This is a genomic window from Edaphobacter sp., assembly GCF_028283685.1.
Lineage (GTDB): Bacteria > Acidobacteriota > Terriglobia > Terriglobales > Acidobacteriaceae > Edaphobacter.
Genome location: NZ_JAPWKF010000010.1, coordinates 288,358 through 403,700 on the forward strand (window position 1 = coordinate 288,358; position 115,343 = coordinate 403,700).

101 protein-coding genes, 1 other RNA gene and 1 riboswitch (2 of these 103 only partly in view) are annotated in these 115,343 nt (G+C 62.6%); of the genes, 50 read left to right on the forward strand and 52 right to left on the reverse strand.

What is annotated here, in order from left to right; genetic code table 11:
• The 3 genes from nth to PW789_RS19310 form a co-directional block, all read right to left on the reverse strand.
• A protein-coding gene (gene nth / locus PW789_RS19300) for an iron-sulfur cluster loop (RefSeq protein WP_299380006.1) crosses the window boundary here: on the reverse strand, window positions 1-678 show its 5' portion. Its footprint begins 99 nt before the window's first position; the window shows 678 of its 777 coding nt (coding positions 1-678); it begins with the start codon at window positions 676-678; its stop codon lies off the left edge, out of view.
• Window positions 679-720: 42 nt separating this feature from the next.
• Window positions 721-1,638, reverse strand: a complete 918-nt coding sequence (locus PW789_RS19305) for an alpha/beta hydrolase (RefSeq protein ID WP_299380386.1) — start codon at window positions 1,636-1,638, stop codon at window positions 721-723.
• Window positions 1,639-1,952: 314 nt separating this feature from the next.
• The gene (locus PW789_RS19310; protein WP_299380009.1) at window positions 1,953-2,975 is read right to left on the reverse strand and encodes an isoaspartyl peptidase/L-asparaginase; all 1,023 of its coding nucleotides are present in this window, start codon (window positions 2,973-2,975) and stop codon (window positions 1,953-1,955) included.
• Window positions 2,976-3,032: 57 nt separating this feature from the next.
• Between PW789_RS19310 and PW789_RS19315 the strand changes: the two genes are divergently transcribed.
• Window positions 3,033-3,323: a KTSC domain-containing protein gene (locus PW789_RS19315; protein ID WP_299380013.1), complete on the forward strand. Its 291-nt coding sequence runs from the start codon at window positions 3,033-3,035 to the stop codon at window positions 3,321-3,323.
• Complete coding sequence (gene poxB / locus PW789_RS19320) at window positions 3,292-5,034, forward strand: ubiquinone-dependent pyruvate dehydrogenase (RefSeq protein ID WP_299380016.1); 1,743 nt, start codon at window positions 3,292-3,294, stop codon at window positions 5,032-5,034. The genes PW789_RS19315 and poxB overlap by 32 nt, the downstream gene beginning before the upstream one ends.
• A gap of 3 nt (window positions 5,035-5,037) precedes the next feature.
• Here the strand turns inward: poxB and PW789_RS19325 are convergent, their stop codons facing one another.
• The 4 genes from PW789_RS19325 to ruvX all read right to left on the reverse strand — a co-directional run bounded on the left by PW789_RS19325 (window position 5,038) and on the right by ruvX (window position 8,220).
• Window positions 5,038-6,183 carry a GNAT family N-acetyltransferase gene (locus tag PW789_RS19325; RefSeq protein ID WP_299380019.1) on the reverse strand — a complete coding sequence of 382 codons (1,146 nt, stop codon included), beginning with the start codon at window positions 6,181-6,183 and terminating at the stop codon, window positions 5,038-5,040.
• A gap of 222 nt (window positions 6,184-6,405) precedes the next feature.
• Complete coding sequence (locus PW789_RS19330; RefSeq protein ID WP_299380022.1) at window positions 6,406-7,041, reverse strand: CDP-alcohol phosphatidyltransferase family protein; 636 nt, start codon at window positions 7,039-7,041, stop codon at window positions 6,406-6,408.
• Between the two features lie 58 nt (window positions 7,042-7,099).
• The gene (gene greA, locus PW789_RS19335) at window positions 7,100-7,591 is read right to left on the reverse strand and encodes a transcription elongation factor GreA (RefSeq protein WP_299380026.1); all 492 of its coding nucleotides are present in this window, start codon (window positions 7,589-7,591) and stop codon (window positions 7,100-7,102) included.
• Window positions 7,592-7,734: 143 nt separating this feature from the next.
• Window positions 7,735-8,220, reverse strand: a complete 486-nt coding sequence (gene ruvX, locus PW789_RS19340) for a Holliday junction resolvase RuvX (RefSeq protein WP_299380029.1) — start codon at window positions 8,218-8,220, stop codon at window positions 7,735-7,737.
• Between the two features lie 59 nt (window positions 8,221-8,279).
• Here ruvX and mltG point away from each other — a divergent pair, with 59 nt between their 5' ends.
• Window positions 8,280-9,263: an endolytic transglycosylase MltG gene (mltG, locus tag PW789_RS19345; RefSeq protein ID WP_299380031.1), complete on the forward strand. Its 984-nt coding sequence runs from the start codon at window positions 8,280-8,282 to the stop codon at window positions 9,261-9,263.
• Window positions 9,264-9,412: 149 nt separating this feature from the next.
• Window positions 9,413-10,306 carry a hypothetical protein gene (locus PW789_RS19350; RefSeq protein ID WP_299380033.1) on the forward strand — a complete coding sequence of 298 codons (894 nt, stop codon included), beginning with the start codon at window positions 9,413-9,415 and terminating at the stop codon, window positions 10,304-10,306.
• A 104-nt stretch (window positions 10,307-10,410) separates the two neighbouring features.
• On the opposite strand, the gene PW789_RS19355 is transcribed toward PW789_RS19350, so the two are convergent.
• Both PW789_RS19355 and PW789_RS19360 read right to left on the reverse strand, forming a co-directional pair.
• Window positions 10,411-11,235 carry a methyltransferase domain-containing protein gene (locus PW789_RS19355; RefSeq protein WP_299380036.1) on the reverse strand — a complete coding sequence of 275 codons (825 nt, stop codon included), beginning with the start codon at window positions 11,233-11,235 and terminating at the stop codon, window positions 10,411-10,413.
• A 35-nt stretch (window positions 11,236-11,270) separates the two neighbouring features.
• Window positions 11,271-12,524: a hypothetical protein gene (locus tag PW789_RS19360; RefSeq protein ID WP_299380040.1), complete on the reverse strand. Its 1,254-nt coding sequence runs from the start codon at window positions 12,522-12,524 to the stop codon at window positions 11,271-11,273.
• A 67-nt stretch (window positions 12,525-12,591) separates the two neighbouring features.
• Here PW789_RS19360 and PW789_RS19365 point away from each other — a divergent pair, with 67 nt between their 5' ends.
• A complete protein-coding gene (locus PW789_RS19365; RefSeq protein WP_299380043.1) occupies window positions 12,592-13,716 on the forward strand; it encodes a glycosyltransferase family 4 protein in 1,125 nt (374 codons plus the stop codon).
• Between the two features lie 155 nt (window positions 13,717-13,871).
• On the opposite strand, the gene PW789_RS19370 is transcribed toward PW789_RS19365, so the two are convergent.
• Window positions 13,872-14,168, reverse strand: a complete 297-nt coding sequence (locus PW789_RS19370; RefSeq protein WP_299380046.1) for an HU family DNA-binding protein — start codon at window positions 14,166-14,168, stop codon at window positions 13,872-13,874.
• Window positions 14,169-14,651: 483 nt separating this feature from the next.
• On the opposite strand from PW789_RS19370, the gene PW789_RS19375 reads away from it, so the two are divergent.
• On the forward strand, window positions 14,652-14,933 hold the full coding sequence (locus PW789_RS19375) for a hypothetical protein (RefSeq protein WP_299380050.1): 282 nt from the start codon (window positions 14,652-14,654) through the stop codon (window positions 14,931-14,933).
• 86 nt (window positions 14,934-15,019) lie between these two features.
• Here the strand turns inward: PW789_RS19375 and PW789_RS19380 are convergent, their stop codons facing one another.
• Window positions 15,020-16,486 carry a glycoside hydrolase family 5 protein gene (locus PW789_RS19380; protein ID WP_299380053.1) on the reverse strand — a complete coding sequence of 489 codons (1,467 nt, stop codon included), beginning with the start codon at window positions 16,484-16,486 and terminating at the stop codon, window positions 15,020-15,022.
• A 36-nt stretch (window positions 16,487-16,522) separates the two neighbouring features.
• The gene (gene ruvA, locus PW789_RS19385) at window positions 16,523-17,515 is read right to left on the reverse strand and encodes a Holliday junction branch migration protein RuvA (protein ID WP_299380057.1); all 993 of its coding nucleotides are present in this window, start codon (window positions 17,513-17,515) and stop codon (window positions 16,523-16,525) included.
• 90 nt (window positions 17,516-17,605) lie between these two features.
• Between ruvA and PW789_RS19390 the strand changes: the two genes are divergently transcribed.
• The 3 genes from PW789_RS19390 to PW789_RS19400 all read left to right on the forward strand — a co-directional run bounded on the left by PW789_RS19390 (window position 17,606) and on the right by PW789_RS19400 (window position 20,188).
• Entirely contained in the window at window positions 17,606-18,307 is a 702-nt protein-coding gene (locus PW789_RS19390) for a Crp/Fnr family transcriptional regulator (protein WP_299380060.1), read from the forward strand.
• Window positions 18,308-18,485: 178 nt separating this feature from the next.
• Entirely contained in the window at window positions 18,486-18,818 is a 333-nt protein-coding gene (locus PW789_RS19395) for a helix-turn-helix transcriptional regulator (RefSeq protein WP_299380064.1), read from the forward strand.
• Complete coding sequence (locus PW789_RS19400; protein WP_299380067.1) at window positions 18,815-20,188, forward strand: MBL fold metallo-hydrolase; 1,374 nt, start codon at window positions 18,815-18,817, stop codon at window positions 20,186-20,188. The genes PW789_RS19395 and PW789_RS19400 overlap by 4 nt, the downstream gene beginning before the upstream one ends.
• A 138-nt stretch (window positions 20,189-20,326) precedes the next feature.
• Here PW789_RS19400 and PW789_RS19405 read toward each other — a convergent pair whose 3' ends face one another.
• The 5 genes from PW789_RS19405 to PW789_RS19425 all read right to left on the reverse strand — a co-directional run bounded on the left by PW789_RS19405 (window position 20,327) and on the right by PW789_RS19425 (window position 28,302).
• On the reverse strand, window positions 20,327-21,991 hold the full coding sequence (locus PW789_RS19405; protein WP_299380070.1) for a cbb3-type cytochrome c oxidase subunit I: 1,665 nt from the start codon (window positions 21,989-21,991) through the stop codon (window positions 20,327-20,329).
• The gene (locus PW789_RS19410) at window positions 21,988-22,224 is read right to left on the reverse strand and encodes a hypothetical protein (protein ID WP_299380073.1); all 237 of its coding nucleotides are present in this window, start codon (window positions 22,222-22,224) and stop codon (window positions 21,988-21,990) included. The genes PW789_RS19405 and PW789_RS19410 overlap by 4 nt, the downstream gene beginning before the upstream one ends.
• Window positions 22,225-22,407: 183 nt before the next feature.
• A complete protein-coding gene (locus tag PW789_RS19415) occupies window positions 22,408-23,901 on the reverse strand; it encodes an efflux transporter outer membrane subunit (protein ID WP_299380076.1) in 1,494 nt (497 codons plus the stop codon).
• Window positions 23,885-25,138: an efflux RND transporter periplasmic adaptor subunit gene (locus tag PW789_RS19420; RefSeq protein ID WP_299380079.1), complete on the reverse strand. Its 1,254-nt coding sequence runs from the start codon at window positions 25,136-25,138 to the stop codon at window positions 23,885-23,887. The genes PW789_RS19415 and PW789_RS19420 overlap by 17 nt, the downstream gene beginning before the upstream one ends.
• Window positions 25,135-28,302 (reverse strand): efflux RND transporter permease subunit, encoded by a 3,168-nt coding sequence (locus tag PW789_RS19425; protein ID WP_299380083.1) that lies wholly within the window; start codon window positions 28,300-28,302, stop codon window positions 25,135-25,137. Before PW789_RS19425 ends, PW789_RS19420 begins: the two co-directional genes overlap by 4 nt.
• A 302-nt stretch (window positions 28,303-28,604) precedes the next feature.
• On the opposite strand from PW789_RS19425, the gene PW789_RS19430 reads away from it, so the two are divergent.
• Entirely contained in the window at window positions 28,605-28,784 is a 180-nt protein-coding gene (locus PW789_RS19430; RefSeq protein ID WP_299380086.1) for a hypothetical protein, read from the forward strand.
• A gap of 24 nt (window positions 28,785-28,808) precedes the next feature.
• Here PW789_RS19430 and PW789_RS19435 read toward each other — a convergent pair whose 3' ends face one another.
• The 3 genes from PW789_RS19435 to PW789_RS19445 form a co-directional block, all read right to left on the reverse strand.
• Window positions 28,809-30,332 (reverse strand): hypothetical protein, encoded by a 1,524-nt coding sequence (locus tag PW789_RS19435; RefSeq protein WP_299380089.1) that lies wholly within the window; start codon window positions 30,330-30,332, stop codon window positions 28,809-28,811.
• Window positions 30,333-30,553: 221 nt separating this feature from the next.
• A complete protein-coding gene (locus PW789_RS19440) occupies window positions 30,554-31,900 on the reverse strand; it encodes an alkaline phosphatase family protein (RefSeq protein ID WP_299380092.1) in 1,347 nt (448 codons plus the stop codon).
• A gap of 87 nt (window positions 31,901-31,987) precedes the next feature.
• The gene (locus PW789_RS19445) at window positions 31,988-32,458 is read right to left on the reverse strand and encodes a Rid family hydrolase (RefSeq protein ID WP_299380095.1); all 471 of its coding nucleotides are present in this window, start codon (window positions 32,456-32,458) and stop codon (window positions 31,988-31,990) included.
• Window positions 32,459-32,592: 134 nt separating this feature from the next.
• Between PW789_RS19445 and PW789_RS19450 the strand changes: the two genes are divergently transcribed.
• The 4 genes from PW789_RS19450 to PW789_RS19465 all read left to right on the forward strand — a co-directional run bounded on the left by PW789_RS19450 (window position 32,593) and on the right by PW789_RS19465 (window position 37,683).
• Window positions 32,593-33,432 carry a Ku protein gene (locus PW789_RS19450; protein ID WP_299380098.1) on the forward strand — a complete coding sequence of 280 codons (840 nt, stop codon included), beginning with the start codon at window positions 32,593-32,595 and terminating at the stop codon, window positions 33,430-33,432.
• Window positions 33,433-33,505: 73 nt separating this feature from the next.
• On the forward strand, window positions 33,506-34,003 hold the full coding sequence (locus tag PW789_RS19455) for a PadR family transcriptional regulator (protein ID WP_367182591.1): 498 nt from the start codon (window positions 33,506-33,508) through the stop codon (window positions 34,001-34,003).
• 24 nt (window positions 34,004-34,027) lie between these two features.
• Window positions 34,028-36,760 (forward strand): ADOP family duplicated permease, encoded by a 2,733-nt coding sequence (locus PW789_RS19460; RefSeq protein WP_299380100.1) that lies wholly within the window; start codon window positions 34,028-34,030, stop codon window positions 36,758-36,760.
• Between the two features lie 98 nt (window positions 36,761-36,858).
• On the forward strand, window positions 36,859-37,683 hold the full coding sequence (locus PW789_RS19465) for a DUF1080 domain-containing protein (protein ID WP_299380391.1): 825 nt from the start codon (window positions 36,859-36,861) through the stop codon (window positions 37,681-37,683).
• Window positions 37,684-37,842: 159 nt separating this feature from the next.
• On the opposite strand, the gene PW789_RS19470 is transcribed toward PW789_RS19465, so the two are convergent.
• Entirely contained in the window at window positions 37,843-39,021 is a 1,179-nt protein-coding gene (locus PW789_RS19470) for a Gfo/Idh/MocA family oxidoreductase (RefSeq protein ID WP_299380103.1), read from the reverse strand.
• Between the two features lie 230 nt (window positions 39,022-39,251).
• Here PW789_RS19470 and PW789_RS19475 point away from each other — a divergent pair, with 230 nt between their 5' ends.
• Window positions 39,252-40,412, forward strand: a complete 1,161-nt coding sequence (locus tag PW789_RS19475; protein ID WP_299380105.1) for a beta-propeller fold lactonase family protein — start codon at window positions 39,252-39,254, stop codon at window positions 40,410-40,412.
• Between the two features lie 87 nt (window positions 40,413-40,499).
• On the opposite strand, the gene PW789_RS19480 is transcribed toward PW789_RS19475, so the two are convergent.
• Window positions 40,500-41,786 (reverse strand): MFS transporter, encoded by a 1,287-nt coding sequence (locus tag PW789_RS19480; protein ID WP_299380108.1) that lies wholly within the window; start codon window positions 41,784-41,786, stop codon window positions 40,500-40,502.
• 211 nt (window positions 41,787-41,997) lie between these two features.
• Here PW789_RS19480 and PW789_RS19485 point away from each other — a divergent pair, with 211 nt between their 5' ends.
• Window positions 41,998-42,342: a hypothetical protein gene (locus tag PW789_RS19485; RefSeq protein ID WP_299380111.1), complete on the forward strand. Its 345-nt coding sequence runs from the start codon at window positions 41,998-42,000 to the stop codon at window positions 42,340-42,342.
• A gap of 7 nt (window positions 42,343-42,349) precedes the next feature.
• On the opposite strand, the gene PW789_RS19490 is transcribed toward PW789_RS19485, so the two are convergent.
• Entirely contained in the window at window positions 42,350-43,639 is a 1,290-nt protein-coding gene (locus PW789_RS19490) for a glycoside hydrolase family 99-like domain-containing protein (protein ID WP_299380114.1), read from the reverse strand.
• 182 nt (window positions 43,640-43,821) lie between these two features.
• Between PW789_RS19490 and PW789_RS19495 the strand changes: the two genes are divergently transcribed.
• The gene (locus tag PW789_RS19495) at window positions 43,822-44,691 is read left to right on the forward strand and encodes a ThuA domain-containing protein (RefSeq protein WP_299380116.1); all 870 of its coding nucleotides are present in this window, start codon (window positions 43,822-43,824) and stop codon (window positions 44,689-44,691) included.
• Window positions 44,692-44,816: 125 nt separating this feature from the next.
• Here the strand turns inward: PW789_RS19495 and PW789_RS19500 are convergent, their stop codons facing one another.
• Together PW789_RS19500 and PW789_RS19505 are read right to left on the reverse strand one after the other, a co-directional pair.
• The gene (locus PW789_RS19500) at window positions 44,817-45,716 is read right to left on the reverse strand and encodes a hypothetical protein (protein ID WP_299380118.1); all 900 of its coding nucleotides are present in this window, start codon (window positions 45,714-45,716) and stop codon (window positions 44,817-44,819) included.
• Between the two features lie 82 nt (window positions 45,717-45,798).
• On the reverse strand, window positions 45,799-46,707 hold the full coding sequence (locus PW789_RS19505; RefSeq protein ID WP_299380121.1) for a LysR family transcriptional regulator: 909 nt from the start codon (window positions 46,705-46,707) through the stop codon (window positions 45,799-45,801).
• A gap of 232 nt (window positions 46,708-46,939) precedes the next feature.
• On the opposite strand from PW789_RS19505, the gene PW789_RS19510 reads away from it, so the two are divergent.
• Together PW789_RS19510 and PW789_RS19515 are read left to right on the forward strand one after the other, a co-directional pair.
• A complete protein-coding gene (locus PW789_RS19510) occupies window positions 46,940-47,680 on the forward strand; it encodes an SDR family NAD(P)-dependent oxidoreductase (RefSeq protein WP_299380123.1) in 741 nt (246 codons plus the stop codon).
• A 77-nt stretch (window positions 47,681-47,757) separates the two neighbouring features.
• On the forward strand, window positions 47,758-48,525 hold the full coding sequence (locus tag PW789_RS19515) for an SDR family oxidoreductase (RefSeq protein WP_299380125.1): 768 nt from the start codon (window positions 47,758-47,760) through the stop codon (window positions 48,523-48,525).
• A 35-nt stretch (window positions 48,526-48,560) separates the two neighbouring features.
• On the opposite strand, the gene PW789_RS19520 is transcribed toward PW789_RS19515, so the two are convergent.
• Both PW789_RS19520 and PW789_RS19525 read right to left on the reverse strand, forming a co-directional pair.
• Window positions 48,561-49,400 (reverse strand): TlpA disulfide reductase family protein, encoded by an 840-nt coding sequence (locus PW789_RS19520; RefSeq protein ID WP_299380128.1) that lies wholly within the window; start codon window positions 49,398-49,400, stop codon window positions 48,561-48,563.
• 232 nt (window positions 49,401-49,632) lie between these two features.
• Window positions 49,633-50,472, reverse strand: a complete 840-nt coding sequence (locus tag PW789_RS19525; RefSeq protein WP_299380131.1) for an ATP-binding protein — start codon at window positions 50,470-50,472, stop codon at window positions 49,633-49,635.
• Window positions 50,473-50,621: 149 nt separating this feature from the next.
• Here PW789_RS19525 and PW789_RS19530 point away from each other — a divergent pair, with 149 nt between their 5' ends.
• Window positions 50,622-51,764: a phosphatidylinositol-specific phospholipase C1-like protein gene (locus tag PW789_RS19530; RefSeq protein WP_299380133.1), complete on the forward strand. Its 1,143-nt coding sequence runs from the start codon at window positions 50,622-50,624 to the stop codon at window positions 51,762-51,764.
• A gap of 131 nt (window positions 51,765-51,895) precedes the next feature.
• On the opposite strand, the gene rnpB is transcribed toward PW789_RS19530, so the two are convergent.
• Window positions 51,896-52,333, reverse strand: an RNA gene (gene rnpB, locus PW789_RS19535) — RNase P RNA component class A.
• Between the two features lie 158 nt (window positions 52,334-52,491).
• On the opposite strand from rnpB, the gene PW789_RS19540 reads away from it, so the two are divergent.
• Both PW789_RS19540 and PW789_RS19545 read left to right on the forward strand, forming a co-directional pair.
• The gene (locus tag PW789_RS19540) at window positions 52,492-53,934 is read left to right on the forward strand and encodes an MATE family efflux transporter (protein WP_299380135.1); all 1,443 of its coding nucleotides are present in this window, start codon (window positions 52,492-52,494) and stop codon (window positions 53,932-53,934) included.
• The gene (locus tag PW789_RS19545) at window positions 53,931-54,575 is read left to right on the forward strand and encodes a TetR/AcrR family transcriptional regulator (protein WP_299380137.1); all 645 of its coding nucleotides are present in this window, start codon (window positions 53,931-53,933) and stop codon (window positions 54,573-54,575) included. The genes PW789_RS19540 and PW789_RS19545 overlap by 4 nt, the downstream gene beginning before the upstream one ends.
• A gap of 126 nt (window positions 54,576-54,701) precedes the next feature.
• Here the strand turns inward: PW789_RS19545 and PW789_RS19550 are convergent, their stop codons facing one another.
• On the reverse strand, window positions 54,702-55,847 hold the full coding sequence (locus tag PW789_RS19550; RefSeq protein ID WP_299380139.1) for a c-type cytochrome: 1,146 nt from the start codon (window positions 55,845-55,847) through the stop codon (window positions 54,702-54,704).
• A 309-nt stretch (window positions 55,848-56,156) separates the two neighbouring features.
• Here PW789_RS19550 and PW789_RS19555 point away from each other — a divergent pair, with 309 nt between their 5' ends.
• Together PW789_RS19555 and PW789_RS19560 are read left to right on the forward strand one after the other, a co-directional pair.
• Window positions 56,157-56,930: a hypothetical protein gene (locus PW789_RS19555; RefSeq protein WP_299380142.1), complete on the forward strand. Its 774-nt coding sequence runs from the start codon at window positions 56,157-56,159 to the stop codon at window positions 56,928-56,930.
• A 144-nt stretch (window positions 56,931-57,074) separates the two neighbouring features.
• Window positions 57,075-58,031 (forward strand): DUF1080 domain-containing protein, encoded by a 957-nt coding sequence (locus PW789_RS19560; RefSeq protein ID WP_299380145.1) that lies wholly within the window; start codon window positions 57,075-57,077, stop codon window positions 58,029-58,031.
• Window positions 58,032-58,221: 190 nt separating this feature from the next.
• Here PW789_RS19560 and PW789_RS19565 read toward each other — a convergent pair whose 3' ends face one another.
• From PW789_RS19565 to PW789_RS19575, 3 genes are all read right to left on the reverse strand, one after another.
• Window positions 58,222-58,740: a DUF4142 domain-containing protein gene (locus tag PW789_RS19565; protein ID WP_299380148.1), complete on the reverse strand. Its 519-nt coding sequence runs from the start codon at window positions 58,738-58,740 to the stop codon at window positions 58,222-58,224.
• A gap of 170 nt (window positions 58,741-58,910) precedes the next feature.
• Complete coding sequence (locus tag PW789_RS19570; protein WP_299380151.1) at window positions 58,911-61,445, reverse strand: ABC transporter permease; 2,535 nt, start codon at window positions 61,443-61,445, stop codon at window positions 58,911-58,913.
• A 248-nt stretch (window positions 61,446-61,693) separates the two neighbouring features.
• A complete protein-coding gene (locus PW789_RS19575; RefSeq protein ID WP_299380153.1) occupies window positions 61,694-62,515 on the reverse strand; it encodes an alpha/beta hydrolase in 822 nt (273 codons plus the stop codon).
• Between the two features lie 274 nt (window positions 62,516-62,789).
• Between PW789_RS19575 and PW789_RS19580 the strand changes: the two genes are divergently transcribed.
• Both PW789_RS19580 and PW789_RS19585 read left to right on the forward strand, forming a co-directional pair.
• A complete protein-coding gene (locus PW789_RS19580) occupies window positions 62,790-64,019 on the forward strand; it encodes an ABC transporter permease (RefSeq protein WP_299380156.1) in 1,230 nt (409 codons plus the stop codon).
• Window positions 64,020-64,033: 14 nt separating this feature from the next.
• Window positions 64,034-65,281: an ABC transporter permease gene (locus tag PW789_RS19585; protein WP_299380160.1), complete on the forward strand. Its 1,248-nt coding sequence runs from the start codon at window positions 64,034-64,036 to the stop codon at window positions 65,279-65,281.
• A gap of 58 nt (window positions 65,282-65,339) precedes the next feature.
• Here PW789_RS19585 and PW789_RS19590 read toward each other — a convergent pair whose 3' ends face one another.
• Window positions 65,340-66,875, reverse strand: coding sequence for a SulP family inorganic anion transporter (locus tag PW789_RS19590; protein WP_299380163.1), 1,536 nt, complete (start codon window positions 66,873-66,875; stop codon window positions 65,340-65,342).
• Window positions 66,876-67,158: 283 nt separating this feature from the next.
• Between PW789_RS19590 and PW789_RS19595 the strand changes: the two genes are divergently transcribed.
• From PW789_RS19595 to PW789_RS19620, 6 genes are all read left to right on the forward strand, one after another.
• Window positions 67,159-69,159, forward strand: coding sequence for a beta-L-arabinofuranosidase domain-containing protein (locus tag PW789_RS19595; protein WP_299380167.1), 2,001 nt, complete (start codon window positions 67,159-67,161; stop codon window positions 69,157-69,159).
• 109 nt (window positions 69,160-69,268) lie between these two features.
• Entirely contained in the window at window positions 69,269-69,931 is a 663-nt protein-coding gene (locus PW789_RS19600) for an NAD-dependent epimerase/dehydratase family protein (protein ID WP_299380169.1), read from the forward strand.
• A 204-nt stretch (window positions 69,932-70,135) separates the two neighbouring features.
• Window positions 70,136-70,348 (forward strand): hypothetical protein, encoded by a 213-nt coding sequence (locus tag PW789_RS19605; protein WP_299380171.1) that lies wholly within the window; start codon window positions 70,136-70,138, stop codon window positions 70,346-70,348.
• A gap of 20 nt (window positions 70,349-70,368) precedes the next feature.
• Window positions 70,369-71,223 carry a hypothetical protein gene (locus PW789_RS19610; protein ID WP_299380174.1) on the forward strand — a complete coding sequence of 285 codons (855 nt, stop codon included), beginning with the start codon at window positions 70,369-70,371 and terminating at the stop codon, window positions 71,221-71,223.
• 277 nt (window positions 71,224-71,500) lie between these two features.
• Window positions 71,501-72,892, forward strand: a complete 1,392-nt coding sequence (locus PW789_RS19615; protein WP_299380177.1) for a PP2C family protein-serine/threonine phosphatase — start codon at window positions 71,501-71,503, stop codon at window positions 72,890-72,892.
• A 35-nt stretch (window positions 72,893-72,927) separates the two neighbouring features.
• Entirely contained in the window at window positions 72,928-73,068 is a 141-nt protein-coding gene (locus PW789_RS19620; protein WP_299380180.1) for an NAD(P)-binding protein, read from the forward strand.
• Window positions 73,069-73,288: 220 nt separating this feature from the next.
• Here PW789_RS19620 and PW789_RS19625 read toward each other — a convergent pair whose 3' ends face one another.
• The 4 genes from PW789_RS19625 to PW789_RS19640 form a co-directional block, all read right to left on the reverse strand.
• The gene (locus PW789_RS19625) at window positions 73,289-75,760 is read right to left on the reverse strand and encodes a hypothetical protein (protein WP_299380182.1); all 2,472 of its coding nucleotides are present in this window, start codon (window positions 75,758-75,760) and stop codon (window positions 73,289-73,291) included.
• Between the two features lie 431 nt (window positions 75,761-76,191).
• Entirely contained in the window at window positions 76,192-78,645 is a 2,454-nt protein-coding gene (locus tag PW789_RS19630; RefSeq protein WP_299380185.1) for an ABC transporter permease, read from the reverse strand.
• A gap of 207 nt (window positions 78,646-78,852) precedes the next feature.
• Window positions 78,853-81,408, reverse strand: coding sequence for an ABC transporter permease (locus PW789_RS19635; protein WP_299380188.1), 2,556 nt, complete (start codon window positions 81,406-81,408; stop codon window positions 78,853-78,855).
• 273 nt (window positions 81,409-81,681) lie between these two features.
• Window positions 81,682-82,818 (reverse strand): hypothetical protein, encoded by a 1,137-nt coding sequence (locus PW789_RS19640; protein ID WP_299380191.1) that lies wholly within the window; start codon window positions 82,816-82,818, stop codon window positions 81,682-81,684.
• A 320-nt stretch (window positions 82,819-83,138) separates the two neighbouring features.
• On the opposite strand from PW789_RS19640, the gene PW789_RS19645 reads away from it, so the two are divergent.
• The 5 genes from PW789_RS19645 (at window position 83,139) to PW789_RS19665 (ending at window position 86,323) form a co-directional block, all read left to right on the forward strand.
• Window positions 83,139-84,011 carry a DUF1080 domain-containing protein gene (locus tag PW789_RS19645; RefSeq protein WP_299380193.1) on the forward strand — a complete coding sequence of 291 codons (873 nt, stop codon included), beginning with the start codon at window positions 83,139-83,141 and terminating at the stop codon, window positions 84,009-84,011.
• A 356-nt stretch (window positions 84,012-84,367) separates the two neighbouring features.
• A complete protein-coding gene (locus PW789_RS19650) occupies window positions 84,368-84,913 on the forward strand; it encodes a hypothetical protein (protein WP_299380195.1) in 546 nt (181 codons plus the stop codon).
• Window positions 84,910-85,230, forward strand: coding sequence for a hypothetical protein (locus tag PW789_RS19655; protein WP_299380198.1), 321 nt, complete (start codon window positions 84,910-84,912; stop codon window positions 85,228-85,230). The genes PW789_RS19650 and PW789_RS19655 overlap by 4 nt, the downstream gene beginning before the upstream one ends.
• Before the next feature lie 7 nt (window positions 85,231-85,237).
• Window positions 85,238-85,753 (forward strand): methylated-DNA--[protein]-cysteine S-methyltransferase, encoded by a 516-nt coding sequence (locus PW789_RS19660; protein ID WP_299380201.1) that lies wholly within the window; start codon window positions 85,238-85,240, stop codon window positions 85,751-85,753.
• Window positions 85,754-85,870: 117 nt separating this feature from the next.
• Entirely contained in the window at window positions 85,871-86,323 is a 453-nt protein-coding gene (locus PW789_RS19665) for a RidA family protein (RefSeq protein ID WP_299380206.1), read from the forward strand.
• A 568-nt stretch (window positions 86,324-86,891) separates the two neighbouring features.
• On the opposite strand, the gene PW789_RS19670 is transcribed toward PW789_RS19665, so the two are convergent.
• Window positions 86,892-87,254, reverse strand: a complete 363-nt coding sequence (locus PW789_RS19670; protein ID WP_299380209.1) for a nuclear transport factor 2 family protein — start codon at window positions 87,252-87,254, stop codon at window positions 86,892-86,894.
• Between the two features lie 274 nt (window positions 87,255-87,528).
• On the opposite strand from PW789_RS19670, the gene PW789_RS19675 reads away from it, so the two are divergent.
• The gene (locus PW789_RS19675) at window positions 87,529-88,539 is read left to right on the forward strand and encodes an AraC family transcriptional regulator (protein ID WP_299380212.1); all 1,011 of its coding nucleotides are present in this window, start codon (window positions 87,529-87,531) and stop codon (window positions 88,537-88,539) included.
• 268 nt (window positions 88,540-88,807) lie between these two features.
• Window positions 88,808-89,803: an aldo/keto reductase gene (locus tag PW789_RS19680; protein WP_299380215.1), complete on the forward strand. Its 996-nt coding sequence runs from the start codon at window positions 88,808-88,810 to the stop codon at window positions 89,801-89,803.
• 46 nt (window positions 89,804-89,849) lie between these two features.
• Here the strand turns inward: PW789_RS19680 and sugE are convergent, their stop codons facing one another.
• Both sugE and PW789_RS19690 read right to left on the reverse strand, forming a co-directional pair.
• Entirely contained in the window at window positions 89,850-90,173 is a 324-nt protein-coding gene (gene sugE / locus PW789_RS19685) for a quaternary ammonium compound efflux SMR transporter SugE (RefSeq protein WP_299380218.1), read from the reverse strand.
• An 11-nt stretch (window positions 90,174-90,184) separates the two neighbouring features.
• Window positions 90,185-90,250: riboswitch (guanidine-III (ykkC-III) riboswitch) on the reverse strand.
• Between the two features lie 68 nt (window positions 90,251-90,318).
• A complete protein-coding gene (locus PW789_RS19690; protein ID WP_299380221.1) occupies window positions 90,319-91,287 on the reverse strand; it encodes a zinc-binding alcohol dehydrogenase family protein in 969 nt (322 codons plus the stop codon).
• A 95-nt stretch (window positions 91,288-91,382) separates the two neighbouring features.
• Here PW789_RS19690 and PW789_RS19695 point away from each other — a divergent pair, with 95 nt between their 5' ends.
• Window positions 91,383-92,009, forward strand: coding sequence for a TetR/AcrR family transcriptional regulator C-terminal domain-containing protein (locus tag PW789_RS19695; RefSeq protein WP_299380224.1), 627 nt, complete (start codon window positions 91,383-91,385; stop codon window positions 92,007-92,009).
• 187 nt (window positions 92,010-92,196) lie between these two features.
• Here PW789_RS19695 and PW789_RS19700 read toward each other — a convergent pair whose 3' ends face one another.
• Window positions 92,197-93,336 carry a glycoside hydrolase family 130 protein gene (locus PW789_RS19700; RefSeq protein ID WP_299380227.1) on the reverse strand — a complete coding sequence of 380 codons (1,140 nt, stop codon included), beginning with the start codon at window positions 93,334-93,336 and terminating at the stop codon, window positions 92,197-92,199.
• 286 nt (window positions 93,337-93,622) lie between these two features.
• Between PW789_RS19700 and PW789_RS19705 the strand changes: the two genes are divergently transcribed.
• From PW789_RS19705 to PW789_RS19715, 3 genes are all read left to right on the forward strand, one after another.
• The gene (locus tag PW789_RS19705; protein ID WP_299380229.1) at window positions 93,623-94,552 is read left to right on the forward strand and encodes an RNA polymerase sigma-70 factor; all 930 of its coding nucleotides are present in this window, start codon (window positions 93,623-93,625) and stop codon (window positions 94,550-94,552) included.
• 445 nt (window positions 94,553-94,997) lie between these two features.
• A complete protein-coding gene (locus tag PW789_RS19710; RefSeq protein ID WP_299380232.1) occupies window positions 94,998-95,378 on the forward strand; it encodes a cupin domain-containing protein in 381 nt (126 codons plus the stop codon).
• Window positions 95,379-95,421: 43 nt separating this feature from the next.
• The gene (locus tag PW789_RS19715; protein WP_299380235.1) at window positions 95,422-96,267 is read left to right on the forward strand and encodes an SDR family oxidoreductase; all 846 of its coding nucleotides are present in this window, start codon (window positions 95,422-95,424) and stop codon (window positions 96,265-96,267) included.
• Here PW789_RS19715 and PW789_RS19720 read toward each other — a convergent pair.
• Window positions 96,178-96,771 (reverse strand): TetR/AcrR family transcriptional regulator, encoded by a 594-nt coding sequence (locus PW789_RS19720; protein WP_299380238.1) that lies wholly within the window; start codon window positions 96,769-96,771, stop codon window positions 96,178-96,180. The two genes, PW789_RS19715 and PW789_RS19720, sit on opposite strands and share 90 nt — an antisense overlap.
• Window positions 96,772-96,845: 74 nt before the next feature.
• Here PW789_RS19720 and PW789_RS19725 point away from each other — a divergent pair, with 74 nt between their 5' ends.
• The gene (locus PW789_RS19725) at window positions 96,846-98,042 is read left to right on the forward strand and encodes an FAD-dependent monooxygenase (protein ID WP_299380242.1); all 1,197 of its coding nucleotides are present in this window, start codon (window positions 96,846-96,848) and stop codon (window positions 98,040-98,042) included.
• 292 nt (window positions 98,043-98,334) lie between these two features.
• On the opposite strand, the gene PW789_RS19730 is transcribed toward PW789_RS19725, so the two are convergent.
• Window positions 98,335-99,087, reverse strand: a complete 753-nt coding sequence (locus PW789_RS19730; RefSeq protein WP_299380246.1) for an SDR family oxidoreductase — start codon at window positions 99,085-99,087, stop codon at window positions 98,335-98,337.
• Window positions 99,088-99,243: 156 nt separating this feature from the next.
• On the opposite strand from PW789_RS19730, the gene PW789_RS19735 reads away from it, so the two are divergent.
• The gene (locus PW789_RS19735; RefSeq protein WP_299380249.1) at window positions 99,244-100,251 is read left to right on the forward strand and encodes an AraC family transcriptional regulator; all 1,008 of its coding nucleotides are present in this window, start codon (window positions 99,244-99,246) and stop codon (window positions 100,249-100,251) included.
• A 78-nt stretch (window positions 100,252-100,329) separates the two neighbouring features.
• Here the strand turns inward: PW789_RS19735 and PW789_RS19740 are convergent, their stop codons facing one another.
• From PW789_RS19740 to PW789_RS19750, 3 genes are all read right to left on the reverse strand, one after another.
• Window positions 100,330-101,334 carry a serine hydrolase gene (locus PW789_RS19740; protein ID WP_299380251.1) on the reverse strand — a complete coding sequence of 335 codons (1,005 nt, stop codon included), beginning with the start codon at window positions 101,332-101,334 and terminating at the stop codon, window positions 100,330-100,332.
• 92 nt (window positions 101,335-101,426) lie between these two features.
• Window positions 101,427-102,680, reverse strand: coding sequence for a DUF711 family protein (locus PW789_RS19745; protein WP_299380254.1), 1,254 nt, complete (start codon window positions 102,678-102,680; stop codon window positions 101,427-101,429).
• Window positions 102,681-102,848: 168 nt separating this feature from the next.
• Window positions 102,849-104,036 (reverse strand): EAL domain-containing protein, encoded by a 1,188-nt coding sequence (locus tag PW789_RS19750; RefSeq protein ID WP_299380257.1) that lies wholly within the window; start codon window positions 104,034-104,036, stop codon window positions 102,849-102,851.
• 409 nt (window positions 104,037-104,445) lie between these two features.
• On the opposite strand from PW789_RS19750, the gene PW789_RS19755 reads away from it, so the two are divergent.
• Window positions 104,446-105,864, forward strand: a complete 1,419-nt coding sequence (locus PW789_RS19755) for an MFS transporter (protein WP_299380260.1) — start codon at window positions 104,446-104,448, stop codon at window positions 105,862-105,864.
• 80 nt (window positions 105,865-105,944) lie between these two features.
• On the opposite strand, the gene PW789_RS19760 is transcribed toward PW789_RS19755, so the two are convergent.
• Window positions 105,945-106,331 (reverse strand): VOC family protein, encoded by a 387-nt coding sequence (locus PW789_RS19760; protein ID WP_299380263.1) that lies wholly within the window; start codon window positions 106,329-106,331, stop codon window positions 105,945-105,947.
• A gap of 326 nt (window positions 106,332-106,657) precedes the next feature.
• Here PW789_RS19760 and PW789_RS19765 point away from each other — a divergent pair, with 326 nt between their 5' ends.
• On the forward strand, window positions 106,658-107,524 hold the full coding sequence (locus PW789_RS19765; RefSeq protein WP_299380266.1) for a TIM barrel protein: 867 nt from the start codon (window positions 106,658-106,660) through the stop codon (window positions 107,522-107,524).
• Window positions 107,525-107,661: 137 nt separating this feature from the next.
• Complete coding sequence (locus PW789_RS19770) at window positions 107,662-108,585, forward strand: MBL fold metallo-hydrolase (protein ID WP_299380270.1); 924 nt, start codon at window positions 107,662-107,664, stop codon at window positions 108,583-108,585.
• Window positions 108,586-108,753: 168 nt separating this feature from the next.
• Here PW789_RS19770 and PW789_RS19775 read toward each other — a convergent pair whose 3' ends face one another.
• Complete coding sequence (locus tag PW789_RS19775) at window positions 108,754-110,682, reverse strand: 2-oxo acid dehydrogenase subunit E2 (RefSeq protein WP_299380273.1); 1,929 nt, start codon at window positions 110,680-110,682, stop codon at window positions 108,754-108,756.
• Window positions 110,683-111,049: 367 nt separating this feature from the next.
• On the opposite strand from PW789_RS19775, the gene mtgA reads away from it, so the two are divergent.
• Together mtgA and PW789_RS19785 are read left to right on the forward strand one after the other, a co-directional pair.
• Window positions 111,050-111,778: a monofunctional biosynthetic peptidoglycan transglycosylase gene (mtgA, locus tag PW789_RS19780; protein ID WP_299380276.1), complete on the forward strand. Its 729-nt coding sequence runs from the start codon at window positions 111,050-111,052 to the stop codon at window positions 111,776-111,778.
• A 45-nt stretch (window positions 111,779-111,823) separates the two neighbouring features.
• Window positions 111,824-113,398, forward strand: coding sequence for an endonuclease/exonuclease/phosphatase family protein (locus tag PW789_RS19785; protein ID WP_299380278.1), 1,575 nt, complete (start codon window positions 111,824-111,826; stop codon window positions 113,396-113,398).
• Between the two features lie 36 nt (window positions 113,399-113,434).
• Here PW789_RS19785 and PW789_RS19790 read toward each other — a convergent pair whose 3' ends face one another.
• The 4 genes from PW789_RS19790 to lipB all read right to left on the reverse strand — a co-directional run.
• Window positions 113,435-113,980, reverse strand: coding sequence for a DinB family protein (locus tag PW789_RS19790; protein ID WP_299380281.1), 546 nt, complete (start codon window positions 113,978-113,980; stop codon window positions 113,435-113,437).
• A 175-nt stretch (window positions 113,981-114,155) separates the two neighbouring features.
• Window positions 114,156-114,608: an SRPBCC domain-containing protein gene (locus tag PW789_RS19795; protein ID WP_299380284.1), complete on the reverse strand. Its 453-nt coding sequence runs from the start codon at window positions 114,606-114,608 to the stop codon at window positions 114,156-114,158.
• A 38-nt stretch (window positions 114,609-114,646) separates the two neighbouring features.
• Window positions 114,647-115,000, reverse strand: a complete 354-nt coding sequence (locus PW789_RS19800; RefSeq protein WP_299380286.1) for a helix-turn-helix transcriptional regulator — start codon at window positions 114,998-115,000, stop codon at window positions 114,647-114,649.
• 282 nt (window positions 115,001-115,282) lie between these two features.
• Window positions 115,283-115,343: the 3' portion of a lipoyl(octanoyl) transferase LipB gene (lipB, locus tag PW789_RS19805; protein ID WP_299380288.1), read on the reverse strand. 704 nt of this gene lie beyond the right edge of the window; 61 of the gene's 765 nt are visible here — the last part of the coding sequence; its start codon lies off the right edge, out of view; the stop codon is at window positions 115,283-115,285.

A 115,343-nucleotide genomic window follows, 5' to 3' on the forward strand; every position in this document is an offset into this window, starting at 1 on the left:
GGTGCAGATCGTCTGGCCCAGCTTCTTGACCAGCTGGTGATGGTCATCCAGCATCTCCGCCGTCCACGTCTCCGGCACCAGCCGCATCAGCCGCTCTTCCGTCGTCGCCGCATCGGCGCGCGGCGTCAGCCCCAGTCGCTGCGAGACCCGCAGATGGTGCGCATCCACCGAGATGGCTTTGCGCCTGAGCGTCGAAAAATTTACCACCGCCGCCGTCGTCTGTGGACCCATGCCGGGAAACTGCGCCAGCCACGCGCGAATCTTGTCCGTGCGATAGCGATGAAGAAAGTCCAGCGTCAGCGAGCCGTAGCGCTCGGTGATCTGTTCGAGCGCAACCTTCAGATGCAGCGCCTTCTGTTCCGGAAAGGTGATCTCGCGGATAGCCTCTTCAATCTCCGCGACCGGAGCATCGCGCAGGTTCTCCCAGGTGCCGAAGCGCTGGCGCAGATTCCGCACCACCGCGTACGTCATCTCGGTCCTGGTGCGCGACGAAAGCAGCGAGTAGATGAACTGCGAGAGCGGATCCCAGGGCTCGCGCTTCGGCGGCTCGCCGAAGTAGCCCAGCAGCAGCCGCTGCACATGCGGCAGCCTGTCCGCCTCCTCGGGCGTGAGGGGGCGGCGGAAGTGCTGGCCATCCTCGCCTGTAGTGGGAAAAAGCTCGGGCTCGTTCGACATCATTCTTAATTCTATTGAATTTCAGGCAACAGCAGCACCACGCTGTCAGTCCTCAATCATCCCGATCGTGTGCAGCCAGACCTCCACCAAATGCGGCCATCCGGTCGCGGGATACCTGGTCCGGCGAAGCCCGAACGCATGTCCGCCCTCCGCATAGGAATGAAACTCTACCGGGACCTTCGCCTTCACCAGGGCCGCTTCATAACTCAGTGCGTCCCACACGCTGTCCACATTGTCGTTCTCGTTCTGCAGCAGGAACGTCGGCGGCGTCTGCGCGCTGATGCGCTTCGCGATGTCCGGGTTGAGATCGAGCGTCCCTCCCCTGAACGACAGGTGACCGGGGTACAGGGCAACCGCGAAGTCGGGGCGGCAGCTCTCCCTGTCTGCGGCATCAATCGGCGTGTAGACCCGCTTATCGAAATGAACGCTCATGGCCGCAACCAGGTGGCCGCCCGCCGAGAACCCCAGCACCCCCACCTTGTGCGGGTCGATGTGCCATTCCTTCGCATGCAGCCGGACGAGCCCCATCGTCCTCTGCGCATCTTCAAGCGGCATGGGCGACTCAGGATACGCGCCCCAGTAGGGTCTGGAACGAGGCTCCGGCACCCTGTACTTCAGCAACACGCAGCTGATCCCCTTCTCCGTCAGCCAGTCGCAGACCTCGCTTCCCTCAAGATCGATGGCCAGCTCCATATAGCCGCCGCCCGGAAAGACCACCACCGCCGCCCCGGTATTTTTCCCTTTGGGCGAATAGAGCGTCAGCGTTGGCCGCGAGACATCTTTGACGACGACCCATGGCTTCCCGGCGACGAAATCCTTCGGGTCCGTGACCGCCTCCATATGCTCCGGCCCCTTGGCCGCTCGCGCATCCGGAACAGCTCCCGGCCAAAGCGGGATCTGCGTATGCCCAGCCGACGGCTGCCACACGGTTTGCTGCGCAAGCAGAGCATGATGCCCTGTCATCACGGCACATACAAAAAGGATTGGGACGCATACTTTACGCAAGAAGCACATAGGGGACCTGATCGTTCTGAGCAGGACAGAATCCCCGCCAGATACGTTCTTTATGGAGTTGCGGAAGAGGAGATGAAGTCGATCACCGCCGACGCCAGACTACGCCCGCCACAAGCACCGCCCCGATGAAGTTTTCCACGGGACAAGACTGGTCAACACAGGCGTTCCGACCGTTCGTCTGGTGAGCTTCACCTCGTGAGCCTCACGGTCGCAGCGTTCAAATCTGCCTCGGACTGGAACGCATCGCAGAAGACACTGGCCGTCTATCCGTTGCGCGTGACGCCGATCTCGACACCCTCAGACGTCTGCAGCCCCCAGGCCATGCGCGGCGTATTGTGCGCGAGGCCGATGCGCCCCTGGCGATCCAGCAGGATGATGCCGCCGTGACCGCCCAGACGCGAGTACAGATAACCGATCGCAGCGTCGGCCGCCTCACCGGGTGCCATCCCCTGCGCCACGCGGTCCGCAGCCCACTTGCCCAGCACCAGCTTCATGATCGGCTCGCCCCAGCCTGTCAGCGAGACCGCCGCGGAGTGGTCGTCCGCATAGCACCCGCAGCCGATCAGCGACGAATCGCCCACGCGCCCCGGAGCCTTCGACAGGGTGCCCCCCGTGCTGGTCGCCGCAGCGATGTGGCCATGAATATCCAGCGCGACCGCGCCGACGGTATCGTGCGAGTGCTTTGTCGGGTCGTTCCGATCACTCCCGTCTGTAGCATCACTTCGGCCTGCTGACGGAGGATGGGCAGGGGTCTCGTCCTCCGGCTCCTTGTCCAGATGCAGCGGCCCGGAGAAGGTCGTGTCCTTTGCCCCCAGCAGCTCGGCCTGTTGAAAGGCCATCAGCCGCTCGCGCTCGCGCGGAATGATCAGCTCGGTGTTGTCGATCAGCGGCATCCCGTGCTGGCGCGCGAAACGTTCCGCACCGACACCGACAAAGTAAACATGAGGGCTCTTCTCCAACACCAGACGCGCGGCGCGGACCGGGTTGCGCAGCCGCTCCACGCAGGCCACGCCTCCGGCGCGCAGGTCTTCGCCGTTCATCAGCAGGGCGTCCAGCTGCACCCGGCCATCGTTGGTCAGAAAGCTGCCGCGCCCGGCGTCGAAGGCCTCGTGGTCCTCCATGGCGGCGACTGCGGCTTCCACAGCGTCGAGCGCCGTGCCACCGCGCTCAAGGTGCTGATAGCCTGCCGCCAGTGCAGCCGCGATACCCTCGCGATTCTCGCCGATGACATCATCGGGCATCGCCCACGCGCCGCCATGAATAAGTAAAACTGGTTTGCGCTCCATTGCATCTTAGAGTGTACGTGGATCGCACAACGGATGATGAAGCGGGAGGAGGCGGATATGCCCTCAAGCGTGATCGCGACGATGTCCTACGACGAGAAGCGGCAGACGCTGACGATCCTCTATCGCCGCAAGCCGGGTGCATACCGGTACCACGACGTCTCTCGGCAGGAGTACATGGCGTTTCGTTCAGCGCCATCGAAGGGAACGTATCTGAATCAAACCTTCAAGGCGCAGCATCCTCGGTACGAGCTTCTGCGGCCCTCGCAGGTCATTCACCTTGTCCAGAAACCAGAACAGGAATTGGAGTTGGAAAAACATGGCAAAGACGATCGCAGACATCATCGTTGAGAGCTTGAAGAACTCGGGCGTCAAACGCGTGTACGGCCTCCCCGGCGACTCGCTCAACGGCTTCACCGACTCCATTCGCCGCGACGGCGAGATGGAGTGGGCGCACGTGCGCCACGAAGAGGCCGCCGCCTTTGCCGCCGGCGCCGAAGCCCACCTCACCGATTCGCTCGCCGTCTGCGCCGGAAGTTGCGGCCCCGGCAACCTGCACCTCATCAACGGTCTCTTCGACTGTCATCGTAGCCGCGTCCCCGTGCTCGCCATCGCCGCCCACATCCCCGGTCAGGAGATCGGCACCGGCTACTTCCAGGAGACGCATCCCGAGATCCTCTTCAAGGAGTGCAGCAGCTATTGCGAGATGGTTTCCATCCCCGAGCAACTGCCGCGACTGCTCGAGATCGCCATGCGCACCGCCATCACGCAGAGCTGCGTCGCCGTCCTCGTCATCCCCGGCGAGATCTTTCTGCACGATGCGGAGACGGCCGCCCTCAGCCCCATCGAAACACCCAAAACCGTCGTGCGCCCCGGCGACGATGAGCTGCAGCAGGCCGCCGTGCTACTGAACGCAGGCAGCAGGATCACCATCCTCGCCGGCGCGGGCTGCAAGGGTGCGCACGACCAGCTGATGGCCGTCGCCGGTGCGCTCAAGGCCCCCATCGTGCATGCGCTGCGCGGCAAGGAGTACCTCGAGTACGACAACCCGTACGACGTCGGTCTCACCGGCCTCATCGGCTTCAGCTCCGGCTATCACGCCATGGAGAACTGCGACACGCTGCTGATGCTGGGCACCGACTTTCCTTACACGCAGTTCTTCCCCGCCAAGGCGAAGGTCATCCAGATCGACGCACGCGGCGAGCAGATCGGCCGCCGCACCAAGGTCGACCTCGGCCTGGTAGGGCGCATCGCCGACACCCTGCCCGCATTGCTGCCCCTGCTGACTCCGAAGACAGATGGCGCGGCGCAGAAACGCCTCGATGCCCACGTTAAGGATTACGCCAAGGTGCGCGAGGGTCTCGAAGACCTCGCCCAGCCCGATGAGAACAAGACGCCGATCCACCCGCAGTACGTGGCGCGCATGGTCGACCAGCTCGCCGACGCCGACACCGTCTTCACCTGCGACGTCGGCACGCCCACGGTCTGGGCGGCACGCTATCTCGCGATGAACGGCCAGCGCAGGCTGATCGGCTCACTGGTTCACGGTTCGATGGCGTCAGCGGTCGCGCACAGCATCGGGGCGCAGGCCTCGCACCCCGGCCGTCAGGTCGTGGCGCTGGCAGGCGATGGCGGACTCGCGATGATGCTGGGCGACCTGATCACCCTGCGGCAGATGAAGCTGCCGGTCAAGATCGTGGTCTTCAACAACGGCTCGCTGGCCTTCGTGGAGCTGGAGATGAAGGCCGCCGGCTTCGTCAACTACGGCACCGTGCTCGACAACCCCGACTTTTCCGCCGTGGCCCGCGCCGTCGGCCTGCACGGCATCCGCGTCACCGAGCCCAACCAGCTGGAGGGCGCGCTGCGCGAGGCCTTTGCCACTCCCGGCCCGGCGCTGGTGGAGGTGCTGGTCAACCGGCAGGAGCTCTCCATGCCGCCAACCATCACCTTCGCCCAGGCCAAGGGCTTCTCGCTGTGGGCTGCCAAAACTGTCATGAGCGGGCGCGGAACCGAGGTCATCGACCTCGCGAAGACCAACCTGCTGCAGCGGATCCTGTCGTAACCGTTAGCGCAGCATATTCCAGGCGAGGCCCGGCTCGACGAGAAACTCGTTGATCGGGTTCTCCCTCGGAATATAGCGCTCGAAGAGCGAAGGGATGGCGCGGCCGATGAAGCTGTCGCGCATCACCATCAGGTCGGTGCAGCGCTCCTCCACGAAGGAATGGCTCATGGAGTGGCTAGTGCCGCCCTGGAAGAACAGGCGCCGCGTTCCCTTCTTGATCTCATGCTCGATCAGGAACGCCCGCATCACCGTGGCCAGTGAATACGGCTTCATGTCGTTGCGGTTGGTCTGCCAGAAGACCTCCATGTTACGGTTCGAGCGCAGACCGCAGGCCACGCTGAGCCAGCGCCCATCGCGGTCGCGCAATCCGCAAAAGACGGGATCGCTCGCCATGTGGATGGCATCGTACTGCCATGCCGCCGTCTCGCTGTCGCAGGGATAGGAGGAGTTGCGGTTCAGCTCGAGGAACTCGCCGCGTTCGATCGTGGCCTCGGCCACAAACTCACAGCCCAGCTGGCTCTCCGCGCGGCGACGATAGTAGCGCAGATGCTTGCGCGTGCGCGCTCCCATCTGCTCAAGCGTCTCATTGACGGTGCGGCGCAGCAGCAGGTAGCTCGGCGTCGTCCGCTCACGGCTGGCCCAGCGGATCTTCATGCCGCCACACAGGATCGGCATCTGCGAGGGATCGAAGAACGCCTCTTCATGGCGAAACGAGAGCAGGATGCCGCGCGCGCCCTGGTCCAGCAGCACGCCGCAGACCTCCAGCGCAAAACGGGAGCTGTCGATTGCAGGCGGCACCAGAGCGCGCCGGCCGATGCCGTCGCAGGAGGCGTAGATCCCCAGCCCGAAGCCGGAGACGCAATGCTCGTACAGCAGGACCGCGGCCTCCAGGTGGTTGAACGAACCGTCTTCGGCAAAGCTCGAGTCGCGGCCCAGCGTTACCAGGCACGGCTTCTTGCCGCGCAGCTCCAGCCACGAAAGGAAATATCTTAGATCGTCGACCGCACCGGCCTGCCCTACGCGCCGCCCCAACTCCGTCAGCGCGGGCTGCATAGCCAGGATGGCAGAGGCGTTCCGCGTCACACGCAGGTCAGCCATCATGCGCGACATGATCAGATCGCTGGAGAAATCGAACGTGGCCGAAAACATACGGACAACCCTTCTCGAGGAGATAACACAGAGACCTGGGAGAAGTCGTACGGCTAAATGCATGGGGGCCTGGCATGGCCGCCTCATCTTCTTACTGCTTTCAAGATTGACGGAATCCTGCGGAAGACACCATACCACCGTAAGGTCATACCGCTGAAACAAAAGAGCTAGGCCATGCCCGTATGCCGACGGCGGCCCCGGGCGGACCCGCCCTCTCCGACCCTAAGACCGGGCAGAGATCAGCTTGCGCCGCTCCGTCTCAAGATACGTATAGCGAATACGATGAATGACCGTGATGGTCGACATGATAGCCAGCACCCACAGCGCAGCTCCCATCACGCCCCACTTGTTGCCTAAGGCGCCGAGGATGACGCAGACGATGCGCTCCGGCCGCTCCATGAAGCCCACCTTGCAGCTGCCGATCAGGGCTTCGGCGCGGGCTCGCGTGTAGCTCACCATCAGGCAGGCGGTCATTACAAATGCCACCAGCCCGACGTAGAAGAGTCTGTTGCCCCGGGCGTAGTACACCAGCAGGCCGAAGAAGATCGCCACATCCGAGTAGCGGTCGATCACCGAATCGAAGAACGCTCCAAAGACTGAGACCTGGTTGGTTGCACGGGCCACGCGGCCATCCACCATGTCGAAGACGCCCGCGCCGATGATCGTCAGCCCGGCGTACAGGAACATCTTGTTGGAATGCGGCCCCCGGGCGAAGCCGAAGAACAGCGCGGCAACGATGTTGATGATGAGGCCAATGAAGGTGAGGGTATTCGGCGAGATGCGGGAGAGCGCCAGCCCTCTGACGATCTTCTGCAGCAGCCAGCCACTGCCTTTACCGAATGCGCTTGTCCAGGTCACTCTTGCCCTCTTGCTGCTCAGGCGGCGGGCCTCATCCACGCCGCTGTCTTCGTTCAGGTTACTCTGCCGGAGCTGCGTCCGGTGCGGCGTCGTGAATCGTCACCAGCTTCAGAATCTCCAGCTCGCGGTTGCCGTTGGGGGTGACCACCGTGGTGGTGTCGCCCTCCTTCTTGCCCAGCAGCGAACGGCCGATCGGCGATGTCGTCGAGATGAGTCCCTTCGAGACATCCGACTCCTCGCTCGTCACCAGCTTGTACACGATCTCCTCGTCCTTCGAGCTGTCGAAGACCGTGACGGTCGCGCCGAAGCCCACCTTATCGTGCGGAATGTTCGACAGATTCACCAGCGCCAGCTCGCCCATGCGCTTCTTCAGCTGGCCCAGGCGGGCGTTCACAAACTCCTGCCGCTGCTTCGCCGAGTGATACTCAGCGTTCTCGCTCAGGTCGCCCAGGGCAACGGCCTTCTTAATCTCTGCAGGCAGTTCCGTCGTCAGCTCATATTCCAGCTGCTTGATCTCCTCCTGGAGCCGTTTCATGATGTGTTCTGGCATGGTGACTTCCTGTACTGGGCTATCGCTCGGAACGCGGCAAAGCCGACCATCCGCGGGCGAGTCTCTTCCCGCGCCCGAATTCACACTAAGGGAACGAAAAGTTGATTATACGCCGCTACGCAACGGGGACCACCCCGCGCGCCCTATTCCGCCTCGTGTCCACGGCCTCGTAGATCCAGAAAGCCCTGAAGAATCAACACTGCCGCTACCTGGTCGATGATCTGCTTCCGGTCTGCACGGGCAGACGAGTGCCCCAGGTCGTCCAGGTGACGATGCGCCTCGGTCGTTGTCAGCCGCTCGTCCCACAGGTGGATCGTCAGGCCGAACTCCCGCTCCAGATCCGCGGCGAAAGCCTGTGCCTTCAACGCCTGCGGGCTCACGTCGCCCGACATGTACAGCGGATTCCCCACCACCGCCACACGAACGCCATGCCGCCGTAAGAGGCGGCCCACCGACTTCAGATCGTCCTTCAGCCGCGCCCGGTGCAGCGTCATCAGCGGCTGCGCCGTGTACCCCAGCGGGTCCGAGATGGCGATCCCGATCCGCCGGTCGCCCACGTCAAAGCCAAAGACGCGCTCGATCTGACCGGGTTCGGTGGATAGCTCTTCGGGGTTCTGATCGGACGGCATCTTATTGAGTGTAAGCCTCGTCCTAAAATAAGACCCAAGCCCAGGAGGCTCTTCCAGCTTTGAAGTTTCTGCTCACACTGCTCCTGCTCGCCCTGATCGCCGCCGGTTGCGCGTACTGGCTCGTTACCGCACCCTTTGGGCCCTCGAAGGAGACCTTCGTCCAGATTGCCCCACACACCGGCACCGAGACGCTGGCCATCACGCTCGAGAGCTCCGGCGTCATCCGCAGCCGCTACGGCTTCGAGCTGCTGCGCCTCTTCAAGAAGGGAACCCTCAAGGCAGGCGAGTATCGCTTCGATCAGCCCGTCCCCATGACCGAGGTCTATCGCAAGATCGCCCGGGGCGACGTCTACACCGTCGCCATCACCATCCCCGAGGGCTACAACATCTTCGACATCGCTCAGGTCATTGAATCCGAAGGACTTGGAAAACGCGACGACTTCCTGGCCGCCGCCCGCAGCCACACCGAGCTGATCGCCGAGTGGACAGACCCGGCCAACCCTCCCGCCTCGCTGGAGGGCTTCCTCTTCCCCGACACCTACCACTTCGCCCGGCACATCCCGCCCACGACCATCCTCACCGCCATGGTTCGGCGCTTCCGCCAGGCCTCGCAGCAGCTGAATCTCGCCGGGCCTGAGGCAAATCGCACCGTCATTCTGGCCTCGCTGATCGAAAAAGAGGTCGCCGTGCCCGGCGAGCGCCCCCTGGTCGCCGGCGTCTTTGAGAACCGGCTGGCAAAGAACATCCCCCTCGCCACCGACCCCACCGTGATCTACGCCGCCCTGCTCGACAAACGCTGGCGGGGCACCATCTACGCCTCGGACCTCCGGAACCCTTCGCCCTACAACACCTATGTGCACGCCGGCCTGCCCCCCGGCCCCATCTGCAACGCGGGCATTGCCTCCTTCCGCGCCGCCCTGAACCCGGCAAAGACCGACTATCTCTACTTCGTCTCCGACGCCGCCGGCCACAGCCGCTTCGCCGCCTCCCTGAAGGAGCACAACGCCAACGTCAACACCTACCGCAAGGCGCAGCAGCATTAGAAAGTACCGCCGAGCACGGGTATCGCATTTATTACAGGGCGTTCGAAAACCGGTCCGTTTTCTGTGAACCCCTTGGCGGCCAGTATCATCTATAACTTGTAGTGGCCTTTACGCATCCCTTCAGAACGGTGTCTGGAACCTTCGTGCAAATGAAGATACGCAAAGCTTTCGCGCTTGGAGCCCTGGCCGTGGCTCCCGCGCTCACCGGGTGCCTGAGCCACACCCGGATCGTTCCAAAGACACGCATGGCGGATGTCATCATCAGCACCTCGCTCGAGGCGATGGCCAAGCAGATCAACTCCCGCTACGACTCCATCAAGACCTTCAACGCCTCGGTCGAGATCTCCGCCACCACCGGCGGCGGCCTTCAGGGCAAGGAGACCCAGTCTCTCGCCTTCTCCGGCTACATCCTCATGCGTAAGCCGGAGTTCCTCCGCGTACTGCTGCTGCTTCCCGTCGTCCGTACACAGGCGCTGGACATGGTCTCCGACGGCCAGAACTTCAAGCTCTACATCCCGCCGCGCAAGCGCGCCATCGTCGGATCCAACAAGCTGACCACCAAGTCCAAGAACGGCCTTGAGAACCTGCGGCCCGAGGTCATCTTCGACTCCATGTTTATCCAGGGGCCGGACGAGAACCAGATCATCTCGATGACCACCGACACCCGCGTCATCGAGAGCGGCAAGAAGAAGAAGGACCTGATCGAGGAGCCGGCCTACGCCGTGCAGATCCTCAACAAATCCGAGGGATCCGACACGCGCGAGGTCAAGACTATCCGCGTGATCCACATCAACTCCACCGATCTTCTGCCCTACCAGCAGGACATCTACGACGCTGACGGCAAGGTCATCACCAAGGCCTACTACTCCGACTACCATTGGTACGGACACACGCCCTTCCCGTCGAAGATCATCATCGAGCGGCCCAGCGACCACTACTCGCTGACCATCAACATCGCCAAGCTCACCCTCAACGAGAACCTCGACGACGATCAGTTCGAGCTGAAGATCCCCGAAGGCGTCTCCGTCGAGACGCTGAAGTAGCCTTCGCCTCACACTCGCTCAACGCCCCCTCTTCCGCTCTCCTGCGCATAGATAAGAGAATCCTCTACGCCGTGGCCGCATTCGCGGCGGCCATCGCGTGATGGCTAGCGCCTGACGGCCTGCACCTCGAGATACTCGTTCTTCACCAGCGTCTGACTCTTCGGATCGCTGGCCGTGTTCGCCGACGTCCACAGCTTCTCCATCTCCCGCGCGAAAACCTTCTGCCCTGCATCGTCGAGACGCGAGAAGGCTACCCTGGTCGGCCCGAAGTAGGTGCGGAAGAACTCCACCGCGCCGGCAGGCGGCAGGGGGAGATCGAACAGGACCGGGATCAGCTGCGTCGTTATGTCCTTGAAGCAGGGCGAGAGCCGCTCGTTGACAGTTGCCTCGTCACCCCACAGCACCGGAGGCACCACCCCCGGCGCATGCGGCACATGCTTCGCGCTCAGTTTGAACATCGCGCCGGTAAAGCTGGCCGGATTCCAGTTGGCCATGGCCAGCCTGCCGCCAGGCTTCAGCACGCGGGCAAACTCGCTGGCGACCAGCTCCGGGCGCGGAGCAAACATGGCCCCGAACATGGAGACGACCGCATCGAAGCTGGCATCCGCATAAGGCATGCGTTCGGCATCGCCCTCGTCGAACTCGACGGACAGCTTCTCCGCTGCCGCGCGTGCCTGCGCCTGCTCCAGCAGGTTGGTGGCGATGTCCAGGCCGGTGACCACGCAGCCCGCCCGCGCCAGCGGAATCGCCACATTGCCCGTTCCGGTGGCCACGTCGAGCACATGTGCCCCCTTTGGCAACGCCAGCCGCGCCACAAACTCCTCCGCCGCACCCGCAATCGTCTTCGCGACGACGCCGAAGTCGCCCGCCATCCAGGTGGCGCGCATATTCTCTTTGATCTGTTCGATGCTGGGACCGGAAGCGTTCATACGTTTCCTCCCTCCCTCGAGGTCGATGCCTGAAGCTAGCTGGACCGCAGCGGATAAGGTCCAAACGTTGCTGTGATGCGGTTGGACTCGTCGGCGTTGGTCAGGATGAAGATGCGAAAGCTCTCGCCTCCCTCGGCGACGCGCACGACGACATGGCCGTTACTGCTCTTGAAATCGGACGTGCGTTTGTTGGTGATCTTCAGCTCCGGCTTCAGCGCCGTGGCAAAGACATCGCGCTCCCCGGAATATAGGCTCTTGCTGTAGACATTCGCCAGCGAGTTGACCGTCGGATGCGCCGAGTCCCACGCCAGCTCCACGAAGACCCGCGGCCGCAGCGCGCGTACATACCCCGGCCCCTCCGCGTCGTAGTAGCCGTGATGGTTGAACACCGCCACCGCCACCGGGCCGCAGACCTCCGCCGCGGGCGTCTCCACATCGCGCCACGGGTCCTTGCCGTAGTTGGTCGCAGACGGCAGATCGCCACCCGTGTAATACGCAAACCGCCCGTACTTCAGACGGATGGCGCACGAGCAGCAGTTCTCGCTGGGAAAGTCCTCCGGCTTCATGCCGGTGAGGTCCGGGAACAGCTTCTTCGTCGCGCTGCCCTGCCCGGTCCAGATCTCGCCATTGGCGATCAGGTTGCGAATCTCGAAGCTGCCATACGCCGCAGGCTTCTTCAGCAACCGGAACTGCGTATTCACGCCCGGCTGAAACCGCTCCACCGTGCTGCCCTGCTTCACCTGCGCCGCAAGAAACGCCCTGTAGTTCTTGATGAACGGCGCAAACGGCGCACTGGCCGGCGCGGGATAGCTGTAGTCCGGCCACGCGCGATCGACGAACCGCTTCACCGGCACGATGTTCGCCACATCCGTGATCCCTGTCAGCCTGTAACCGCCGCCCGGAGCCTCGGGCAGGTCCGGCGCAAACTCGCCCAGGTGATCGTCGTGCAGATGCGTGTTCATGAAGACATCGATCCCGGAGAGCCCCGCTGCCTCCAGCTGCCGCTTTGCATACCGGCCCAGCCACTCCCCCGGCCGCCGCGAGGCATCCGGCTTCTCGTCGACAAGGTAAGGCGTGTTGCGCTGCAGCGCTCCGGCATCGACCATCATCGTCGTCCCGTCCGGCAGAATCATCAGCGTCGAGTTCCCGCGCCCGGTCGAGATGTGATGAATGTCCAGCAGCCCCGGCTTCCACGCGCTGAAGCTCTCATCGGCAGCAAACAACGAGGGACCGCGAAGGCTCGCGGCAAGAACGGCACCGGCACGGAGAAACTCTCTGCGTGTGATCATTGGGACCATTATCACGCGGCCCCATGCACAGCGCATCAAGGAATCCCTCTGTGCTAGCCTGAGGCCGATGCGTGAAGTAACAGTCTTCGTCGGCGGCTCCGTGGGAGTCGATCCTTACTCTCCCCGGACATGGTCGGGCTCCTCGGCGTACCTGATGCAGGCGATGAAGAACGCCGAGATCCTCGACAGCGCCGTCGGCATCCGCGTGCCCATGCTGGTGAACTACGGCCTGCTCGCCAAGAACTTCAACCGCAACCGCGGCGTCTGGCGCAAGCACTTCTACTTCGACCCCGCCTACCGCCACGCGCTCACACGAGCGGCGAAGCGCGTGAGCGTCGGAAGCCCCGTGCTGATGCAGATCGGCCACATGTTCTCGCTGCCTGTCGCCTTCCCCGAGTACCCCTGCGTCAGCTATCACGACGGCAATCTCGCCGAGCTGGTCGCCAGCGGCTACGGCCTCGAAGGCGTCGCCGCCAAGCGCATCGACCAGGCCATGGCCTACGAGCGCGACACCGCGCAGCGCATGCACACCATCTTCACCTTCTCCGAGTACCTGCGGCAGTCCTTCCTCCGCAACTACGGCGTCGCCGAAGACCGCGTGCTCAACATCGGCGGCGGCATCAATCTGCCCGCGCTGCCCGAGGTCGACGAGCACAAGAGCTACGCCGAGCCGCGCCTCCTCTTCATCGGCACCGACTTCGCCCGCAAGGGCGGACCGCAGCTGCTCAAGGCGTTCGCCGCCGTCCGCGAACGCATCCCCAACGCCACGCTTGAGATCGTCGGCCCCACACACATCGAGGGTCTCCCCGCAGGCGCCACGCTGCACGGTCATCTCTCAAAAGCCGACCCGGCACAGGCCGCGAAGCTCGAAGCGCTCTTCCGCGCAGCCAGCCTCTTCGTGCTGCCCTCGCTCTACGAGCCCTTCGGCATCGCACCGCTCGAGGCCATGCTCTACCGCCTGCCCGCCGTGCTTACCGGCGCCTGGGCGCTGCGCGAGTTCGTCACGCCCGGCGAAAACGGCGAACTGGTCGAAAAGGGCTCGGTCGACGATCTCACCGAGAAGATCACCACGCTGCTGCGCAATCCGGAGAAGCTGCCCGCCATGGGTGACAAAGGCCGCGAGCGCGTGCTGCTGCGCTACACCTGGGCCACCGTCGCAGGTAAGATCCGCCGCGCCGTCCGCACCTACTAGGGCGCCCGCTTCGAACTGAAAATCTTCCGATCCGAAACCAGCTCCAACTGCAAAAAAGAGAACGCTCCCACAACGGGGAGCGTTCTCTTTTCAGAAGCGGGGACTGCCGTAGAGCTGCGGGCGCATGCGCGCGGGCGTGGCTCAGGCAGTGACGACTACTTCTTCGGGGGAGCGATGGTGTCCTTGGCGACCTTGGCGACGCGGAACTTAACCACGGTCTTCGCCTTGATCTTGATGGTCTCACCGGTCTGGGGGTTGCGGCCGAGACGGGCCTTGCGCTCAGCCTTCACGAGCTTGCCGATGCCAGGGATCGTGAACTCGCCGTTCTTCTTGGTCTCCTTGACGGCGGTCTCGGCCAGCAGGTCGAGGAAGGCGCCGGTCTGCTTGTTGGTCAGCTCGAGCTTCTCCGCGAGTGCGCGGATGAGTGCTGTCTTGGTGAGTCCCTTTGCCATTGTGTTGCTCCTTCGTAAAACAGAATATGATGGGTCGCCCGCCTCGCCCGCCCTGAAAGCTGCCCGTCCGCCGTTCAGAAAACATGCGAATCGTCAGTGTTCATGCGGGTCCGGAAGAACCGTACCGCAATTCACCTTCAGCCTTTTCGAAAGCTTTGTCAACTCGATTTCTGCGGTTTCCACAGGTTTTTTCTGGTTTTTCCCGGTTTTTATGGAATTGGACCCTTAAAAGACCTGTTTTTGGCTGTTTTCTGATCGGAACGCACCCTCACAGACCCTCAAGGGAGAACCCGCAGAGGATCACGCCTGCATGGAAAATCTGCACCTTTTGTGGCATCCTCATGCTACGAGCGGGCATGGCCTCCGGGCTACACGACACCGCTCTTGATCGACCAGCACCCCTACATTTGAAGCGAATCCCTCAAGTCCAAGGACCTTGATGAGAGCGCGTCGGCGCGACTTTTTACGATGAGGAAGAGTCCCATGGCTCAGCTGCTGGTAAAGATTGAATTTGAAGGCAAGCCGAAAGACGAGAGCTACCTCGTGCTCGACAGATTCATGAGCTCTCGCTTCTGGGAGAGGATCAAACGGCCCGGCACCAGCGCCTCGGACATCGCGCACGCCATGTATCGCGCCTCCACCCTCGGCGACCGGCCGAACCTCGCCATCATGGCCAACGAGCTCAAGCGAAGCATCGAGTACCGCGTCGGCGAAAAGGCACGCATCCTCATGGTGCAGTCCCAGAACTGGATCGAGACCAGCTAGCCTCGCAGCAGCAACAACTCCTGAATAGCGACTTATGAATCAGGCTGGAACGTCGTCGCCGCGAAGACCGCGGATGGCCGGACAACCTAATGGTCGTCAGCGTCGTCCGGAGTCGACGTCTCAGGCCGCGTCTGCGGAGAAACGTCGGCATCTTCCACGTTGCCCCTTAGCACCGAGGCAGGAAGATGCGGCCGATATGGCCGGATCGCTCGCGCATCGGACGGCAACCCGGAAGATGTCTGCCCGGCGGTGGCACGTACATCCACCATCTTCTGCACCGTCATCACGGACTGATCGCTGCTGGTCATGATGCGGGCCAGTTCGGCGAGCTTCAGCGGATTCACCGGCGCCTTATAGTCCGGCGTGAGCAGGCCGTAGGGGTCCTCCCCGTTCAGCGCCCACAGCGACCAGCCAATCTCGCGGTTGCGACCGAAGTAGTTCACCATCGCCTCGAACCACTGTCCCTCGGAGCCCGGCGTGGTCGAACGAATATCGTCGTTGCGGTTGGAGGTCCCGAACTCGCCCACCCACACCGGCGCGATGTTCTGCTGGCTGATATAGCCCCAGTAGCGATTCCAGTTGGCCTCGAGCGAAGCATCCGTCGTGCTTGCGTTGAACCACTGCTGCCGGTACTCGCTCGGCCCGTAGAGGTGCGCCGAGTAGACCAGCTGGTTCGGCGTCTTCAGCACCACCGGCGCGTTCTTCACGCCCAGCAGGTTACCGCCCCACCAGTAGAAGTTGTTGTTGACCGCATCCGTACCCTCGACAAAGACGATCAGCCGCGGATTGATGGCCAGCACGCTGTTGCCGGCGCGTTCTGCGGCCAGGTGCCAGTCGTGCGCGGCATCGCATCCCGACCAGCAAGCCCCGGTCGTGGCGGCGTTGTGCGGTTCATTGCGCAGGTCCACGCCGATGACCGTCGAGTCGCCGTTGTAGCGGCGCGCCAGCGTCTGCCAGTCGGCGATCCACGTCGATTCGGGATAGGCCGGGGTGTACCAGAGGCCGCTGCTCTGCGCCGAATCTCCCGCCTCCGAGCGATGGTTATCCAAAATAACTTTCAGCCCTACGCGGTCCGCGTACGCCACAATACGGTCGAGAATCTGGAGCGAGTTCAGGCCGCGCAGCGGCCGGTTGATCACGGTTCCATCCGGCGAGGTAAAAGCAATCGCCGAAGGCACCTCCGGGTGCTCCACCATGTCGTTCGAAAGAGGAAGGCGGATGGTGTTGAAGCCGTCTGCCTTAACGGTCTGCAGGATCGTGCGGTAGTCCTGCACCGTCAGTCCGCCGGGAACCTTACGCACGGTCTCGAATCCATACCAGTTGATGCCCTGGATGCGGACGGCCCTTCCCTTCTGATCGAGAATGAGGTTGCCCCTGGTGTGCCAGTAGCCCGAGCCGGCGCCAAGCAAGCGCGCGTGGTAGAGATGCGCCCGGTCGCGCATTCCCTGGCTGAGGCTGCCGAAGCCCTGCTCTCCGGCGGACGGCAGAAGCGTCGTCCACATCGCAGTAAGCAGGTGCATCAGGGCAGTAAAGATGGCCGTAATGGCCGTCATCGGATGGTTCTCCCGGGGACCTGCAAGATCAGGTCATCACGATCTTTCGATCAGAAGATAATTGCATTCATGTCTTATGGCGGACCGTTCAATGCAGCCCGCTCGTCCACCGTATATACGGCGGATCAAATCTTGTAGCGTCTTGTGAATCAGAACCGGCGTTGCTGGAGCTGCCGCTGACTCTACGGCTCCTCTTCCGCCGGATCGGCAGGAGATGCTCCGTTCGAAGATCGGAACGAGGCCCTCTTGAGCGCGTTTTAATAAGTACCATCGGCGGTTTGGTTTGGGTAAGTTATTTCGCACGACGCGAGCGAGCGATCTCCCTAAAGGGGATCTCCCACGCCTCGGCACTGCCTGACCACCGCCGTGCGACCCGGACACGGATCTCGGCTGCCACGGTAAGTATCTATATGGAAAGCATCTCGTCTTAGCGGATCGCCGCCATCGCCGCCCGGAAGAGCGTCTCGAAGTCGGAGGCGATCCCGGATTCTTCTCCATGGCACTTTCGATCGCCTTCTGCGCGACCGGCCGCGGGTAGCCCAGGTTCACCAGCGCCGAAAGCGCATCGTCGGCGACGGGTCCGCGGTGGACTCCACCGGTGGCTCCCGCCAGATCGGGCACGGCGAGATCGTCGAGCTTGTCCTTCAGCTCCAGCACGACGCGCTCCGCCGTCTTCTTGCCGATGCCGGGGACCTTGGTCAGCGTGGCATGGTCGCCGCCGCGGATGGCCGCAACCAGCCGGTCCGACGAGATGCCGCTGAGCACCGTGATCGCCAGCTTGGGGCCGATGCCCGAGATCGTCAGCAGCTTTTCGAACAGCCGCTTCTCCTGCGTAGACGCAAAGCCGAACAGCGCAATCTGGTCCTCGCGGACATGAGTGTGGATGAAGAGCGCAGCCTCAGCGTTCTCGGCGGGAAGCTCGGAGAAGGTCGACACCGAGATGGCCACGTCATAGCCGACGCCGGAGCAGTCGATGATGGCTTGGTTGGGTGTCTTCGAGAGGAGGCGTCCGCGCAGGTGGGCGATCATGCTGGGTTGATTGTAAATGGGTAAGTCCGGCAGCCTGCGAAGAGGGCTCTAGGAGCGGCAGAGTACGATGAGAGTCAAGGAGAGCCGTAGATGATGCCAGTCGGCCGGGATTGCATGACATGCGCCGTGAAGGGTGAGGATTGCTTCTGCAGCCTTCCCCGCGAGGCGCTGGCCGACCTGCAGACCATCGGCGGCTTTCAGCGCTTTGAGGCTGGCGACCGCGTGCTGAACGAGGGCTTCAAGGCCGACCGCGTGTACGTGATATGCCACGGCCGCATCAAGCTGACGGCCTCCTCGCCCGAGGGCAGGCTGCTGATCGTACGCATCGCCGGGCCGGGTGACGTCCTGGGGCTGTCTGCCGTGCTCAAAGGCACTACGCACAAGGTCACCGCCGAGGCCCTGGAGCCGTGCGAGGTGAAGGCCATCGCGCGAACCCAGTTCCTCAACCTGATGGACCGCTATCGCGACGTGAGCCGCAACACCGCGATGACGATGGCCCTGGAGTACGAGGGCGCGATCCTCAGTGCGCGGCGGCTGGCGCTCTCGGGTTCGGCGCCCAGCAAGCTGGCCAACGTACTGCTGGATTGGGCGAAGATGGACGGCCCTATCAACGGCCAGCCGATGTCCTTTCGCATGCCGCTCACCCACGAGGAGCTGGGCAGCATGGCCGCGCTCTCCCGCGAGACCGTCACCCGCGCCCTCACCAAGTTTCGCAAGGAAGGCCTGCTGACGCAGGACGGCGAGACGATGACGCTGACCCGGCCTGCCGAGTTGGAACGGCTTTATAGCTGAGCTCGTACCATTAGCCCTGCTGGCGGTTCCACGGCATTCGCCCCTGCAGCGCCGCCCTCATGCAGATATCACCGTTCCCACAAAAACCAGCGACCTTGTCTCCAGACATCTCCTTCTGCGGAACGACTACATCACTATATGGTGATATAGTTTAACGGTAATGACACCACCAGCCACGATGAGCGACAAGATGATGGAGCTGGTGGCGCGGAGGTTCCGCACGCTGGGCGAACCGCTGCGCCTGCGCATTCTGCAGCAGCTCGAAGCAGGCGAAAAGACCGTAGGCGAGCTGGTCGACGCGCTGGACGCCGGCCAGCCCAACATCTCCAAGCACCTGGGCATCCTCTACGATGCTGGACTCGTGGGACGACGCCGCGAGGGCAACGCGATGATCTACGGCATCAACGACCCGATGGTCTTTCGCCTCTGCGATCTGGTGTGCCGCAGCGAAACGAAGAGAAGCAAGGCGGCGTTCGAAGCACTGAACGGAAGAACGAAGGTGAAGCGATGAAGATCGAACGGTTTGAGATTGCGGGACTCGCGCAGTACTCCTACATCGTCTCCGATGCAGGCGAGGCCGTCGTCATCGACCCCATCCGCGACATCGACCGCTACACCGACTATCTCGCCGCACACAGCCTGCGGTTGACCTCCATCCTCGAGACCCACATCCACGCCGACTTCGCCACGGGCTCGGTCGAACTCGCCGCCGCCACCGGCGCAAAGCTTGCCCTCAGCGCCTACGACGCTGGCGAGCGCTTCGTCTACGCCATGCCACACCGCCAGCTCTTCGACGGCGACTCCATCCCTGTAGCTCAGGCCAGGCTGGTCGCTCGTCACACACCGGGACATACGCCGGAGCACCTCTCGTTTCTGCTTTACGAAGACGACGCAGCAACACAACCCTCGGCGATCTTCTCCGGCGACTTCCTCTTCGCCGGCTCCCTCGGCCGCCCCGACCTCCTCGGCGAAGAAGCCAAGCTCGGGCTCGCCCGCGAGCTCTACCGCAGCGCCACCGAGCGCATCGCCGACCTGCCCGACACGCTCGCCATCTACCCCGGTCATGGAGCTGGTTCCCTCTGCGGCTCCGGCATGAGCGAACGCGCCGAGACCACGCTCGGCTTCGAACGCGAACACGATCCCTACCTCCGCTACCCCAGGCAGGAGTTCCTCGAGAAGATCCTCGCCTCCGTCCCCGAGATGCCCGCCTACTACCCGCGCATGAAGCAGCTCAACGCCGACGGCGCTCCTGTCATCGGCGACAGGCTCACGCCGCAGTGGCTCAGTCCCTCCGAGGTCGCCTCCATCAAGGACGACGATGCCACCGTCTTGATCGACCTGCGCGGAACCGCTGCCTTTGCCGCCGGCCACATCGCAGGCTCCATCAACATCGGCCGCGGCCCCAGCCTCTCACTCTGGGCAGGCTGGCTGCTCGATGCCGCAAAAAAGATCGTGCTCATCGTCGAGCGTCGCGGCGACGAGGTCGAAGAATCCCTGCGCGGCCTGCTGCGCGTCGGTCTCGACGACATCCTCGGCGTCGCCACCATCGCCGAGTGGCGCGACGCAGGCTATGCGCTCACCGCCATGAAGCTCCGCAACGCAGCCGACGTACAGCGCGAACTTCCTTCGCTCTACCTGCTCGACGTGCGCAACCAGGGCGAACGCAGCAGCGGCATCATCGCGGGAGCGCATCCCACGGTGCTCGGCGATCTCACCCAACACCTCGATGAAATTCCGCGCGAGGCGAAGATCGTCACCATCTGCGCCAGCGGCTACCGCGCCAGCATCGCGGCCAGCCTGCTCGCCGCCGCGGGATACGCCGACGTCAGCATGCTCGATGGCGGCATGTCCGCATGGCAGGATCTGCACGCGGCACAATAACTCCCGAAGCTTACAAACAAAAAACCACCCTCCGCATCCAGCGCGAAGGGTGGTGTGACCCGGGCTATCGGGGGGGGGGTGGTAGAACCCGCGCCTCGCTCTGTGGAGACACGAAGCGCAGGCGCCCGGAACTTTGTTCTAAGCCGCGAACTCGCTATGCCGCTCAGGGTGATCCATCGACTCGTAGTCGTAGGCTTCGTGCGTCACGATCGGCACCTGCACAAAGTTCTCCGTGATCGGCGGCGAGTTCGTCTGCCACTCCAGGCCAAAGGCGTTCCACGGATTCGCCTCCGCCTTCTCACCGAAGTAGATCGACCACGTGAGATACAGGATCGTCAGCAGGTAGCCCAGGCCCATGATGCTCGCGCCCGCTGTCGACATCACGTTCAGCACCTGCCACTCCGGCGGGTACATCGCATACCGCCGCGGCATGCCCAGGTAGCCGAGGATGAACTGCGGCCCGAAGGTGAAGAAGAATCCGATAAAGATCGTCACCGCTGCGATCTTGGCCAGACCCTCCGGATACATGCGGCCCGTCATCTTCGGCCACCAGAAGTGCAGGCCGCCGAGGTACCCCATGATCACCGACCCCACCATCACGAAGTGGAAGTGCGCGACGATGAAATACGTCTCCGTCAGGTGAACGTCCATGCCCAGCGTTCCCAGAAAGACGCCCGTGCATCCGCCGATCACGAACAGGCCGATGAAGCACAGCGCATAGACCATCGGCGCCGAGAAGGTGATCGTGCCCTTGTACAGCGTCGAGGTCCAGTTGAAGACCTTGATCGCCGAAGGCACCGCCACCAGCATCGTCAGCAGCGAAAACACCAGCGCCGAGTAGTTCGAGATGCCCATGATGAACATATGGTGCGCCCACACAAAGAAGCCGAAGATCGCAATCGACACCGACGAGAACGCCACCGCCGTATAGCCGAATATGCGCTTGCGGCTGAAGCATGCCATCACCTCCGAGATCACACCCATCGACGGCAGCAGCATGATGTACACCGCCGGATGCGAGTAGAACCAGAACAGGTGCTGGAACAGCAGCGGATCGCCGCCGATCGTAGGATCGAAGATGCCGATGCCGACGATCCTCTCAAGCGCGACCAGCACAATCGTAATCGCCACCACCGGCGTCGCCAGCACCATCATGATCGACGCCGCATAGTGCGCCCAGCAGAACAGCGGCATGCGGAACCACGTCATCCCCGGCGCGCGCATGCGATGGATGGTGACGATAAAGTTCAGCCCGGTAAAGATCGACGAGAACCCGGAGACAAACGCCGCCAGCCCCGCCGTGATGACATTCGTGTTCACGAAGCGCGTCGAGAGCGGCGTCGTAAAGGTCCAGCCCGTATCCACGCCGCCGTTGATCACCGTGTACAGCAGCAGCAGGCCCGCAGCCATGTAGCAGTACCAGCTCAACAGGTTGAGCTTGGGAAAGGCCAGGTCGCGCGCACCCACCATCAGCGGTATCAAGAAGTTGCCGAGTACCGCAGGCACCGCTGGAATCAGCACGAAGAAGACCATCACAATGCCGTGCATGGTGAAGACCTTGTTGTACGTATCCAGCGCCATCAGGTCGGCCTGCGGCGTCAGCAGCTCCAGCCGCAGCAGAAACGCCAGGATGCCTCCCGCGCCGAAGAAGATCGTGATGCCGATCAGGTACAGAATCGCAATGCGCTTGTGATCGACCGTCAGCAGCCAGCTCTTCAGGCCATGCGACACATTCAGGTAATTCGTCTCTTCTGGCCGCGCAGGTGCGGCGACGGCAGGTCGGGAGATAGCGGCAGAGCTCATGCGTGTGCGGCCCTTCTTACGGGGAAGGCGGGAGCCAGGTTGGGCTGGGCAAGATTCAGCGCGGCATTCAGACACTCATGCACGGCCAACACGATCAGCGGCGGACAGTTGGCGCTGGTGCCGTAACCGGGGCAGGCGGCGCGAGCATCGCAGGTGGAGGTGCGGCGTGCAGTACGCGGGCAGTTGGTGCAGCTGCCGGTGCAGGGCTTCTTTTGCAGGACGTTGAGCGACATCGTGTGGCTCCCTCGATCACCAGCATCGGACACACCACCGCGCCGGGGATGTGACGGCGATCACACGAACTGTCAGAGTTTTGTCGCAGCGCCAGCCTCCGGGGATACCCGGCGCAGAAACAGATATGGCCCGATCCGCACGGAGGATCGGGCCATATCTGCTGCAGAGAAAAGTTCCGCTGCTTACTGCCAGCCGCCTCCCAGCGCCGCATAGAGCTGCACCAGCGAGGTCGCCTCCTGCTGCTGCGCCTGGGCCAGCTTCAGCTGTGCGTCGTACAGATCGGTGTCGGTCGCCAGCACCTCGATGTAGCTGGTGTTGCCGCCCGCATACCGCAGCCGCGCCAGACGCACCGCATCCGTGGCCGAAGTCACGGCACGCGTCTGCTCCTCGCGCCGCGTACGTGTCTCGCCATAGGCCGTCAGCGAGTTGGAGACGTCCTTCAGCGCATTCAGCACCGCCTTGCGATACGTTGCCACCATCTCCTCCTGCTGCGCCTGCGAGTATTTGTAGGTGCTGCGAATGCGTCCGCCCGCGAAGATCGGCTGCGAGAGAGATCCCGCAGCGTACCAGTACGCATTCTGCCCGGCGAAGATGTTGTTCAGCTGGTTGCTCGCCGAGCCGCCCATGCTCGTCAGCGAGATCTGCGGGAAGAACTGCGCCTTCGCCACACCCACGCGCGCATTGGCCGCCATCAGCGTCGCCTCGGCCTGCCGGATATCCGGCCGCCGCTCCAGCAGCTCCGACGGCAGTCCTGTCGGCACCGCCGAAGGATGCGGTTGATCGGCAATCTCCACACCACGTTCGATGTTTGACGGAGCATGCCCCAGCAGAATGCTGATTGTGTTCTCCTGCACAGCCACCTGGCGACGAATCTCAGGCAGGTCCGCCTTCGCTGTGAACAACAGCTCTTCGGCCTGCCGCGTATCCGCACGCGAGCCCGCACCGTAGGACTCCAGCTGCTGCGTCAGCTTCAACGAATCCTCACGCGCCTTGATCGTGTTCTGCGTAATCGCCAGCTGTGCGTCGAGGCTGCGCAACTGGAAGTACGCCGAAGCAAGATCTTCGATCAGCGAAGCGCGAGTCGCACGCTGCGCCCACTCCGACTGCAACAGCTCCGCACGCGCAGCCTCGGTCTGACGACGATACAGTCCCCAGAAGTCGAGGTTCCACGCCGCCGAAGCACTGAAGCCACCGCCGCGAATAAAGTCGTTCTTCGTGCCGTCGCTGTTCGTATTCGCCAGCCCCTGCGGCAGCTGCAGCGCCGTAAAGCTTCCACCCGCGCCCAGCGTGGGCAGCTGTTGCGAGCGCACGATGCCGACCTGCGCTCGCGCCTCCAGCACACGCTTGGCCGCAATGGTGAGGTCAAGGTTGTTGGCCAACGCCTCCGTGATCAGCTGCTGCAACGTGGGATCGGTGAAGACACTCTGCCAGTTCTCTTCACCCAGCGTCGCTGCGGGAGCCGTTGCGTCCGCCTTCTTCGCCGGGTCCGCCGTCGCCGGAAGATCCGGTGCCAGCGCGCCGCGATAGCTCTGCGGCGCCGCCGTCGTCGGCCGCGCATAGTTGGGACCGACGTTGCAGCCCAGCACCATCAGCGCCAGCAGGCCGGAGACAAGCGCCAGCCCGGCTCCGCGCAGAATACGGTCACGAGTTGTCTGCGATTCACTGAAGTTCAACATGTTCGCCCTCGTTGAGCAGGTCGCTCGGACTCGCCACCAGCGATTCGCTGCCGTTCAATCCCGCAACCACCTCGATCTCCTTGCCCATGTCCTTGCCGATCGTCACCGGCACAAAGCGCAGCGTGTGATTCGCATCCACTGTCACCACGTGCATACCCGCATGGTCGATCACCAGCGAGCTCGTCGGAATGATCAGCGAGCTGTGCTGCTCGGCCAGCGTGAAGTGCACCTGCGCGTACATGCCGGGCAACAGCGAACCATCGCGGTTGTCGACCTGCACCTCGGTGCGCATCGTGCGAGCCGCATCGTTCAACGCGCCTGCATTGCGGGTCACCGTGCCCGTATAGTTGCGCCCCAGCCGCTCCGTTACATCCACTTCGGCCTTCTCGCCGTCATGAATGTTGACTGCCTCCGACTGCGGCACGTCCACCTGGATGCGCAGCGTGCTGCCCTGCGCGATGGCGAACAGCGGCCTCGTGCCGGCGGCGGCCGCAGCACTCACCAGATCGCCGCGCTCGACGTTGCGCTCCGTAATCACGCCGTCAAACGGAGCGACAATGCGCTCGAACCCCTGCATCTGTTCCAGCCTCGCAACATTCGCCTTGTAAGCAACGACGCTGGCCTGCGCCGCGGTGATATTCGCATTCGCCGCATCCACATCGGCCAAACGCGCATTGTGACTCTGCACCGCTGCATCGACGATCTGTTGCGAGATGGCATGCTGCTCACCCAGCGGAAGATCGCGATCCTTCGTCAGCCGCGTCAGCTCTGCATTCGCCTTCGCTTGCTCCAGTGCAGCCCGCGCCTGTGCCAGTGCGGCCTCCGACTGCGCCAGCGTCGCCTTCGCCTGCCCCAGCTGCTGATCGAGCTCCGGCGACGAGATCACGGCGAGCACCTGCCCCGCCTTTACCTTCGCGCCGATGTCGACGTTGCGCCGGTCAAGATAACCGTCCACGCGGGCGTAAAGACTCGCCGTGTACAGCGGCTCCACGTTGCCCGGCAGCACCAGCTGCGAGGTTGGCTCGCCCTTGGTGGCATGGATGACCGTAACCACCGGATGCGTCACCGGGGACTCTCGGCTGGCGGCCAGCGCCTCGCGATGGCTGTTGATGCGCGGCACCGCTCCAATCGCGATGAGCGCGAGCAGAGCGACGCCTCCGATGCCGTACAGCTTGACGCGGCTGCCGGACTGCTTCTGGGTGCGGTCGCTGGTGCGATTTTCCTGGGTGCTGATCATGCGGCCTCCTCGGCGGAATTTCTTCCGTGAATCAGGGTGAACATCAAAGGAACGAAGAACAGGGTGGCGAAGGTCGCCATACTGAGACCGCCGATGACGGCGCGGGCCAGCGGAGCATTCTGCTCGCCGCCCTCGCCCATGCCCAGGGCCATCGGCAGCATGCCGATGATCATGGCGCAGGCGGTCATGATGATGGGGCGCAGGCGCGTGAAGCCTGCGGTAATCGCGGCGCGCAGCGGATCTTCGCCGCTGGCTCTTAGCTCATTGGCAAACGTCACCAGCAGAATCGAGTTCGCCGTCGCCACGCCGACCGACATAATCGCACCCATCAGTGAAGGCACATTGAACGTCGTCTGCGTGAGGAACAGAGCCCATACGATGCCGGTAAATGCGCCTGGCAGGGCGCAGATGATGATGAACGGATCAAGCCAGCTCTGGTAGTTCACCACCATCAGCAGATACACCAGCAGCGCAGCAAACGCGAGACCGATGCCGAGCCGCGTGAACGCCTCGTTCATGCTCTCCACCTGCCCGCGCACTACAATCCGCGTGCCCGGGGGAAGGCTCTTACTCTCTTCCTTCACGATGCGCTCCACCTTCGCCGCCACCGAACCGAGGTCGCTGTCCTGCGTGTTGGCGAAGATATCGAACACCGGCGCGCCGTTGTGATGGTTCACTACAACCGGCATAATCGAAGGCCGCAGCGTCGCCATGTTGCCAAGAATCTCGTTGCGATCGCTGATGGTGTGCATCGGGATCGGCGTGTTCTTCAGCGCATTGATCGAATCGATCTGGTACTGCGGCGTCTGCGCGGCCACCGTATACGTGATGCCCATCTTCGGGTCGAGCCAGAAGTTCGGCTGCACCGCCGCGCTCGAGCTCAGCGAGATGTACAGGCTGTTCGCCACATCCTGCTGCGTCAGCCCGAACTGCGCCGCACGCACGCGGTCGATGTCGAGATGAAGATCCGGCGCATCCACCACCTGGTGCATGTGCACGTCGACCGCGCCCGGAACCTCCGCCAGCCGCTCGCGCAGGTGCCGCGCAATCTCATAATTGGCCGGGTCGTAGCCCTGTACCTGAATGTCGATCGGCGCAGGCAGGCCGAAGTTGAGAATCTGCGTCACCATGTCCGCAGGCTGGAAGAAGAAGGTCAGCCCCGGAAACTTCTTTGGCAGCTCGGCGCGCAGCTCGCGCACATAGCGCTCCGTCGGATGATGCTTCTCGTTCAGCGCGATCAGGATCTCTCCGTCTGCGCTGCTGATCGTCGAGCCGTCGCCGAACGCATAGTTGAACGTCTCCGGCGTGAGACCGATGTTGTCCAGCACCAGTTCGGTCTCTTTCGCCGGAATCGTCTTGCGAATCTCGTCCTCCACCTGGCTGAAGATCACCTTCGTCGCTTCAATGCGAGTGCCGGGGCGCGCCCGCACATGCAGCTTGATCTGTCCCGCATCGACCGCCGGGAAGAAGTCGCGGCCAATGAACGGCAGCAGCAGGAACGCCGTCGACATGACCGCCAGCGAAGCGAACAGCGCTGTGCGGCGATGCGCTAAGAAGCTCTCCAGCGCGCTCGTATAGCGTGCCTGCACCGCGGAATAGCCGCGATTGAAGCTCTCATTGATGCGGCGGAAGATCGACTTCGAGCCCTCCGCGATCACCTCGTGCGTCGTCTCGCCCTCGAAGCTATGCTCCGCGCCAAGCAGGTAGTTCACCAGCACCGGCACCAGCGTGCGCGAAAGCACATACGACGCAAGCATCGCGAAGACCACGGCCAGAGCCATCGGCGTAAACAGGAACTTCGCCGGGCCCGTAAGGAAGACCACCGACACAAACACAATGCAGATCGTCAGCGTCGAGACCAGCGTCGGCGTCGCAATCTCCGAGGCGCCAATCAGCACCGCCTCACGCAGCGGCTGCCCGTCCATGTGTCGATGAATATTCTCAATCGTCACCGTCGCATCGTCGACCAGGATGCCGATGGCCAGAGCCAGTCCGCCCAACGTCATCGTATTCATCGTCTCGCCCATCGCGCTCAGCACAATGATCGAGCTCAGAATCGACAGTGGAATCGAGATGGCAATAATCAGCGTGCTGCGCCAGCTGCCAAGGAACAGCAGGATCATCAGCGCCGTCAGTGCGGCAGCGATCAGACCTTCACGCAGCACGCCAACAATGGCCGCCTTCACGAAGATCGACTGGTCGAACAGCTCCGTAATCTTCAGGCCCTTGGGGGCGGCCTCGCGCGAAGCGGGCAGCACGTCATCCTTGATCTGTTTCACGATCTCCAGCGTCGAAACCGAGCCGGTCTTCATAATCGTCAGCAGCGCCGCAGGCTTACCGTTCGCACGCGCCACGTTCTGCTGCACCGACCACCCATCGCGCACATGGGCAATGTCACGCATGTAGACCATCGAGCCGTTCACCTGCTTGATGGGCACGTCGTTGAGCATCAGCGCGTCCACCGGGCTCGAGTTCGTACTGACCGTGTACTCGGTGTTGTCCACCTTCGCCGTTCCCGATGGAAGCGTCACGTTCTGCGCGTTGATCGCAGCTGTCACATCCACCGGCGTAAGCCCCTTCGCCAGCAGCGCATTCTGATCGAGATCGACCATGATCTGCCGCGCCACGCCACCATACGGCGTAGGCAGCAGCGTGCCGGGAACCTTGGTCAACTGTTGGCGCACACGGAACAGGCCATAGTCGTAGATCTCCGACTCCGAGAGCGTGTCGCTCGATAGCGAGAGCTGAATAATAGGTACCGTCGATGCGCTGAAACGCAGAATCCACGGTGGATTCACGCCCTGCGGCATACGGAAGCGAATCGAATTAACTGCTGCGCCGACCTGTGACATCGCCGCGTCGATACGTACCTGCGGCTGGAATGAAATCTTGATGACGGAGGCGCCACTGGTGGTCTGCGAGTCGATCGCTTTCACGTCGTTGACCACGGCCATGACAAACTCGCTGAACGTCGTGACGCGCTGCTCCATCTCCTTCGCAGGCAATCCTGAATACGACCAGATGACCGTAATCTGTGGAATATTGATGTCCGGAAAGATGTCCGTCGGCGTCGTCGCAATCGACGAAAAGCCAAGAACAAGAATTAAAATCGACGCAACGATGAAGGTGTAGGGACGATTTAAGGCAAGACGGACTATCCACATAACAGCGGCTCCAAACGAGGCGTTTTTCTGTACGGTTTTTTTGTACTGCGGATACTTTGATGTGCGTCGAAATATAAAGATTCACGGTTTCGCGCTTTTGGCGCATCTCGCTGATCTTTGGCGCGATTGATCGCAGATGAATCCAACAGACGTCGGCAGAGTCGAATCAACAGACAGGTGCAGCACGATGGAAACACTTAGCGATACCCGGGCCGCACAGATCAGCAAGGCGCTCGGCGATCCCAATCGCCTTGCGCTCTACACGCAGATCGCGCAGCACAAGCGAACTGTACTGTGGCGAGATGCACGCAAGAAACGCCATCTCGCTGGCGACGCTCTCGCATCACCTCAAGGTGCTGACGGAATTAGGACTGATCACCTTCCGCAAGGAGGGTCAGAATGTCTACTACCGCGTTGTGCCGGAGACCTTTCGCGCCTATCGACGCTATCTCGACGGTATCGCCGCAAAACACCTGGCATAAGGTCACGCCGCTACAGCGTAGCTCTCACTGGCCACCGGATGACTCGCTCGCTGCAACCGCCGGGTGACCGGTCGTCGTTGCGCGACGGCGATACACGCGCAGATCGTTGCGGCGCTGCAACAGGATCGCGAAGCTGCGCTTCACCACGTCGTGTCCGCCCGAAGTAAGCGAATGGCCGGTGTCATACCAGTCGCCTCCGATGATCGACTTGCCATAGCGCTCAAACTCGCCCGGCCCCAGAATCATCACGTTCACGAGGTCGTGGTACTGGTCCGGCACGGTAAACGGGATGAAGACGTGCGAGGTCTGCCTGCGCACCGCGAAGTACGCCGCAAAGTCTGTGTAAACCCAGTCGTCTGGTCCGATGTCCCGCGCCGCCAGCGCATTCACCTGCTCCATATCACGATCATCCCAGTAGTACAGCGCCGAAGCCGCCTGCAGCGGCAGCCCCAGCAGGCACGCGGCCATAACCATCGTCGCCGCCGCCGCCGTAACAAACGGACGCCGCCTCAGGCTGAACCACCTAAACGAAGCCGCCAGCGCCAGCGCCAGCGGGATGTAGGCCATCCACGAGTAGTACGTCGTCAGCTTGCTCACCAGGATCATTCCCAGCGGTACCAGCGTCGCCGCGATGATCCCAAAGCCCAGCACCGATCGCACCTGCAGCTGCTTCTTCCGCCAGCACTCGGCAGCGATCAGCAGAACCGCGCCGTAAAGCAGAAACAGGCTGGGGTCCTTCGGCAGCCTCTTCGTGCGTTCCACATCGTTCAAAAACCGGTCTTTGAATGAGCCCGGGCTCTCCGTATGCAGCGAGTCGAAGAAGTTCTGCAGCACACCGAAGTGATGGTAGACGCCCAGCAGCGCGGCGACGCCAACCGCCGCCGCCGAGCATAGCACCGCGCACTCACCCAACACCGACGTTCCGCACACCAGCAGCAGGCAGCAGCTGAGAATAAATGCGAAGGGCACCATGTGCAGGCCGCAGAACGGCAGCAGGAATCCACCGCCCCCGATCAACCCCAGCCGCAATCTGCGCGACGGAATCGTCGCAGCCAGCAGGATCGACGAGCACAGCAGGATGCCCAGGCAGTCATAACGACCGCTGCGAAAGTTGATGCCGATGCCATATCCCATCAGCAGCAGTGGAACGAACGACAACCGTTGCCACGGATTCGCAATCAGCCCCAGCCGCTTGATCGCAAGCCACAGCACGTAACAGCTCGCCGCAATCAGCAGGTAATTCAGCGAACGCACCGCGGAGATCGTAAACCCGAACGCCTTGATCCAGAGCCCGCTGACAAACGGATACAGCGGAGCGTTGCAGGCGAAGAAACTCGTCGTCATATGGTCGCCGCAGGTCCAGACCGATGACGTAAAGCCGTTGCCCATCGCAAAGTTCGCGGCCACGTCCGTAAACATGTCCTCGTCCTGCCACGGCAGAGGAAACCGCGTCGAGGTCGCCATGTTGTAGGCCACAAACGCCAGCAACAAGACGAGGAGACTGAGAGTCGCTCTGCGTTCCGCGCGAGCGGGCACATGATTGGTCACAGAATCCTCCGAAGGGGGTAAAGCCATCATACGGTGATCCCGGAACTTCACAACCGCGAAATCCTTCCGCAAAGGTGTCATTGCACTGGGCGTTCCATCTGAGCTATGAAAATGAATGTCTTCCCCGTCAAAACAAACGGCCGGCTGCCTCATGCGCAACCGGCCTGGCTCTGCAGCTTTACAAAGCCAACACCCTACAGATTTGTTACACGTATAGATGCTTAAGGCTTCACATTCACCGGAGCCAGCTTTGCCGCCGGCAGTGTGACGTCCAGCATCTTCGCAAACGTCGGCGCAAGCTGCCGCATGTCGATCACGCGCAGATCGCGTCCCTTGGCGATACCCACACCCTTGATCATGAAGGTCGAGCGCAGGTCAGGCCGCGATGGCAGATACCCATGCGTGCCCGTTGCCGGAGCATCCGTCACCAGGGGGCCGCTCAGGTTGCCGCCTCCGGAATAGCCCTCCTTGAAGTCGACCAGGAACGACGCCGTCGGAAAGCCGCCGCGCTTGTGCAGCTCCTCCGCATCCAGCACCGTCGCGATGCCGTACTCCGGATTCGCCTTTGCCTTTTCCAGCAGCGCCTTCATCTTTGCCAGCGTCGCCTTGTCCTTCGGGTCCTTCAGTACGATGGCCGCAACACCACCCGCTCCCCACGCCTGCGCCGTCCACGCCGTCACACTTGGTTGCTTCGACGACGCGGAAGCATCCGTTGTGATAAAGCCGTTCTCCACCAGCAGAGCATTCAGATGCATATGGTGATCGACGCGCAAAAAGCCATGATCGGAGACAATCGCGACCCGCGTCGCCGGATCAATCGAAAGCGCAGCCTGGATGATCTCCGCCACCTGCCCATCCAGCACCTCCACCGCCGCATTTGCCTCCGGGCTGAACGGGGCATGCTCATGCTCCTGATGGTCGAGATCCGCAAGATGCACCAGCATCAGCCCCGGATGAAACTTCTTCAGAATCGCGATGGACTCGCGCGTGCGCAGCACATCGTGGTCTTCCTTCGGATCGACCTTGATCCCGAGCTCCGCAAGAATATCGCGCGGGTTATACGGCGAGCCGTTCGGCGTGTCCGTCTCCTCCGACTGCGCATACTCGGCGATGTTGTAGTCGATCGGCGCGCCCACCGTCACCGGCCAGCTCACCGCCCCCGTCTTGATCCCCGCCTTGTCCGCTGCCTGGTACAGCGTCTCCACCTTGATGGCGTTGAAGTACCAGTACCACTCGCCCGGATGCTGGTTCAACGGATCGAACGTAAGGTTGTCATAGATACCGTGCTCCGCCGGCCACACACCGGTCACAATCGTCGTATGGCTGGGATACGTCACCGTCGGAATCACGCCCTGCACTCCCTCGGCGTAGGTTCCATCGCTAAGAAAGCTGCGTAGCGTCGGCGCCTTGATGCCGTGTTCGTCGGCATGCGTCACGTAATCAGGCCGCATGCCGTCCAGCGAGATGATGACCAGCGGTGCGGGCCTGGCCTGCGCGAGCAGAGACGAGGCAGAGGCGAGGACCAGCGAGGCGAGCGTGAAAGCAGAATGGCGCAGTGAAGGCATCATGGGCTCCATCGTGTCAAAAAGATGCTGCAGCAGGATTAATTTCGAGGCTAAATATCTGCATTGCGATCAGACGCGTTTACTCACTTCCTAAACGTAAGCCACACAGTCGATCGCCAGACCATAATCGCCCGCGGGCAGCGCCGCAGGCTGCACCGTGTTGCGCGCCGGAAACACCGCTCCCCACTTGCGCGTCTTGTACACGGCGTTCATGCGGTCGAACTGCTTGATGTCTTCCATAAAGAGATTGATCTTGAGAATCTTCTCCAGCGACGAGCCTGCCGCCACAAGATTCTTCTCCAGCTCATCCAGCACCCACTTGGTATTCTCTTCAATCGTGCCCGGCACGCGGCAGCCAATGCCGGAGACGAACAGCAGGTTGCCAAAGCCAACAACAGTCGTAAACGGAAACTGGGTCTGCGACTTGCCGGTCGCGTCCCTCTTGGTGGACGTCACGTCCTTCCCGGCCGGTGATGCGCTTTGCGCCAGTGCGGGTACTGCGGCGAAGGCGCCTCCTGCCGCTGCATTCTTCAGCAGGCTGCGTCGCGTCTGCTTCTCCATGTTCGATTCGTCCTCTCCTGGAAATCTCCTGCCGCACCATCTTAGCCGCACGCATCATCGAGAGTGAACCGCACAGCCGCCACGCGCATCGTACCCAGCAGAGGACTATACGCAGCAGTAGCCCAGGAGGAACGATGGCAAGGCCAACGTGGTCCGGCTCCATCCAGATATCGCTCGTCTCGATCGCAGTAAAGATCTTTCCCGCAACCAACCCGGGCAGACAGGTGGAGTTTCACCAGATCGATCGCGAGACCGGCAAGCGCGTCCATCATCAGAACGTCACCGAAGGCGATACCGTCGAAGCCACCGACATCGTGAAGGGGTTTGAGTACGCCAAGAACCGCTACGTCGCCATCGAACCCGACGAGCTGAAGGCCCTGCGCCTGCCCACCGCCACCACCATGCAGATCAAACAGTTTGTCAAGATGGACGAGGTCTCGCCCACACTCTTCGAACGCCCCTACTTCGTCGCTCCCAAAGACGAGGCCCAGTCCAAAGCACTCAACATCATGCGCAAAGCCCTTACCCAAACCGCAAGCTGCGGCATCGGCGAGATCGCCTTCAGCGGACGCGAGCACCTCGTCGCCATCGCCGCTCCCATCGACCCCAAACAAAAAGGCCTGATGCTCTACACGCTGCGCTACGAAGAGGAGCTGCGCGATACAAAAGGCGTCATGCCCGACGCAAAGGACTCATCGGTCGACGCCGAAGAACTCTTACTGGCCAAACGCCTCATCGAAGGCAGCACCTCGAAGTTCGACCTGTCGAAGTACAAAAACGACTATATCGCCGCCGTGAAGAAGCTGGTCGACGCCAAGCGCAAGGGCAAAAAGATCGAGGTCGAAGCCCCTGCCCCCAAACGCGAAAAAGTCGTCAGCATCATGGACGCCCTGCGCCAGAGCCTCGGAGCCGAAAAGCCGAAGAAGAGCGCCAAGGCGAAGAAGACAGCAACGCGACGGAAGAAAGCAGCCTAGCAAAAGAAGTAGCAGCGCGAAAGAAAAGACGGACCGGAGAAAGAGAAGCCCGTGATCCACCATTCCCCGTGAGTTGTCATTCCGGCCGGAGCGCGGAAGCACGCAGTGGAGAAACCCGCTTTCGACCCGCGAATTCAACCAGCTACAAAATAAATTTCAGCTCGTCACCCTCCCCTTGCACTTCGACAACAAGCCTGCTACCGTTCCCCTTGTCGAAGCAAAAGGGGAGAAGCGCGCCATGGCCGAAAAGAAGCTGGAGCTGCCGCAGGGCACACTCGACCTGCTCATCCTGAAGGCCATCGAGCTGGAGCCGATGCACGGCTGGGCCATCTCCGAGCGGCTGCAGCAGATCTCCCGCGACGTCATTCAGGTGCAGCAGGGTTCACTCTACCCGGCGCTGCATCGCCTGGAGCGGCGCGGCTGGATCAAGGCTAACTGGGCGATCAGCGAAAACAGCCGCCGCGCCAAGTACTACGAGTTGACCGCGAAGGGCCGCAAGCAGCTGGCCGTCGAAGCCAGCGACTGGAACCGCCTCGCCGCAGCCGTCGGCGAGATCCTCGGCATGGCCTGATCACACCGCCAAAGGAGCAAACGCATGGATAACGATCTGCTGTATCGTCTGCGGGTGCTGTTCCGCCGCCAGCGCGTCGAGCGCGAGCTGGACGAAGAGTTAATGTTCCATGTGGAACATGAGGCCGAGAAGCTGAAGCGCTCCGGCCTCTCGCCGGAAGAAGCACTGCGCCAGGCCCGCATCGCCCTCGGCGGCGCAACCCAGGTGCAGCAGCAGGTGCGCGACGGCCGCGGCGTGCGCCTGTGGGACGAGATCCTCGCCGACGCGCGATTCGCGTTCCGCCAGCTCCGACGCTCGCCCGTCTTCACCGTCACGGCGCTCGCCACGCTGACGCTCTCCATCGGCGCGGCCATCACCATGATGAGCCTCGCCAACTCCGTGCTGCGGGAGCCGCTGGCCTATCCCGAGCCTGACCGTCTGGTCGGCGTCTCCTTCACCGCCGGAACGCAGTCGCCCAACAACGAACAGACCGGCGGCACCGCGCAGTTCCTCCTGCAGAACGCCAGATCCTTTCAGTCGACGGCGATCTACAGCTCCGGCACCTCCGGCGCAAACCTCGCAACGGGCAGCCGCGCAGGAGACGGCGCCGTGCAGGTGGCCGTGCAATCGGTCGACCGCAACTTCTTCCCCACGCTCGGCGTACAGCCCGTGCTTGGCCGCAACTTCTCCGCCGACGAAGACCGGCGTACGGGGCCAAAGGCAATTCTGCTGAGCTACGGCGTCTGGCAGCGCATGTTCAACAGCAGCCCCGACGTGCTCGACCGTGTGATTCAGCTGAACGGCGAGAGCGTCACGATCGCCGGCGTGATGCCCCAGGGCCTCAACTTCGGCACCGACGACCCGCGCTCGCTCTCCCCCGCGGCCGACGCCTGGCAGCCGCTGAAGCTCGACAAGTCCGACCCCGGCTACGCGGGCACCAACTACAACATGATCGCGAGGCTGCGCGACGGCGTCACGCTGGTGCAGGCAGGGCAGGAGATGGAGTCCTTCAACCAGCAGCTGTACAAGCTCTTCCCCTATCTCAAGCTGTGGATCACCGTCGCGCAGCACATGCCGGAGCTGCGTGTCTGGCCACTGCAGACCGTTATGGTCAGCAACGTGCGTACCAGTCTGCTCACACTGACCTCGGCGGTATGCGCTGTGCTGCTGGTCGCCTGCCTCAACCTCGCCGGCCTGATGGCGGCGCGCGCCAGCAGGCGTCAGCGCGAGATCTCCCTGCGCACGGCGCTGGGCGCTTCACGTGCCAATGTTCTGCGGCTGCTGATCTCCGAAAGCCTTCTGCTCGCGCTCACCGGAGCCGCGCTGGGAGTCCTGTGCGCCCGGGTTATGCAGCCGCTGCTGCTGAAGAGTTCGCCGATCATCCTGCCCCACACATCCACATCGAGCCTCTTATTGCAGATCGGTCTCGCACTGCCGCTGGCCCTGGCCGTTACGCTGCTCTGCGGCCTGCTGCCCTCGTGGCTGATGCTGCGCCGCAACAGCTCCTCAAGCCTCCAGGTGGGCCACACCGTCGGCGCCTCCTCGACCGATGTGCGGCTGGGCAAGGCGCTGCTGGTGATGCAGACGGCTGTAACGGTGTTGCTGCTCTCCGCGGCATCGCTGCTGCTGGGCGTCTTTCTTCGCCTGCGAGCCACACCACTGGGCGTGCAGCCGCAGCATCTGACGGTGGCGCAGGTGAACCTGAAGGGGCAGGACTACAGCTCCACGGCGGCGACCATGCAGTTCGTCGACAAGGTGCTGGCGCGGCTCAGGGAATATCCCGGCGTGCGCTATGCCGCAGCGATCAACGGCTTTCCTCTGGATCGCGGCCTGAACGTGATGATGGAGCCCGCGGGAAAGGATAAGAAATCGTTCATCGTGGAGGCGCGCTTCGTCACGCCCGACTACTTCCGTACCATGGGCATCCCTATGCTCGCCGGGCGCGACTTCACCGACAGCGACAACGAGGGTGCCCCAATCGTGGCCGTGATGAGCGAGGCGCTGGTCAAAAAGCTTGAGCTTGGATCGAACCCGGTCGGCCAGCAGCCACGCGGCATCTGGGGCTCAGACAAGACGACCCCCACAACGGTGATCGGCGTAGTTGCCGACGCCCGCACCCACTCCCTGGCGGAAGACCCGGCGCTTCTGCTCTACGTGCCCTTCACGCAGCAGACCGATAAGACCACAAAGACGATGAACGGTTGGTTCCGCACCAGCTTCGCCATCCGCAGCGCGGCGGACACTGACCTCGCCGCCGCGGTGCAGCAGGCCATCCACGAGGCCGATCCCGGCATTCCCGTCTCGCGCTACACCACCATGCAGGCGATGATCGACAACTCGCTGGCGCGGCCAAGATTTCTTTCGACACTGGTGATGGCGTTTGCGGTCTTCGCGCTGGTTCTCACCGTGATCGGCCTCTTCGGCCTGTTGAGCTACCAGGTCACCGAACGCACGCGGGAGATCGGCGTGCGCATGGCGCTGGGCGCGAGCCGTGGGCAGATCGTGAGCTTCATCATGCGACGCGGCGTTCTGCTGACGCTGGCTGGCCTGGCCGTGGGCTCGGCGACGAGCCTGCTGCTGCCCCGTCTTGTGCGCGCCCTGATGAGCGACAACATATGGACGGCGGGCGTGGGCGTGAAAGGAAGCAATATGCCGGGCACGACAGCCTCGGTCGCCGCAGCATGCGCGGCCATGCTGCTGGCCGCTGCCGTGGCAAGCTTTCTGCCCGCGCGCAAAGCCTCGGCGATTGAGCCCCTGGAGGCGCTGCGTACCGAGTAGTCCGGCGACGGCCGTGGGATTTTCGAGAATATCCACGCCGGTATAGGACATCTGCGACTTGCCGGGTCCGGGCCAGATGGGTATCTTCATCTGTGACTATGCGAACCTTTCCGACGTCTCTCGCTCTCGCCCTCGTAATGACCGCCGCCGCGCCAATGCTGGCGCAGGATGCCGCCTCGCAGATGAAGCACCAGGACACAGAGGTGTATGAACCGGCTCCTCCGATCATCACGCCGGGCAAGACCGATGCCGATCCGCCGTCGGACGCCATCATTCTCTTCGACGGCAAGAACCAGGACGAGTGGGTCTCCGCGCAGGACCACACGCCCGCCAAGTGGACCGTCAGCGACGGCACGCTGAAGGTGAGCAAGGAACACGGCGTCGGCAATATCGAGACGAAGAAGAGCTTCAAGGACTACCAGCTGCATATCGAGTGGAAGATTCCCACAACCATCGAGGGATCGGACCAGGGCCGTGGCAACAGCGGCGTCTTCCTTGCATCGACCGGACCCGGCGATGCGGGCTACGAGCTGCAGGTGCTCGACAACTACAACAACAAGACCTATGTGAACGGCCAGGCGGGCTCGATCTACAAGCAGGCGATTCCGCTGGCGACGCCGTCGCGCAAGCCGGGCGAGTGGCAGACGTACGACGTGATCTGGACCGCGCCGCGCTTCAACACAGACGGCTCGCTGAAGTCGCCGGCCTATGTCACGGTGATCTTCAACGGCGTGATCGTACAGAACCACTTCGAGCTGAAGGGCCAGACGCTGTACGTCGGCAAGCCGTTCTACAAGGCCTATGACAAGGCGCCGATCAAGCTGCAGGCCCACGGCGACAAGAGCGAGCCGATCAGCTTCCGCAACATCTGGATCCGCGATCTGAACTTCGATCCGAGCTACAAGTTCTCCTGGGAGAAGTAGCGCGAAGCTTTAAGGATAGCGGCGAAGCAGCGATGCTGCTTCGCCGTTTTGTTTTGTTGTGATTCTCAGAGCTGCACGGCGCATTTATTTTGTTTGTCCTTCCGCCGCGAAGAGATCACAAGCAATGGCTGTGGGGACGGCGAACAGTGGCACAACCCGCTAGGTCGTCTTTAGCGGCCAGTTCACCTTGCCACCGTGGTGATAGGCATAGTTGCCAATGTGCCCGGCCCGCGCCGCCGACACGCCTGTTTCGACCGGCGCATTCGGCTCTTTGCGGCTCTTGATGCAGTCGAAGAAGTTTTTGGTGTGCGCGATGGTGCCGTCCTCGAAGCTGTCTTCTTTCAGCACGGGGTTGCGATCGCTCTTCACGCCTTCGCGCCAGATGGTCATGCCGCTGCGGGTGAGCTTGAGCGTAGCCTCGGTGCCGCGGAACTCCAGACCGCCGTCGTCGATCGACGAGGCCATCATGCCCTCGTACACCACGTCGAAGTCGCGATAGCGAAAGGCCGCCTGGATGGTGTCCGGGCACTCCCAGTCCTGGTAGATACGTTTGTCGCCAAGCATGAAGGCGGTCGATGGTTCATCGGCCTTCATCGCCCAATGCACAACGTCGATCCAGTGGGCGAAGAGGTCGGTCATCGCGCCGCCACCGAAGTTCCAGAACCAGCGCCAGCGGAAGAACTTCTCCAGCGTGAAGGGCTGATCGGGCGCGCCGCCGAGCCACTGCTTCCAGTCGAGCTGCGACTGGTCGATGGGCCTGGGCACCCAGCTGAAGCCATAGTTCTGCCACCAGTAGGTGCGCACCTGCGGCACCTTGCCCAGCGTGCCGCCCTGGATCAGATCGACTGCGTTGCGAAAGTGCGACCAGCTGCGCTGCTGCATGCCGCACTGCAGGATCTGCTTGCCGGAGCGCACGGCGTGCGTCAGTACCGCACCCTCTTCGAGCGTGTGGGTCACAGGCTTTTCCAGGTAGACATCCTTGCCTGCTGCCAGCGCGGCGGTGGCGCAGCGTACGTGCCAGTGGTCGGGCGTGGCGATAAAGACGGCATCGAGGGTCTTGTCGTCGGTGACTTCGCGGTAGTCGACGTGCTCGGTCGCCGTGGCCGCGTTGGCGCGCGATTTGATCAGCGTCCGCTGCGGTGCATAGACGTCGCAGACCGAGACGATGTCGAAGGGAACGCCGGAGGCATCGGCTGAGCCGAGGACAGCGCGCATGCGGCCACCGGCGCCGATGACACCGACGCGCAGCCTCTCGTTTGCTCCAAAGGCACGTGTAGAAGCCAGTGCGGTCAGCCCGCTGGCGACAAGAAAACTGCGACGGTTCAGATCTAAAGACATGAAACTCCTCGTGTTCGTCGATCGCGAGGATGGTAACAGAGGTGGCGACGGCAAGTGTCCCCACGGCACGAGATGCGGGACGTGCGCTTAAATTTTTTTTGTTGTTACTTCTCTCACTGCTGCCCGCTCAAACGGTCGCGCAACTCGATGACCGTCGAACGATCACCAACCGGCCCTCTGGGCACGGCCGCCCCTTTGCGCGCATTTCATCTCCCCAAGGAGCAGACAGTATGAACCAAACGAAACGCTACAGGATGTTCGCAACTGCCATCGTCGCTATCAGTGCCATCGCCTCGCTGCAGGCAGCAGCGCAGGTGTCTAACCTTTCCTTCGGCAAGCCGGCTCCAGGCGCGGGCGCTGTCTTTGTGATGACCAACGACGCCGATCGCAATGAGATTGTCGCCTTTGCCCGCAGCAGCAACGGTCAGCTGAACCAGTCGGGCCGCTTCGCGACGGGTGGACGAGGCAGCGGCGGCGTCACCGATCCGCTGGAATCTCAGGGCTCGCTGACCCTCAGCCAGGATCACTCGGTGCTGTTTGCCGCCAATGCCGGCAGCGGCGACATCTCGGTCTTTCGGGTCGCCGGGCGCAACCTGCTTCTGGTCGATCGACAGGCTTCGGGCGGCAGTCAGCCGGTCGCCGTCGCGGAGCGTCATGGCCTGGTCTATGTGCTGAACTCGGGCGGAGCGGGCAGCGTGGTTGGCTTTCGCACGGGGTTCGCAGGCCGCCTGCAACCGATCAAGGATGCCACAGTGTTTCTAAGCGCCAACGCCACCGGCGGAGCATCGCTCTCGATCAGCCCGGACGGTCAATTCGTGCTGGTCTCGGAGAGGATCGCCAACACCATCGACGCATTTCGCATTCATCCTGATGGCACGCTGGGCGCCATCGTCGTGAATCCGAGTTCCGCGCCGGGTGCTTTCTCGCTGCAGTTTGCACCGGACGGCAAGGCCATCGTCTCTGAGACCGGCCCTGCGGGAGCTTCACACGCCTCGACCATCTCGTCGTACAGCGTGACGGCCAGCGGTGCGCTGGTGGCCGTGAGCCAGAGCGTGCCAGCGTTTGGCGATGCCAACTGCTGGAATGCGATCACGCCGGACGGCAAACATGTCTACACGTCGAACGCCGCCAGCGCCTCGATCTCAGGCTTCAACATCGGCGACGATGGCACGCTGACGCCAATCGGCTCGACCGTGGTCGGCAACAACCCTCCCGGCAGCACCAACCTGGATATCGCCGTCACAGCGGATGGGCAGTATCTCTACACCATCAACTCCGGGACCGGCGATCTGGGCGCGTTTCGCATCGAACATGACGGCACGCTGACCAGCCTTGGGCAGGCAGGCGAGCTTCCGAAGTCGTCGGGCTTCAACGGCATCGCCGCTCTCTGATCACCCGGCAAAACGGAGACGCGTCCGCGGTCCTAGGACAGCGGACGCGTCTTCCATGCGCTGAAGCTATACGGATGCAACTGAAAGCTATGCCGCGATCAGCTTCTTCTTCTTGCCTTCGATGTCGGGCAGGAAGCCCGTCAGCAGGCCGATGGCGGGAAGGTACGCGCAGAGGTGGTAGACGTTGATGATGCTGGTTGCGTCGGCCAGCTTGCCCAGCACACCCGCGCCGATGCCTCCCATGCCGAAGGCGACGCCGAAGAAGAGGCCCGAGATCATGCCCACGCGGCCGGGCATCAACTCCTGCGCGTAGACCAGGATCGCAGAGAACGCCGAGGCGATGATGAAGCCGATGACGACCGAGAGCACGCCCGTCCAGAAGAGCGAGGCATAGGGCAGCACCAGCGTGAAGGGCAGCACGCCGAGGATCGAGATCCAGATGACGAGCTTGCGGCCGTAGCGGTCGCCCGCCGAGCCGCCGATCAGCGTGCCTGCCGCGACTGCTCCCAGGAAGAGAAAGAGCATGATCTGCGAGGTACGCACCGACACCTGGAAGCGCTGAATGAGATAGAAGGTGTAGTAGCTGGTGAGGCTGGCGAGGTAGAAGTACTTCGAGAAGACGAGCGCGACAAGGACGGCGAGCGCACCGGCGACGCGTCCGCGTGAGAGCTGCACCGCTGGATGATGCTCCTCGTGCTTCTTTCCGGCAGCGACCTCCGCCTGTCGCGCGCGATACCAGCGGCCGATGCGATAGAGCACGACGATGCCGAGGATTGCGGGAAGCGCGAACCAGGCCATGCCCTTCTGCCCCTGCGGCAGCACGATGAATGCGGCCAGCAGAGGTCCAATGGCCGAACCGGAGTTGCCGCCCACCTGGAAGAAGGACTGCGCGAAGCCGTGCTTGCCACCCGAGGCCATGCGGGCGATGCGGGAGCTCTCCGGATGAAAGATCGACGAGCCCACGCCAACAAGGCACGAGGCAAAGACCAGCCACCCGAACGACGGCGCCACCGCCAGCAACAGCAGGCCGATGAGCGTGAACGTCATGCCCACGGGAAGAGCGAAGGGCATCGGGCGGCGATCGGTGAACTGACCGACGAGAGGCTGCAGCATCGAGGCGACGATCTGGTAGGTAAGCGTCAGCAGGCCCAGCTGCGTAAAGTCGAGATGGAACTTCGTCTTCAGAATGGGATAGATCGACGGCAGCAGCGACTGCACCATGTCGTTCAGCAGATGACAGAAGCTGATTGCCGCCAGTACGCGCAGCAGTGTGCGCGAGGGCTGGCTCGACGGGGCGGTAGGTACAGCATTGAGATCCTGCGAGTTGATCATGTCGGCGGCAGGCATCGTCGCTGTGAAAGAGGTCTCGCTCATTGAGAACCTTCCTGTCTTTATTTCAACTTCGTGGTATAGCTCCAGTTTAGTGCGCGGAGCGCGGTCGCTCGAACGATATAACAACTCTCTATGCCTCAATAACATGGCGGGGCGCGGCCTCCACTGCCGCTCACGGCGAAGCGCCACGGCATGGCACGATCCTCGTTCGACAACCTGATCCCCTGCAAGGACGGGGGCGCGAGCGATTAATATGGTCGAACGAATGACGCTGCGGGAGATCATGGTTCGGCTGGGACGGAAGGCACCGACGGTGCAGGCCGGGCTGTGCACGGCGCGGGCCGGCGAGCTGCCGGGCCGCTATCCTGCAGGCGAGCGCCACGTCATCCTCGCCATGATCCACTGCAACGCCTGCGATGTGGAGACCGCCATCATCACACTGTTGGAGTCGCACGGCTGGCGCGATGTCGTCGTCGAGGAGCACAAGCAGCTGGAGGTGCCCTTCCTCAGCGAGGACCGCCAGATCCGCTCCTGCTACGTGAGCGCTGTCACCTCCGACGGCGGCTTCGTCGTCTACAGTGAGCCGATCGCTTCTTAACCTTCAGCTAACCCTTCAATGCGCGACGCAGCGACTCCAGGTAGCTGTAGCCCCAGATGGTGTCGGGCAGCAGCACGCCATCCTCGGTCCACTCGTTCCACGCATTCAGGTAGATCATCTTCTGGTGCGGCGCGGTTGCGGTGAAGTGGCGCGCGGCCTGCACCAGCCGCTCGAACTGGTCGGGTGAACGGTTGATGGCGACGCAGGAGAACTCGCCGAAGCGCGGGCTGTCGTCCCAGCCGACCGAGCAGGTGGGATGGAATGGCACGCCGGTCTCCGAGCGCAGCTTCGGCCACGACGCGATGGCCTCCTTCACGCCACTGCCGTACGGGATGCGCGAGCCCGGCGGCCTTCCACCATACGTCCATCCGAAGGTGCCATAGATCACGGCGGAGTCGAAGCCCATCTCCTTCAGCCGCGAGGCGTACTTCGTGTAGCCGTTGCAGACCTGTATGTGGAGGTGGTTGACGCCGTGCCGCTGCGCGCGTTTGCGGAAGGCTTCCAGCGCGCGCGGCGTGCCGGCCTCGCCCATCTGCTCGACGACCTTGCCGAGATCGAAGATGCCGAAGACGGGCGCGCCGTCGATGCCGAGATAATTCGACTGGCCGAAGTAGTGCTCGCAGCAGTAGTCGGCGACGCGCTCAAAGTCGGCCAGCGAGTGCGTCTGCGGCGAGAGGATCGCCGCCTGTCCGGGCGAGCGCGCCGGGTAGACACTCTTCCAGTCGTGATTGGCCCACATGATGGCGAACTTCAGCTTGTCGCGGTTGGGAGCCTTCATCATGCCCTGCTCCAGCTGCTCCTGGTAAAACTGCACACCGTCGTGCCAGTACCAGTCGATCATCCAGGCGTCGACGCCATACGTATGCGCGAGGTCGATCTCGCGCGCCGCCCATGCGGGATCGGCCTCGTCGTAGTAGCCCCACAGCGGATAGTGCGGCATGGTGTGGCCGGGAAACAGCGGCTTCGCGTTGCGCAGCGTGTCGAACTCGGTCCAGCCCTTACCGTAGTGCTGCTCCATGAAGGGTGAGGGGTGCCACGAGGGAAAGTTGAACGCCACAGTGGTGACGTCGTTCGGCCTGCTCAGATCTTCTGTACCCACAGCCGCGTGCAGCGCGGCCTCGGTGAAGTAGTCGGCCTCGGCTGCGGGACCGATCAGCGCGGGAGGCGTGTCGGGATTCGAGCGCATGGCCAGCGAGCTGGCAAGCTTGTCGCTCGTGGTCTGCGCCGAAGCTTCCGGCAGCAAGGTGGATGCGAGACCTGCGGAAATGGCTGAGGAAAGCAGCGTGCGGCGGTTCATCGTCACAGAAGACTCCTGACCGTATTGTGGTGATCTTCGCAACGCGCAGATGCTGCTCGTTGCCGGGGAAGCAAGACTAACAAATCCGCTGCGGACAACACCGACGGGTGGCGCGCTTGAGGCCAATGCGGTTAGTGTGGATGCGTAAACGAATCAGCCCCCTCCCGGAGATGACCCACCTGATGCGCTGCCTACATGTTCTTCGCCACTCGACTGCTGCCGTTCTGCTCTTCGCCCTCTCCACCTTCACCGCGCACGCGCAAGCCGCTCCTGCTCCAGCGCCCAAGCCTGCGCCCGCAGGCAAGATTCCGCGCCACGTGCTGGTGATCGGCGAGACCAAGGGCTTTGAGCATGACTCGGTACCCGACGCCATGGCCGCCGTCTACAACATGGGCAAGTCCAGCGGGCTGTGGGAGACGGTGATCCGCACCGACACCGAGCTGATCACCAAGAAGAACCTCGGCCGTAACGCCAAGAACCTCGACTACTTCGATGCCATCGTCTTCGCCAGCACCACCGGCGAGCTTTCGCTCGACGACGAGCAGAAGGCGGCGCTGCTGAGCTTCGTGCACGAAGAGGGCAAGGGCTACGTCGGCATCCACGCCGCGCTGGACACCAACTACAAGTGGCCCGAGTACGGCAAGATGACCGGCGGATGGTTCAACGAGCATCCCTGGATGACGTTCAACGCGCCTATCCGCAACGAGGCGCCGGACTTTCCCGCGACACGCCACTTCCCTGCCTCGTTCCACAAGTTCGACGAGATCTACCAGGCCAAGGACTGGTCGCGCAGCGACGTGAACGTACTGCTGAGCCTCGATCCCTCGAAGCTCGACTACAACAATCCGCGCGTGCATCGCGACGACCACGACTTCGCCGTAGCGTGGGCGAAGATGTACGGCAAGGGCCGCGTCTTCTACTCCACGCTGGGCCACACGCGAGAGAGCTGGGACGATCCCGACATCCGCACCATGTACTTCGAGGCGATCAAGTGGTCGCTGGGTATGACGGACGGCAGCACCGAATCTCATCCGGCGCCACCGGCGAAGTAATCCATCGCAGCACAGCCAGGTTGCAGGAATGATTGCTTCCGGCAGCCTGGCCTGTTGTCCCGACCCGTTGTGCCGCGGTCTGCAAATCTAACTCCTCCGATTGCAATCTGGTCTGCACCCGCGATCTAGAGCGACCCGTCTTCCGACGGCATTGGATCCTGAGGAAGTCCCTCCAACAGCGCCGCCAGGTCTCTCTTCATAAACGACAGCCGCGCCCGAAAGTCATAGAGCATCGCCTGACGATCATCCAGATCGCCGATCGAAAGCTTGATGTTGTCTCCAGGCCGGCTGGCAACTCTTTGTATCTTTGCGTGTGCCTGGGGTGAGCCCTGCGGTGGAATCCGACCGAGCTTCGTCCAGGTGGCGATAAGGCGCTGTTGCCGTGGCAGCTTGTCCGGGTCGTTGGGAGCGGCAGAGTTCATGAATCGTGCCACCACCGGTGGATAGATGTTGTTCGGATCGCCGGGCAGGTCGAAGATGCGCGCCAGCATATTGCTTGGCACCTCCAGGGTTCCGCTGCCACGGGAATGGACGATCAAACCGATGACCGACAGCGTTGTCGTTGACGATCCTGCGATGACACCAAGGACGCCGGAGGCGCGTGTGTGCGCCGTCAGGCCCAGGGCGGCGCTTGCCGTGCCTACGCTGCCACCGATGCCAAGGCTCGCAAGATTGAGCAGATCAATCGTTCTCTGACGCCTTGCGGCAAGATAGTTTTGCAGCTCCTTCGTCTCTGCGATCTCGGCATCGATCTCCCCCATGGTCGCATCCACCTGGAGCGATGCCGTCGTGACATCCAGAAGCAACCGCTGGTTCAACCTGATCTGCTGCAATGCCTGGCCGGGATCGGAAGTATTGTTCAGCGATCGCAGGCGGTTCAGGACCGGGAGGATATTGAGGGTCCTGGCAGTCTGCTCCGGGGTTTGGGTCTGCTCGTCATCCACTGCGAAGACAGGTTTCGATTGGGCGTGAGAGCTGATCGCTATGGCCAGCAGAAACGTGAGATAAACGAGGCGGTTTCGCATGGCCGCCAGTTTATCCTCTGCCGTTGGCCGCGAGCATCAACGGAAACGGCGACAGGAAGCCCCAGCTGCGGTAAAGCTCCCATTACGCCGGACGCGGATTGAACTGCGTGCAGAGTGCAAAGCTCTCCTCGAGGTACTCGATCAAGACACGGACGCGTGCCGGAACGCGGCGGCCCGCGGGACGCACGGCAGAGATCGGCACGGTTTTCTCGTAAGGAGTCATGAGCCGAAGCACCGTTCCCTCCCGCAGCTCCGCCGCAAAGAGCCATGCCGGGGCCTGCGCCACGCCCAGGTGTTCAAGCACTCCCATCCGGAGCTGTTCAAGGTCCGTGGTGCGAAATGCCCCTGAGGGCATGAGTCGCTGCACCTGTTCTCCTGCTCCGAACTCCCACGGATGCACGGTGCCGCCTTCGATCCACGGAATTGCGGGGAGAGGACGGAGGTCGGCAACGGTCTGCGGCAGGCCGTGACGCGTTACAAATTGCGGCGTCGCGACAAGAATGATGAGAGTCTGCGCAAAGCGTCGCGCGATCAGACCGGAGTCCGGCAGGTCTCCCGAATGAATGGAGAGGTCGTAGCCCTCTTCAATCAGCTTCGCAGGGTTATCGCAGACGCCGAACTCCACTGCGATCTCGGGATAGCGCTCAAAGAACGCTGCCAGCTTGGTGACCATGTGCAGACGTGCAAACGATGGAGGTGCGGCGACACGCACAAGCCCTTTCGGCGCAACCTGCCCTCTGCCGATGCGCGATGCAGCGCTCTCGAAGTCCTCCAGGATGCGTTGCGCCGATTGATAGAACTCGCCCCCGGCCTCCGTCAGCGAGATGGAACGCGTGTTGCGTCGCAGCAGTTCGGTGCCCAGCTCCGCTTCCAGAGCCGAAACCTGCTTACTGACCGCAGGCTGGCCGATGGCCCGTTCTTTTGCCACCGCGGAGAAGCTGCCGGTCTCCACAACTCGAACGAAGATCTCCATCGCGCCAAACCGATCCATCTGCTCCTCCTAATCTCCTGAACCAGCATTTTATCGGCCTCTGCCCCATAAGCAGGAACCCGAAAGGGTGGACGTACAGCCCTGATTGCGGTCTCGGATTGATGCGCTTTTTGGAATAGAACCTATTCCTGAAAGAGCGCCACCGCGCGAGTTTGTCTCACATCAGATGTCTAGCTTGCAGACAGGATCGGGCAGATCCTGCAATCGGCCGGCTCAAGGAAGAGGAGAGATCATGTCAAAGCTAGAGAACAAAGTGGCATTGGTTACGGGAGCATCCAGAGGAATCGGTGCTGCGATCGCGAAGCGTCTGGCTGCCGATGGAGCAGACGTTGCGATCACGTATGCGAAGGACGTCAAAGCAGCAGAGGCCGTCGTGTCGGCGATTGAAGCTATCGGCCGAAAAGCAATCGCCATTCAGGCAGACGCAGCGGATAGCAGCGCGGCATCTGCCGCGGTCGAGCAGGTCGTGAAGCAATTCGGCCGTGTCGATGTGCTCGTCAACAACGCGGGCACCGCGATTCCGAAACCTTTTGAAGAGGCCACGCTCGAAGAGATCGACCGCATCATCGCCATCAATGTGCGCGGCGTTCTTGTCACAACGCAGGCCGCGTTGAAGCACATGCCTCATGGAGGCCGGATCATCTCGATCGGCTCCTGCGTTGGCGAGCGCACCATGACGCCAGGGCTGACGGCATACGCCGCGACGAAGGGCGCTGTGAAGATGTTTACGCAGGGGCTATCGCGGGAGGTCGGCGGTCGCGGCATCACGGTGAACAATGTCCAGCCGGGGCCAATCGATACCGATCTGAATCCGGCATCCGGCGACTGGGCCGCGCCACAGCTGGCCAACACCGCGCTGAATCGCTATGGACACGTCGATGAAGTCGCCGCCCTGGTGGCATTCGTCGCAAGTCCGGAGGCAGCGTACATCACCGGCACCAACCTTACGGTGGATGGCGGAACCAACGCCTGAACAAGTGGGGGTCCTGTTCAGGGCCCCACTCCTATAAAGAGCAGCTTCTGGTGAAGCACTCACACGAGGAAAAAGAAATGCTCGACCTTAGCAACAAAACAGCACTCGTTACAGGAGCGTCGCGTGGCATCGGCCGAGCGACGGCGCTTGCTCTTGCCGCAGCAGGAGCGCGCGTACTCGTCCACTATGCTCGTTCGGCCCACGAGGCCGAGGGAGTCGTCGCTGCGATCCGGGAGGGCGGCGGGAAGGCTGATGCACTGGCGGCTGATCTGTCGATCCCCGAAGGTGCCCCCGCACTGGCCGATCAGGTGAAAAACCTGGCCGGAGAAGGTCTGGACATTCTGGTGCTGAACGCCGGCGTCAGTAAAGCAGCAGCACTGGCGGCATATACCGCCGCAGACCTGGATACGTTGTTCGCCACGAATGTGCGTGGCCCCTTCCTGCTGGTGCAGCAGATCGTCCCGCTCATGAAGGAGGGGGCGAGCATCATTGCGGTGACCTCGGCCGTCGCACGTATGGTCGTCGGGAAGCCGGGCGTCGACAATCCTTCCGTCCTGGCCTACGCCTCCACGAAAGGGGCGTTGGAGACGCTGACGAAGAACTGGGCCGCCATGCTGGGACCGCAGGGAATACGCGTCAACGCTGTCGCTCCAGGCATCATCGATACCGATATGTCGAACTTCACCAAGACGGAGGCCGGACGCGAGACCGCTCTCGCGATGCAGGCACTCAAGCGAATCGGTAAGCCGGAAGATGTCGCAGACGTGATTGCTTTCTTAGCCTCGGATGCCGCGCGCTGGATCACCGGCGCAAGCATTCCTGTCGATGGAGGCTCGCGGCTGTAAGACACCTCCTGCTGCAAGCAGGAAGATCGCCGCGACTACTTCACGTCCGCTGCCGCCAGCATCTGCTGGAACTGTCCCATCGTGCGCATGTCGATCGACTGCGCCACCAGCTTGCCCTCGCGGTTGAAGACGAAGCTCTGCGGAATGCCTTCGATGTGGAACGCCACGTTGGTCTTGCGCTCCGGGTCCAGCAGGATGGGATAGGTGAGGTTGTGCTGTACAACGTAGGCGTTCACCTTGGCCGCGTCCTCGTCGGAGATCGACAGCACCACGACGCTCTGGTCGGCGTACTTCCTGGCGATGGTGTCGAGGTCCGGCATCTCCTTGCGGCAGGGTGGGCACCACGTCGCCCAGAAGTTCACCAGGACGACCTTGCCGCGCAGCGCCGAGAGCGTCCACTCCTTGCCCTGCAGATCCTTCAGCGTGAAGTCGGCCTTCTCGATGGATACCTCGTTGGCCGCCAGCGCAGCCACGGCCTTGATGTACTGCGGTGTTTCCAGCGTCGTCGTCACATGCTCGTAGCGCACCAGCTTGGCCAGGTCGATGTACGGAGGTGCGGGGTCGCCCTCCTTGGCGGCCGGCTGCGGCTGTTCGATCAGTGTCTGGGTCAGCGTGTCGGCCACCGTCTGCAGGGCCTGGTGGCCGAAGTCGCCCTCGGTGGAGAGGTGCGTCAGCCCGACGGCCAGGCGCAACTTGTTGGGTGCGATGGGCAGGGTGCGAATCTCCAGCGCCAGCGTCGTCGTCTTGGCGCCGCGCTCGGTGTCCGGCGTGTCGCGGAGGCTTTTGATGCCATCGACGATGACCTGCTCGGTGGGAGTATAGACGGGCGCCTTGTCTGCGGGCTGCGCGAACAGCGACCCAGCAGCCAAAATCATTGCAATCAATAAGGTACGAGCGGGGAAGGGGCTCTGGGAGGTCATGGGAATCGGACTGTCGAATCTCGATCATATATGCGACTCGCGTCGCCGCCATCCCCCAAATGGGGACGGGTATCCGCGTCGTTCCCACGACTTGTTCACTGTTCAACAAACGTTGTTTTTAGCGTGACCGGGCGACTATCTGACTATCTGTTGCTGTGACGATCACCAAAATCCACGTCGCCAGAGCCTATCCCCTGTCAAGATACTTGATCAGCACGACCTCGTTCCCGCTCTCGTTGTAGATCAGCTCATCGACGATGTTGCCCGCCAGCAGAACGCCATAGCCGCCGGGCCGGATGCCTGCCTCCTCGCGGCGGCGAATGTGCTCCAGCGGGTCCTCCAGCGGGTTGGCGATGCCGCCCTCCGCCAGCTGCCCGCGGCGAAACCCCGGCCCGGGGTCACGGATATGGAAGACGAGGCTGCGCGCCGTCCGCACCGCCGTCATCTCCACGGTCTGGTCTGGGTTGAAGGCAGTGCCGTGCTCCATCGCATTCAGCAGAATCTCGCGCAGCGCGCGGATCATATCCTGCAGCTCGTCGGAGGGCAGGCGGGCGTTCAGTTCGCGGGCGAAGGTCAGCAGGCGGTCGGCGGTGAGCATCTGGCAGTTGACCCGAACGGTGACCCAGCCCGCCCGTGCCGAGACCACGTAGATCTCGTCTCTCCAGTCGCTGGACGAGGCCGCGCTTTGCGCCAGGTCGGCGATCGCCTCCACGGAATACGGCTCGCTGAAGCAGGCAAAGACCCTGGCGCGCAACGCCGCGATGATCTCCTCGGGTGTCGAGCGCGGGGTCAGCACGATGCACTTCACGCCCGGCCGGATCAGCCGCATCTCTTCCAGGAGAGCCAGATCGTCGTCTACGGGCGTCTCCGGGCAGGTGATGACCACGCCAAACGACCTCAGCCTCAGCCGCTGCAGTGCATCCGCATTGCCCGCGGCATACTCCATCGCCACACCAGCCGCGGTCAGCCGCTCGCCGATGGCACAGCTGACACTGTCAAAGGTCCCGATCACAAGAATCCGGCTCATGCACAAGGCTCCTGAAAGAGATACCGGTAAAGAGTTGGGGACGAGTGGGCCGCCAGAGAATCATACACAGCGCCCTCCCCGGCCTCGTCCGTGGCCAGCCTGGGATATGGTGGAGAGACCGATTCTCCTCTGAAGGGTATTACGACGTGGTGCGTGGTTTCGTTGCAGCAGTATTGACGATGTGTGTCCCGGCGATTGCCCTGGCCCAAGACAAAAGCGGGAGCAGCAAAGAGCAGGACAAGCAGGTCCGCATCAACCAGATTCAGGTGATCGGCACGCACAACAGCTACAACATGGGCTTCGCTCCCAGCGAGGCGAAGTACGTCGCAGAGCACGACCCAAAGACCTTTCATGGGGTCGAATACCACCACCAGACCCTGCCCCAGCAGCTGGACGGAGGCGTTCGCCAGCTGGAGCTCGACATCGTGCAGGACCCCGCCGGGGGACGCTTCGCGCATCCGAAGATCGTCGAACTGACGAAGGACGCCGGCCTGCCCGCCGACCCGGACTTCGACCCCAACCACGACTTCCTGAAGCCCGGCTTCAAGACCATCCACCTGGGCGACATCAACCAGCGCTCCGCATGCACGCTTTTCACGCAGTGTCTGCGCGACATCCGCAACTGGTCGAAGGCCCACCCTCGCCACGTACCGATCTTCATCCTGATCGAAGACAAGCAGGGAAAGATCAGCACGCTGCCGGACGCCGTCACCGCCGAGCCCTGGACCGCAGCCACATGGGACGCGATGGACGCCGAGATCCGCTCCGTCTTCAAACCCGGCGAGATCATCACGCCGGACGATGTGCGCGGCAGGGATGCCACGCTCGAAGCGGCCGTGCTCGCAGGCAAATGGCCGACGCTGAAGCAGGCACGCGGCAAGGTGGTCTTCCTGCTCTACAACCGCAAGTCGGCCCCGGCCTATCTTGCAGGCCACGCGATGATGAAGGGCCGCCTGCTCTTCGTGAACGGCCGCCCCGGCGAGCCGGAGGCAGGCTTCGTCGAACAGGACAAGGGCACCGCAGCCGAGATCGCCGCACTGGTGAAGAAGGGCTACCTCGTCCGCACCCGCGCCGACTACAACACCGACCAGGGCCGCACCAACGACACCACCCGCAAGGACGAGACGCTGAAGAGCGGAGCACAGATGGTCAGCACCGACTTCCCCGCCAGCGAACCCGCACCGTGGACCGGCTACACCGTGGCGCTTCCCGGTGGGTTAGCAGCGCGGTGCAATCCGGTGAATGCTCCGGCTGGGTGCAGCGACAAGTTGATCGAGGCCAAGGGCAAGTGAGCTTCGGGCGACTCTCTACAAATCTGGACGAAGCAAAAACACCCAAGGCTTCCTGAAACGAGAGGCGACTGACGTAGCTCTCAATCGTTGATGGCCCCGGGACCGTTTTGCGGTCCGCGGGGCCATTCGGTGTTAGCAGACGGCCCGTAAGCCGAATTCTGTTCTAGACGATCATTCCTCTACGCGACGTATTACTACGGCGCTTTAGCAACCTACCCGCGGGTTTCGGCTCCTCTTGCGAGGTCTCTCCGCCTTGGCGCACCGGGCCGATACGCCATCGCCGCCTGAAGAGAAGCGGCGATATCCCTGCCTATTTGGTCTTGCTCCGTGTGGGGTTTACCATGCCGCCACCATTACTGGTTGCGCGGTGCGCTCTTACCGCACCTTTTCACCCTTACCCCCGCTCGCTTGCGCTTGCGAAGGCGGTATATTCTCTGTTGCACTGGCCGTCCGAATGGCTTGAACCATCCGTCCCGGACGTTATCCGGCACACTGCCCTGCGGAGTTCGGACTTTCCTCCCCCGGAACCCGCTTGCGCGAGGCCCGGCAGCGATCATCCAGCCGCCTGCTGTCTTCATTCTACCGCGAGGCGATGCCGCATTGCGCCTTCAAAATTCTGCCGGTCGGCGTTACTGTGGAGAGGTTTTTCCGAGCGAACCTACTGGGAAATATTGCATCGGCCGCGATAACTATACATCCATATAATAATCACCCAAGGAGATCGCCAATGGCCGCAACCATGAACGCCCTCACCGCCGAACGAAGAGCGATGCTGATCGAAGGGCCCATCGGCCGCGCGCTGTTCAAACTGGCGCTGCCGATCACCCTGGGACAGATCCTGCAGACCGGCTACCAGCTGACCGATGCCTTCTGGGTGGGCCGTCTTGGAGCCTCCGCCGTGGCCGCCGTGGCGGTCAGCTTTCCGGTCACCTTTCTCATCATCGCCCTGGGATCGGGCCTGGCCATCGCCGGAGCCACGCTGTCGGCGCAGTACATGGGCGCGGGCAATCAGAAGATGGTGGACCACGTTGCCGGGCAGACCATGCTGATGGTCGCCGTCACCTCGACAGTGCTGGGCGGCGCGGGTTTTGCCGTTGCGCCGTTCCTGCTGCACAAGATGGCGGTCGCACCCGACGTCTATCACGACGCGCTCGGCTTTCTGCGCGTCTCCTTCGTGTCGATCGTCTTCGTCTTCGGCTATGCCATGTTCCAGGCGCTGATGCGCGGCGTGGGCGAGACGCGCATTCCGCTGCTGATCGTACTGGGCACGGTGCTGATGAACTTCGCCCTCGACCCGCTGTTCATCTTCGGATGGGGACCGATTGCAGGGCATGGCGTAATGGGCGCTGCGATGGCGACCGCCATCACGCAGGGGCTCGCCGTCGTTATCGGTATCGTCATCTTCGCTCGCGGCAAGCATGGTATTCACCTGCACTGGAACGAGCTGCGGCCCGACCCAACCTATATCCGCCGCGCCTTTGCGCTGGGGCTTCCGGGTTCGGTGGAGCTGTCGACGCGCGGCCTGAGCATGGTGGTGCTGTCATTCTTCGCCGCCGGCTTCGGCACGCTGACCACGGCGGCCTACGGCGTCGGCTCCAGCATCCTGCAGGTGGTCATCATTCCGGCGATGGGCATCTCCATCGCGGTCTCGACGCTGGTGGGTCAGAACATCGGCGCGGGTAAGACGGAACGCGCCTCGCGCGTCGCCGTGCTGGGAGCGGTGGCGAGCTTTTTGGGACTCACCGTGGTCGGCGTGCTGGCCTGGGTCTTCGCGCCGCACATCGTCGGCTTCTTTGTGCCGCACGACGCCGAGGTGATCGCCCAGAGTGCGCACTTTGTCCGCATCATCTCGCTGGCCTGGGGGCTGATCGGCGTGCAGTTCTGCTTCATCGCCGTCTTCCGCGCCTGCGGCAACACCGTCATGGCGATGACGATCGCGCTGGTCTCGCAGTGGCTGGTGCAGTTTCCCACGCTCTACATCCTGTCGAAGCACACGTCGCTGCACGCTGACGGCATGTGGTGGTCGTTCCCGGTCAGCAACATCGCGGGCGCGCTGATCTCCGGCATCTGCTTTGCCGCTGGAGGCTGGAAGAAGAAGCGCCTCACCGACGAAGAAGAGCTGAAGGTCGCCATCACCGACGAGGAGATCGTGGAGGAGGGGCTGCGATGAGCCGCCCCTCACGCAATCAGGACCAGCTGCTGATCGAGACCGCCAAGCGGCTGTACCCCGAGGTCGGTGCGAGCGGCATGAGCCTGAAGCGCATCGCGGACGAGGCCGGGGTCAACCTCGGCATGTTCAGCTACTACTTCGGCTCGAAGTCGAACTTCATCCGCAAGGTGCTGGAGGCGCTGGCCGAGGAGTCCCGCGTCGACAACGCGATTCCACTGCCGGCCTCGGCTCCCTCCATTGAGCGGCTGCGCTGCTTTCTGCTCACGATGAGTCACTCCTACCGCGACCACCGCCGCCTGGCGCTGGCCATGTACCGCGACTTCCTCAACCAGGACCCCGACGTCACCGAACATCTGTTAGACAGGGTCCTGCTGCAGACGACCGAATTGACGCCTCTGATCGAGGAGTGCCAGCGCGACGGCTACGTCGACGACACGCTGGCCGTGCAGCAGATCATCGGCTTCTGCATGGGCACGGTGAAGACGCCCATCGTCGTCGCCGCCTCGCAGGAGCGCGAGCCCGACCAGGGACCGCAGCTGCTGCAGGAGGGTGTCACAAGAATGCTCACCGACGAGTCCATTGCGCAGCGTGTCGAGCTGGCGCTGCGGGCCATCGCGAAGCCCGGTCCCGCGCGGCGATAGGGCACCAGGCCCCAACAGACAGCTTTTGTTTGCCATTCCCTTCTTGTTTGCCATCCCCGCAGCACATCCAGACAGAAAAAGCCCCAGGCCAAACGGCCCGGGGCTCTTCTTAACGTCACGATTCGCTTACGGCTTGGTCTTCAGGAACGCGAGCAGGTCCGTGATATCGTCGTCGGTCAGGTTGGGATGCGGAGGCATCGGCGGCTTGCCCTCGGGAATGCCTTCCTTGGCCACGGTGCGGACGCGCTTCTCGCCCACGCGATCCACCACGCCGACCAGCGACGGGAAGACCGGCGGCATGCCCGCGCGGTTCGGCTGATGGCACATCGAGCAGTTGGCCGAGTACAGCGCCTTGCCGTGCTCTGCGTTGCCCGCGCCGCCTGCTGCCTTGGCCGGAGCCGGTGCAGCATCCTGATGACCGGAAGGAGCACCAGGAGCAGCCGGGGTCTTCAACGCGGCCATCTGCGTCGCCTTACCGGCGGCTGAACCGCCGACGACCGGGGCCTTGGCTCCGGCAGAGGCTGCAGCCAGCGGCGAGACCGTCGTTGGCGTCGTCACCGGAGCAGGCGTCGTGGTGGCGGATGGGGTCGCCATCGCGGGCACCACGTAGTTGGCGTGCGGCTTCTCCAGCCAGGCGGCGAGGAAGTTCTTCGAGAAGCCTGCGTTCTCTTCCACCGCCGCAATCGGCATCACGTGCGCGCCCGAGGGCACATCGGACTGGGTGGCATTCTGGCTCAGCTGCAGCACGCGGATGTAGGCCGCGATCGCCCAGCGATCGACCGGGGTGATCTGCGCGGCATAGTCCGGCATCGCGCCGTAGCCGTTGCTCATGACATTAAAGAAGTGGCCCAGCGGGGCGCTGCGCAGGCGGTAGCTGTGGAAGCTGGTCGCCGCATAGTAGCCGCGCTCCACCACCATGCCCTTGCCGTTGCCCACACGCGAGTGGCAGGGCGTGCAATAGACGTTGTAGCGCTCCTGGCCGCGCTCGAGCACGGCAGGCGTGACCTTATAAGGCATTCCGTCGCCCTCAGCGCCGCCCTCGACCAGACCGGTCGTGAAGTAGCTGGGAGACTCTGCCTGCGAACGCGCCACGGTATTGACGACCTGCGGCCGCACCGAGCGACCGTCGGCGAACATCGTGGTGCCGCGCTGCGGGAAGAACTTCGGTTGGTCATGCATGTCCTGGCGACAGCCGGCCAGCGGCGCAAGCGCCAGGACCATAGCTGCAAACGGTACTGCTTTCCCGTACTGGAGACGAACGCTCCGAGTCATAAATCCGATTTTCCTGTGCTGGCGTTATGGGAAGGTTTCTTCTCTTCCCTGCACCGAAGGCTACACAGGCACGTGCAGGTTTTGCAACCGCTTACCCCGGCGAAGTTGCGCAGCAGGAGCGTTTGAGCCTGCGCAACCATCGCCCGACGCCCTTATCTTCGAGACCGTTACGAAGCTCCCGGCCCGAAAGAAGGGCACTCTCCGGAAAATCCGGGGGAGATGGCGACCGTCTCCGGCAGCCGTCTACACTACTGGTGTCGGCCAGAATCGAGCCGGATAGGCTTTGAGCCGGCTCCGCGGAACCCAGTCATGGACCATCCAGTCGAGGACCATCCCGTGATGGAGCAGCCCCTTTCCAGCCAGATGCCTCCGCTCGCCGCCCCCAGCTTCTATCTCAGCGGCCGCCAGCCGCTTCGCCCCGCGGCCATCCTGCTTGCGATCGTGGCTGCCGTCGCTGCACTCTCCTCGGTCCTCTATGCCCTGGGTCATAACGGACATATGCCTTTTACCCCCGACAAGCCCGGCTCTACCCGCTCCGCCGATGCGGCCAACAAGACCTCTCCCGATGACGACAAGGACGATCCCAACCAGGTCGACACCATCTATCTCGGCGATCCCGCCGACGCGCCCGTCCCCGCCCGCAAGGGGGACCACGTCAGCCCGGTCCACGCCACCATCCTCGTGCGCCTGCCCCGCTTCGGCGACCAGGTGGGCCTGATCCCCAATACCCCCGCCGGTCAGCTGCTCTACAACTGGCTCGCCGCCTTCAACAAGTCCAGCTACCCCGCGCTGGGCGACGCTCTGCCCAACGTCGCGCTCGCCTCTGCGGCGGCGGCACAGATTGAGCTTCGGCAGCAGACCGGCGGCTTCAACCTGCTCTCGGCCAAAGAGATCCAGCCCGGCGTCCTCGTCTTCCGGCTCCGCGACCAGACCCCGGAGGCGAACGAGGTCCTCGGCACCCTGCAGGTGCGGCCTGACTCCAGCCCCGCTGCCATCGCGAGCTTCAGCCTGCGTGCCGTTCCCCGGCCCCACCACGCCGCCGCCGCCGAAACCGTTCCGCTCCCGGCCGCCTCACCGCGATAAAAAGCAGCGATCGCCAGCGAGGGCCGATCCACGCATGGCTTGATAGAGTCAGCGCAGACAGAAGGAACTCCCTCCCTTTTCAAGGCTCTCGAGAGAGCAGGTGACAGGCATGGGGAGAAAACCGTTACACTCAAACGCGTGAAAATGAAGAGCCTGTTTGTCTCCATCCTGGCGACCGCGTTAGCCTCGACCGTCGCCGCGCAAGACACCAAAGCGTTTCTCGGTCGCTGGGACATGACCGTGACCCCTGCCACCGGAAAACCTTATCCGCAATGGATAGAGCTTACGGAGAGCGGCGGAAAAATTGAAGGTCGCATCCAGCCCAGGGGCGGCGCATGGCACCCGATTACCGGCGCCCGCATCGAGTCGGGCAAGCTGATCGTGGATGTGGGGGAAGCGCACCCCGGTTCAGAGATCAGCTGGGAGCTCACCTCCCCCAGCGCCGGCAAACTGACCGGCATCGAAAAGCAGGGTGATGCCAGCGGCCCAACGCTTGCCGGCGTGAAGGCGCCTTTGCTCGATCGGCCTATGCCCAAGAAGTGGACCAAGCCCAGACCGATCTTCGACGGCAAAGACCTTAAAGGCTGGGAGCCGATCGGAAACGTCGACAACAACAAGTGGGTGGCGCGCAATGGCGAGCTGGTGAATGACAATCCCGAGGTGCCCGGTCAAAGAGGGCACGGGGCTGCCAACATCATGACCACGGAAAAGTTCCAGGACTTCAAGCTGCATATCGAAGTGAACTGCCCGGAAGGCGGGAACAGCGGCATCTATCTGCGCGGCCGCTATGAGCTGCAGGTGGGCACCGAAGGCGGCAAGCTCCCGTCCCATGAGATGGGAGCGATCTACAGCTGGTATCCGCCGCCTGCGGGTGCGGAGAACAACCTCGGAAAGTGGACAACCTTCGACGTCACCCTGGTCGGCAGACATGTGACGGTGCTGCGCGACGGCAAGATGTACCACGACAACGTCGAGCTTCCCGGCCCGACCGGCGGCGCACTCGACAGCAATGAGTCCGAGCCGGGACCGTTCTATCTGCAGGGCGATCACCACGGTGTCATCCTCTACCGCAACATCACCATCTCAGTCCCGAAGAAGTAAGTTCTGTTTGGAATGCGCGTCTGCTGCCTGCCCGTTTTGTGCCAGTCACTGTTCGGGCAAGCAGGATGCGTTCCGCGAGTGAGGCCGAAGCCCGTCATTCGGCTGTAGACAATGATGGCCGCGCAGAGACTCTCTCTGCGCGGCCATCTTCACTTCGTCGTCGATTGCCTCTTCGGCTGGAGCTTCTTCGTCAGAGCTTCTTCTGGAGGTCGTAGGCCATGTTCTTATGCGCGGCGACGATGGTCTTGCCCTTCACCACTGCAGCCTTGAACTTCGCATCCTTGGTATCCTTCGCCTCGTCGGTGAACAGGTCGAGCCCCTTGGTGTGGTCGGTGACCATCACGTCCATGTACTCCTTGTCGAAGGCCGCGCCGCTGAGGCCGTTCAGCTTCATGTACTCCGTCTTGTGGTCCTCGTCGAGATCCACCGGGGCCGTCAGTCCCCACGCCATGACGAAGGGCTTCATCGAGAGCGTCATCTTCATGTGCTCATCGACCATCTTCTCCGCAAAGGCCTTTACGTCAGGATTGGAGGTCTTCTGCACGGCGAGCTGGCTCAGCTTGTACTCGTTCACGTCGGACTGCGCCGCCTTGGCAAGGAACTCCTTATCGGCGTCAGAGGGCGCTGCGGCTGCATGAGCGATGGCAGGAAGAAGCGTTGTCGCACCCGCCAGCAGGGTGTAACAGACAAGCTTATGAAAGATTTTCATGTGGGAACACTCCCGAAGTGAGGCGTCGCGGCCTCGATCTGCGTGCGTCGTACTTTAAGCTCTGAGGCGCGATGCACGCAGCGGGTTGTCCATATGCACGGAGATCTCCCCTCAGAAAAAAGCGCCTGCCGCACCGCATGAGCACGCCGCGGCAGGCGTTGAGGAGACACCTACTCCGTTCGTAACGCCTGCATCGGATCGATGGAGGCGGCACGGCGTGCAGGAATGAAGCCGGCGACGAACGCGGCCACGGCCAGGATCGTCACGGCGAAGATCATCACACCGACGCCCGCGCCGGTGATCTCGTAGAGCTGCGACTTGATGAAGCGCACCGACAGCAGCGCCACCGGCACGCCGATGGCCAGCCCGAGCAGCAGCTGCATCGCAGCTCCGCGCAGGATGAGACCCACGACACTCGAACGCTCGGCGCCCAGCGCCATGCGGATGCCGATCTCGTTGGTGCGGCGGACGACCCCGTAGGCCGTGACGCCGTAGAGGCCGAGCGCGGCCAGCAGCAGGGCCAGCCCGCCAAAGAGCGTGGTCAGGCGAGCCACCATGCGGTCGTTGGTAAACCGGTCGGCGATCTGCTCGGTGAAGGTCTCGTATTTGGTCACCGTGAGGTTGGGGTTGATGGAAGAGAGGGTCCGGCGGGTAAGCGACTCAAGATCGCTCATCGGATGGCTGGTCTGCAGCACCATCGTTCCGGCGTAGAAGCTGCCGTCCTCCTCCACCGGCCTGGGGTCGCCGCCCTGCCGCTGCGTCATGGAGAGGAAGAACATGCTGCGGTTCTTCCAGCGGGCGCTGGCGTAGGAGGAGTCTTCCACGACGCCGACGATGGTGGCATCATTGCCCTGCGTCTCGGGCGAGCCGAAGCGTTTCCCGATGGGGTTGGCGCCGTGCAGAAACTCCTTGACGAAGAGCTGGTTGACGACCGCCACCGTCGGCGCGTTCAGGGTGTCCTGCGGGTTGATGCTGCGTCCGGCCAGCACATGGGTGCCGATCGAGTCGAAGTACTCGGGGGTGACCTTGTCGTAGGCCGCCAGCTTATGCCGCGAGGGCTCGCCCTGCATCTGCACATAGCCGTCCCAGCTGTTGTCCTCCATGGGCGTATAGCTGGAGATGCCAACCTTAACCACGCCAGGGATCTGGTGGAAGCGATCCTCCACGTTGCGATAGAGCGCCTCCAGCTCGGTCGTCTTGTAACCTGCTGCCTGCGGATTGAAGTGGACGACATAGCGGTTGGTGGGGTCCAGGTGGGTCTCGGCGGACTGCAGCTTGCCCAGGCTCTGCGTAAAGAGTCCGGCAACAATCAGCAGCACCAGCGAGAGGGCGGTCTGCAGCACCACCAGCGAGCTCTGCAGCCTGCTGGCTCCGCCGGTCGTGCTGCGCGAACCGGAGCGTAGCGCGTCGGCGGGCTGGGCTCTTGCGGCCATCAGCGCAGGCGCCACGCCGAAGAAGACGCCGGTGACCATCGCCAGCAGAAAGGCGAAGCCCACCACCGGCAGCGACGGGGTGGCGTCGAGCGTGATGCTCTGCTCTCCGGGGAAGGCGAGTGCGATCAGCATCCTCGTGCCCAGGTAAGCGATGGCCAGGCTGGCCGCGCCACCCAGCGCCGAGAGCACCAGGCTCTCGGTGAGCATCTGGCGGACGAGCCTTATCCTGCGCGCGCCCAGCGCGGTGCGCACGCTCATCTCGGTGCGGCGCTCCATGCCGCGCACCAGCAGCAGGTTGGCGATATTGGCGCAGGCGATCAGCAGCACCAGTCCGGCGGCGGCCATCAGCAGGCGCAGGTTGTCGGCATACCGATCCTTCATGAACTGAATGCCCGCGCCGCCGGGGACCAGCGGAGCCTGTGCCTTGGCCAGCAGCATCGCTCCGTCAGAGCCCTTGTAGGCGCCGTAGGTACCGAGCACCTGCTTCAGCAGGCCGTTGACCTTCTGCTGCAGCTGAGGCGTGATGGTGACGCCGGGCCTGGCGCGGCCGATGACCGTCAACCACTGCGTCGGCTGGGTGTGAACGAAGCTCGCGTTGGTCAGAACCGTCAGCGATTCGATGGGGACGTAGACCTCGGCCGGGGTGCTGGCCAGACGGTCGCCAAAGTAGCCGCGTGGAGCGACGCCGACGATGGTGACGGGTTTGGTGTTCACCCACAGCGTGCTGCCGATGGCGGCCGGGTTGAGGTGGAAGGTGTTCTGCCAGGCGGCGTAGCTGAGCACGGCGACGATGGGCGCGCCCGGCATATCGTCGGCGTCGGTCAACATACGTCCGGCGGCGGGCTTCAGACCGAAGGTGCGAAAGTAGTTGCCGCTGACGCCCTCCATGATGGCCGCGCGTGCCAGCTCGTTGGGTGCGTCGGGACGGATGGTCTGCCTGCTGTGGCCGATGCCCGCCTGCATGGCGGCGATGTCTTCGAACTCCGGCAGATTGGCCCGCAGATAGTGATACGTGTCGGTCGAGACGATGGAGTAGAGGCCGTTATCGCGCGGCCCGCCCAGGTAGCAGCAGCCCGTACCGTCGCCGATGCGGATCAACGTAGCCGGGTCAGCCACGGGCAGGTCACGCAGCAGGATAGTGTGGACCAGCGTGAAGATGGCCGCGTTGGCGCCGATGCCCAGCGCCAGCGTCAGCAACACCGTCAGGGTGAATCCCGGCGCCTTGCGCAACTGGCGCAGCGCGAAGGTTATGTCCTGCATCAGGCTTGTCATTGATGTACCGCCTCGGTCCAAAGTTCTGCCATTTCCAGTGCAAATGCCCTTCCAAATAAATCTTCTTTATTTTCAATGGCTTGGGGATGAGAGAGAAAAGGTGCCCTGTTCAGGGATGGTATTGCCTGTTCATGCCCGGACACCTCGGGCCAGTCCCTGACGCAGAAGCGGCGCGCCCCCGACAGGAGCCGCGCCGCTCTTTTTGGTGAAGCGATCCAATAGATCCAGACTGCTGCCAGATCCAAAGACTAGCTGCGGATAAACTCCAGCAGGTCCGGGTTGAGGACGTCTGCGTGAACCGTCAGCATGCCGTGCGGATAGCCGGGGTAGATCTTCAGCTTCGCGTTCTTGAGGATCTTCGCCGAGAGCACGCCAGCGTCCTGGTAGGGCACAATCTGGTCGTCATCGCCATGCAGGACCAGGGTCGGCACATCGATCGCGGCCAGGTCGTCGCTGAAGTCCGTCTCCGAGAACGCCTTGATGCACTCGTATTGAGCGTGGGCAGCTCCAATCATCCCCTGGCGCCACCAGTTACCCACCACGCCTTCGAGCGTCTTCACGCCCGGACGGTTGAAGCCGTAGAACGGGAGGGGAACCTGGCGATAGAACTCCGCACGATTGGCGGCGAGTTGTGCGCGGAAGCCATCGAAGACCTCGATCGGAAGGCCGCCAGGATTCTTCTCGCTCTTCACCATGATGGGTGGCACCGAGCTCACCAGCACGGCCTTGGCGACCCTGCCCTTGCCGTGACGGGCCACGTAACGGGCCACTTCGCCGCCGCCGGTCGAGTGGCCGATGTGGATGGCGTCCTTCAGATCCAGCGCCGTCGTCAGCGCGGCCACGTCAGCGGCATAGGTGTCCATCTCGTGGCCGGTCGCGGTCTGCGTCGAACGCCCGTGGCCTCTCCGGTCGTGGGCGATGACGCGATAGCCGTGCTGCAGAAAGAACAGCATCTGCGCATCCCAGTCATCGGAGCTGAGCGGCCAGCCGTGATGGAAGACGATCGGCTGCCCCGTACCCCAGTCCTTGTAATAGATATCCGTGTTGTCGTTGGTCTTGATAAACGGCATGACATTCTCCTATCGCTCTTCGTTTGGTGGTTGTCCGGGCTCGATCGAAGCGGCCGCCTGCTGCGGCGCGACCTGCCGGCCTGCGTTGGATGCGGCGCCCTGACAAAAGGTGTCGGGCGTTCCGGGAGCAAAAGCTCCACCTCATTGCCAATACCTGGCGGACCCTCCCCTACAAATAACGCAATCGCCTGGGAGGAGCAACCTCGCTTTGCCTGTGGGTAGCTGATACCCTCGCTATTCACAGAGAAATCACGGATTACGGCCGCAGACTGCTATGGAATTCAAGGAAGCCATCAAGATCGCCCTGCAATCGCTTTGGGCCAACAAGCTGCGCTCCATCCTCACGCTGCTTGGCGTCGTGATCGGCGTGGCCAGCGTCATCGCCGTCGTGACGCTGGTCAACGGCGCCAACGTCTATGTCGCCAGCAAGATCAACAAGTACGGCGCCGACACCTTCACGCTGAGCAAGCAGCCGCAGATCATCACCAGCTACGAGCAGTACACCGCCTTCCAGAAGCGGAAGAACATCCTGTTCGACGACTACCTCTTCCTCTCCGAGCACTGCCGCCACTGCGAGCAGATCGGCGCGCAGCAGACCACCACCGGCAAGATCGTCTTCGGCACCCAGTCCTCCACCGATACCGTCATCCGCGGCCAGACCTGGGCCATGCCCGAGATGCAGAACCTCAACATCGTGCAGGGCCGCGGCTTCACGCCCACCGACGACGATCACGGCGCGCACGTCGCCCTCATCGGCTCCGACATTCAGGAGAACCTGCTCAAGGGCGACGACCCTATCGGCAAAGAGATCCGCGTCGACGGCGTGCCGTACCTGATCGTGGGCCTCGGCGAGAAGCAGGGCAAGACCCTCGGCCAGAGCCAGGACAACTGGGTCTCCGTCCCGCTCTCCGCCTACCAGAAGACCTACGGCACGCAGAAGACGCTCACCGTCTATGCCAAGGCGGGCGCGGCGACCGCTGACTCACTGGAGCTGGCCAGCGACGAGGCACGCCAGCTGCTGCGCTCGCAGCGCCACGACCCGCCCGGCGCGCCGGACAGCTTCACGCTCGAGACCAGCGATACGTTTGTGGGCCTGTGGAAGAGCATCAGCTCCAGCTTCGAGGCCGTCGCCGTGGCCATCGCCGGCATCTCTCTGGTGGTCGGCGGCATCGTCATCATGAACATCATGCTGGTCTCCGTCACCGAACGCACGCGAGAGATCGGCGTGCGCAAGGCGCTGGGCGCCAAGCGCGGCGATATCCTGCTGCAGTTCCTCATCGAGAGCGCCACCATGGCGCTGGCGGGAGGAGCTATCGGCGTCATCGGCGGCATGGGCGTCGCGCAGATCGTCACCGTGCTGCTCGGATTTCCCTCCTCGATCGCTCTCTGGAGCATCCTCGCCGGTCTTCTCGTCGCAGGCAGCGTCGGCATCTTCTTCGGCGTCTACCCCGCACGCAAGGCAGCCGATCTTGATCCGATCGTCGCGCTGCGGTCGGAGATGTAACGCATAGGAGCTACATGAAACTCGCCGATCAAAAAGAAGCAGTCAGGATGGCCTTCGACCAGCTGCGCGCCAACAAGCTGCGCTCCGGCCTGACCATCCTCGGCATCGTCATCGGCGTGGTGACGGTGATCGCGATCTCGTCGGTGATCAACGGCCTCAACTCTCAGGTCTCGGGCATGGTGGAGGCGATGGGCACCAACGTGATCTGGGTCTTCCGCTTCCCCGTCATCGGCGTGCGCCCCACCACCGAGATGCTCACCCGCAAGCAGCTGACGAAAGAAGATGCGGACGCCATGGCGCTGCTGCCGCACGTAGCAGCCGTCTCGCCCTCACTGCGCTATCAGAACTTCGACTTCAACGCCGGCTCGGTGACCGCCAAGTATGGCAGCCGCAAGGTGCAGAGCGTCTCGCTTGAGGGCGATACCACCTCGTCGAAGGACGTCTACGACTGGGACATCAAGCAGGGCCGCTACTTCACCGAGCAGGATGAGGAGCGTACGGCCAACGTCACCGTGCTTGGCCACGACACCGCCGAAGATCTCTTCGGGGAAGAGGATCCCCTGGGCAAAGAGGTGCAGATCGAGGGCCTCACCTTCACCGTCGTCGGCACGCTGCAGAAGCAGAAGGCCGCCTTCGGCGGCGGCAAAAACCCCGAGGACAACTTCGCCTACTTCCCCATCACCACGTTTCACAAGCTACACCCCGAGATCCTCGACTACTGGATCAGCGTGAAGTTCGACGACCAGAAGAACAAGGCCGCCGTCATCGACTCCATCACCGACCTGCTGCGTCGCCGCCGCAAGGTGAAGAACGAGGCCGACGACAACTTCGCCATCTTCGGCTCCGACGCCATCACGCGCCTGTGGACGCAGATCACCGGCTCGCTCTTTCTGTTGATGTTCGGACTCTCCGCCGTGGGCCTGATGGTAGGCGGCGTGGGCGTGATGAACATCATGCTGGTCTCCGTCACCGAACGCACGCGCGAGATCGGCGTGCGCAAGGCCATTGGCGCAACCAAGCGCATCATCCTCGCGCAGTTCACGCTGGAGGCGGTGACGCTGTGCGCCCTCGGCGGCCTGATCGGCATTCTGCTGGGGTCGATCCTCGCCTTCGGTCTGAGCTACATCCTGTCATCGTCCGTCTCGCTGGTGTGGGTCGCTGCGGCGTTCCTGTGCTCGTGCTCCATCGGGCTGATCTTCGGCATCTACCCGGCGTGGAAGGCTGCGAATCTGAACCCGATTGACGCGCTGCGCTACGAGTAGCGCGTGTGAAGCAGCGAATGCAGCGGTTTGACGGGATAACAGCCAAACGGCGCAGCCCTTACCCCAGCCGGTCGTCCGCCACGTGGTACTGCGGGTCTTCCAGCAGATTCACCTCGATCAGTGGCCGGGCGCGCTGCAGCAGCTCCTGGCAGTCCGCGCTCAGGTGCCGCAGGTGCAGCGTCTTGCCCATCTGCTGATAGCGTTCCGCCAGCCGGTCGATCGCCTCCAGAGCCGAGTGGTCCGCGACACGCGCTGAGCGGAACTCGACGATCACATCGTCGGGATCGTCCGCAGGCGTGAACAGCTCACCGAAGCTCGCCGCCGAGGCGAAGAAGAGCGTGCCGTTCAGCTCGTAGATCTTGCGGCCCATCTCGTCGGTGCGCGTCTTCGCGCCGATCCGCTTCGCATGCTCCCACGCAAAGACCAGCGCAGAGATCAGGATGCCGAGGATCACCGCCGTCGCAAGATCGGTAAAGACCGTCACCACCGTCACCGCGATGATCACCAGCGCATCGTGCCGCGGCACCTTGCCGAAGACGCGGAACGTGCCCCACTCAAACGTCTTCTCCGAGACGACGAACATCACGCCCACCAGCGCCGCAATCGGAATCCTCTCAATGAGCGACGAACCGAAGAGGATGAAGCTCAGCAGGCACAGGCCAGCCGTGATGCCCGAGAGCCTGCGCCTCGCTCCGGAGCTGATGTTGATCATCGTCTGGCCGATCATGGCGCAGCCCCCCATCGCGCCCAGGAAGCCGGAGACTATGTTGCCCGCGCCCTGCGCCAGGCACTCGCGGTTGGGACGGCCGCGCGTCTGCGTGATCTCATCAACGAGGTTCAGCGTCAGCAGCGTCTCGATCAACCCCACGCCAGCGAGGATGAACGCATACGGCAGCACGATGCGCAGCGTCGCCAGGTTCCACGGCACGGCGGGCACGTGGAACGGCGGAAAGCCGCCGCGGATGGATGCCATGTCGCCCACCGTGCGCGTGTGCAGCCCGGAGAAGATGACGATGCTCGCCACCACGATGATCGCCACCAGCGATGAGGGCACCGCCGTGGTCAGCTTCGGCAGCAGGTAGATGATCGCCATCGTCACCGCGATCAGTCCCAGCATCACCATCATCTGCGGCTGCGCCATCCAGTGCTCGACGCCCGCCGCGTCCTTCACCTTGAAGTGCCCGAACTGCGCGAGGAAGATCACGATGGCGAGGCCGTTCACAAAGCCCAGCATCACCGGGTGCGGCACCATGCGGATGAACTTGCCCAGCCGCAGCAGGCCGAAGATCACCTGCAGCACGCCCATCAGCACCACGGCGGCGAAGAGATACTGCACGCCGTGCTGCAGCACCAGCGCCACCATGACGACTGCGGTAGAACCAGTAGCCCCGGAGATCATGCCCGGCCTGCCGCCGAAGGCCGCCGTAAGAAAGCACATGATGAAGGCGGCATAGAGACCAACCAGCGGGTTGACGTGCGCGACCAGCGCAAAGGCGATCGCCTCGGGTACGAGAGCCAGCGCTACGGTAAGACCCGACAGCAGATTGGTCTTAACCTCGGAAGCGGAGAGAGAGGTGTGCAGAGAAGTGTTCATGAGCGGGAGAGCCTCCAGTGCCTCGCAGGCAGCTGCCGCGATGCAGAGATGAGGGACGACTCACGGAATGAGCCTGCCACGTTGCTATTGCAATGCTTAGAGAAGGAGAACGCTAGCGGGTCAACAGGGACCGCCGTCTCATGATGGACGGTAGGCGCTCAGGCGAATTGTCGAGGAGATCGACATCGATAGGGACAGGATAGCATGCACGCTGGCGGCGCCCCAGCTTCCAAAGCGAAGCGCATTTGAACAGAAGCAGCAGGCTCAGGTATCAATAGTGCCTATGTTTTTTCAGAGTCTCAGCCGCAGGAAGTTCGTCGGACTAGCCGGGGCCGCGGGCCTCACCATGCTCAACAGCGTCAAAGCCGACGCCGCTGCCTCAACACCGGCCATGCTGGCGCCCGTCGCCTACGGCAAGGGCCTTGCGCAGCCGGAGTTCCTTCTGCTTCCCCTCGGCGCCATCCGTCCCACCGGCTGGCTGCGCCGCCAGCTTGAGGTGCAGGCGCAGGGCTTGAGCGGCCACCTCGACGAGACCTGGCCCGACGTCGGCCCCAACAGCGGATGGCTCGGCGGCACCGGCGAATCGTGGGAGCGTGGACCATACTTTCTCGACGGGCTTCTGCCCATGGCGTATCTGCTCGAAGACCGCCGCCTCAAAGAGAAATCGCTGCGCTACATCGAGTGGACACTGAACAGCCGACGGCCCGACGGCCTCTTCGGCCCCGTGCATCAGCAGGAAGACTGGTGGCCGCGCATGGTGATGCTCAAGGCGCTCACCCAGTACTACGAGGTCTCCGGCGATCAGCGCGTGATCCCGCTGATGGAGGCCTACTTCGCCAACCAGCGCAAGAACCTTCCCGGCAATCCACTCTCCAGCTGGGCGCGTGCACGCTGGCAGGACAACGTGCTCACCGTGCTGTGGCTCTACAACCGCAACGGCGATCCGCAGCTGCTCGAGCTCGCAAAGCTTCTCAAGCAGCAGGGCTACGACTGGAAGGCGATGTATGCGAACTTCCCCTTCACCCGCAAGGTCACGCGCGAAGACTTCGCCCGCGAGGAGCACACGAAGGAGGGCAACCATCCCTCGCACGGCGTCAACAACGCGATGGCGTTGAAGGCCGTGCCGCTATGGTCACTGGTCTCGCACAGCGACGAGGATCGCAACTATCTCACCACGCAGTGGGAGACGCTCGATCGCTACCACGGCCTCGCTAACGGCATGTTCTCCGCCGACGAACACTTCGCCGGCAACAACCCCTCGCAGGGCATCGAGCTGTGCGCCGTCGTCGAGGCCATGTTCTCCATCGAGCAGGCGATGGCCATCTCCGGCCAGGCCGCGCTGGGCGATCGCCTGGAGAAGATCGCCTACAACGCGCTGCCCGGCACACTCTCCGACGATATGTGGACGCACCAGTACGACCAGCAGCCCAACCAGATCGAGTGCGGCTTTCACTCCAAGCCCTGGTCCACCAACGGCACAGAATCGAACCTGTTCGGACTGGAGCCGAACTTCGGCTGCTGCACCGCCAACTTCCACCAGGGCTGGCCCAAGCTCACCAGTTCGCTGGTGATGGCCTCGCAGGATAAGGGCCTCGCCGTGATGGTCTACGCGCCGTGCATCGTCTCCACCCTTGTGCGCAACACGCCGGTCACGATGGAGGTCGCCACCGACTATCCCTTCCGCAACACGGTCGAGATTCGCGTCAGTGCCGCACAGACCATCGCCATGCCGCTGCACCTGCGCGTTCCCGAGGGCGAGCAGCCGATCTTCACCATCAACGGGCAGGCCGTCACTCCAGCGGTCAACAAAGGCTTCGCTCGCATCGAACGCAGCTGGCAGCCGAACGACGTGCTGCGCGTCAGTTTTGCGATGAAGCCGCGCATCGTCGAGGGCGCGATGGGCACGGTCTCGGTCATGCGCGGACCTCTGGTCTTCTCCATGCCTATCGAAGAGCAGTGGACGAAGATCCGCGATCGCGGTCTCACCGCCGACTGGCAGATCTTCGGCGAATCGCCGTGGAACTATGGCCTCGTGCAGGAGGCAGCGCTCATGGCGAAGGAGACGCCCATCGGCGTCGTGCCCTTCGCGAAGGCAACGCCCGGCATCACCATTGCCGCCACCGGCGCGCGCCTCGCCGACTGGCACGCCGAGGACGGCACGGCGGATGCACCACCGACCGACCTCGCGAAGAACACCGGCGCCGCAGCAGCAGTGGAGCTTGTGCCCTACGCCTCCACCAAGCTGCGCATCACGTCGTTTCCGAAGGCGACGGTGAAGACATAGATGTTCGCACGCTACGATCAGCCATACTCCCTCCAACTTCTGAATCACCGTCATAACGCATAGCGTCCAATCGAGAACGAGCGAACGAGCGTAAACGAAGGAGCAGCGTATGAGCGGAATCAGTGTCATCGTTACCGGTTCGACCGGCATGGTCGGCGAAGGCGTCCTGCTGGAGTGCCTGCAGAATCCCGCCGTCGAACGTGTGCTGATGGTCAACCGCAAGCCTTCGCCGATCAGGCACGCGAAGCTCACCGAACTGATCGCACCCGACTTCCTCACCCTCGCTCCCGCGGAGGAGCTGCGCGGATACGACGCCTGCTTCTTCTGCGCCGGAGTCTCCTCCCTCGGCAAGGACGAGGCCGCCTACACACGCATCACCTACGACACCACGCTGCACTTCGCCGAGGTGCTGCACGGTCTCAATCCGCGGATGACCTTCTGCTACGTGACCGGGGCGCACACCGACTCCACCGAGCAGGGCAAGACGATGTGGGCGCGCGTGAAGGGCCGTACCGAAAACGCGCTGACCCGCGTGGGCTTCACCCAGGCCTACAACTTCCGCCCTGGCATGATGGAGCCCTCAAGCGGTCAGAAGAACGTGCCCGGACTCTACCGCGCCCTGCTGGTCTTCTACCCGCTGATTGCTGCGCTCGCCCCCAGGCTGACCTGCACCATCCGCCAGGTCGGGCAGGCGATGATTCACAGCGTGCAGCGCGGATATCCGAAGACCACGCTTGAGATCCCCGACATCAAGGCGCTGGCCCAGGGTTGAAGCCCGCTGTCAGCCCCATCAGCTCCTGCTAGCGCAGCCCTTTATCGCAAAAAGCGGACTGCGCTGTTCATCGCAAAAGTGCTTCACGACGGGATGCCGGTCACCAGAGAGATGCTCCTCGAGCGCGAAACCCACTCCCGCCATGCTATCTTCTCCTTGAACTGCACCGGCCACCCGTGCAGCGCACTTTGAGGTATTGGAACGATGAGCAGCTCCGAGCTTGAGTACGTGCTTTCCCTGCGTGCCGACAACATCGGCACCAGCCAGAAGCGGCTCCGCGCCGAGATCATCGCCTTCATTCAGCGGCATGAGGACGCGGTGCTCGACCAGTTCCGCGCGCACGAGTCGGCCGTCATCCCGACCTCCTTCGGCGAGATCACGCTGAACCTCGCCGACCTGCACGAAGCCATCGCCTGATTCCGTAGGAGAGCCGACCCATGCTGGCGCTCCTCGTCAGCTTTCTCATCGCCGTCTACCTGCTTGGCCCCAACCTCATCGCGCGCTGGGCCGCCGACCTCGTCGTCTTCCGCAAGAGCCGCGTTGAGTCGCACGCCGAAGAGGTCGCCCGCTCCATCCTCGCCGCCGCCATTCCGCTCGCGCTCGCCGTCGCCTGGGCCCGCTCCACCGGCGCGCTCTGGGCCTCAGGCACGCAAACCGACGTCGAAACCGTCTTCTCCTCCCTGCAAAGCGACAACTTCTTCCAGTCGCACCACCAGCAGTTCTTCACCAGCCTCTACGCCTTCTTCTGGATGAACTACGCCATCCTCTGGCGTCTCTACTTCCTCGTCTTCATCGCCTGCGGCGTGCGCGTCTTCATCGTCTTCAACTACAACCGCATCTGGCGCAGGCTGCACACGCGATGGATGCGCACGCTGCTCGCCACCATCGTTCCGCGCATCTCCGAGTGGGACCTGCTCTTCTCCGACATGCTGCTGCCCGAAGGCACCTTCCGCATCATGGCTGACGTGCTCACCAAAAGCGGCGGCCTCTACCAGGGCACCATCACCGACCGCATGCTCTCGAACGATGGCTCACTCGTCAGCATCACCCTCGCCAACCCGCGCCGCTTCGAGCGCGACGACTTCCGCAAGGCCAAATCCGCCGACCTCTCCACCGTCCCAGACGAGTTCTGGTTCAACATCCCCGGAAACCTCTTTATCGTCATGGCCTCCGACATCGCCAACCTCAACCTGCGCTACGTCCGCCGCAAGCCGCTGCAGTTCCAGCCCTCCGAAGAAGAACGCGAAGTCCTCTCCCGCCTCCTCGAACGCCTGAAACAGGACGGAAAGTAGCACCCCGCAACGCTTGTTTTTGCATCGCCCCCCAAACCCCCTTTGTTTTGCCATTCCGCAGCGAAGCGAAGAAATATGCTTTCTCCATCTCTCCCGCAAAATACCGCCGACTCGCCCTGAGACGCGTAGTTCACCGTCACCATCCCAGCCACGATCATCGTCATCTCGACCGAAGCGGACCGAAGTGGAGAGATCCTCTATTCGACCACTACCGCCTCCCAGCCTGGCATTGCCTTATCCCGCCCCACAGACACCTATCCATTACGATGGAACCACCGTGACCACACCCGAGCAGATCTTCTCCCGCGACCAGGTCCTGCACATGTTCCGTGCATCCCAGATCTATCTCCTGCTCGGAGCCGCCATCACGACCATCGGCATCCTCGCCGCCGCCTTCGCCACCCTGCGCCGCCGCTTCGACGCTCTGCTGCTCTGGTTCTCGCTCTTCGCCGTTCTCTACGGCACACGCCTCATCCTTTATCACCAGATCGTCTGGCGCATGGGTCCCGCACCCTCCGACTTCGAACGCATCGCCACCGCCCTCGGATACCTCGTCCCCATCCCTGCTTTTTACTTCTTCCGCGCGCTCAACCTCGTCAACCGCGTGGGCCGCATCCTCATCGACATCGTCGCGCCCGCCCTCGGCCTGCTCTCGCTGATCACGCTCGTCATCGGGCTGCGCCACCTCATCTCCAACATCAACAACACCATCGTCACCGCACTGCTGATCGTCTTCATCGTCAATCTCATCCGCAACCGCGACGCATCTACCGACGTCCGCCTCATCCATCGCGGACTCTTCGTCTTCATCGCCTCCGCGCTCTACGAAAACATCCTCGGCATCTTCGGCTCCGTCTACAACGTTGAGCCCTTCGCCTTCCTCTTCGTCCTCGCTGCCCTCGGCATCGTCGCCGGCCGCCGCACCCTCGCCCGCGAGCAGCAGCTCTCCGTCATCCAGAAGGAGCTCGAGATCGCCCAGCGCATCCAGCTCTCCATCCTTCCCACGCAGCTCCCCTCCAGCGGAAGCTTCCGTGTCGCCGCCCGCTACCTGCCCATGACCACCGTCGCCGGCGACTTCTACGATGTACTCGCCTCGGCCCCCCACGAGACCGGCCTGCTCATCGCCGACGTCTCCGGACACGGCATCCCCGCCGCCCTCATCGCCTCCATGGTCAAGCTTGCCGCCGCCGCCGAGCGTGACCACATCGCCCATCCCGCACGCCTTCTCGAAGGCATGAACCGCGCCCTCTGCGGCAATACCCAGAGCCAGTTCGTCACCGCGGGCTACGTCTACCTCAACGCCGCGACCAACGAGCTGCGCTACGCCGCCGCCGCGCATCCGCCCATGCTCCTGCTGCGCGGCGACAACGTCATCGAGATCGAAGAGAACGGCCTCATGCTCGCCGCCTTCGACTTCGCCACCTACACCACCCGCACCCTGCCGCTGCACCCCGACGACCGGCTCGTCCTCTACACCGACGGCCTGCTCGAAGCCGCCGACGCCGCAGGCGAGGAGTTCGGCCGCGACCGCCTGCACGCCCAGCTGCGCGACACCGTCCACCTTCCGCCCGCCGAGGCGGCCGACCGCATCATCCACGCCGTGCAGCACTTCGCCGCCATTCAGAACGACGACCTCACCATCCTCGTCTGCGATCACTCTTCCGAGTGATCCCCGCGTCACCTCGCTGCGATACAGTGTTTCGCATGAGCGCACAGCACTATCGCAACGTCGTCATCGGCAGCGGCGAGGGCGGCAAGTACCTCGCATGGCATCTCGCCTCCGCCGGAGAACAGACCGTCGTCATCGAACGACGCTACATCGGCGGCTCCTGCCCCAACATCTGATCTCCTCTGGACGCAGAGAGGATAGGAAAACAAATGCCTAGGCACCGACCAATGATGTAGTGAACTTATTGCGCATCGAGGCATCAACCGCTCCCCACTCGGAAAACGGAAGTCGGTTCAGGTCATCAGTACAGCCACAATTTTATGTGGTTGCTCAACGCACGTAAATATCAACGAGCCAAGCGTTTTAATTCGTAGAAGTTTATTGATTTTAAAAACCCTACGGATGCGGGCAGGCAATATTTTGTGTTTCCCATGCATGGGCAAATGGTTCGAAGGGAACAGGCAAACTGCCAGCCCCCCCAACTAGGACCGCGTTGTTAACATCGGTTTCGGCCCATATCTTTAGACCGCTTTGGCCCGCGTTACACGAGACGCTCAACTGATCAATAGTTATACCGCTGACATGCTTGAGATGGATGATCGGAATATCAGTGCCCGGGGACGCTGGCGTCGTATCGACACGAACATTCGATAACGTGATTCGTTTAGCGTCGTATATCTGCGGCGCTGTAGGCGATAGTCTCAGCGTTACGCCACTCAAACTTATGTCCTCACTTGGCAACGTTCCGAGTTCATAAGCTCCGTCAACCTTAGCATTTTCGAAATTGCCACCCGTCACGCTTACCCGGTTAGACGTCGAGATTGATAGTTGGCTGGATCCTGAAGCAGTAGTGGTTATCTGTTGTGCGCCTGCAAATCGGAGGCTCATTCCATTGCTCGTGATCGAAACATTGGAGATTGGCGAGCCAATCCAAGGTTCACCAGACAGATTGATGTCGGGCGGAACTACATACTGAGGATCAAGAATGTAGGTCGCATTAATTTTGATGTCGTCGACAGGGTTGTTTGGAAACCCACTGGGAGCTTCGTAATAGTCTGTATCGATGAAGATCCCATGATCGGGCGCGCCACTCGGATCGTGACCGTTAAAGATCGCATTTATTTCAGCTTTGCGCACCTGATTCAATTTCACAACTCCGTTGTCGGATGTGGTACTGCCTCCGCGGAACTTACCTGAGATTTTCGTGTCGAAACTCCCCTCAAAAAAATCCACACGTAGATCCTCACCTTGTCCATCAAAATCACTAAAGTCGACATAGCATTGGAAGCAACCCGATGCCGCCAGATTGGTCCGTTTTGCTGCCACGCCCTTGAAAGAAAGATTACGAGCATACGAGAAGTTGAAAGAAAGACCATCTAAAGTTAAGCCCAGTATCGATACGTTATCGACTGAATTGATTTTTCGAAGGAAAACTGGACCGCTGCCACTCGGATAGTCATAGAGAACACCTATTTCAAAAGTAACGGAGTTCAAGTTCGAGGTTGCTACGCGCAGCAGCTCGCGTCGTCTGTTCTGTCTTAGATTAGGCGGTCCTGTATAAATACATGTTGCTTCATCACAGGATCCTTCGTCTCCAGGGCCAGTTGGATAGTTGTTCAGACGCACCACATCATCTGACTTAATGAATGGAGTACCAGTTCCATCGTCATTCGTGAGGAACACGGTTGTCGTCCCTTTTACTATTGGGCTATTGACAACTCGCGAGTCATCTCCGAGTGTGCCCACGATAGCAACTTTCTGACGCGTGGAGTTACTATCGCTCGCCAACGTTCCTTCGCCCGCGAGCGTGACGTTGCTGCCTAAAGTGAATGCAGGAGGCTGTGGGTCATTCGGGTTGGCTGGATCAGTCCCCTTGAATGGATAAATGCCGTTACGAAAATAAATAGACGCGGGCGAATTCGTTGCTAAGAACTCGCTCAACCTGGAGGCGTTGTTTTCCGCATCCTGCTGATTCAATCCGAGTTCACCGCCACTTGCGTCCACGAACGGTGATTGAGCGCAAACACCGTCGTCAACTAGAAGATCAGACGGAAAGGAAGGGTACATCGTGAGACCGGTGGTATCAACACCTCCACCGAAACTGTAACTACACGCATGTCCAAGTCCGTTTGAGTAATAGATTGATCCATTTGCGGTTAGGAATGGCCCTTCACCCATCTGCTGCGCTCCGGCCCCGCACAGCCCATCATTGACGATCCCCGCCTGGCCGAGCGAGGGAAAATACGCGAACCCAATTTGACTCAGGTTTCTGTGGTCCCGAATGGCCATACTGTAGGTGATCTGACACGCATGGCCGGTTCCATTGTTGAAGAACATCCCTCCGTCAGTGATAAACACTGAGTTGGCCTCAGGAGGTGAAGTCGCGGGGTACTGATTCGGTCCATCCCATCCGGCACACACTCCGCCCTTAGCAATCAGATCTGACGGGAATGAAGGGTAGATTGCCAGATTGGCAACGTTGATCCAAGACGGGACGTTCACGTACTGACATGATTGGCCAGAGCCATTTGAAAAGTAGACCGTTCCATTGGCCAGTAGAAATTCTCCGGCAGGCATCGTTGATGGGCTATTGCAAATACCAGTGGAGTCTATTCCGAAATCGCGCAGGGAAGGATAGTAGCGAAGATTGATAGGTGACAGAACTTGACCCGATAAAACTGCTTTATTGAAAGTGATCTGGCAGGCTTGGCGCTGGCCATTGAAGAAGAAAACACCTTCCGAGGTAATGAATTCCGTGTTAGCAGCAGGCGTTGAAGCACTTGCTAAGACGACGTTGGAAAAAATCGCCATTAACAGCAGGCAAACAAAACAAGAATGTCTAAATGTATTGTCAATTCTCCGGGTCACTTGTGTCTCCGTTAAAGTAAAGGAGTTGAAGGTATTTCTCTGAACGTAACTTAAAAAGGATGCTTACCACTCGAGCAACTTGCGCACCAAGGTCTACATACCATCGATGGTCGTCAATAATCGGGCGCACACCACCAGCGGGCTAAGAAGGGTCGAGTCTTCGGAGGAGCGAGCTTACGGTAAATTCAGTGTTTGAACGTTCGCAGACGATCGCTACATGCTGATAGAGGCTTATGTCGTAGCTCCAAAGGGAAACTTTACGGTCAACCTATGTGGTTTGCATGGCCTCGGCGATCTGCTGCTTGTGATCTTTTTGTGGAGGGCCGATGCGCATTGGAGGGACCGGCGGCCAGCGAGAATTCGATGAGTGGAGAGACCCGCTTCTCGACCACCGAATCCATCGCAGCCACGAAACCAGCCACCGAATCCCGTCACTCCGCCCGCAGCGCCGCCATCGGCTCCACCCGCGCCGCCCTCCTCGCCGGCAGCAGGCAAGCCATCACCCCAATCCCCACCAGCACCCCCAACGAGACCCCAACGATCCCCGGCTGATACGGGCTCACCTCGAACAGCATGCTGCGAAACACCCGCGCCAGCGCCAGCGATCCCGCAATCCCCACCACGGCACCAGCCAGCACCGGGGCCATCCCCTCGCGCATCACCAGCCGGTAGATGTTCCCCGCCTGCGCGCCCAGCGCCATGCGCAGACCGATCTCCCGCTCGCGCTGCACAACGGAATATGTCACCACGCCGTAGATCCCCAGCCCCGCCAGCAGCAGCGCGCTCACCGCAAACAGCAGCAGCAGGTCCATCTCGAACCGGCGGTTCGCCACCGAGTCCTCGACGATGCCGCCCAGCGCCCGCACCGTTGGCACAGCCACCGCCGGGTCGACACTCCACACCGCCCGGCGAATCGCATCCGCCATCGCCGAAGGGTCCTGCCGCGTGCTCAGCACCAGACCGCCCGAGTTATCCGCGCGGAACCAGTACGGCACATACACCATCATCGGATCGGGCTTCGCCAGCGAGATCGTCCGCGCATCCTTCACCACGCCGATCACCGTAAAGCTGTCGTCCGACACGCCTCCCCGCGTGAACGTCTGCCCCACCGCATCTTTACCCGGCCACGCCGCCTTCGCCGTCATCTCCGAGACCAGGGCGTAGCGCTTCCCCTTGTCGCCATCGTTCAGCTGCCGCCCGGCGACCAGGGGCAGATGAATCGCCTGAAAGTATCCCGGGCTTACCTCCCGGAAGTGCTGCGTCGGAAGCTGCATCGCCGGACGGCCATCGCCCACCACGCGAATCATGTCGATCCATCCATCTCCTGCCAGCGGCAGCTTGCTCACCGACCCTGCATCGACCACGCCCGGAAGCTGCCGCAGGCGATCCAGCGCCTTCTCGAAGAACGCCTGCCGCTGCTGTGTGTTCGTATATACGCTTCGCGGAAGCGCCACCTCCGCCGTCATGGTGCGCTGCGTCTCAAAGCCGTGATCGACGTGCATCATCCGCGTCAGGCTGAGCGTCAGCAGCCCCGTCATCAGCACCAGCACCACGCTGACGGCAACTTCGGCCGCGACCAGCACCCGCCGTACCCGCTTGCTCGAACGCGACTCCGACGCCAGCCGCGACTCACTGTGCAGCACCTCCGCAGGCTGCGTCCGCGATCCCATCCACGCCGGTACAGCTCCCGAAAGCAAGGCAGCCATACCCGCCAGCAGCACAGCGCAGGCCGCACCCGCCCAGTCCAGATGCAGCGGTCCGCGGAAGTTCAGCACCGGCGGAAGATACTGCTGCATAAAAGGCACCAGCGCAGCGGCCAACAGAATCCCCAGCGCACCTCCTGCGACCGACAGCACGATCGTCTCGCGCATTGCCAGCCGAATCAGCTCGCTGCGCCGCGCACCCAGCGCCGAGGCGACGGCCATCTGCTGTCTGCGGCTCGTCGCCCGTGCCAGCAGCAGGTTCGTGATGTTCACGCATCCCACCAGCAGCAGAGCCACAACCGCTCCCAGCAGAATCAGCAGCGACTTGCGATTCGTTCCCACCAGCTTCTGTTGAAACGGCATCATCACCGCCGAGAGCGTCACCTTCGCATCCCCCGAAAGCCCTGCCGTGATCGTCCGCTGAAATCCATTGATCTCATCGCTCGCCTGCGCCACCGACACTCCCGGCTTCAGCAGACCGAGGCCGATATAGTTGAAGTCGCCCACCACCTGCTGCGCCTCTTCCTTTGAAAACACTCGCGGAACAATCGCCGCGATCGGATGATCGTTCCCCGCTCCCAGTTGCGACATCGCCTGTACCGGAGGCAGGTGAAACGACTCCGGCATCACTCCGATCACCGTGTAGGGAAAGCCGTTCAACGTTGCGGTACGGCCTATGACATTTGGATCGCTTTGAAACTGGTCACGCCAGGTGCTGTTCATCAGCACAACGACATGATCGCGGCCTGCCTGCGCCTCCGCATCGCCAAAGGCACGGCCCATCGCAGGCGTCGCACCGACAACCTCCCAGAAGCCGGGCGTCACCGTCAGCGCCTTCACCTCCAGCGGATGATCGCCCACTCCCAGCGGCACGGTGTTCTCGTCCATCGCCGTCATCGCCGCGAACGAGCGGTTATTCTTCTGCCACATCAGGAAGTTGTTCGCATTCAGCGGCAGCGTGGGATACAGGTCGTGAAACTCCTTGATGACCTCCTCCATCACCACCATCCGCTCCGCATGCGCATACGGCAGAGGCCGCAGCATCACGTCGTAGACCAGCGTGAAGATCGCCGTCGTCGCGCCGATACCCACCGCCAGCGTCAGCACCGCCGCCACCGCAAATCCCGGAGCGTTGCGCAGCTGCCGCAACGCCAGTCGCAGATCCTGAAGCAATCCCCGCATAGTGCCTCCGCGCAGCAGACAAAACGTAAGCTTCGCCCACCGTCCGCCCATCGTCCATGAACCGTGTCTTCTTCTCTACGCAGAGCCCCTTCAATTGGTTCGGAATTAATCGCGTGGTGCGGAAAGAATCGAAGGGCGCGGAAAGAATCGCGCTCGCCATACGACGCACCACGCTCCTTTCCACCCAGCCACCAGCCGCGTAACCCCTTACTCCGACCGCAGCGCCACCATCGGCTCCACCAGCGAAGCCCTTCTTGCCGGAACCGCGCTCGCCACCAGCGCGCTCAAAACCAGCACCGCGCAGGCGCCTATCAGCGTCATTCCATTCACGCCCTTCACCTCGAACAGCTGCGACTTCAGCAGTTGTCCCGCCAGTATCGCCAGCGGAATTCCCGCCACAATCCCGAGGCCCACCTGCATCGCCGCGCCGCGCAGCACCAGGCGCACCACGCTCGCGCGATCCGCACCCAGCGCCATGCGCACGCCGATCTCAGGAATCCTCCGCGCCACGCCATACGCCGTCACGCCATACAGCCCAATCGAAGCCAGCACCAGCGCCAGCACGCCGAAGATCGCCGTCAACCGCACCACCAGCTTCTGCCGCGTGAAGTACTGCCCCACCTGGTCGTCATACGTCGTCAGCGAACGGATTGAAATATCAGGATTGATCTGGCTCATCGCACGCCGCACCGCCGCCGTCGCCGCGCCCGCATCGCCGTCGTAGCGAATGATCAGGTTTGAAGCATAGTGCTTAAACTGCTCGGCCTTGTTCGCCTGCTCGATGATGTTTGGCGGAGCATTCATACCGTCATACAGCGTCGTCTGCGCCATCGGTGTAAAGAACATCGCCCGCGTCGGCCGCGAAGGATCGCCATACTTCGAGTCGTCCACCACCCCCACAATCTCATACTCGCTCGCCATGCTGCGGTCGGGTCCAAAGTGCATACCCAGCGCCGGCTTGCCGTTCAGATTCTTCTTCACAAACTGCTGGTTCACCACTGCAACATGCATGCTCGTCGCCGAATCATGCTCGCTAAACACCCTGCCCTGGAGCAGCCGCGTGCCCACCGCATCGAAAAACTTCGGGCTCACCGACGTGTAACTCGCGTTCAGCTTTGCATCCGGGCTGCCGCCCTGAATCGCAACCCCCGAGCCCCAGTTGTTGAACGCCATCGGTCCATACGTTGCATAGGCAACATCATGCAGTCCCGGCATCGCCGCAAACGTGTCGTCGATCTGCTTGTAGAACCCCGGCAGCTGCTCGTACTTGTATCCCGCCGCCTGCAGATCCAGAAACGCGATCAACCGTCCGTGCGTCTCGAAGCGGAAGTCCTGGCTCTCAAGCTTGTTCAGGCTCGTGATCAGCAATCCCGCCGTGCTCAGCAGCGCCACCGACAACGCCGCCTGCACCACCACCAGCCCGCGCTGCAGCTTGCTCGTATGGCCTGTCGAGCGATTCGCTCCACGCAGCGCCTCCACCGGGTTCGCGCGCGAGGCAATCAGTGCTGGCGCAATTCCAAACAGCACACCCGTCAGCGTCGAGACCGCCAGCGCAAACAACAGCACCGGCAGCGAAGGCGATGACGAGACCGGCATCACCTCGACTCCACTCATCGCGAGCGCCAGGATACCCTTCACGCTGAGGTACGACACCAACAGACCCAGCGCACCGCCCAGCACGGCCAGCATCACCGACTCCACCAGCATCTCGCGCACCAGCCGCGCACGGCTCGCGCCCAGCGCCGACCGCACGCTCAGCTCCTGCTGCCGCGCCACACCGCGCACCAGCATCAGGTTCGCAAGGTTCGCACACGCAATCAGCAGCACAAACGCGGCAATCATCTGCAGCATCATCAGACTCTTCTCGTAGTCATCGCGCAGGTTGTTGATGCCGCCCTTCGCCTCCGCCAGCTCTGTCGTCTGCTTGTGAATCTCCGCGTCGGTGTCGTTTGACTGCGGATTTTTGTTGGCGACCAGCCATTGCACCAGCGCCACGCGTATTGCGCTCTCCACCTGCGGCACCTTGCTTGCATCGGGCACGCGCACCAGCATGTCGAGCCAGTGCGCATTCGTCTGCTCGTACAACTTGCGCGTGTCAAAGACCGGATCCTGCGCCAGCGGTATCCATACACCGATGGGATCGGCCGTGTTCCTGTCGCCAAGAAAATTTGGAGCCGTGACGCCCACGATCGTCACCGGATGCCCCGTCATCACCACCGTGCCTCCCACCAGGCTCGGGTCGCCGTGAAACTTCATCTGCCAAATCGGATAGCTGATCACCGCCACCGTCGGCGCTCCCACGCGATCGTCCTCCGGCTTAAGCAGCCGTCCCATAAACGGCTTCACGCCCAGCACGTCGAAGTAGTTTCCCGAGACCATGCGTATATCCAACGGCTGCGACGCCGTGTCGTTCGCGCGATGCGCCGACACGCCCATGCCGCCCGCCTCCACTGCTGCTATCCCAGCCGTGTACGGCGTGTGGTCGCGCAGCGTCTTGTACAGGTCGTAGGAGAAGATCCTCCAGTCGCCCTGCAGCCCGCCATCCACGCAGCACTCGATCTCCCTGCCCACCTTGTACAACTGCTCCGGATGCTCCACCGGCATCGACCGCATCAGCACCTGGTAGGTCAGCGTAAAGATCGCCGTCGTCGCACCGATGCCCAGCGCCAGAGTCGCCAGCGCCGTCGCCGCAAACCCAGGCGAACGCCGCAGCCGCCTCATCCCATACCGCACATCCTCGGCAATCGATCCCATCGATGACATCGCCAACCTCCAGCGCTTCCTCTGTAAGAGTCCGCGATTCACACGTGCAAGCGCCATGCCACTCCAGACCACAGCCAACAAAATGAAAACAAGCCTCTTACCCGCACGCCTCCGCACAGCAGAACGTCCGCTTTCCAAACCAGCCGTCCACAACCGAACACTCAGCGCTCAGCAGACGTCACCCCGAGCGCGAACTTGTCGCTCGCCTGCGGCCCGTCTCTCCGCTGTGGCTTTGTCATTCGAGCGCAGCAACGAATCTGCTTTCCTCTGCCATCACCCCAACCCTGGCAGCTGCAACACCCTCTTCACCAGCTCCGACTGCCTCTTCACCCCCACCTTCGCCAGCACCCGCTTCACATAAAACCGTGCCGTCTCCTGCGTCATGCCCAGCCGCACCGCCGCGCCATTCGTGTCGAACCCGTCCACCAGCAGATCGACCATGCGGCTCTCCACCGGGCTCAGCGCATACAGAGCGCGGAGCAGCGTCTGCCGCGTCGCCTGCCTGCGCTCCGGGTCCGCGCAGAAGACCAGCGCCGCCAGCGGCTCCATCCTCTGGCCCACGCCCGTAAACGGCATCGCCGTCACCGTCAGCGCCGCCACACCGGACCTCCGCTGCACCAGCACCGCCGCCGCCAGCGACTCCGCAAAGCTGCTCACAGCACCGGCCAGCAGACGCTGCAGCGCCACATCGTCCGCCACGCCCACCGCCTGCAGCCTTCCCTCCACCAGGGACAGCCCATCGCCCGCGACCAGCATCTCCTCCGCCAGGCGGTTCATAAAGACCACCCGGCGACGCCCATCCACGCCGAAGACCGCATGCCCAAACGCATCCAGGCTCTGCTTCAGCCCCGCCTCGTGTGCCGTCAGCTGCGCCAGCCGCAGATGCATCCGCATCGCCCGCTGCATGTGCGGCACCAGCGCCTCCAGCAGCAATCCCTTGCGGTCGTCGAACGCCACCTGCGACTTCGGCCGCATACACGCCATGTACGCCGAGCCCTCCGCACCCAGCGGAATCTTCGCGCCGATGCTGAAGTGCATGTCGTGCGGATGGAAGTAGTCCACGCAGAACTCCGTCCGCTCGAACTCCTCATCCGGCACTGCGCGATGGCTGTAGCGCGCCTGACCATCCGCATACAGCTCGTCGCAGCGCTTTGAAAGAATATTCACGCCGGCGTAATAGTCGATGTACGGCTTGAGCGCCACCTGGTCCATTCGCGCGATGTTCACGATGTTCGCGCCCTCGACAGTAAAGCTCGACGCCAGAAACATCTCGCGTCCGCCCGCCAGCTCCGAGATCCGGTCCAGCACCACCGGCCACAGCGACGCATTCTCCGCCGCCGCATAGATCAGGTCGATCAGCGCGAGCATCGACCGCGTCCCCCCGAACAGCTCCTCTGGATTGTTGAACACAGCAACTCTCCGAACCGTAACCGAAAAGATTCCAGGCCCTGTGTGGCCGAATTATCTCCCAGATGGGAGGTATCTCAACCCCATTTCGCAGAAGAAACTCAAGCCTCGAACAACCGCTTCCTTCTCTTCGCCCTGCGAAGGTCGCCGGTGTGCCCACCGATCTACCGGGAGATGATCGGCGAAGCACCGGCGACGCCTTCATCGTCTGTGCCACCCAGACGCTCAGCCCATCAAGCACCAATCGGGTACCCCGCGTCCCGCCTCTGAGACAGAGGTTCACAACACCACCTGCGACCCACTACACTTCCCTGCAAATCCCAATGTCCACCTCTCGCGTCCTCCTCGCCGCCCTCCTGCTCGCTCCCGCGCTCGCCGCCCAGACCCCCACCGTCCCGCCGCAGCTCGAATCCCCGGCCGCGCGGCCGCCCGTCGCAGGCCCCAACGGGCAGATGCTCCCCGGCATGCCCAGGTTCCACGACCCCGCGCCCTACTCCATCGACGACCACCCCGGCTACAAGCAGATCTTCGACGGCAAGGACTTCACCGGATGGGACGCCGACCCCTCCATCTGGCGCGTCGAAGACGGATTGATGATCGGCGAGACCCTCGAAGGCCATCCCAGGGGCAACAACTACATCGTCTACAAGGCCGACCGCCCCCGCGACTTCGACCTGAAGCTGAAGATGAAGATCGAAAAAGGCGGCGGCGGAGGCATCCAGTACCGCAGCGCCACCGGCGTCCCCTGGACTCGCTCCGAACCCAAGGGCCTGCCCGCCTACGACCTCAAGTTCATGATGACCGGCCCGCAGGCCGACTTCTGGTTCCCCGTCACCGCCACCAGCGCCAACCACACCGGCCAGTGGTACTCCGAGAACACCATGCAGGGCATCCTCGCCTACCGCGGCCAGGTCACCCAGTCGCTGCCCGGCGAACCCAACCGTCTCGTCGCCACCATCGGCGACAAGCAGGCCCTCGGCGGCTACGTGAAGGTCAACGAGTGGAACGACTACGAGATCATCGCCCGCGGCCCCGTCATGATGCACATCATGAACGGCCAGCTCATGGCCGTCTTCATCGACGACAACAAGAACTCCATCAACACCCAGCCCGGCCTCATCGGCTTCGAGATCGAAAGCCAGCCCTGCAAGATCTCCGTCAAAGACATCTTCCTCCGCAGCTTCGATCAGCAGTGATCGTCACGCGGCAACATTGCTCCGCTTCGGACATTGCTCTGCTACGGCCATCCCTCCCGCTGCGGCCATGCATTCCTCCGCTGCCGCCATAAACGTGTCATCCTGAGCGCAGCGACCGCAGAGAAGCGAAGTCGAAGGACCTGCGTTCGCCTTCCACCTCCGCGTCGCTGAGCTTTCACCCATGCATCATCTGTAAGAAGCGCTACAAAAGCGGGTGCCCCATTCATGCGGCCTCATCGCATGAGTGGGCATTCCGAGCGAAGCTCGAACCGCACCACTACAGCACAAGGCGTAGATATTCATACCGCCTTAAGCCCTCCTTCGCTACATTTGGTCTACACAGGAGCACTCCACGCATGACCAGCCGCGCACTGTGGACCGAGGTCCACGGCCTTCTCTTCGGCGCCTTCTTTCTGCTCGCCGCATGGACACTCGTACTCGAGTGCATCCGCTATTACCGGCACCAACCCCTGCCCGAGCACATGCCCACATGGGAGCGCCTCTACCTCGCTGCCGCGTCGACATGCGGATGGCTCGCCGTCGTCACCGGCACCTTTATCGTCTACCCGTGGTACCGGGCCCCACTCGCTGCAGGCGACGACATCCGCCTGCACCCACGCGCTCTTCTTCTCGCGCATTCGCAGACCGCGCCCCTGCACTCGCTCGGTATGGAGTGGAAGGAGCATGTCGCCCTGCTCGCTCCGCTCGCCTTCACCGCTGCCGCCTTCCTTTGGACACGTTATCGCCCCGCCCTTCGACAAGAGCCGGCATTGCGTCGCGGCGTCCTCATCTTCGCTGCCGTGGCCCTCATCGCCACCGGCATCGCTGGCCTCACCGGAGCCTTCCTCAACAAGTACGCTCCCGTCGAGAGCAGCTTCGCCACCACAACGGAGGCACGATGAGCCAGCACCCCAACTCCATCGCATCGGCCTCCGCCGCGCTCGTTGCATCCTCTTTCGGCTGCTTCACCTTCGGCCTGCTCTACCTGCTCGGAGACAAGAGCAAAGCTCTCAACAAGCTCCTCAGCTTCTACGTCCCCTCAGGCGCACTCAGCGGAGTTCTCGTCCTCGGTACACTCGTCTGGCTCCTGAGCTGGGCGATCCTCTCCCGCCGCTGGAGCACGAACCCTCCCGCAGTCGGCATCGCCACATCCCTTGCGATCCTTCTCCTGCTCGCCAGCCTGCTTTTGACGTTTCCTCCATTCGTCAGGCTCATCTAATCCAGGCATGAGCAGCGCACACCATCTCTTCCGTAAGACAACCTCGTCTCCCGTAGGCGAACTCACGCTCGTTGCCAGCGACCACGGCCTCGTCGCCATCCTCTGGCCGGACGACAGCCCGCGCCGCGTGCCCCTCGGCGAGACCACGCACGAGCCGGGCCACCCTATCCTCAAGGACACCACGCGCCAGCTCGACGAGTACTTCACCCGCCAGCGCACCGCCTTCGATCTCCCGCTCGACCTGCGCGGGACATCCTTCCAGCAGTCTGTCTGGCGCGCCCTCACCACCATCCCCTACGGCGAGACACGCAGCTACCTCGCGCTCGCCACCCAGCTCGGCAACTCCGCCGCCACCCGCGCCGTCGGCGCCGCCAACGGGCGCAACCCCATCTCCATCGTCGTGCCCTGCCACCGCGTCATCGGTTCCTCGGGCAGGCTCACCGGCTTCGCCGGAGGCCTCGAGGCCAAGGCCCGCCTCCTCGAACTGGAGCAGCCCGCCCGACAACGCGCGCTCACCTTCTAACCCCTCTCGCAGAGGAAGCACAGGCCTCAGGCCCGCACCGCCCCAACCGGGGTTTCAGCCCGGCTCCATGCGAATCTGCGAAAATTGCTCAACGACTGTCACACAGGAGACATCAAGATGAAGAAGCTGTACTCGTTGCTGCCAAAGCGTAGCCTCGTCCTCGCCGGAGCCCTCACCCTTGCCGCCACCGGCGCCGCCTTTGCGCAGAACAAGGCCATCGACTTCAAGCCCGGCATGCCCTTCAGCAACGGCTTCGTGGCCGGCAACACCCTCTACGTCGCCGGACAGCAGGGGCCCGACGCCAACGGCAAGGTCACCGGAACCGACATCTCCTTCCAGACCCACAGCGCCATCGCCGCCGTCCAGAGCGTCGTCGAAAAGGCCGGCTTCAAGATGAGCGACCTCGTCTCCGTCACCGTCTACGTCACCGACCTGGCCGACGTTCCCGCGATGAACAAGGTCTACATCAAGGAGATGCCCGATCCCAAGCCGGCCCGCGCCACCGTCAAGGTCGCCGGCCTCATCGGCGACGCCAAGATCGAGATCCAGGCCATCGCCGTCAAGCACTAAGCCTCACAGCAGCAGGATCATCCTTCCGGCGCATCAGCCTGTCCAACGGACAGGCTGATGCCCTATCCCGCCAGATCACGCTGCCGCTCCAGGGCGAACGCATCCCCACGCCACGGCTGGCCATGGCTCATGCAGCCGAACGCAGGACTCCCCTTACCGGTCGCGTAACCAGTTTCGAGGATTCAGGACATACCACGCGATCCGAAGCAGCAGCTCGCCTCCCCGTCGCAGGTGGATCCATCGAAGAGTCTTCAGCTCGTTGACGACATCGATCTTCGTGTCGTAGCCATGCCGGGACTCTCCGACAGCACGTTCGACACGAGACGTGACCAAGGGCAGATGATGCAATTCGTGCATACCAACATCCTTACGACCCTGCGTGTTCGGATGACGACTTTTGGAGCTCAGCTGACCTGCCGTGCAGGTGAAGCCGGGCACGAACCGTGTAGAGTCCTCACAACAGGCACGAAGTCTAGCATGGCCATTGCGGCTGACTCCATCGTTTCCATCCGCCCACGCAAAATTTTCAGGATGACCGGACCACGCCTGCGCAGCGTGGCCCTCCACGTTACAGCTCCCAGAACCCAGCCAGACTCACCAACTCGCCAGACTCGTTGAACCGCACGGCGCTGTGCCCCTGCAGAAACTCCGCGCCATCCTTGCCGAACATCGTCCAGTGCGCCAGCGCCTGATCGTGGTGGAAGAGAAACTTGAACGTCTTGAAGTAAGCCCCCGGGTACTGCGCCTGGAACTCGCCGATATGGGTCACCAGCGCCTCAATCCCCTCGCCCTCACCTGCCGGGCTGGCAAAACGGCAACCCTCCGCGAGTGCCTTCTCCAGCAGCTCCCGCCGCTTCGCCTCCGGCATATCCGACCAGGCCTCCTGGTAAACATCCCACGCCGCGCCGCGTACCTCTGTCATCTCCGCCATAGATCATCTCCTTATAAGTCCATTACTTCCTGTTGGATGAAGGCACTCCCGCTACGCTCCCGCGCACGTCCGCCTCTGCTGACACCTCGCGGCAGCAGACAGCGCCACCCGACACGCGCCATAAAACCTTGGCGCAGTTGGCATGGACATTGGCGTATCCTGCATAACTCTCACGCTCGCCGTCATCTAACGTAGAGCCAGTCACCCGGGCGGGCAGCATCCAGCCCCAAAAAGCGCCCTTCCCCGCAGTGACCTGAAGAGAGGACAAAAGGCGATGAACAAACACTTTCGCGTAGCCGGCCGCGTGGCTCTCAAGCTTGAGGAGTGCGGCGTGCCCGTCTCCGACGTCCTGCGCCGCGCCAACCTGCCCTCCGACCTCTTCCTCCAGACCCGCGTCCTCGTCACCACGCCGCAGCTCTTCGCCCTCTGGCGCGCCATCGGCGAGGTCAGCAGCGACCCCGCCATCGGCATCAAACTCGGCACCGAAGACCGCACCGAGTGGTTCCACCCCAGCGGGCTCGCCTCCCTCTCCACCGAAAACTTCCGCGCCGCCGTCGACCACATGGCCCGCTACAAGCAGCTCACCTGCCCCGAGGAGATGGTGCAGCACACCGCCGACGGCGAGTGGACCATCCGCTTCCGCTGGCTCCTCGCCGTCGACTCCGAGCCCCAACCACTCGTCGACTACTGCTTCGCCTGGATGCAGTCCATCGCCCGCAAAGGCAGCGGTCTGCCCATCTCCCCCATCCGCATCGAACTCATCCACCCCCGCACGCACACCCGCGCCATCGAGCAGCACTTCAACTGCCCCGTCATCTCCACCGGCATCTCCACCAACGCCATCGTCTTCCGCACCGCCGACGGCCAGCATCCCTTCCAGACCCGTAACGCCGAGCTGCTCGACATGCTCGCCCCCCAGTTCGACCTCGAGCTGAGCCGCAGCACCGGCTCCGAAAACTTCCTCGAACGCGTTCACGCCGCCATTCAGCAGCGCCTCACCGGCCGCCGCCCCGGCATCGACGACATCGCCCGCGACCTGCACATGAGCGCACGCACCCTGCAGCGCCGCCTGCAGGAGTCCGGCCGCACCTACCAGCAGATCCTCGACACCGCCCGCCACCAGATGGCCCGCTACTATCTCGGCAACTCCGTCCTCGAACTCAACGAAGCCGCCTACCTGCTCGGCTACGAAGACTCCAACTCCTTCGTCCGCGCCTTCCGCACCTGGGAGGGCGTACCCCCAGGCGTCTGGCGCGAAACCAACCGCGCCGTTCCTCTGCAATAACCATCAGGCCCTCAGCTTTTGGTTTGTAAATTTCGTTCGTACTTCCGCTCTTTTGGTGTGTCATTCCGCAGCGTAGCGGAGAAATTTCCTTTCTCCTCCGCGCCACAACAATGGGCCCACCACCAAAGATTCGGAGCACCACAAACAAGGTGCCCACCAACTGTCATCCCCGACCGAAGGCGAGCCGCAGTGGAGAGACCTGCTTCTCAACCACCACCATCCCCCGGCCACAAACGCCATCGCCAACCACCCCAAAGGAGCACCCCAAATGCAAACCCGCAAACTAGGTAACAGCACCCTCGAAGTCTCCGCCCTCGGCCTCGGCTGCATGGGCATGAGCTTTGGCTACGGCACCACGCACGACGAAAACGAGATGATCGCCCTCATCCACAAGGCCGTCGATCTCGGCGTCACCTTCTTCGACACCGCAGAGGTCTACGGCCCCTTCACCAACGAGATCCTCGTCGGCAAAGCCCTCTCGCCCATCCGCGACAAGGTCGTCATCGCCACCAAGTTCGGCTTCAACGTCAACACCGACGGCACCCCCGGCTGGCAGGGCCTCAACAGCCGCCCCGAGCACATCAAGCAGGTCGCCGAGGCCTCGCTCAAGCGCCTCCAGATCGACACCATCGACCTCTTCTACCAGCACCGCGTCGATCCCGACGTGCCAATCGAAGATGTCGCCGGTGCCGTCAAAGAGCTCATCGCCGAGGGCAAGGTGAAGCACTTCGGACTCTCCGAGGCCGGAGCCCAGACCATTCGCCGCGCCCACGCCGTCCAGCCCGTCGCCGCCCTGCAAAGCGAGTACTCCCTCTGGTGGCGCAAGCCCGAAGAAGAGATCATCCCCACGCTCGAAGAGCTCGGCATCGGCCTCGTTCCCTACAGCCCGCTCGGCAAAGGCTTCCTCACCGGGGCCATATCCGCCGACACCAAGCTCGGCACAGGCGACTTCCGCAGCCAGCTCCCGCGCTTCACCCCCGAAGCCATGCAGGCCAACCTCGCCTTCGTCGACCTGCTGAAATCCATCGCAGCCGAAAAGAACGCCACCCCGGCCCAGATCGCCCTCGCCTGGCTGCTCGCGCAGAAGCCCTGGATCGCGCCCATCCCCGGCACCACCAAACTCTCGCGCCTCGAAGAGAATCTCGGCGCGACCAACATCACCCTCACCCCGGCCGACCTCGGCACCATCAACGAAGCCGCGTCGAAGATCACCGCACAAGGCAACCGCTACCCCGAGCACCTCGAAAAACTCGTAGGCCGCTAACCACGATGCGGGATGAGTCTGTACCTCATCCCGCACCTTCCATCACTCAGTGGCTGGTCACCTTCAACCCCACAATCGAGATCAGCATCAGCACCAGAAACGCAATCCGCGCAGCCGACGCCGGCTCATCGAACAGCACCATCCCCAGCACAGCGGCACCCATCGCTCCGATACCCACCCACACGCCGTACGCCGTTCCAATCGGCAGCGTCGCACTCGCCCGCGCCAGCAGATACATGCTCGCGCACAGCGTCGTCAGCGTAAAGATCGTAGGCTTCAGCTTCGTAAAGCCGTCCGTATACTTCAGCCCAACCGACCAGCAAACCTCAAGCAGGCCCGCAATGATGAGAAGAATCCAACTGGAAGACACAATGCACCCCGGTCGCGTCGTCTTGTCCTAACCGGGTACGGCGCATCTCGTCCGGACTGCAAATGAAAGGCATGGCCAGCCGGTCTTCAGGCTGGCCGCTGTCTCCCTCTATTTTAGTCTTCCGCGCGCTGCCACTCCAGCCCGGCTATGGGATCTTCACCACCACGCGCGGCTTGCCCGGCGCATCCCACGCCTCCGCGATCTCCGCCAGCGGCATCACCCGCGTCGCAACCTCCAGCTTCGCCGGAACCACCGCCGCGAACACGCTCTCAATCGCCTCCAGCAGCTTCGCAAACGGCACGCTCTTCACACCGCTGCCCATCAACTGGATCGCCGACGACCGCAGCGCTGCTCCCGGCAGCTCGATGCTCTCCTCGCCCGCCGCTCCGCCAACATGGACAAACCGCACCGGGTGAGCATCCTCCACCCCCTTCGCGATCGCTACCATGATCGTCTTCGCGCTCGTGCCCCACAGGTAGTCCACCACCACGTCCACTCCCGCGGCGAACTCCGCGATCAACGCCTGCTCGAACTGCTTCACGCCCTCACTGTCCGCGAGCGCAAACGGCACCACCGCATCGGCTCCCAGCCGCCGCAGGTCTTCCAGCTCCCTCGCGTTGCGGCCGGTTGCAATCACCTTGCCCGCGCCCAGATACTTCGCCAGCTGCACCGCAATCCGTCCCGCCGAGCCCGTCGCACCGTTCACCAGCACCGTCTCGCCCTTCACCAGCCGCGCCCGCTCCACCAGCGCAGCCCACGCCGACATCCCGGGATTCGCGATCGCCGCCGCCGTCACATCGTCCAGCTCCTCCGGCACCGCCACGCACTGCCGCGAACGCACCAGCGACCGCTCTCCCAGAGCACCGTACGGCGCCTGAGGCAGGGCGAAGTACACGCGCCGACCATCCGCCGTGCGTCCCACGCCATCCGATCCCGCCACCGAAGGAAATACGCCGTCCGCGCTGTAGTGCGCCCCCGATGACCGCGACTTACTGAACGTGCTCAACGCCGAAGCGCTCACCGTCACGACCTCCATGCCCTCGCTCGCCACCGGCTCGCTGAACTCCGCATACTCCGGCCTTCCGCCCGCCTTCCTGATCACCGCTGCCTTCATCGCCGTCCCTCCTGCATCCTGGTTTTAAAATTGAACATCGTTAGATTTATTGAACACCGTTCGATTTTTTCCGTCAACCCTGCTACGCTAAACGCATGAAGGTCAATCGCGACATGGTGGCCCGCGCCGGCCTCAGCCTGCTCAACGACGCAGGTCTCGAGCAGCTCACTCTCCGTCAGCTCGGCAAGGAGCTCGACGTACAGGCCGCCACCATCTACTGGCACTTCAAGAGCAAGCAGGAGCTGCTGGACGAGATGGCCACCCTCCTCCTGGCCGAAGCCGCGCCGCACCTCGTCCCGGCGCGGGCCTCCGCCGCATGGACCGCCTGGGCGCAGCACTTCGGCAATGGCCTGCGCTCGGCATTGCTGGCCTGCCGCGACGGCGCGCGCATGGTCTCAGGCACGCGGCTCACCAACACCGTCTACATGAAGACCAGCGAACGCATCGCCGCCCGCTTCGTCGAAGAGGGCTTCACCGTGCGCCAGGCCATCGTGCTGCTCAGCACCATCTACAACTACACCGTCAGCTTCGTCGAAGAAGAACAGGCCGTCTTCCCGCGCCCCGGCGAACGCTCGCCGCAGTACGACATCGCCCAGCGCAACGCCCATCTCCCGGCCGACGAGTTCCCCCTCCTCCGCCAGGCCGGAGCCATCCTCTTCGACCGCTTCGACCGCCGCTACAAGGAAGGCCTCGACCTCATCCTGCGTGGCGCCAAGCCCTGAAGCCAACGCTGATACCAACCACCAATCTCTGCATCGTCATTCCGCAACTCAACAAAGCTCTTCTTGTTGCCATTCCGCACCCATGAGGCCCTCCCTTGGTTGTCATCCCGACCGAAGGCGAAGCCGCAGTGGAGAGACCTGCTTTTCGGCCCCTGCCGTGCCAGTGCTACAGAAAGCACCCCACAAACTACCGCACCGGAGCCGACGCAACCCCCACAAACGAGTCCGCGCATCCGTAGTACATCCACCACTTCCCCTGGAACAGCACCAGCCCCTCGGCAAACGTCGTTCCCGCCGCATACTGCCCGCTCTGCTCAAAGGGCCGCTCCGGCCTGAACACCGGCTCGCTCGTACGATCCACCAGCTTCGCCGGATTCTTCGCATCGAACAGAGCCTCCTGCACGCTGTACGCCCCGGCAGCCAGTGACGTATCGCGTGTCTCGCTGTCCGCGTTCTTCGCGTTGTACAGCAGCACCACGCCTCGCTCCGTCAGCACCGCCGGCGGCCCGGTCTCGGGAAACCCGCTATCCGACTTACCCGCCCGCGCCTCCAGCAATACCACCGGCTTGCCGTCACCATCCTCCACCGGCGTCCAGTGAATCAGATCCTCCGACGTCGCCACGCCGACATGAATCTCGCCCCAGTACATCCAGTACCTGCCGTCGATCTTCGCCGCGACGATCTTCTTTCCTACGCGCCGCGTCACGATCCCCGCTGACTTGTACTTCAGCGCGTCGTACTTCCCACCCTTTGCCCCGGCAAACGCAGGACCATGCTTGGTCCAGTGTTCGAGATCCTTCGACGTCGCGATCCCCACCGTGTACGCCTGCCGCTTGCGCGACCACTGCGTGTACGTCAACACATACGTGCCGTCCTCCGTCTCCACCACGCGAGGGTCCTCTACCCCGCCCGGCTGCTCGCGCTCCGCCTGCGCATCCTTGTCCGGGTAAAAGACCGGCTCCGGCCTCCGCTCGAAGTGCACCCCATCTCCGCTCACCGCCAGCCCCAGCCGCGAGACATGCATCCCGATCTGCATCGCGCCCGAATCATCCTCCGCGCGATACAGCACGTAAATCTTCCCTCCCCGCACCACCGCCGCCGGATTGAACGTGTGCAGCGCCTCCCAGTGAACCGGCGCTCCGCTCACCGGGTCGTGGAAGACCGAATCCTTCTTCGGAGCAATCACCGGCCCATCCGAAGCCCGCACCCACGGCCCGATCACCCAATCCTGCTGTGCCTGCGCCGCCAGCGTCCCCACCCCCAGCACAAGACCCACCGCCACCAAGCCAATCCGTCCCAGCATCGCCACTCCTCCCAACGCGCGCATCAAGGCACGCCCTACCAAAGGCTTACAAGACCGCTGCCCATCATAAGGGAAGCCGCACACACCCCGCAGCGTCTGCCGAACCAGCAGATCGCATCGATCGAAGCCGCGCAACAAGCCACGTCGCACCCCGCAATACGCAGTCGCGCTTCGTCACGTCTCTCCGCACGAGATCTTCGCTCGACGGCGACGTCAAGTTTCCCCGTACCCATCAGCTTTGTCGCTGCCTTCCCCGCAACCCCACCATCGGGTCTGCCCACACCGCTCCCGCCTCCGTACAATCAACCTCATGCCGGAGCCGCAACCCATCGCAGCCAGCGGCCACGTCGCCGCGCTCCCCGCAGCCGACCTCGACCGCGCCGCCGAGATCTTCCTCGCCGTGCGACCGCGCCTCTTCGGCATCGCCTATCGCATGCTCGGCTCCGCCGCCGAGGCCGAAGACCTGGTGCAGGAGGTCTGGCTCCGCTGGCAGGCCACCGACCGCACCGTCGTCCTTGATCCGCCCGCCTTCCTCGCCACCACCGCCGTACACCTCGCCATCAACGCCCTCAACTCCGCGCGCACCCGCCGCGAGAGCTACATCGGCCCCTGGCTCCCCGAGCCCATCGACCTCTCCGCCGACCCCTCCCTCGGCGCCGAACGCAACGAAGCCCTCTCGCTCGCCATCCTCCTTCTGCTCGAAAAACTCACCCCCACCGAGCGCGCCGCCTACGTCCTGCGCGAGGCCTTCGACTACGCCTACAACCGCATCGCCGAGATCCTCTCTCTCACCGAGGCCAACACTCGCCAGCTCGTCAGCCGCGCCCGCAAACACATCGCCGACTCGCGCCGCACCAACGCCGCTATCGGCGATGCAGCCCACCAGCGCCTGCTCGCCGCCTTCATCCACGCCGCGCAGACAGGCGACCAGGCCGCGCTCGAATCTCTCTTCGCCGCCGACGTTGTCTCCATCGCCGATAGCGGAGGCATCGTCACCGCCGCCCGCGTCCCGCTCTTCGGGCGCGAACGCGTCGCCAGGGCGCTCGCCGCCATCGCCGCCAAGCTCTGGCGCGACGTCACCTTCTCCACCATCGTGGCCAACGGACGGCCCTCCATGCTGATCACCAGCGAAGGCCAGCCCTTCGCCGTCGTCGACATCCAGACAGGCGAGCATGGCATCTCGCAGATGCTCTGGGTCATGAACCCCGCCAAACTCACATCGATCACCCCCACCAAATAGCCCTTAGCTTTACCTTCCCGCCACGCGAAGCAAAATCATCCCAGCCACCGAACCGGGTGCCCCATTCATGGCGCAAAGCGACATGAGTGGGTTCCTTCGAGCACAGCTCAACCCCCTCGCTTACGCCACGGCTTCAGCCCCACCGCAAACTCCCAGCATGAGATCCGCAGCTTCAGCTTCTGAAGATATCGCCATCCAGCCACCGATATTGTCATCCCGACCGAAGCATCGCTCCGCGATGCGCAGTGGAGGGACCTGCTTCTCGACCACAGCCAGCCTCGCCAGCCTCGCGAAGCAAAATCATCCCAGCCACCAGGCCTCCGGGGCTAAAGCCCCTTTCCCTCCCCACATCCCACGGCACGGATAAAAAATCCCTCCCCTCTGTCACAAATCAACCCACCATCCTGTCTTTGCTGGTAACAAACGCGAGTCAAGGAGTAGCTCCATGAAGAAGATTCTGCTGACCCTCCTGCTGGCAGCCCCGCTCATCGCGCAGCCGCCCACCAGGGTCACCCCGCTCGGCACCCGTGAACTCCCCGACCTCCCCGGCAAGGAGGTCCTCATGCTCTCCGTCGAGTACCCTCCCGGCGGCGCCGACCCCATCCACCGCCACGACGCCCATGCCTTCCTCTACGTCGTCGAGGGCACCATCGTCATGGGCGTCAAGGGCGGCAAGCCCGTCACCCTCCACCCCGGCGACACCTTCTACGAAGGCCCCAACGACATCCACACCATCGGTCGCAACGCCAGCACCACCAGGCCCGCGAAGTTCATCGTCTTCCTGCTCAAGAACAAGGGAGCCGAAGCCCTGATCCCCGTCAACTAACCACCAACACCACTCACCGAGAAGCAACGAAAGGAAGCACACCATGAAGATCGTCATCATCGGCGGCACCGGCCTCATCGGCAAGAAGCTCACCAGCATCCTCTCCGCCGCAGGACACGAAGCCATCCCCGCCTCGCCCTCCTCCGGCGTCAACACCCTCACCGGCGAAGGCCTCGCCGCGGCATTCACCGGGGCCGACGTCGTCGTCGACGTCTCCAACTCCCCATCCTTCGCCCCCGACGAAGTAATGGCGTTCTTCTCGACCTCGGCCAACAACGTCGCCGCCGCCGAGAAGGCCGCAGGCGTCAAACACCACGTCGCCCTCTCTGTCGTCGGCACCAACCGCATGGACTCCGGCTATATGAAGGCGAAGATCGCGCAGGAGAAGATCATCGCCGGCTCCGGCATCCCCTACACCATCCTCCGCGCCACGCAGTTCTACGAGTTCCTCCCCGCCATCGGCGACTTCTCCACCGTCGACGGCGTCGTCCACCTCCCGCCGGTCCACATGCAGCCGCTCGCGGCAGCAGACGTCTCGGCCGAACTCGCCCGCATCGCCGAAGCCGCTCCCGTCAACGGTATCGTCGAGGTCGCAGGCCCGGAAAAACTCACCATCGCCGAGTTCGTGCAGCGCGCCCTCGCCGCGAAGAAGGACCCGCGCAAGATCGTCGCCGACCCCGGCTCCACCTACTTCGGCGCCAGGGTCGACGACCAGCAAGATCGTTTATCTGGACTCAAAGCAAAACGATCATCAATGTCTGATCGAGCTCCTTGGACGTTACAAGAAGCCTGCCCATCTCTAAAAGTTCAGGAGAGTTGCCAAAGTCCCTTTCACGACGAGCCTCACAAAATCCCATTGCTGCAAATCTTTCGAAACCTGAGACATTGAGTGAACTGCGGCATTAATAGTTGAGACAGTAATCCATGTCCGTATCGGGTCAAGTCCCGGTACGGACTCTGTGCCCTTCGCTTGAATCTTCTGCGTGGCGCTCTGTGCCGGGCTCAAGAGATTCAGCCGCTCAAGGTTTTGATAGACCACGCCCCGTACTTGTGAGTCCTCTCGATGAAGCGCCATCAGGGCCTCCACGAGTTCGTCAACAAGCGCTGCTTTCTTCTGACGTTTAAGACGTGAACCTTCGAAAATCTTCCCGAACAGTTCGGTATCGTGCCGCATGAACACCAGCGATAGGTCGGCCAGGATCGCATCCTTGTTCGGGTAGTACTTGTACAGTGTTCCAATACTGATCCCTGTCTTCTTCGCGATGTGATTCGTTGACACTTCGCCGAACGGCTTTCGATTCAAAAGGTGAGTAGTTGCACTCAGTATGTCTTCTCGCGTTTGCCTGGAACGTGCCTGCTGTGGCGTCTTTCTTGGTTTTATTGTCTTCTTCATGCGTCCTCATTAAGCGATCTGAAAGCGAGTAGCAAAGGCGAGTTAATATTCGCTATTTTTCATACAATTGAAGCATGAGCGCAGCGAGTGGCCCAGAGAAAACCGTCCGGCATTTTGATGTCCTTATTCAGGGAGCAGGCATCGGAGGGTTGACGTTAGCCATTGCTCTGCAGCAGCGGGGCTACAAGATTCAGATTGTCGAACGGGCATCCAGACTCGCAGAGATAGGCGCTGGTATCTGGATGGCAGCAAATCCCATGCAGGTATTTGCTCGCCTGGGCATCGCGGAGAAGGTGATCGAAGCGGGATGGGCTGTAAGACTGCTGCGCCTTCAAGACTCAAGATCAGGTGATATTCAAACGACAAATATGTCACAGATCGCAACGAAGTATGGCTTTGAGACCATCGCGCTTCATCGAGGCGTCTTACAAAAACTGCTCTTCGAACAGATCGATGAAGACACTGTTCGCTTCGATTGCGAGATCAGGGAGTTTACTCAAAATGGTGATCAGGTCTACGTGAAACTATCCGATGGCTCTTCCTGCACTGCTGCACTTGTTGTAGGGGCAGATGGATTCAACTCCCAGGTTCGCCGGATGGCTGAGCTTGGCGGTGAGAAGAGATACTCGGGGTCATCTTCGTATCGTGCCATAGCTCGTGGGGCTCGTGTTTTGCCCGACGATGCGAAGCATGAGGCTTATGAGATTTGGGCTAAGGGGTGTCGCGTCGGATTCTCGATGATTAATGCCGACGACTACTACTGGTATATGACCTTCGATGCTCCAGCCGGAGGGGTTTCGTCGGCGTCCGAAATGCGAAGCCATGCGGAGACCTTGTTCGGCACGTACTTTCCGCAGTGGGTGGGTTTGCTGCAAAGTACTGGGGCAAAAGACATTTTGAGGACCGACATCAGCGATTTAAAACCTCTCACGCAGTGGTCTTCAGGACGTATTGGGCTGATTGGCGATGCAGCTCACGCGACCACTCCAAACCTCGGACAAGGCGGAGCAATGGCCGTTGAAGATGCTCTGACTCTCGCAGACACTTGCGTGAAAATTGGCCTCCATGAAATGACATGGCAACGCTTTGAACAACTCCGACGAGAGAAGGTGGATTGGACGGTAGCCACATCGTGGTCCATCGGGAAAATTTGCCATCTCCACAATCCGGTCCTCCGCGCTCTCCGCAATATCGCGCTGAAAGTCACGCCGGAAAGCGTTACTCAGAAGCAGGTTCAGAAGATCTACAGTCTCGACTCAAATCCTGATTGATCTGAATAGATCACTTCTCGACATACGAATCCCAAGACTCTTTGCGATTTCGCGCACTTTCCCCGCCCCAATGACCAGAAGACCTCAACAGTGCTGAACCGTTAATGTTCGCTTGCAAGTCGGAAGTTTTTTCGACCAGTTTCTCTCTTCATCCTCACTGTCAGCACGACACAACTTGCCTTGGGACAAGACGACATTGCGCAGCGCTCAAGCAGAAATATCGCATCGCCGAAATCACCCGGTCTCCGACCACTGAAAGAATCAAGGGCGGCTCGCAAGCCGCCCTCCCACCTCAGTGTCCGCTCAGGAAGTCGTTCAGCTTTACCGCAGCCTCATAGTCGTTCGGCCCCACACCATTGCGCAGCGGCCCGACCCTGCCGGTCAGCACCTCGTTCACATCCGTGCCCAGCACCTCGACCGTCTCCGCGATGAACTCCTTCAGCGGCATCGCCCGCGGATCGGCCGCCTGCTGCGCTCCCATCAGCTCCGTCTGCACATACGGTGGAGCGATCTCCAGCACCTTCACGCTCGTCCCCTTCAGCAGGTAGCGCTGCGACAGCGACAGCGAGTGCAGCGCCGCCTTCGTCGCCGAGTACACCGCCGTCAGCGCCAGCGGCGTAAACGCCAGCCCCGACGTCACGTTGATCACGTACGCCTGCGGCTGCTGCTTCAGGTGCTCGATCAGCGCCGAGGTCATCCGCACCGGGCCCAGCAGGTTCGTCGTTACCGTCGACACGATCACCGCATCGTCCACCACACCCTGCAATCCATCCGGCTTCATAATGCCGGCATTGTTGATCAGTACATTCAGCGACGGATACTTCTTCACCAGCTCCTCGCCGACCAGCGCAACGCTCTTCGGGTCTTCGATGTTCAGCTCCACGAACTCCATCCCGGGGTTCGCCTTCGTCACCTCTTCCAGCACATGCGTGCGCCGGCCCGAGATGATCACCTTGTTGCCCTTCGCATGCAGCGCCTCGGCCAATGCCCTGCCAATGCCCGATCCGCCGCCCGTAATAAAGATCGTGTTTCCTGAAAGATTCATCGTTCGTCTCCGTTTCCAACCAACATCTATCAGATACCCCAGCGCTCTCCAGCGCATGACAGGATCGTTTCAATCTCTTGCACAATCCTGCCATTCGTGCGCCGATCCGGCACCCGGCCGCTTGCCTTCCTTCCTCTCCGCTGCCACAGTGTCATCATGGATACCCCCGGCGCCCCACGCTCGTCCAACACCATCAGCGAGCCCCGCTCTTTCCATGAGCCGCACCCGCTGCATGCGCTATGCTCTCTCGCCTCCCGCTACGGCACCCGCGAAGGTTTTACTCCCGCTGCCTTCACCTCCGACACGCTTCCCGGCATCCGTTTCACCACCACCCCCTCCGCAGGCGACCCGGTCTGCGCCGTCGAAGGTCCCGCCTTCGCCGTTGTGCTCCAGGGGGCCAAACGAACCGTCGTCGGGCCGTCCAGTTATCGTTACTCCGCCGGGCAATACCTTGTCCTCTCGCTCGAGCTCCCCATCACCGCCACCGCGGTCGACGCCTCGCCGCAGCAGCCCCTGCTCAGCTTCGGCATGCGCCTGCGCGCTGCCCACATCGCCTCGCTCCTGCTGGAGATGCCCGCCACGCCACCGAATTCCAAGATCGTATCCAGCAGCGCCTCAAGCCCGGAGTCCGGCCAAGCCTCCTCCGGCGTCGCCGTCAGCGATGCCGGGCCCGATCTGCTCGACGCCGTCCTGCGCCTCGTCCAGCTCATCGACCGCCCGTCCGACATCCCCATCCTCGCTCCCATGATCGAACGCGAGATTCTCTGGCGCCTGCTCACCGGTCCCCAGGGCGCGCTCATCCGCCAGATCGGCCTCGCCGACAGCCGCCTCTCCCAGATCAGCCGCTCCGTCAGCTGGATTCGCCACAACTACAACAAGTCCTTCCGCACCGAAGACCTCGCCCAGCTCTCCGGCATGAGCGTCTCCACCTTCCACCGCAACTTCCGCACCGTCACCGCCATGACGCCGCTCGAGTACCAGAAGCAGATCCGCCTGCAGGAGGCACGCACCCGCCTTCTAGCCGACCCGCGCGACATCGCGGCCATTGGATTTGCCGTAGGCTACGACAGCCCCTCGCAGTTCAGCCGCGAGTACCGCCGCCTCTTCGGCGACTCCCCCGGCCGCGACGCGCAGCGCCTGCACGCGCAGCCCGCAATCGTCTAGCCGCACCACAAAACAAATCCCCCTCCCTCGCACCGCGAAGAAGGGGGACCACCTGCAAGCATCTGCAGCGATCGGCGGTTACGCCGTAAGCCTCTCCTTCACCAGCTCCATCGCCTTCGCGCCGGCAGCGACAAACGCCTTCACCGTCGCCGGGTCCTGCTCCGCCTTCGCATCCCAGTTGATCGTGATGCAGAAGTACACCCAGCGATCGCCGACCAGCATCCCGCCCGGCAGGCACACCGCGTGGAAGCCCGAAACATCGATGCTTCCGCCTTTCACAAAGCAGCTGCCACCCAACGGCATCGGCAGCTTCCAGATCGCATCGCCCATCGACAGGATCTGCCTGAACTGCAGCAGCGTCTCCTTGTGTTCGAAGAACTTGCCCGCCAGCGCGCGCGAGTAGTAGCTCACCAGGTCATCCGCCGAAGCCGCCAGCGTCTGCACCGTGTTCATCGGCGAGTTCACCATCGGCGCATTCGCCGCCGCCATAATGTCGTCCCACGTAAACGTCTCGTAGTTCTTCGCGCCCAGCAGGTAGCCGAAGAACACCCGCGTGCTGTCCGGGATCAGCGTATTCTTCAGCCCGATCGACGAGATGAACGAGCGCACCTTGTCCGGCCCCGCTGCCTTCAGACACATGTCCGTACCCGTGTTGTCGCTGTGCAGAATCATCGCCTCCAGCGCCGTCCGCTGCGAGACCTTGCCGATCAGGTTCGGCGGATTGAACGTCGCGCTGTCCAGCGACCACACGCTCGCATCCAGGTCCAGCTGCCGTGCAGCGATCTTCGCGCTCGCATCCGGCCCATCCACCTGACGCAGCGTCTCGCACAGCACAAACGTCTTGAACGCGCTGCCGACGAACATCCTCTTCGCCGCGTTCTGCTCCACCACAAACTCCGGCCTGCCATCCGCCGCGGGCGCATGAATCTTGATGCCGACCTCGCCGGGCAGCCCTTTGAACAACGCCAGAATCGCCTCGGACGAGACATCGCTCTTCGCCGTCCCCTGCGCTCCAGCCGTCGCTACAACTCCGCCAAGCGCCGCCGCCATTCCACCAACAAACCCTCGCCGTGTCTGTGTCATCGCTCTCCTCACATCATCACCAGCATGTCATTTCGACCGAAGCGGCGCAGCCGCGCAGTGGAAAAACCTGCTGTTCGACCAATCCCCATCCCTCACGGCAAGGCCCGAATCACCACATTCTTCAACGTAGAATCCTCAAACTCAGTACGCTCCCCCGCCTTCTTCCCTGCCACCGGATCCAACCGCACCGCCAGCGGCTTGTTCCACTTGTAGGCCAGCGTCGCCACATCGCGGAACATCCACTCCATCTGTTCCACCGTCACATCCCCCGGCAGCGGCACCGTGTCCAGCCCCGTCGCGCAGACCGACGAGTACGCCAGCAGCGCATCCACCGTGTACGTGCCCTCATCCCACCGTTCGGACATCACGTTGTCTTCCATCACCGGCAGCATCAGTCCCGCATAGCCCGTCTGCTTCACCGGAATCGCCTTCACCGCCGTCGTAATCACCCGCGCCGCCGTCATCGTTCCCCTCGAACCGAACTTCGCCCCGGTAAACGACTCCATCGCCGCCGCAATCGACACATCGCCCATCGGCGCCGGTGTCGCATCCAGGCCCACGTAACTCCATCCCGTCGCCTTCGCCACCTCGTTGCCGATCCTCTCCGCCACCAGCGCATGCGTCGTCAGCGCAGCCGTCAGATCTTTGATCGCGAGATCGACGTTGCCCTTATCCTTCGCCAGCACGTCCTGCGCCACGTTCGCGCTCTCATACCCGATGCCGAACTGCCCGCCCGCGCCCGTGTGATACGACGCCGGAAAGAACGGCCCCATCGGCTTCACCATCGCCGCACCGGCAAAGTTCAGCGTCCCTTCGCTGCGCTGGCTGTGCTCGGACACATACTTCACCAGCTCCGCCGAGCGGCGAATCGTCTTCCAGTGAATCCCTTCCTTCTCATCCGCGATGATCGCGCTCGCCCGCAGGCGCGGCAGCGTCGACAGCACCCGCTCCAGCAGGTGCATCGTCTTCATGTCGTCCGAATCATGCATCATCGCGGGACCGATGTTCGGCGCAAAGTGTTCCTTTCCCGCCAGAGCATCGAACGCGCCCAGAAACTTCAGCGCCTCGTCCTCGCTCATGCCCTGCACCAGCTCCGCCAGCGGTTGCGTGGTCATGCGGACCGTCTCGACCTCATATCCCGCGGCCTCGAACTCCGCCTTCGCCTTGCGCACGACAGCCAGGGCGTCGGCCACCTGCTTCTCGTAGTGCTCACGATCCAGCCGTACAAACGCCGTGATCGCCCGCACCCTTGGCTTCGCGCCCGGAGCCAGCTTCGCTCCCGGCTGTCCCGCCGACGTTCCAACGCCAAGACACAACACCAGCAGCAACGCGGCCACACCACGCATCAACGCACACCCCGCAAAGAGAGTTGGAGGAGTCGAGTCTACCAAAGCCTCGCGTCGCTGCTTCCAGGCAGCTCGAACGCACCCGTCGCACTCATTGTTTTTTTCGAAGAAAAAGAAGAAAGCCGCACCGGAGAGCACAGCACTGAAAAATCAGCGCAGGCCAGCCCGCTAAGCTCCCAGCGGCTGCGCATCCAGCGTCAGCACCGACGACATCAGGCGATCCACCGACACTACGCCCATGCACTCGCCGTCGTTGCCCACCACCACAATCGGGTCGAACCGCTGCGGCGAGGGCCGCCCCAGCGCGCGATACAGCACCTGCCGCGGCGAGCTCGCCACCTGCGACTTCATAAAGCTCTCCACCAGCCGCACCCCCAGCAGAGGATGCCGCTCCAGCATGCGCTGCGGACGCTTGAACCGGTCCAGCACTACCGCCACCGTATGCTCTGTCTCGTAGCGCAGCAGGTCGTCCGCCGCCTTCACGCTCAGGCACAGACCGCACGACATCAGGTGCGGCTCCAGCGTCTTCTCGCGGTTCATCCGGCTGTGCCGCGAAAGTTCCCCGGCCACCTGCGCGCTCAACCCCAGCAGCTCCAGCTCCGGCCGCGCCAGCAGAAACCCCTGCGCCAGCGGCACGCCCGTGCGGATCAGCTCTTCCAGCTCCTGCACAATCTCCACGCCCTCGGCGATCACCCAGGCATCCAGACGATCCGCCGCCGCCACCATCATCTCGATCATCGTCGACTTCGCGCGGTCCAGATGGCAGTTCTTCACAAAGTGCCGGTTCAGCTTGATAAAGTCCGGCCGCAGCTCCAGGATGTGCTGCAGACTCGCATATCCCGCGCCCGCATCGTCCACCGCCACCAGCCCGCCCATCGACCGCACCTGCGCCGACCGCTCCCGGATCGCCTCGTAGCTCGAGATCGAGGTCTCTTCCGTAATCTCGATCACCATGCCCGCCAGGTCGCGTTCGTTCGCCACCAGCTGCTCCCACAGATCGCTCAGCAGGTAGTCCGGCCCCAGGTTCATCGTCAGGAAGCTGCCCTGCGGCAGGCGCGAACGCTGCTGCAGCACCAGCTTGCACACCATGTGCTCCAGCTCCATGCGGCGGCCTACACGTCCCGCGCGCTGAAAGAACACATCCGGTGCGGTATTCAATTCTTTAGGAAAGCGCGTCAGCGCCTCGTAGCCCGTCACCAGGCCGCGGCGCAGATCGACGATCGGCTGGAAGTAGATCTCCGGGACAAGATCACCGGAAAGCACCCTCTCCAGCTGCCCGGGAAACTCCGGACCGCCGTCAGCCTGCGGGAGAAATCCGCTGTCGATCAACACGTCAATGGTCTTGGTTTTCGTCACGTCGTTGGGACATACCCCGAACACTGGTGATTGCAACTACAACGCCAATATCCGCAAAGATACAGAGCGCATCGCGCTCCGTTACGATCAGGAGTCCGTTCCACACCCAGGTTCATCGTCAACGCATCCACTCAACAGGCTTTGCTCGGTATGCCTTCATCGCTCTTCCCTGGAACGGTCCTGGCGGCCTCTTCCCGTCTGACTCACGTCTCTGCTTGTCCGTTCGGGTCCAGTACAGCGATCGTCTGTAACTCTCTTGGATCTTTTTCGTGCTGAACTACCGTTATAGCCGCCTTCCGGTTACAAACCCAATCCCACTATCAGGGGATAGTCCCCCTGCGCTCAGCGCCATCCGCCCACACACTTCGCTAAAATGATCGCCATCACTCACTTGCCCTAAACGGTGCCCATGCCAGAACCCACCCCGCCCCACAGCCTGCGCCGTCACCAGGCCATCAGGCCCATACCGGAAGACCCTCACCCCCGCAGTCTGCGTGGCCATCAGGCCATCACCCTCTCGCTGCTCTTTCTCGCGGGCATCGTCAACTTCCTCGACCGCTCCTCGCTCTCCATCGCCAACACCACCGTCCGCCAGGAGATGCACCTCTCCGCCACCCAGATGGGCTGGCTCCTCTCCGCCTTCTCCTTTGCCTACGGCTTCGCCCAGCTCCCCCTCATCGGCCTGCTCGACCGCGTCGGCACCCGCTGGGTCCTCGGCGTCGGGCTCACCCTCTGGTCCGCCGCCCAGATGCTCACCGGCCTCGTCCGCACCCTGCCCATCTTCCTCACCCTCCGCGTCCTGCTCGGCATCGGCGAAGCTCCCTTCTACCCCTCCGGCATCCGCTCCACCCGAGAGTGGTTCTCCCAATCCACCCGCGGACGAGCCACCGCCGTCATGAGCTCCTCCCAGACCATCGGCCTCTCCTTCGCCCCACCGGTCCTCACAGCTCTCATGCTCGCCCTCGGCTGGCGAGCCATGTTCGTCGTCCTCGGAGCCTCCGGCCTCCTCGTCGCCGCCCTCTGGATCGTCCTCCACCGCGCCCGCCAGGACACCCCCTACGCCGAAGCAACAGAAGAAGCTACGAATCCCTCCCCGTCCCACCAGGAACGAACCGTCATCCCGGCCGAAGGCGCAGCCGAAGCGGAGGGACCTGCTTTCCGACCACAATCGCCCCTAAGCCACGCGAAGCAAAACGCCCCCCACGAACCAGCCTGGCGCGTCCTCCTCCGCCAGCCCGCCGTCTGGGGCATGATGTTCGGCTGGGGAGGCGTCAACTACACCGTCTGGCTCTACCTCGCCTGGCTGCCCGCCTACCTGGAGGAGCAGCGCCACCTCCCCCTCGCCACCTCCGGCTGGGTCGCCGCCCTGCCCTACCTCGCCGGAGCCTGCGGCATGCTCTCCAGCGGCTTCGTCTCCGACGCCCTCGCCGCCCGCGGTCAGCAGCTCACCACCATCCACCGCCGCAACCTCGTCCTCGGCATGATCGCCTCCGCCGCCGGAACCTTCTTCGTCGCGCACTCCGCCACCACCGCCCAGGCCGTCGCCGGAACCAGCGCCGCACTCTTCTTCATCCACTTCGCCGGAACCTCCGGCTGGGGATACGTGCAGGCCATCAGCCCGCTGCGTTACGTCGCCTCCCTGGGCGCGCTGCAGAACTTCTTCAGCTTCATGATCGCCTCCATCGCCCCGGTCCTTACCGGCTGGCTGCTCGACCGCACCCACTCCTTCACCCTCGCCCTGGGCCTCTGCAGCGCCATCACCCTCCTCGGCGCCCTCAGCTACGCCACCCTCGCCTCCCCCAAAGGCATGCACCTCGATCCCGCCTGAAACGAAAAGGGCTGGCATCGCAAATCGCGCGACACCAACCCATCCCGAAGAGGGCCAGCCCATCGGCCTGGACTTCGCCATTACATCGAGCTCACATTCATCGTGCTGACCTCAACCACAACTCCTCCCGGCGCGTTGCAGTAGAAGCCATACGTTGGCGGGCCTCCGCGCTGCAGCTTGGACGGCTGTGGAGCCTCGTATCTCCTCTCCGACAGGCTGACGTGAACCTCGTCCACCTCGGAAGACGTCGGCTGCAGAAAGCCCACGTGAAACATCCCCGGATAGCCGTGCTCCGGCGTCATCCTCTTGTCATGCATCAGCGTCAGCACAAAGCCGTCCGTGTTGCGCATGACGGCCATCTTCCCGGCCCGCTCTTCCAAAACGGCGAAGCCAAAGACGGAGCGAAAGAACTCGGTGAGACCCGGAACATCGTAGGTTGTAAGGTTGGTGTGATTAAGCGTTGCCATGCGCGATCTCCTTCAATAAAGAAAGTTCTGTCGCGTGGCTGCTAGGCCGAACCGAGAACCAGCGCGACAGGTCGCAGTGCCGCAGCACTGCTGCTATCGCCGTGGGTCCCTTTTCCATCCTTCCTTCAATGGAACTGACATGACTGCGGACATTGCATCCGCAGCGAGCCGGGCTTACCGATCCGGCTCCGCGTTTTTCGGCATCTATGGGATGATCGGACAACACACGCAGTCGCAGAAAAGTTCTGCTTCGTTTTACGCAACGGCGATGCCCGGCTCCTGCAACTGCTATAGTCTTCTCGATTATCCAGAAAGGTTCAGACACCATGGATCGCAGAACGTTTCTCACAGGCGGTGCAGCCGCCTCGGCTCTCCTCGCCGGTTCACGCTATCTGCCCGCCGACCCCCTCGGACTTCCCATCGGCTGCCAGACCTATCCCGTGCGCAAGACCATCAACACCGACTTTGCCGGAACAATGAAAGGCCTCCACGCCGCCGGCTTCACCCAGATCGAGCTCTGCTCGCCCTTCGGCTACACCGACTTCTCCAGCCTGCAGCAATACAAGCCGCAACAGCTGCGCCGCATGCTCAACGACTGGGGCATCGGCTGCATCTCCGCGCACTGGGCGCCCACCGAGCTGTTTGAAAAGGCCGATGCAAGCATCGCCTACGCAAAGGAATTCGGCATGACGCAGATGGCCGTCGCCGCGCTTGGCCCCTTCCAGCCCACGGGCGCCGAGACCGTCGACGACGTGAAGCGTTACGTCGAGCCCTTCAACGCCTTCGCCGAAAAAGCCCATGCCGCCGGCATCACCGCCTTGTTGCACAACGAAGGCTTCGTCTCCGCGCACATCGACGGCAAGCCCGTCTACGACATGATGATCGCCGAGCTGAACCCCGACACCACGCGCCTGCAGTTTCAGGTCTCCACCCTGCAGCTGGGCTACGACCCGGTGACGTACTTCCAGAAGTATCCCGGCCGCTTCCTCTCCATGCACTGCCAGGACTGGGTCAAAGACCCGTCTACCAAAACAGGCTTCCGCCAGGTCCCTCTGGGCAAAGGCCTCGTCGACTGGAAGGCCGTCTTCACCGCCGCGAAGACCGGCGGCGTGAAGAACTACTTCGTCGAACTCGAAGAAGACCCCGCCCTGATGCCACCCAGCGTGCCGTATCTCAAGTCGCTGACCGTCTGAAGTCCGAACTAGAAGACCGTTCTTCACTCCCCTTCTTCCGTCTTCAAAAGGTCGACGCCTCAGTAACAACGTCTCAACTTCCGGCAAACGCGTTTATCAGGACTGGCGTGTAACTTTGCGAGAAATTATTTGCCGAAGTGAATCTGTATCGTCATGGCAACCATCTGTATGCGATGAGCAGAGAGGTTCCACGGCAACAGGCACCCGGCATTTATCGCAAGCAAATCGGGGATGTCATCCTTACAACCCTTGTCGACGGATCAGAGACCTTCTCTTTTGACATATTTAGCCAGAGCATCAGCACGGAAGACGCGCGAGGTTTACTGGTTGCTGCGAATCTTCCTCCAACGCCAAGCATGCCGGTCAACGCGTATCTGCTACAGAGCGAAGCGCAGACCATCCTCATCGATACAGGTGATGCGAACTGCATGGGGTCAGGGGGACGATTGCAGGAAGCCCTTGCCGCCGCACAGGTGGAAGCTTCTGACATCGATGCTGTGCTTCTGACTCACGCTCATCCCGATCACGTAGGTGGCTTGGTCGATCTAACTGGTTCGCGACTCTTCCCAAACGCAGAGCTGATTCTGCACATCGACGAACTACGGTTTTGGCAAGACGCGCAAAATTTCGTCGGAGCTCCTCATCTGAACGAGGTACGATCCCTGGCCTGCAAGGTGTTTGACGCCTATCAGACCTCGATTCGGACGGCGACAGATGGCGAGGTGCGCCCTGGTATTGCCCTGCAGCATCTCCCGGGACATACGCCCGGGCATAGCGGTTATTGGATCGAATCAGGAGAGCATCGTGCACTGATATGGGGGGATATTGTTCACTGGCCTGATATCCAGATTCCCCGCCCAGATGTGACACTGACGTTCGATTTCAACCCAGCCCAGATGGTACAGACGCGTAAGCTTCTCCTCCAGCAGGTAACGGATAACCGTATTCTCGTTGGTGGCATGCATTTGAACTTTCCCGGCTTCATCCGCGTTCATCGCAATGATGGTGGCTACCAGGTCCAGGAAGAGCGATGGCTGCCGGATATGCTTCCGGTTTTATAGAAAACACTCCTTGACCTTCCATGACTCCCGATTAGGTCGGCTTATAAGGAAGTGAGCTCCTCATAAAACGGCAAACAAAAGCGGCGGCCCCGGAAAGAGACCACCGCCAATCTTGTTATGCTTGCGTCGAAGAAGGCGCTTATCGCCCTCCGCGAAGGAGCGCGAAGCCTAGCCGATGTCTTCGGACCAGTTCTCCAGATAGCTCTTGAAGTCGGTCATGAACTTGCCCGCGTCCGCGCCGTCGACGACGCGATGATCGAAGCCCAGCGTAAACCGCTGGATCGTGCGGATCGCAATCGACTCGTTGCCTTCCTTGTCCGTCAGGACCAGCGGCTCTTTGTTCATGCCGCCGATGCCCAGGATGGCGACCTGCGGCTGGTTGATGATCGGCGTGCCGAACTGCTCGCCGAAGATACCCGAGTTGGTCAGCGTAAACGTGCCACCCGAGATCTCATCGGGAGCAAGCTTCTTGCCGCGGGCGCGCTCCGCAATATCCACGATGCCGCGCGCGATGCCGAGGAAGTTCTTCTCCTCGCACTGCTTGATCACCGGAACGATCAGGCCCCAGTCCAGCGCGACGGCAATACCGACGTTGATGTTCTTGTTGTACTGGATCGCGTCGCCCTTCACCGCCGAGTTGACGATGGGGTGCTTGCGCAGCGCGACGACCGCAGCACGCGTGATGAACGGCATGTAGGTCAGCTTCACGCCGTTGCGCTGCTCGTACTTGTTCTTTTCCTTCTCGCGCAGCTTCACGATGCGGGTCATATCGACCTTGAACACCGTATGCACATGCGGCGAGGTGCGCTTCGACTCCACCATGCGCTGCGCAATGATCGAACGCATCTTCGTCATCGGTACCAGCTCGCCCGGCAGCGGTGCTGCGGCAGCAGGTGCAGCGGCCTTCGGTGCAGCAGCAGCAGGTGCAGCCGCCGGAGCAGAAGGTGCAGCAGCAACGGGAGCAGGCTTTGCGCCGCCCGCCATGTGGCCCATGATGTCGTCCTTCGTGATGCGTCCGGCAGAACCGGTTCCCGCAACCTGCGACAGGTCGACATTGTTCTCGCTGGCAATCTTGCGGACCAGCGGCGACGTCCGTCCGCGATCGCCCGCCGAAGCCGACGCAGCAACAGCCGGGGCGGCAGCAGGTGCAGCAGCAGCAACAGGTGCAGCCTTCGCCGGTGCAGCCGCGGCAGCCTTGCCCGCGCCTCCGCCGATCACCGCAACCACCGTGTTGATGCCCACGGTCTTGCCCTCTTCCACCTTGATCTCGGTCAGCGTACCGGCAGCAGGCGAAGGAATCTCCGCATCTACCTTGTCCGTGCTGATCTCGAAGATCGGCTCATCGCGCTGAACGCTGTCGCCAACCTTCTTCAACCACTTCGTGATCGTGCCCTCGGTGATCGACTCGCCCATCTGCGGCATCAGCACCTCGGTGCCCGCACCGGCAGCCTCAGCCGGCGCAGCAGCAGCAGGCGCCGCGGAAGCAGCAGGCGCCGCCGCGGAAGCCGACCCAGCCGTACCGATCACCGCGACGATCGAGTTCACGCCAACCGTCGCACCCTCCTGCACCTTGATCTCGAGCAGCGTACCGGCAGCAGGCGAAGGAATCTCCGCATCTACCTTGTCGGTCGAAATCTCGAAGATCGGCTCATCGCGCTGAACGCTGTCGCCAACCTTCTTCAGCCACTTCGTAATCGTGCCCTCGGTGATCGACTCACCCATCTGCGGCATCAGCACCTCGGTGCTCGCGCCCGCCGAAGCCGTCGGCGCGGCAGCTGCCTCGGCAGCAGGAGCCACCGAATCCGCCGCAGGAGCGGCAGCCGTCTCCGCCTTAGCAGGAGCAGCAGCCGAAGCGCCGTTCGCACCATCAATCACGGCCACCACGGTGTTCACGCCAACCGTCGCACCCTCCGCAATCTTGATCTCCTTCAGCACACCGGCCTCGGGCGAAGGAATCTCGGCGTCCACCTTGTCGGTCGAGATCTCAAACAGCGGCTCATCGCGCTCCACCGATTCACCCGGCTTCTTCAGCCACTTGGTGATCGTTCCCTCGGTGATGGACTCACCCATCTGCGGCATCAGTACGTCTGTCGGCATGCGTATCTCCCTGAAACGATTACGGGCGGGGCTTAAGCAACACTCCGTCCTGCCCGGCAAAAGCCGGGCATACGAATCGGATTATACGAGGATTTCAACAGCCCTGGCGCGTATCCGGTGCGGTTAGCGACCGCAATGTCCTTTTAGCGCGCAGATCGCACCGTCGTTGATGACAAGGCGGTTAACGCCGCACCACCCGCGGTGCAAATGCCGGTCTCCATCCCACAACCATCGCCGCCGTCCCCCTGTGACTCCCAACCGGGACAAGCGAGATAACGCGGATAACATCAAGACCAACGGCGGCAGAAACGCGCGTCATGCAGGATGGCACCCGGACCAATCGCATCGGCCCGCTATAGTTTGGACTGTGACGACAGCGCTCTCCGCATACCCGGCCATCTGGCTCCCCATCTGGCGCCAGAAGAGTAAGAAAGAGAAGGCGCTGACCTTGGCGCTCGCGTTCGGCTTCGCACTCGCCGCCATGTGGCTGCTTGCCGCGCTCACCCTCGTCGGCCTGCGCTGGATCGACCCTCCCTCCACCGCCGTCCACGTCCAGCGACGCGTGCAGTCCTGGTTCAGCCCCAGGCCATACGATCTGCGCTACCGCTTCGTCCCGCTCACGCAGATCTCGCCCGACCTCCAGCACGCCGTCGTCGCCGCCGAAGACGGACGCTTCTACCAGCACCACGGCTTCGACTGGCAACAGATCAGGATCGCCGCCGAAGAAGACCGCGAAGGCGAGCGCATCCGCGGCGCCTCCACCCTGACGCAGCAGCTGGTCAAGAACCTCTTCTTCGGCACCGGCCGCTCCGTGTTGCGCAAGGCAGCCGAAGCCTCGCTCGTCCCCGTCGCCGAACTGGTGCTCGGTAAGCGCCGCATCCTCGAGCTCTACCTCAACGTCGTCGAGTGGGGCCCCGGCGTCTACGGAGCCGAAGCCGCCTGCCAGTACTACGACCGCGTCCCCGCCCGCCGCATCAGCCGCCCGCAGGCCGCCCGCCTCGCCGCCATCCTGCCCGCACCACTGCGCCGCCGCCCCGAACGCATGAACAGCTACAGCAACATCATCCTCAGACGCATGGCCCAGATGGGTTGGTGACAGGCTCCAGCCACCGGCCATCGTGTACCATCACTCACGGAAGCAATGCATCACCTGACACGCACCGCGCCCCTTATCCTGCTCGCACTCGCTGCCGCCCTCCACGCGCAGACCGCAACATACAAGCCCGGCGCCTTTCCCACCTTCACCTTCTCCGAGCTCGTCACCCTCTCCAGCTCCGCACCACTGCCTGAAGACCTCGACGCCAGGCTCGGCAACGTCCTCCACTCCGTCGTGCTCGACAACTCCGCCTCCCGCACCGCAACGCCTCTCCAGCTCCCCACGCTCGGGCCTGCCATCCGCGCCGCCGAGTGGAACATCGAGCGCGGCGAAAACTTCGACTGGGTCGTTCTCGCCCTCAAGGGAGACAAGACCTTTCGCTCCCGCCTCGCCAAAGACAATCCCGCCCTCAGCGCCGACGACCTCGACAAGGCCACCCAGGAGGAGGCCCAGCTTAGCCAGGCCTCCATCCTCATCCTCAACGAGGTCGACCTCGGCATGCTCCGCAGCGGTTATCGCGACGTCGCCCGCGAGCTTGCGTCCCAGCTTCAGATGAACTTCGTCTACGCCCCCGAGTTCGTCGAGGTCGATCCCCTCAAGCTCGGCACCGAGCAGCTCACCTCCTCCGACACCGGCGGCGACGAGCAGCTTCGCACCGACCTCGAAACCCAGCTCAAGGCAGACCCCGCCCGCTACAAGGGCCTCCACGGCTCCGCCATCCTCAGCCGCTATCCCATCTCGAACGTCCACGTCGTTCGCCTGCCCGTCTGCTACGACTGGTTCGGCAAAGAGATCGACAGCGTCTCCAAAATCGAGCAGGGCAAGCGCTTCGCCTCCGACAAAATCTTCCTCGAAAAGATCGAGCGCGAGATCCGTCGCGGCGGCCGCATCGCCATCATCGCCGACCTCTCCATCCCCGATGTCCCCGGCGGCAAGGTCACCATCGTCAACGCGCATCTTGAAAACAAGTGCCCGCCCGCCTGCCGCCTGCGCCAGATGCGCTCCATCTTCGACGCCATCAAGCAGACCCCATACCCCGTCATCTTCTCCGGCGACCTCAACACTACGGGATCCGACGCCGCCAAGCTCTCCCTCGGCTACATCCTCAAATCCAAGGCCACCGACTATCGCTTCTGGGCCGGACAGGCCGTCCGCATGGGAACTCCCCTCCCGTCGCTCTTCGCCCTCAACTACTTCAAGAACTTCAGCGACCCCACCGCCTTCGACATCAAGATTCTCGCCAACAACAAGGAAGCCGCCCTCTTCTCCACCACCCAGAAGTTCCGCTTCACCGACCATGGCAGGTTCGACTTCCGCGGCGACCGCAAATTCACCGTCAACGACACCTCCAGGCGCCTCGCCAACAGCAACCAGCGCGCCCGCAAAGGCTTCGTCTACACCTTCGCCCTGCCCCGCGACTTCAAGGGGTTTTATGGACGCTTCAAGCTCGATTGGTTCTTCGTCAAACCCCTCTACAGAGGCCGCACCGACACCGGCACCCTCGCGCCCGTCTTTCCCCGCACCATGGTCACGCTCAACAACGCACCTGCCCAGCAGATCTCCGACCACTCCCCCATCACCGTCGACCTGCCGCTGCACTCGCCGCGCGCCCGCAAGTAGCCACTCACCGGCGCGCAGCAAACGCACAGGGCCTCGTTACACCGCCACAGCCTCGCGCGGCCGCGCCAACGCCTCGGCCTGCACAAACAGTGGCGGCTCATCCGCGCTCGGCCCCCAGCTTGCAGGCACAGGAAGATTCATCAGCCGCAGGTACACGCTGAACTGACCGCGATGCTGATAGCAGTGGCTCAGCATCACGTCGCGCAGAAACTGCTGTCTCGGCTGACGCAGAACCTCCTTCTCGCCCGCCAGCAGACGCCACGGAGCATTCATCGCTGCATCGCTGAACCGCGGCAGCAGCTCCTTCACGGTCGCCACGCTCGCCTCCAGCGCCCGCATCACCTCGTCACAACTCGTCGGCTGCGCAAACTCTCCGAAGTCCGGCACCTGCTGCTCATCCTTCTCGATGGCATGCACCACCCGCCCCGGCACCGTCGCCAGATGCAGCGCCAGCTGTCCCGCCGTCATCGACCGCTCATGCGGCCTCCACGTCAGCCGCTCCTCCGGCAAACGCTCCAGAAATCGCCGCGTCACCGCTGCCTGTGCTTCAAACTCATACAACAACGAAGTTGCTATCGACATACACCATCTCCTTCACGTAACGATGTCTTACGTTCCATTGCCATACCGCGTTTGTTTTCCATTCCCGAGCAATTGCATTTGTCATTTCGCAGCAAACGGATCAGCTTGCTGACTGGTGCAGGAAGCGGGGGAATCTGCTGTTGCAAACTGAATCGCTGCCGCCACACCCAAACGTCTACTTCGCCGCCTCCGCCTTCCGCTTCACCTTGTCGTGGATGTAGCTCCAGCCGGTATGCACGCCCTTCTTGTGCTCCGCCTCAAACAGCCCGATGCCCGAGTGGCGGAACTTGATCATCGTCCCTCCCTCCACTTCGCTCAGCCGGTACTGCACATTGTTCGCCGCCGCATACGACATAAACAGCGGCCCCGCCATCTCCAGCAGCACTGGACGGTTGATCGCCTGCACGTTGCCCCACCAGTGGCCGTTCTCCTCGCCCAGGTCGCGATACCACCGGCCGCCCGGCCACGGCTCCAGTACCAACGGCATCGGTGTGCCGTCCGGCTTCACATTTGCCTCGCCCAACTGTTCCAGCAGCGCCTCGAACGTCGTCTCCAGCGGCGCCTCCACGTAGATCTCCTGCGTCAGCGTCAACGTCAGGTCTTCGATACCGTTTGCCATTGCCAGCATGTGTTCCTCCTCATCCCTATCTATTCGTTGTCAGTCCACTACTTCTTCTTCGCATCCCGCTCCGCTGCACGCGCCATTCCCTCCGCGCGCTCCTTCACACGCAGCAGCTGATGGCTCCAGTAGCGTTCAAACGTCGAGGCCCAGTCGTGCAGCGGCCGAATCCCCTCCGCACGCGTCCGGTAATACTTGTGCCGGCCATCCCGCCGCACCCTCACCAGCCCCACATCCCGCAGCACTCGCAGATGCTTCGAGACCGAAGGCTGATCCAGCTGCAGCTCATCGACCACATCCGTCACCGGACGCTCCCGGTCCAGCAGAAACAAAAGAATCTCCCGCCGCCGCGGCTCCGCCACAGCGTTGAAGACATCAGAGGTTGTTGCAGCCCTTGCCATACCGAAGATTTATATATGCCGATAAAGGAATATGTAAATGCCGTTCGTCACAAACTCCTTCAAACGCAAATCACCAGTCAATAAGGCAGCCGCAAAGCGGGCGCAGATTCACCGATCGATTCTTATTCACTGATCGCCGAAAGAACTGTCCTTCGACCGAAACGCCGCAGCCACACAGTGGGGAAACCTGCTTTCCGACCACAGGTGCATCTCAGCCCCATCGCAAAGCACCAACCGTGCCACCTGAAGAAACGGCTGAAGCGACTCACACGCCAGCCGCGATCAAGCCTGCGCTGCAGAAGCCAACAGCTCATCCACCGAATCGCACGCCAACATCTGCCGC

Coding starts and splice junctions, on each gene's coding strand:
- PW789_RS19305 (WP_299380386.1), bottom strand. CDS start 1,638: ATGACAGGGCATCATGCTCTGCTTGCGCAGCAAACCGTGTGGCAGCCG.
- PW789_RS19310 (WP_299380009.1), bottom strand. CDS start 2,975: ATGGAGCGCAAACCAGTTTTACTTATTCATGGCGGCGCGTGGGCGATG.
- PW789_RS19315 (WP_299380013.1), top strand. CDS start 3,033: ATGCCCTCAAGCGTGATCGCGACGATGTCCTACGACGAGAAGCGGCAG.
- poxB (WP_299380016.1), top strand. CDS start 3,292: ATGGCAAAGACGATCGCAGACATCATCGTTGAGAGCTTGAAGAACTCG.
- PW789_RS19325 (WP_299380019.1), bottom strand. CDS start 6,183: ATGTTTTCGGCCACGTTCGATTTCTCCAGCGATCTGATCATGTCGCGC.
- greA (WP_299380026.1), bottom strand. CDS start 7,591: ATGCCAGAACACATCATGAAACGGCTCCAGGAGGAGATCAAGCAGCTG.
- ruvX (WP_299380029.1), bottom strand. CDS start 8,220: ATGCCGTCCGATCAGAACCCCGAAGAGCTATCCACCGAACCCGGTCAG.
- PW789_RS19350 (WP_299380033.1), top strand. CDS start 9,413: ATGAAGATACGCAAAGCTTTCGCGCTTGGAGCCCTGGCCGTGGCTCCC.
- PW789_RS19355 (WP_299380036.1), bottom strand. CDS start 11,235: ATGAACGCTTCCGGTCCCAGCATCGAACAGATCAAAGAGAATATGCGC.
- PW789_RS19360 (WP_299380040.1), bottom strand. CDS start 12,524: ATGATCACACGCAGAGAGTTTCTCCGTGCCGGTGCCGTTCTTGCCGCG.
- PW789_RS19365 (WP_299380043.1), top strand. CDS start 12,592: ATGCGTGAAGTAACAGTCTTCGTCGGCGGCTCCGTGGGAGTCGATCCT.
- PW789_RS19370 (WP_299380046.1), bottom strand. CDS start 14,168: ATGGCAAAGGGACTCACCAAGACAGCACTCATCCGCGCACTCGCGGAG.
- PW789_RS19375 (WP_299380050.1), top strand. CDS start 14,652: ATGGCTCAGCTGCTGGTAAAGATTGAATTTGAAGGCAAGCCGAAAGAC.
- PW789_RS19380 (WP_299380053.1), bottom strand. CDS start 16,486: ATGACGGCCATTACGGCCATCTTTACTGCCCTGATGCACCTGCTTACT.
- ruvA (WP_299380057.1), bottom strand. CDS start 17,515: ATGATCGCCCACCTGCGCGGACGCCTCCTCTCGAAGACACCCAACCAA.
- PW789_RS19390 (WP_299380060.1), top strand. CDS start 17,606: ATGATGCCAGTCGGCCGGGATTGCATGACATGCGCCGTGAAGGGTGAG.
- PW789_RS19395 (WP_299380064.1), top strand. CDS start 18,486: ATGAGCGACAAGATGATGGAGCTGGTGGCGCGGAGGTTCCGCACGCTG.
- PW789_RS19400 (WP_299380067.1), top strand. CDS start 18,815: ATGAAGATCGAACGGTTTGAGATTGCGGGACTCGCGCAGTACTCCTAC.
- PW789_RS19405 (WP_299380070.1), bottom strand. CDS start 21,991: ATGAGCTCTGCCGCTATCTCCCGACCTGCCGTCGCCGCACCTGCGCGG.
- PW789_RS19410 (WP_299380073.1), bottom strand. CDS start 22,224: ATGTCGCTCAACGTCCTGCAAAAGAAGCCCTGCACCGGCAGCTGCACC.
- PW789_RS19415 (WP_299380076.1), bottom strand. CDS start 23,901: ATGTTGAACTTCAGTGAATCGCAGACAACTCGTGACCGTATTCTGCGC.
- PW789_RS19420 (WP_299380079.1), bottom strand. CDS start 25,138: ATGATCAGCACCCAGGAAAATCGCACCAGCGACCGCACCCAGAAGCAG.
- PW789_RS19425 (WP_299380083.1), bottom strand. CDS start 28,302: ATGTGGATAGTCCGTCTTGCCTTAAATCGTCCCTACACCTTCATCGTT.
- PW789_RS19430 (WP_299380086.1), top strand. CDS start 28,605: ATGCACGCAAGAAACGCCATCTCGCTGGCGACGCTCTCGCATCACCTC.
- PW789_RS19440 (WP_299380092.1), bottom strand. CDS start 31,900: ATGATGCCTTCACTGCGCCATTCTGCTTTCACGCTCGCCTCGCTGGTC.
- PW789_RS19445 (WP_299380095.1), bottom strand. CDS start 32,458: ATGGAGAAGCAGACGCGACGCAGCCTGCTGAAGAATGCAGCGGCAGGA.
- PW789_RS19450 (WP_299380098.1), top strand. CDS start 32,593: ATGGCAAGGCCAACGTGGTCCGGCTCCATCCAGATATCGCTCGTCTCG.
- PW789_RS19460 (WP_299380100.1), top strand. CDS start 34,028: ATGGATAACGATCTGCTGTATCGTCTGCGGGTGCTGTTCCGCCGCCAG.
- PW789_RS19465 (WP_299380391.1), top strand. CDS start 36,859: ATGCGAACCTTTCCGACGTCTCTCGCTCTCGCCCTCGTAATGACCGCC.
- PW789_RS19470 (WP_299380103.1), bottom strand. CDS start 39,021: ATGTCTTTAGATCTGAACCGTCGCAGTTTTCTTGTCGCCAGCGGGCTG.
- PW789_RS19475 (WP_299380105.1), top strand. CDS start 39,252: ATGAACCAAACGAAACGCTACAGGATGTTCGCAACTGCCATCGTCGCT.
- PW789_RS19480 (WP_299380108.1), bottom strand. CDS start 41,786: ATGAGCGAGACCTCTTTCACAGCGACGATGCCTGCCGCCGACATGATC.
- PW789_RS19485 (WP_299380111.1), top strand. CDS start 41,998: ATGGTCGAACGAATGACGCTGCGGGAGATCATGGTTCGGCTGGGACGG.
- PW789_RS19490 (WP_299380114.1), bottom strand. CDS start 43,639: ATGAACCGCCGCACGCTGCTTTCCTCAGCCATTTCCGCAGGTCTCGCA.
- PW789_RS19495 (WP_299380116.1), top strand. CDS start 43,822: ATGCGCTGCCTACATGTTCTTCGCCACTCGACTGCTGCCGTTCTGCTC.
- PW789_RS19500 (WP_299380118.1), bottom strand. CDS start 45,716: ATGCGAAACCGCCTCGTTTATCTCACGTTTCTGCTGGCCATAGCGATC.
- PW789_RS19505 (WP_299380121.1), bottom strand. CDS start 46,707: ATGGATCGGTTTGGCGCGATGGAGATCTTCGTTCGAGTTGTGGAGACC.
- PW789_RS19510 (WP_299380123.1), top strand. CDS start 46,940: ATGTCAAAGCTAGAGAACAAAGTGGCATTGGTTACGGGAGCATCCAGA.
- PW789_RS19515 (WP_299380125.1), top strand. CDS start 47,758: ATGCTCGACCTTAGCAACAAAACAGCACTCGTTACAGGAGCGTCGCGT.
- PW789_RS19520 (WP_299380128.1), bottom strand. CDS start 49,400: ATGATTTTGGCTGCTGGGTCGCTGTTCGCGCAGCCCGCAGACAAGGCG.
- PW789_RS19525 (WP_299380131.1), bottom strand. CDS start 50,472: ATGAGCCGGATTCTTGTGATCGGGACCTTTGACAGTGTCAGCTGTGCC.
- PW789_RS19540 (WP_299380135.1), top strand. CDS start 52,492: ATGGCCGCAACCATGAACGCCCTCACCGCCGAACGAAGAGCGATGCTG.
- PW789_RS19545 (WP_299380137.1), top strand. CDS start 53,931: ATGAGCCGCCCCTCACGCAATCAGGACCAGCTGCTGATCGAGACCGCC.
- PW789_RS19550 (WP_299380139.1), bottom strand. CDS start 55,847: ATGACTCGGAGCGTTCGTCTCCAGTACGGGAAAGCAGTACCGTTTGCA.
- PW789_RS19555 (WP_299380142.1), top strand. CDS start 56,157: ATGGACCATCCAGTCGAGGACCATCCCGTGATGGAGCAGCCCCTTTCC.
- PW789_RS19560 (WP_299380145.1), top strand. CDS start 57,075: ATGAAGAGCCTGTTTGTCTCCATCCTGGCGACCGCGTTAGCCTCGACC.
- PW789_RS19565 (WP_299380148.1), bottom strand. CDS start 58,740: ATGAAAATCTTTCATAAGCTTGTCTGTTACACCCTGCTGGCGGGTGCG.
- PW789_RS19570 (WP_299380151.1), bottom strand. CDS start 61,445: ATGACAAGCCTGATGCAGGACATAACCTTCGCGCTGCGCCAGTTGCGC.
- PW789_RS19575 (WP_299380153.1), bottom strand. CDS start 62,515: ATGCCGTTTATCAAGACCAACGACAACACGGATATCTATTACAAGGAC.
- PW789_RS19580 (WP_299380156.1), top strand. CDS start 62,790: ATGGAATTCAAGGAAGCCATCAAGATCGCCCTGCAATCGCTTTGGGCC.
- PW789_RS19585 (WP_299380160.1), top strand. CDS start 64,034: ATGAAACTCGCCGATCAAAAAGAAGCAGTCAGGATGGCCTTCGACCAG.
- PW789_RS19590 (WP_299380163.1), bottom strand. CDS start 66,875: ATGAACACTTCTCTGCACACCTCTCTCTCCGCTTCCGAGGTTAAGACC.
- PW789_RS19595 (WP_299380167.1), top strand. CDS start 67,159: ATGTTTTTTCAGAGTCTCAGCCGCAGGAAGTTCGTCGGACTAGCCGGG.
- PW789_RS19600 (WP_299380169.1), top strand. CDS start 69,269: ATGAGCGGAATCAGTGTCATCGTTACCGGTTCGACCGGCATGGTCGGC.
- PW789_RS19605 (WP_299380171.1), top strand. CDS start 70,136: ATGAGCAGCTCCGAGCTTGAGTACGTGCTTTCCCTGCGTGCCGACAAC.
- PW789_RS19610 (WP_299380174.1), top strand. CDS start 70,369: ATGCTGGCGCTCCTCGTCAGCTTTCTCATCGCCGTCTACCTGCTTGGC.
- PW789_RS19620 (WP_299380180.1), top strand. CDS start 72,928: ATGAGCGCACAGCACTATCGCAACGTCGTCATCGGCAGCGGCGAGGGC.
- PW789_RS19630 (WP_299380185.1), bottom strand. CDS start 78,645: ATGCGGGGATTGCTTCAGGATCTGCGACTGGCGTTGCGGCAGCTGCGC.
- PW789_RS19635 (WP_299380188.1), bottom strand. CDS start 81,408: ATGTCATCGATGGGATCGATTGCCGAGGATGTGCGGTATGGGATGAGG.
- PW789_RS19645 (WP_299380193.1), top strand. CDS start 83,139: ATGTCCACCTCTCGCGTCCTCCTCGCCGCCCTCCTGCTCGCTCCCGCG.
- PW789_RS19650 (WP_299380195.1), top strand. CDS start 84,368: ATGACCAGCCGCGCACTGTGGACCGAGGTCCACGGCCTTCTCTTCGGC.
- PW789_RS19655 (WP_299380198.1), top strand. CDS start 84,910: ATGAGCCAGCACCCCAACTCCATCGCATCGGCCTCCGCCGCGCTCGTT.
- PW789_RS19660 (WP_299380201.1), top strand. CDS start 85,238: ATGAGCAGCGCACACCATCTCTTCCGTAAGACAACCTCGTCTCCCGTA.
- PW789_RS19665 (WP_299380206.1), top strand. CDS start 85,871: ATGAAGAAGCTGTACTCGTTGCTGCCAAAGCGTAGCCTCGTCCTCGCC.
- PW789_RS19670 (WP_299380209.1), bottom strand. CDS start 87,254: ATGGCGGAGATGACAGAGGTACGCGGCGCGGCGTGGGATGTTTACCAG.
- PW789_RS19675 (WP_299380212.1), top strand. CDS start 87,529: ATGAACAAACACTTTCGCGTAGCCGGCCGCGTGGCTCTCAAGCTTGAG.
- PW789_RS19680 (WP_299380215.1), top strand. CDS start 88,808: ATGCAAACCCGCAAACTAGGTAACAGCACCCTCGAAGTCTCCGCCCTC.
- PW789_RS19690 (WP_299380221.1), bottom strand. CDS start 91,287: ATGAAGGCAGCGGTGATCAGGAAGGCGGGCGGAAGGCCGGAGTATGCG.
- PW789_RS19695 (WP_299380224.1), top strand. CDS start 91,383: ATGAAGGTCAATCGCGACATGGTGGCCCGCGCCGGCCTCAGCCTGCTC.
- PW789_RS19700 (WP_299380227.1), bottom strand. CDS start 93,336: ATGCGCGCGTTGGGAGGAGTGGCGATGCTGGGACGGATTGGCTTGGTG.
- PW789_RS19705 (WP_299380229.1), top strand. CDS start 93,623: ATGCCGGAGCCGCAACCCATCGCAGCCAGCGGCCACGTCGCCGCGCTC.
- PW789_RS19710 (WP_299380232.1), top strand. CDS start 94,998: ATGAAGAAGATTCTGCTGACCCTCCTGCTGGCAGCCCCGCTCATCGCG.
- PW789_RS19715 (WP_299380235.1), top strand. CDS start 95,422: ATGAAGATCGTCATCATCGGCGGCACCGGCCTCATCGGCAAGAAGCTC.
- PW789_RS19720 (WP_299380238.1), bottom strand. CDS start 96,771: ATGAAGAAGACAATAAAACCAAGAAAGACGCCACAGCAGGCACGTTCC.
- PW789_RS19725 (WP_299380242.1), top strand. CDS start 96,846: ATGAGCGCAGCGAGTGGCCCAGAGAAAACCGTCCGGCATTTTGATGTC.
- PW789_RS19730 (WP_299380246.1), bottom strand. CDS start 99,087: ATGAATCTTTCAGGAAACACGATCTTTATTACGGGCGGCGGATCGGGC.
- PW789_RS19735 (WP_299380249.1), top strand. CDS start 99,244: ATGGATACCCCCGGCGCCCCACGCTCGTCCAACACCATCAGCGAGCCC.
- PW789_RS19740 (WP_299380251.1), bottom strand. CDS start 101,334: ATGACACAGACACGGCGAGGGTTTGTTGGTGGAATGGCGGCGGCGCTT.
- PW789_RS19745 (WP_299380254.1), bottom strand. CDS start 102,680: ATGCGTGGTGTGGCCGCGTTGCTGCTGGTGTTGTGTCTTGGCGTTGGA.
- PW789_RS19755 (WP_299380260.1), top strand. CDS start 104,446: ATGCCAGAACCCACCCCGCCCCACAGCCTGCGCCGTCACCAGGCCATC.
- PW789_RS19760 (WP_299380263.1), bottom strand. CDS start 106,331: ATGGCAACGCTTAATCACACCAACCTTACAACCTACGATGTTCCGGGT.
- PW789_RS19765 (WP_299380266.1), top strand. CDS start 106,658: ATGGATCGCAGAACGTTTCTCACAGGCGGTGCAGCCGCCTCGGCTCTC.
- PW789_RS19775 (WP_299380273.1), bottom strand. CDS start 110,682: ATGCCGACAGACGTACTGATGCCGCAGATGGGTGAGTCCATCACCGAG.
- PW789_RS19785 (WP_299380278.1), top strand. CDS start 111,824: ATGCATCACCTGACACGCACCGCGCCCCTTATCCTGCTCGCACTCGCT.
- PW789_RS19790 (WP_299380281.1), bottom strand. CDS start 113,980: ATGTCGATAGCAACTTCGTTGTTGTATGAGTTTGAAGCACAGGCAGCG.
- PW789_RS19795 (WP_299380284.1), bottom strand. CDS start 114,608: ATGCTGGCAATGGCAAACGGTATCGAAGACCTGACGTTGACGCTGACG.
- PW789_RS19800 (WP_299380286.1), bottom strand. CDS start 115,000: ATGGCAAGGGCTGCAACAACCTCTGATGTCTTCAACGCTGTGGCGGAG.